Origin of the sequence: Vibrio wakamikoensis (assembly GCF_050337275.1) — a bacterium.
Taxonomy (GTDB): domain Bacteria; phylum Pseudomonadota; class Gammaproteobacteria; order Enterobacterales; family Vibrionaceae; genus Vibrio; species Vibrio chaetopteri.
Genome location: NZ_JAKJST010000017.1, coordinates 115,344 through 230,686, shown reverse-complemented (window position 1 = coordinate 230,686; position 115,343 = coordinate 115,344). Strand labels below are relative to the sequence as shown.

The window sequence follows — 115,343 nt, the reverse complement described above, 5'->3', positions numbered from 1 at the left end:
TTCCACCTCATAGCTTTCAATATCATCTAGATGTTACAGATAAGCACCTGGTTAAAGGTTGGGCATTTGACACAAAACGCCCAGATCACCCTGTGCATGTTGCATTTAAGCTAAATGGCATAGTGTTTTGTGAGGTGATTGCCAACCAATCGCGTGAGGATTTAGCCAGTGCTGGACTTGCTACTGCAAACTGCGCTTTTGAAATGGCACCAGATTTACCCCAAAAGTCACTTGAGATCATCCACGCGGACATGTACATCAATGAGCATAAGGTGAATCATGAGCCTATCGAGTTTACGTTGAACTATGAAAAGCTCGTAACGTTTTTACGCGAGGATCTCATCAATAGCCAATAACCAAATATCAAGAGCGTCAGGAAGCATTAGTCATTAACTAAAAATTAGCGGTGAGTGAACCATGGAACGGTTTTTTCAGATAACGAACAAGTATCGACGGCTGGCACTATTCGGCTGGTGTATGACTTCAATAGCCAATGCTCAACCACTTGAGAAACTAAACATACTCCAATCAGACTACCCAAAAGCCATTTACTTCCGCTATGTCGAGGGAAGTGCAGCAAACCCTAATATTCCTTACGAGAGGTGGGAGAAACGCTGGTCGAAACTAGATGGAATGATCGTTAAAGCGTTAGATGAAGAAGTACCAGGGCGCTCTGGTGAAGCCCAAAGAAAGTTCATAAAATACAAACAAAGAAACCCACAGAAACTCATGCTTCTTCATTTTAACGGTAATGCAAGAGATCCCAACTACCGTCCCAGTGACTATCCGGCAAGAGCTTGGACATATTTTGTTGGTACATATTCACAGCAACCACTCGCTCGTAACACTCAAACGATCCGTGTCGATGATACTGACGTTTTTCGTGTTAACCATGGCAAGCGAGCAAAATACAATGACGATGTCGCTATTGTTCCTCTGACTGAAAACAAAGAGCTCAACTGGGCTCAAGCAGAACAAGTTCAACTGTTATCGATAAACCCTGTCCAATCAACTATTACCGTTAAGCGAAGTCAGTATGGCACTAAGGCTAGAGATTATAAAAATGGTGTTTATTTAGCACCTCATGTCGCGCAGGCTCCTTACAAAAAATCCAGCACACAGTCCTTATGGCGTTATAACTTTGCAAATTTGGACACGAAAGAAGCGCCTTCTCTTATCCTTGCTAATGAGCTTCTATCACTGTTTAAATCAGGTCAAGCTCTGGAAAGTTTTGACGGAATTGCATTTGATGTACTCGCTGACTCTCGAGGACGTAAACACCACTCAAGACAAACGCCTATTGACTATCACTTAGATGGTAAATTTAACCAACTTGATATACATGCACAGTCCCAGTATCGATTAGGCGTTAAGCAACTGCTACAGAAACTAAGGCACTCATTTGGCGACAATAAAATCCTCATAGCAGATGGTAACCAGCTATCACAGCAACGAGAGATTACTTTACTCAATGGTATAGAGAGCGAAGAGTGGCCAAATTATGGCGATCCTGATCTCAATCAATGGTCGACTGGCATTAACCGACATCGTTATTGGACTCAGTTCAGTCGCACTCCGTCATTAAATGTAATCAAAATTGGGCTGCCAAACCCCAGCCAAAACTATAATCAGGAGGGAATTCGTAAACTTAAAGTCGCTGCTGCTCTTTTAACGGACGCCGTGATTTCTCCTGCCTATAAGTCCAACGGAAAAGCCTTGCACAAATGGCCAGAGTTGCATAGCAATGGCCATTATGATTGGCTGGGCAAACCGATCACCCCAATGAAATATTATACTGTTGAAAGCAAAGCACGAGTATTAATATCCGAAAGCAAACCGAGAATTGATTTCACAAAACCGTCTATCTTACTGAAAAGAAAAGGTAGAACTATTAAGCACTCGATTGACATTGAACTGACCGAGCCATCCGGTGTAGTAATTAGTGCAGAGGTCATGTCTCATTCAACGTTAGCGAAAGACAGAATCAGCTACTTAACACTCACACAACAAGAAGATATCAACCTGAAAGCTTCCTCATGGACAGGCAGTTCTCCCTTTATAGCCAGGTTCTACTTTGATAATTTACCAAAAGGTACGACCACGCTCATACTTGAAAGTGATGCAGAATACGTTACTATCAAAAATCTCAAGATCACTCCCGGTGCAGAGATAGCATATAGGTTGTTTGATAATGGTATTATTATTGCCAACCCAACAACGAATGCTCTAACACTACCAGATAATTTTTTACCAGAAACAAAAATACCCAGGCCATTGAGAATAGCAAAAAAGTCTGCAAAGCTAATAAAGGTAAAGAACCGATAAAATGAAACGAATAGAGAACTATCCACTACGATGTTCAGAGTATAAAAATGCCACATTGATTGCAACACAGGTTGACAGGGTAAATAAAACTTTTTCTGGCGGTATCTATGACCGCCATGGAAATATAATAACAGATAGCTTAAGACAAGACCCATCCTATACTGGATTAACAGCATTCCCTCAAGAAATAACACGCACTGCTCAAGAGCACAATATAGAATCAATCCCAAATGAAATAAAGGGTCAATATTTATATTTAGGTGCGTATACTTATCACTACGGTCATTTTTTACTGGAGTCATTATCTCGCATATGGGCGGCACAAGAAAACAACTACACTGGATTTGTTTTTAGTGAATTTGTGATACAGTCAGAACAATTCAAATCATTTACTGAAGTATTTCTATCTAGAGCTGGTGTAGACCCAAAAAAGACTCTGATTATCAAGGAGAATACTAAGTTTGAATCACTTCACATTCCAACGCCATTGTTTTATATAAACAATAAGGCTCACCACGAATACATTAACACTTTCAAACGCATATCAAACCCACTAAAAAATGGCACTCTAAGAATATACTTATCTCGCTCTAATCTGAAGAAAAGAAAAAGAATGGTTGTTAATGAAAAAGCTATTGAACAAGCTTTCATTGAACACGGCTTTATCATTGTTCATCCAGAAAAACTCAGTGTTGAACAACAGTTAACGCTCTACGGAAGTTGTCATACTCTTGCAAGCCTAGACGGCTCAGCTCTTCACAATGGTGTGTTTCTACCAAGAGAATCTCGCATAATAAATATTTGCACCAGCCGTTATCCCAATAAACTAAACACAAACCAATCAATCTGTAACCAGCTTAATGACCTAAAGTGTGAACTCATCCCATTTCAAGGAGAGGTTATTGACCTAGAGAAGCAGGTTACACGTTTCGATATTCCAACCATAAGGCGCTGGTTGAGAAAAAACACGTAACCTCAAGATTGTGCTGTGATAGGTCTGCTGAAATGGCAAAAATAAGCGCAATCAAGCTCGCTTGCCTAAAAGCCCATTTCTTCAGCCAACATTTCAATCAAACTAAGCTTTGTTAATAAAGGTCGGGCGGGCGTAGATTCGTCTATTTTTACAGGCTCCCGCTCGACAAATAACGTATCCAAGCCTAAATAATCCATGGCCACTTGACTGTTGGATGCAGAAAAATATTTCTCAATAGCCTCTCTCTGCTCAAACGTCAAAAGTCGTTCATTGGGCTTCGCTGGCAACTTGTTGCTGCAAGTCTCTAAAAACAACAACCTTTTGTTTCCTAAGCGCGGTTTAATATTAAGATTGCACAAACGCGCAAACTCCAGCATATCCCGCCCCCACTTAACATTGAGGCTTTTCGATTGTGAAAAGTCTAACGTCTCTGACTCTTTTACCGACAAGTAGTTTAGTATTCGTTTACGTACATCCCTTTCTTCTCCTTCGGAGGTTTGATAGCGCATCACTTTAATATGATGCTTTCCGAAATAGCGGCTCCATAGCGCTAGCAACTGCTCATAATCATAGCGCAATATTTGTGCTTGATAGTTCTCTATCATTTGCTCAAAGCTTTGACTTGAACCGGATTTTATCGCCGTTGAGTAAGTCGATTCTAAAAACTCATCTTGTGGACGTAAAAAGACCAGTATTTCAGGTTCGATTCCTAGCGATGAAAAAAACGCCGACATATATTCGAGTGCTTTATCACGAAGCCTAGAGCTAAAATGCTCCGCACTTAAGAACACCGTTTTCTCTGGGTTATCTTCGATTCGCTGACGTAATTGCCCCCAATAAAAACCAATGTCGGTCGTCGGTTTAGGCAAAAACTCCATGTATTTTCCATTGTTGTCTAATGGATGAAGCTCGTTTACGAGATCAAAGTGTGCATCTTTTCGTGGTCCTACGTGAGGGTAAAGCACTCCCAACTCTTTTAGTTTTGCCCTATTCTGGTCAAAAAAGTGTTGAACACTTGTCGTTCCGGTCTTCTCTGTTCCTATGTGAATTACCACACGAGTCATATTCTGTTTCAACCTTATAAGTAATAACGTTCATCAAGAGAGTAGCCTTGACGCTTTAATTCATCCCCACATACCTTAACAAGAGCCTGTTGCTGCGTTTCACTCCAGCCAAACTGCGAAAGGTTTCGCGCTTGCTTTGTTGGGGCCGAAGTTTGCTCAGGCCTATCATTGGTTAAGCTTCTTTCAAGCTTATTGTGACCTCGTTTGGACAAATTTAAAAATGTCGAAACTTGCAAAGCAACCTGATTCGAGTGATCTGACATCTGCTTTTGATCCACTTCCATAGCCCAATCTTTGGTCTTCAGCGCTTGATTGATCTGCTGTTTTGTTTGACGCCAAGCTATGAAGGATTGCTTCCATTGCGCTAGATGCGCCTCAAAGCTGACAGCAGGAAACTTTATCTCGCGAGATTTTACATTCTCAAGCGCTCTTCGTTTGCAGAACACCACCTTTGCATTTGGCCATGCAATTAGAGCAATAGGCAATGCTTTTAGCATCGGGATACCCGGTGTCTTGTCCAGAATAACCTGGTTACCATAATAAAGTTCATACACTCGCCTTAGTGAGCGGACTTGCTCTGCAAGCAAAACGGTATAAGGCAAAACGTTGACCAAGTTATTTTTTATTTGAGCCGTCTTAGAACGAACAAAGAAAGCATCAATAGTTTCTAATATTCTTTGAAAGCCTTCAATAACATGGGACTCTCCGTGCGCATTTGCTTCCAAACCTTTACGGAGGCCTTTACCTAGCGCTGATGTACCACTTCTTGGCGAACCTACCACAAATACCACGCTATCAACTGGATGGACTTTTTGGATAAACCCGCATGCCACTTCGTCACAAGTATCGCTATATTCAACTAACACACAAAAATGAAGGTCATGCTCTTCGGTGATTTGCTTTGAATCAACCTCTAACGAAAAGCGGTAGGTATGCGCAGTGCCTTCATCGGAAAGATCAGGGGCGGCACTCCATACAACACCTATCGAATGCTGCTCAGATAAACACTCCACTCGGATCCCTTTTACTCGATTCGATGAAGACAGCTTACCTTTAAACTCCACTTTGGCGTTCGCGACTTGACCAATAGTTGGTGAAAAAAAGTGAACCCCAACACCCGCGGCCTGTGTTTCCTGTAAGTAGTAGTTTAACATTGCTTTACAATATCCATTGTTTTCTTGTAGGCGTCAGCGAGACTCAGAGGTGGTGTAATGTTACTTGCAAGCTGAGTGTGGAGATCTTTATCTTCAGCAATCTGGACGATTCGATTAGCCAAAGCCAGGGGCTTACCTACTCTAAAGTGCAAACCTGTTACATTGTTTTCTACTTTCTCGGCCATTCCACCAATGTCGCTCACAATAAGTGGTACACCACAGTTCAAAGATTCTTGAATGACCATCGGTGAGTTTTCCCACCAAATAGAAGGGACGATTAGCCATTGAGCCGAACTCAGAATGTTACCGACGTCTTCCGCTTGATATCGCCCATGCAATCTTACTGATTTCTTACTTTTCTTAACCAGTTTCTGTATCTTTTTTTGATAGTCAGGACTCTGGTTTTCAAGCCCAGAACCATGAACATCAACCTGAACACGTTGTTTTATCTCTTCTGGTAATAGAGTGATGGCTTCTAAAAGCACATCAAGCCCTTTATTAGGGTTAATCTGCCCTATATAACAGAGACTTAGCGAGTCTGAACTTCCTTTTTCAGATTCGGAAATATTCAGTGTCGGCTGACCATTCTCTATAACCGTGATCTTTTCACTTGCGATCCCCCACTCTACGTACCTTTTTTTTAGAAATGCAGAAGGGCTAACAAAGTGATCAATTAATTTAAAGAAGGTCTGGATATAACGCTTTCTGAGATAAAACTCGCCTGGACCAAACGTAGATCCTTTAAAGCAACGGCTACAATCTAAAGTACCTGAACGATAACAAAGCTCACCGCTGCTCTTTTTCATTAACCCACCGTTCGCACATATTGCATGATACTCATGTAGTGTCATTACAATCTTGCAATTTGGAAGTGTGTCCTTAATTACTTTTATTACTTCAATACCAAGGTGGAAATAATGATGAATATAGATAACCTCAGGCTGTATTTTTTCAAGCAACCCCTTAAAGTCACCCCACAAATGGCGAGTTTTGATGTTAGAAAATAAAAAGTGGTCATCATGCGTGGTATGCATGAGAATCTCTCTTGGTGGATTGATAATGGAAAAAGCAGCTCCACCATGTGGAATAGCATCGGTTCTTGCTAAAAAATAAGCATCATCACCTTGTTTTAAACACTCCTTGTAGAAGTGATATGCGGCCTGCTCTCCCCCACCTTTATTCAATTCAGGGTGTCCGTGAGCGATGACTAGTACTTTACGCATTGGCTGCCTTTACCTCTAAAATTTTTTTATCCCACTTATTTCTTTGTCGTGTACCATTCAAAATGGTTAATTTAAACTTCCAGTCCCCACTATCCACTAGGCTTTGCGACAAACGTTCCAAGTGGACAAGCTTTTCTTCAGAATCGAGATATATTTTCTTGTCCTGCTCAGATACTTTTAAGCACAAGTCAGAATCTTCAAAATCACCAATAACGTAACCAGTGTCGAATCCATTAACTTTGTCAAACAAAGCCTTTTCCATTAGCATGCATGCCCCTGTCACAGATTCAACAGATCGCACTTGTTGAGATGGAAAAAGTGAAGATGGCATACCTTTATAAGGATGCTGGTTCATCCATATGCCCGGGTAATATGGGTCCTGAACATACTCCATCCCCAAGTGTTGCAAGGTATCATCTTCATATACCAAGCGTGTACCTAACACGCCACAATCGTCAGTCTGCTGATATTTAGCTACTAAACGGGAAAGCCATCCTGTCGTCGTTGGCATAACATCCGAGTTGAGTGCCAATATGTATTTGCCCTTAGCAATGCTAGCCCCAAGGTTATTTGCACCAGAAAAACCAAGGTTTAGCCCCGCATATACGGTTTTAAAGCTATATTTGAATGCTTGGAAAACACCATTGGCCGCAATCCCAAACTCTCTCTCAATCTTGGGGTCATCAAGAACATAGATGATTTCATGATTGTGCATATCAACATCCTCACTAAATGCGAGCATCTGATGCTGTATAAAATCGTAGCGACCATATATTGGAATGATAATGGAAACCATGGGCTCGGGAATATCTCGACCGTATACTTTCATCGTCGTTACTGACTCTAATCCGGCATTTTTTTCCTCAGAGTTCCAGATAGCCTGAACAACATTTGAGATGTTTCTACATCCAGAATTTAGAAAGTCCTTTTGGTATACATCTGTTCTGTCTAGTTGCTTTTTGAGTAAGGGTTGCGATTCCAGCTTTCTGTCACTTGATTTAACCATCACCTCTAGAGCTTGACTATTACGAGGTCGCAATTCAACACTCAACCCGTGCGCAGCAATAGTCAACCTACTGGCTATACTAATGCCAATTTTTTGACTTAAATCTAAAAGCTCTAGCTCTTCTGACACATCAGGTCGCTCAAAGCGAATCATATTAAGAGCAAGATCTTGTTTCTCTCCAAAGACATTAGTAACAAAAGCATCAACGTAGCTTTCATCCAAAATCCAGCCATCTAGAAGCAATAAATTATCATCAACCAACTCACATATGTCGATGCAGCTTCGTGCTTTTTCTGTTTCAGTGGCAATTTTCTGCTGGCTCATTTGAGCTAAAAATTGACTTCGTAATGCACCCGTGGCTTGAAGAATGAGTTCTGGTTGATCACATAGACTTCCATGAAAAGCTGACAGTGAGGTTAAATGACCATTAATTGAAATATCAATATCACCATCACAGTGAGAAACATCTGCTATACAGACAAAGCCGGTACAAAATGCCTCATCCGTTACGTTTAGAGCCGCTATTACATCCAACCTGGGAACAAGCAATGTATGCTGATTCAACTCATCTTGCTTGTGAAAAAAACGAACATTTTCTGTCAGTTCTTCAGCTACAAACCAACCGGAAAGTAGCAACATTGATGATGATAAGTAGAGGTGATCGACATGAAGATTTACGAGGGTAGAGTCTGCGACTTGCACTTGACCTTCCATTGGTATTGAGACATTCCGATGATTGTACCAAACTTCTAGGCTCTCGCAATGTAAGTAGAACTCAATAAATGATAGAGCGGCTATAAAATATGAGCTAGGGACGGTTTCTTAGCTAAACCTTTAAAGTTAAATCAGGATTCAACGAAAAATGGCCCACTTACTAAAGTGGGCCATGTCGTTACCGTTTTACAAAATCGTTGAATCAGTGAATTGGAGTGTTGAAAATCACACTCTTACCATCACGACCATCAACAGCAAGGAGTTTAGTTCCCTTCAAGCTTTGGCTCTGACCTAGAAGTACTAAATCATCAACGTTATCACCATTAACATCACCAATAGTGAAGTCGATGTCCTCCCACGTATCTGGTAATGCTAGATTGATTAGTTGACTACCATCTGCACTCGAGCGAACAGAAAGCTCCAAACGACCCGATACTGAGTTACGCCCAACCAATACCACCTCTTTGAGGCCGTCACCATCAAGATCCGGAATTTCCTGTATAGACGCCTCACTCCAAACATTGTTCCACGCTAGGTTTTGCAAACGCTGGACACTAGAGCTTGCAGTGATCCAGAGTTTAAGCTTAGACGTTCCACCTTTCTCTGACTGACCAAACAAGGCAATCTCTTTCACACCATCACCATCGCGGTCACTAATGAGCACAGGCTGGGCTTTGGTAAGCTCTGTAGGCCAGGTTTTTGAACCCACCATACCAGACCTCTTATGACCATGCTTGATCGCTACTTGATAACGTCCATCATCACTTCTTTGTCCAAACAGAGCAATATCACGATATCCATCGCCATTCATGTCCTCTAGAAGCATAACTTGACCATTTTGCCACACTGGGTTCCAGTTGTAGACTTCAAGCTTTGAAGCATCAGCGCCATCAAGCACAAACATCTGACCTTTCCCATTTCTCTTATGCGTCCCAAATAGCGCAACCTCAGGAATAGTATCCTTAGTTCGATCTGGTACCGCAAAGAAAGAAACATTTGACCAGTTGTTTACCCACTTGTAGGTATTTATTGTTGCTTTACTCGTACTGCTACGAACAATTAACTGGTTGGTATTGTTAACTTTGTGGCGACCGGACATTGCGTAATCAGGCTTACCATCAAGGTCTAAGTCGTCTATTTCTTGGAATCTGGCATCATGCAGTGTGGCACTCCAGTTCCACTTACCCATGACTTGGATATCTTTGGCAATATTCAACACAACTAGTGTATAGCGATTTCTTTCAGAATCGAGACCAAACAACCCAACTTCAGCAATGCCGTCATTGTTTCGATCACTCAGCTTATGAAGCGAGATCTGGTTTAGTCCAAGCTCAAGCTCTTGGGAACGTAGAATACCCAAAGCATTGCCACCAAATAGAGTGACCTTGGCAAACAAATCACTCGATGTATCTAATGTCACAACATTATCACGTCCGTCTTTGTTTACATCACCCCAAAGTAGTGCTTGAACATAATCTTCAACAAAATCCTTAGAATCTAAAGGATTCGTGCCATTGTTTAGCTCATCAAAGTCACTAACACCATCACCATCACTGTCGCTGTTAGACAGGCTCGTACCTAATACATATTCCATCAGGTTTGAAAGACCATCTCCATCAGCATCATTGAGAGCATCGGTTGCATCAAGGGGATCGAGATTGTTATCAATCTCAAACTTATCAGGAATACCATCACCATCGGTGTCGTCAGAACGCGGATCCGTGCCAGCAAAGAACTCTTCTAGGTTTGTCAGTCCATCGTTGTCGCTATCTTGATTGGCGTCTGCAGGATTGTATGGATCCAGGCCATGCTTGTATTCCCAAGCATCGGTTAGGCCGTCACCATCACTGTCTAAACCATCAAGATCAATTGGCATAACGATATCACTTAGCCAAACGGTATCTTCGTTCTCGTTGGTTTCATCGTCTTTGATGTAGTGCCAGCTAACCGTATGCTGCCCTTCCTCAATATCCACAACAAACTGAGTCCAGCCATTGATACCGGAGAGCTCTGTTGATTCCACTTTTACGCCGTCGACTTTGAGGTAAAGTTTGTCGAACTCATTCTCTGTCGAGGTCTTCGCCCAGTAGACGATAGAGCCATTATGGAATTTAGAGGTTAACGTAAGTGTGTCTTCACCACCATCAGCATGCGTGGTTGAGTTAACAGCATAGCCATCTCTTGAGTCCACACCAGAGGCAACCTGCCAACCTTGAGAAGCGAAGCTAACGATGTCCTTGTCATCTGCAAACGTGAATAAGCGGTACTTATCACGCGTCGGGACAGACTGCGCATTGTTATCAAAGCTTTGAGCTTGATACTCAACAAACAGCGGATAGCCATCATTATCACGATCCACCAAGCCATTGTCAGGTAGGTTTGGATCGGTACCATTAAGCAGCTCGTATTCGTCGCTTAGGCCGTCATTATCGTCGTCTGTATCTTCGTTATCGCCGATGCCATCATAGTCGGCGTCGAAGTTTTCTTTAGGGTTCGCTGGGAAAGCATCTGCGCCATCTGCGATGCCGTCACCGTCACGATCATTGAAAGACCATTGTGTTGGGGTTAAATAGTTAGAATAATTACTATAATAGGTATCAGTCGTGACTGTCCTTCCCCAAACATATAGCTCGTTGCTATTCAACCGAGTTGCAACGGTAAACTGCTCTCCAGCCGAAACCTCTTGCCATAACCCCTCCACCGCTTGGGGTTTGGGTTGGTTATCTTTATGACCAAGGCCTAGTTGACCATAGTAATTGTATCCCCAAGTATAAAGCACGCCGCTCTCTTTTATCGCATAAGAGCTTTGACCACCAACCGAAACGGCTTCCCAATCCGATTTGGTGCCAATTCTCGTAGGTAACACAACATTGCTGGTAGTATCACTGCTGACTTGGTTATAGTTATTACGACCCCATCCCCACAAGCTTCCATCCTCTTTGATAGCGAGCATGTGATCACCGTTAGCGCTGTCGGCAATAGATGCCCAGTCACTACCAGCATTTAAGGGCGTTGGTAGCGCGATAATATTTGAGGTATTTCCTAACCCAAGCTGCCCATAACCGTTATATCCCCAAGCCCATAACGAGCCATCGGATTTACGTGCTAAAGTACTATCTTCAAAAGCAGAAACCTCTACCCAGGTATTGTCATCACCGATTTGCACAAAACTATCGGAATAAACGGAGTAGCCATAGCTACCATCGCCCAGTTGCCCATAACGGTTAGAACCTTTCGCCCAAAGCGTACCATCACTTTTGATGCCAACAGCGTGATACTCTCCAACACTTATAGACTGCCAGCTATCTTCACTAACAGGTTGTGGTGTCTTGAAGTAATCAACATCCTCATCAGGGCTGAGCAAATGGTTACTATTCAATCCCCATCCCCACAGACGCCCATCACTATTAATTGCTATGGTGGCATAGACACCCGAAGAAACCGAAGTCCATTGACTCAGAGAAGGACGCGTCGGCGTGACTTTATCTGTGGTAGCATTAATGCCGAGACGGTAGTAATCGCCATCTCGCCCGCCCCAAAGAACACCGCCAGCATCTAACATGTAGTAATGTGCAGAGCCCGCACTTAACGACTTACCTGAATAGGTCATACGATAAGACGGGGTGACAAAGACAGAGCTGGAAGATATGGATCCCAGTCCAAAATGCCCCGAACTATCTTCCCCTGCTACCCAGAGCACTCCTTGCTCATCAATCACATAGGTAGAATTGTGATCAGCCCGTACAGAGCTAGCGACAATCGTTGTGTCAACTTTGGTGGGTGTATATAAAGTCGACTTGTTATTTTGACCTAATTGACCTGATGAGTTGTAGCCCCATGTCCATAGTGAGCCATCCTTTTTTGTTGCAATGACATGTTGATAGTCAACAGACACACTACTCCAGTCGGTTGAGTCATCGACTTTTGTTAGGCTACTAGTTTGCCTGATCTCATCACCTAACCCGAGTGCGCCATACCACGTACTACCATGAGTATATAGTTGACCTAGCTCATCAATAAGCATGACAACATCATCGCCAACCGCAATATCCATCCACGAATGGTTGCTTGCCATTTCTAGCGGGTTAAAGGAATCGCGCAGCGGTGTATATCCTGTAGTAAATAAGCGGCCATCCGTGGTTAATATCAGAGTCGAACTGCCATAGTTGACGACCTTTTTAACCGTCTCATCAGGCAGTACAGCAACAGGAGAGCATTTGTCCGTTGAGGAGCCGGTACCTAATCGACCTTGATAAGCTTCACCCCAAACCCATAGCTTCCCACTGTCATTGATAGCAAACACGGAATCTCCATTTGCATAAACGCTTTCCCATGTTTGCCCACTGTCAATCAATGTTGGCGTATTAACCATTTCTTCAGTTAAACCAGTCCCTCGGCCTAGATCACAATGCTCACTGTCGGTCGAATAGGTTTCATAGTGACCACTCCATGAATACAGATCGCCATTTTCTGAAATGGCAAACGAGCTATCCTCTGTAACCGCAACATCTATCCACTTGCTAACGTTAGGAGTATAGCTTTCTAGAGTTAGAGGAGTCGTTCTTTCTGAGTAATAACCCGCATCAGGAACAAAATATCGTTCACGACCTATTCCAAATAGCCGTCCTTCACCATCAATCAACAAAGAATGACTCGACCCTCGATCAATATCCAAGTAAGTTGTTGTGGCCGCAATCGCTTGTCCTGCCAGCCCAACGGCTGACAAACAAACGATCGGCACTATTTGCCCTGTTATTCGCCTTGTTTTCATACCAACTCCATTTTGACGTAAAAATCACAAACCTTTGACAATGACTGGTATTTTTACATGATGAAACAGGTGGCAGATACCGTACGCGCATATTAATTGCCATGAAATATAAAATATGTGAGCCTAATCAACAATATACAGAACAGCCGTCTTTTTATAGATTTGCACCATTGAGCTGGCAAATGCCAGCCCAGGACTACACAAGCCCAACAAATGAAACAAAGTTAGTAACTTTCCAATCCTTTCATTAAGCCCTCGAGTCCGAGCAACTCGCTGGACATATTGCAGCCGAAAAAGTCATCCTGTATCCTCTAGTGTCATATTGAAGATCTATCGTTCCTGTTTTCAATAAACTTATTCAGAAAAATAAAAGACTACGCAAAATGGATGCGTCAATACTGTGAAACCATAGGGCGGTAGCGTTCCTAATCACAGCTTACGGCTAGGACAATGTATTATATGGCTATAGAATCACTGCGACAGGTGGGGCAAACCTTTGCTTCACCTGTACTTACTTTTTTTTCACAGCAACTCGCTCAACTCCCCTCCAACCACTACTTCTTTCTTGCCCGTGAAGGATATTGGCTCGAACAAGCTTATGATGCTTATCAAACCGCACGCGGTGTAAAAACAAGCTCTCAATATTTACTGGCATCTCGAGCTTTTCTGTTCAAGTTAGGTCTTATTGAGCCGAAAAGTTATGACATTTCACTGAACTTTTCTTTCTCGGGTAGTCTTTATGAGCTAATGCGAACACGCTTTATGCTCAGTGATGTGAGCATTCGCAAACTGTTCGATGAGAAGCAGCAGTCGAAGAACATTGTGTTACCTCACGACCTTGATAAGGTTGCCCAGTTACTTCAAGACAAGCTCCCACTGCTAACATCAATTATTGCCCCATCCATGGAGGCGTATCGCCACTATTTAGCAAGCCTTGGTTTTTTCGACCAGAAAGAGGTTCATTTAGTTGATCTTGGCTACAGTGGCAGCATTCAAACACTTCTAAGCCTCTTATTTAATGTCGACTCAGTAGGACACTATTTGATTGCCTCTAATCCGGGACAGCGCACTCAAAACGGCAACCAATTAACTATGAAAGGCTACTTACATGAGGGAAGTAAGCTCGGTGAAGGTTACGCACCACTGGATCGTTCCATGCTGCTAGAGGCCGTACTCACAGCACCAATGGGGCAATTTCAGGATATTCGGTTCGACCAAACGGGAGATCAAACCTACCAATTTTTCTACGGGCGAAAGGTACGAACACAGCACAACTTCCACACGCTGGAAGCGATAATGAAAGCCGCTCTTGAAAGTATCGAGCAACATTCAGCCCTCGATATTTCATTTGAAAAGCAAGAAGTAGAGCAAATTCTAACGTCACACATGAAAAAACAAGGCATGTTCCCGAGGAGTAGCTGGGAAGTATTTGCTCTCGATGATGATATTGCAGGAGAAGGCACACTGGACGCATTAGATTTTTGGGGATTAAAGCGATGAATTACCGAGCAATGGTAAAACACAAATTACCACTAGCAGAAAAACTGCTGCGTAAGAATCCAATGTTAATGCGCTTGGCGGTAAGAACTGAATCTCACCTCATCAAACGACAACTTAAAAAACAAACCAAACAACTGCAAGGCACAGTCGCCGCGCTATCAACCGACCAAATAGAGCTGTTACAAGATGCCAAAAAACAAGGCATGTTCGACCGCAAGTGGTACGAAGATACCCAACAGCGAGTATTTAATAGTGAACTTGAGGCATTTGGTGACTACCTGAGTAAAAGCCGCTTTTGTGGGGTTAGTCCGAGCCCGGCATTCGACAACCTGCATTACTTAAAATCCAACCCAGATATCTATCACTCTGGATTACCGCCACTAGCCCATTACCTAGCGACAGGCAGCAGTGAAGGACGACCTTCACGACCGTTTTTACCGAACTGGACTCCGACAGACAAGCTTGATACCTCAATAGATATGAAAGCAATTGAGTCATTAAACATCGCCCTTTGCTTGCATGTTTTCTACGATGACTTTCTTGATTACTATCTAGAGTGCCTAAAGACCTTCCCGACAACAGTGGATGTCTTTGTATCAGTGACCAGTGAAGCATCAAAAAAACTGGCTGAAACAACGCTAGGTCAATGCACTAACATTAAAAAGTTGAAAGTTGCTATTGTCCCTAACCATGGCCGAAATTTCGGGCCACTCTTGGTCGAGTTTGGCGAACAGCTGATGGATTATGACTTATTTGCGCATTTGCACTCTAAGAAGTCACTCTACTCCGGTCGTCAACAAACACAATGGGCCGATTATTTAGGTGAGTTCTTACTCAAAGACTCCCACCGAGTCGCTCAAATGCTCACTTACTTTGCACACGATAAAGACTGCGGCATCTATTACCCAACCTCATTTTTCATGATGCCAGATTGGGTAAACCACTGGCTTAAAAACAAACCTTTTAAGCAGAAATTCTTTGACGAGTGGCAAATCGCACATCATAACGACTTCCTTGCTTACCCTGTAGGCGGAATGTTTTGGGCTCGACCTTCTGCTCTCAAACCTATGCTTGAGAAAACTTACCAATACGATGATTTTCCCACCGAGCCACTACCAAACGACGGTTCGGAGCTTCATGCGCTTGAACGCTGTATCGGTCTGCTCGCAGAGAAAACGGGGCACAAACAACTGTTCTACGTACCAGAGTTAGGCTCTTTTACACATGACCAAAGTTTTGTCTTCTCAAATTATGTGAATTCAAAGCAGCAGCTAATGGACAAGGTTAGACCTTTTGATATTATCTCGTTCGATGTGTTTGACACGCTTGTTCGTCGCAGCCACTTCGTCCCAGATTATGCCAAGCTTAAATTCGGGCAACAGCTCGAAAAAGACACTCTAGTCACAAATGCCCATGAGTTCGTCAAACTTCGCAATAAGGCCGAATTTGAAGTGCGAAAAGAGACCAACTTCCAAGGTGACATCAATATTTTCCAAGTGTATAACAAGTTAGGTCAGCACTTTGGCTGGTCAACCGAACAAGCGCGGCAATACGCTGAGGTAGAGTTCGGCTACGATCTCGCTATGATTGATAGTAAAGATGAAATCGTAGACATTTTGAATACGCTTATTGGCATGGGCAAAACCGTTTACATAATCTCTGATACTTATTACAGCGAGCATCAAATCGTGCTAATGCTACGTAAAGCAGGTGTAACTAATGGTTATCAGCTTTATGTCTCTTCAGAGATGGGGCTGCGCAAAGACAATGGCAGCATGTGGTCATATATGCAAGGTCATCTTAAAAACAAAGGCAGTTTCGTTCATATCGGTGACAATGCTGTCGCCGACGCCCAAATCCCAGGTGACTTTGGGCTGGCGAATCTACACATATTAAACCCTTCCGACAAATGGCAAGCCGCTGGCTTTGATAACCCTCTCGTCGGCAAAGATGAATTAAACGAACAACTAATTGCAAAATGGGGACCAATGATCAGTAGCTTTGGTCGTTACCCGTTTTTTGGTGAATAACTTTCTATGAGTATCAACCTTAATCAACCTAAAACCCTTATTTTCCACCCTGGCATTGGTAAAACGGCAACAAGCGCAATTCAAACCATAGGGCTTGAGTTACCTACAAACAATTCGAGACAAGCCTGTTTTTCACCGTATGGCGTCTATGGTGGTGCACACAATCATTTCGCCTCTGTTCATCCTGGATTTAGCCCAGCGATTTTTGAAAAGGAATGGAAGGAGCTACTTAAATTTGCCCTTAACAGAGATGCCAGCACCATAGTCTCTAGCGAATTTTTAATTAGAGACAATGCAAATCATATCGGAGATATGCTGGAGAGTGCGCTCAAAAGTGGCTTACAGGTCAAAGTACTATTTGCAATAAGAGATTACACTGACTATCTAAAATCCGCTTACCTTCAAGCGGTTAAGGTGCAGTGGGGACTGCGCCAAAATGAGCATGTTTTCGATTTTTGTCATCGAGAACTGGGGCAAATACGTCTCCCAGAAAAACTCGATACCTGGGCAAGGCATATCGGCGACGAAAATATTTATGTCAAAGAGTTTACTCGTGAATCTAAAGATTTTGTTCGGAGCTTTTTTTCTGACATTGAAATCGCATTGCCTGACGACATATCTACAAACCAAAAGGTCAACTCTTCCATACCTTTTGAGGCAGCCCAAACATTGCGAGCATTCGATCGAGTCTGTAAAGATGTAGAAAAGCGAAAAGAGCTGATCTCATTTTTATCAAACATCGACTATGATGGCAAACATCAACAATCGGTCAGTAATAAAATAAAGAAAGAAATAACTCGTAATACTTATCAGCATGACTGTGAACGATTAAAAGCACGATATCAATGGATTGAAAGCAAATGATTGAAATGAACTACCAAGATCCTGTGGCTCGAAGAGTAAAGCATGATTACTCTCTAAAACTTAAAGACCATATTACTCCGATATGTGGTTCAGATATCAGCGATACGCGTTTATATCAATCTACATTTACCAAATTTACACCAAGGTACCAAATAGAAGAGAATGCACTTTTTCTACCATTTAGTGAGTCCTATCACATTCCCGCAAATGGTTTCATGGAGCACCTCGGCTATGATAAACATCTCAACCCAATTCTTATCGCCGATCACTACAAACCCGTTTTAAAAGGATATAAAGACCATAACCAATTGCCAGTTTATCCATTTAAAAGAAACCTACCAAGCCTAAGATTGACCGGAAACCATTACTATATGGGGCTTCTAAATCCTCATTATGGCCATTTTTTCCTGGAGTCGCTTACTCGATTCTGGCTTGCTATGAAAAAACCGAACTTATTAGAAGTTGACACTAAGTTTGTTTTTCATGTTTATAAAAACTTTTCTCTAGAAAGTGAAAATAGATTCTTTTCTTCTAATCTTACCGAGTACTTGAATGCATTAGGGATAAGAAGAGAAAATATTATATTCGTAAGAAAGCCAACCACATTTGAGAGAATCATAGTCCCTGAAACTACAGTCTCAATTAGTGATGGCAACTGCTACTTTGCCGATGAATCGAAACACGTTTGTAGTCATCTTAATGGATTACTATCAAGAAACCACCATTCAAAGCAGGGTCAATGTCGCAAGGTTTATATAACTAGAAAACTCTTAAATAACCCCGTACAAGGTAGAGCAATAGAAAATGAATCTGAAGTAGAGCATTATTTTAGAGATATAGGTTTTGACATAGTAGCTCCAGAAACACTTACGCAATCTGAAGTACAATCAATCCTATCCGATACAACGTTTATAGCTGGAACTCCAGGCTCTGGCTTGCTAAATTCATTTTTCATCCCCCATCATGCTACTACATTAGGTTTAACTTGCTTACCTGCAACAATATATAATCCAGGCTTGAATCATCAAATAAATGCCAACCTAATATCTGGCCACAAAAGCTTAGCTTACTTTGCTTCTGACGAACTAACAAAAGTAGAAAAAGACAGCATAAAGTGGAAAGTAGACATTGACAAACTAGACGAAAAGTTAACTACACACCTGTAATTGGAGGCTGTCTTTGTTCAAACATATAATTGTTCACCTGGGGCTACACAAAACTGGCACTACCTCAATTCAAAGAACATTATTTGTTAATTATGATGCATTGCTAAATTTTGGTATTGCGTACCCAAAATTTGAAGTCGATAGATTTAAACCTGCAAACCAATCTTGGCCTATAATTAACCTGGTAAGTAACAACCCTTCCGGCTATCACTTAAACATAAGAAATCAGATTGACAACAAGATTATATCATTATCAAACATGCATAACATTGCTACCCTAAGGGAAATGTCTGAAAAATGTGATACCCTACTTATATCCGCTGAGGGCATTTCAAACTTAGACGCAAATCACCTTCAAAGGTTCAAAACGGTGATTGAGTCTAACTCGGATAAAAGAGCAACTTTTGAGTTTCATTATTTCAAAAGAAAAGTTGATAATTATATTACCAGCGTCGTTCAAGAACGCCTAAAAGGTGGAACGTTAGAGCACCATATCTTTGAAGGGTTAAGTGCAAGCGATATGAGCAATGACTACTTACGCATCGATGCTCTAAAGCGAATTTTTCCTCAATCGAAAATTACTGAACATAGTTTTGAGAAGGCTTGTAAATACAGGCGTGGCTTAGAGCACTACTTTTTAGAAAAAGTGGTAGGTTACAAACACTCTTTCAAAGCAGTGAAAATCAGTAACGAAAGCTTGAGCGCTCAATCCTATGAACTTATTCAAAATTACATTTCCTCATCTAGTCTATACCAAGATGTACCCTTATCAGGGAGCGAATACCAAAAAAACATCCACCTACTATCCTTGATTAACGGTGATAAGTTCAAGCTAAACCTTAGGCATATTGGTTACATAAAAGCATTTGAAAACAAAAAGCACATTTTAAAAGAGAAGGAACTGTTGAGAGAAGCATTACCTGCAGAGTATTGCTGGAAAAGATTAGACTTCAAGAGTACTTGCAAACACCTAATAATCGTTAGTGATGAGTGTCGAAATATTTCCCTAGACTACTTGAGATGCCTAGCCCGCGAAACCATACGTACTTATCCAAAAACCACGGTTCAACTCATACTTTTGATAATAACAGTCAAATTCGGAGTTCCACTGCGTTCAATAATCAAAGCCATTAGAGTGAAAGCAAGTAAAAAGGGTAAATATGATAAAGGCCAGTAACCTTACCAAGTTCTACCCTTCTGAACTTGGTAACCAGTATATTTTTGAAAATCTAAACTTCACCTTTCCAAGCAACAAAAACATTGCCATCCTAGGCTCGAACGGCGCTGGCAAGTCAACGCTCTTCAGGATACTGGCAGGTAGTGAGTATCCCAATAAAGGTAAGGTCGTCACCAATAAATCTATTTCTTGGCCAGTTGCTCTCGCGACGGGTATTCATCCACAAATGACTGGGCGGGAAAACACCCGTTTTATAGGCCGAGTCAATGGTGTGAAGAACTTAGCTGAGTACGAGGAAAAGGTAAGAGACTTTGCAGAGCTGGGCATCAAATACGATCTACCCGTCAAAAGCTACTCTAGTGGTATGCGCTCTCGCTTAGCGTTTGGTTGCTGCATCGCCATTGACTTTGACGTGTACCTAATTGATGAAGCTACCTCTGTCGGGGATCCCAAATTTAAACGCAAGGCTAAACAAGCGCTGTTAGACAAGTCTCGAACAGCTAATGTGATTATGGTAAGCCATGATATGAAAGAAATACGGCAATTTTGTGATAGCGCTGTGATACTGCATCAAGGCCAATTGCAATACTTCGAAGATCTCGAACAAGCTTTGGATGTTTATAGCAGTTTATAGTAGCTTTCACTATCACTACTCTCTCGACTTATTATCAAGTCCATTTTATGATAGCTACTGGCTAGAAAACTAAGAAGGAATGCAAACAGGTTACGACCTTTAGCACAGAGACAAACTATGGATAACAACAGACTTACACACCTAAAGGCGTTAGAAGCCGAGTCAATTCAGATTATGCGCGAAGTCGCCGCTGAATTTGACAACCCTGTCATGCTTTACTCTATCGGCAAAGACTCTTCAGTACTGCTTCATCTCGCGCGTAAAGCCTTTTACCCAGGTAAAATCCCTTTCCCGCTCATGCATGTTGATACTGATTGGAAATTCAAGGAGATGATCGAGTTTCGTGATCGTCTAGCGAGCGAGTATGACTTTGATTTGATCGTGCACAAAAACCCGGAAGGCTTGGCCATGGGTGTCGGTCCGTTTACACACGGCAGTTCTAAGCATACCGATATTATGAAAACCCAAGGTTTAAAGCAGGCATTAGATAAGTATGGCTTTGACGCCGCTTTTGGTGGTGCCCGTCGTGATGAAGAAAAATCTCGAGCCAAAGAACGTGTTTACTCGTTCCGCGATAAAAACCACCGCTGGGATCCTAAAAACCAACGCCCTGAGCTTTGGAACATCTACAACTCAAAAGTAGAGAAAGGCGAAAGCATTCGTGTGTTCCCTCTGTCAAACTGGACCGAGCTAGATATTTGGCAATACATCTACCTAGAAAACATTGAAATTGTCCCTCTATACCTTTCTGCACCACGCCCTGTTGTGGAGCGCGATGGCACCCTGATTATGGTCGATGATGATCGCATGCCACTAGAAGAAGGCGAAGTACCAGAAATGAAGATGGTTCGCTTCCGCACTTTAGGCTGCTACCCACTCACCGGAGCCGTTGAATCTGAAGCAAAAACATTGCCAGAAATCATTCAAGAGATGTTGCTATGCACCACTTCGGAACGCCAAGGCCGGATGATTGACCATGATTCAGCTGGTTCGATGGAGAAGAAGAAGATGGAAGGCTACTTCTAAGAGTAGCTGAAAGTTCGTAGCTTTTAGCTGACAGCTGTGTGAAGTTAGTCGTAAACATCAAAGTTTGCGAAGGTCGTTCGAGTCCGACTAGTTATTCTTTTTTCATTAGACCTAGGGGGTCATATGAATTTTGAAAAACTAGAAGTTTGGCGCAGAGCAACTAGGCTCTCTGCCAATATTTATAGAGAGACAGAAACGCTAAAAGATTTCGGTTATAGAAATCAACTCACTCGCTCAGGACTCTCTGTACCCAGTAACATAGCGGAAGGAATGACTCGCACAAGCGATCGTGAAAAGATCCGATTTTTAGAAATCAGTCGTTCATCGCTAGCTGAAGCCAGAACACAAATCTACATTGGCTCACAAATAGGTTATTTGCCTAAAGAAATTGCAAACCTATGGCTTCGCGAAACTAAAGAAATCGCAGCCATGCTGACGGGGCTAATGAAAAGTATTAAGCAGGAAGGAGCGAGCTAACAGCTAACAGCTAACAGCTAACAGCTTATCGCCTCTTTTTCTAGAAGGAATTAAAAATGTCACACACATCCAACCTTATTGCTGAAGATATCCAAGAATATCTTCGAGTACATGAAAACAAAGATCTACTGCGCTTTTTAACGTGTGGTAGTGTTGACGATGGCAAATCGACTCTAATCGGTCGTTTGCTTTATGATTCAAAAATGATTTTTGAAGATCAGATGTCAGCGATTGAGAAAGACTCAAAACGCTTTAATACCACTGACGAAGAATTTGACTTAGCACTCTTAGTGGATGGTCTGCAATCAGAGCGTGAGCAAGGCATTACCATCGATGTGGCTTATCGCTACTTCTCGACTGAGCAGCGTAAATTCATTATTGCTGATACTCCAGGGCACGAGCAATATACTCGTAACATGGCGACAGGCGCTTCCACGTGTGACCTTGCTATTATTTTGATTGATGCTCGCCATGGCGTTCAAGTGCAAACTCGTCGTCATAGCTATATTTGTTCATTACTGGGCATTAAACACATCGTTGTAGCTGTGAACAAAATGGATATCGTCGATTACGACCAAGATGTTTACAAGAAAATCAAAGACGACTACCGCGAGTTTTCCAAAGACCTTGAGTTTACAGACATTCGCTTTGTGCCTATTTCTGCTCTTAAAGGCGACAACGTCGTGAACGAGAGCGAGAACATGCCTTGGTACCCTGGCTCTCCACTGATGAAATTGCTCAACTCTGTGAATATTCATCGTGACGGCTTCGAGGCCTTCCGCTTCCCTGTGCAATATGTTAATCGCCCTAACCTCGATTTCCGCGGTTTCGCAGGTACGATTGCCGCTGGTGACATTCGTGTTGGCGACTCAGTGATGGCATTGCCTTCAACCAAACAAAGCAAGGTAAAGTCGATTGTTACTTTTGATGGTGAACTTGAAAAAGCTCACGTTAACCAAGCGGTGACTATCACTCTTGAAGACGAAATCGACGTCAGTCGTGGTGACATGCTAGTACGCCCTCATGAGCAACCGGAGTCGAGCCAATTGGTGGACGCGGATATTGTATGGATGGCAGAAGAACCTCTACATGTTGATCGTCAATATGAGATCAAGGTCGGTGCTAAGTCGGTCTTTGGTGAGATACAGAACATTCATTACAAAGTGGATGTGAACACCATGGAACAACAACCGACGAACCAACTGGCGCTCAACGAAATTGGTCACTGCCAAGTTTCCTTTACCGAGCAAGTGGCTTTCGACGCTTACAATGATAACCGAGCAACAGGCGCGTTTATCATTATTGATCGATTAACGAACATCACTGTTGGTGCAGGTATGATTCGCCGCTCTGTTGAAGGGGTTATCGCCGCAAAAGCGCCAGAGCAGTACTCTGAGTTTGAGCTTGAACTGAATAAGCTGGTAACTAAGCACTTCCCGCATTGGGGAGCGAAAAAGCTTTAGGGAGAGCTTATAGCTGGAAGCTTATAGCTGTCAGCTTTCAGTCAGAGCCTGAGAAGGGGAGCTGGAAGCTTGTAGCTGTCAGCTTTCAGTAAGAACCTGAGATGGGGGAACTGATAGCTGGAAGCTTGTAGCTGTCAGCTTTCAGTAAGAACCTGTGATTGGGGGAACTGATAGCTGGAAGCTTTCAGTAAGAGCCTGAGACGGAGGAACTGATAGCTGGGAGCTTATAGCTGGCAGCTTTCAGTAAGAGCCTGTGATTGGGAGAACTGATAGCTGGAAGCTTATAGCTGATAGCTGCCCCCCCCCTCCTCCTACTGCTGTATTTCTAAGGGAACTGAATGCTAGTTCTTATTGTTTTTGTTTTAACTATTGCGGGGTTGATTCGATTTCAAAGTCGACCTGCGATGGTTTTTGGTGTTGCGTTTATGGTGCTTTTTGCATCGAGTGCAGTATCGACACAAGATGTACTTAACAGTATGTCTAACCAGGGCTTATTAACGCTTGTTTTACTTATGCTTTGCTCGCTGGCGTTGGAAAAGACTCGATTGTTGAGATTAATTGCCGTTCGCGTGTTGCACCAAAGCTACTTACAAACCTGGTTGCGCCTTTTTGGTATTACTGTTGGTGCTTCCGCTATTTTGAACAATACAGCGGTCGTTTCTACCATGTTGGCACCGATTAGGAATAACCCCTATCATCCTGCAAGCAAATTGCTTCTTCCTTTGTCTTATGCTGCTATTCTTGGCGGAACGTTAACGCTGGTTGGTACCTCAACCAATCTTATCGTCAACAGCTTAGTTTTAGATCTTCAATTACCTTCACTTCAGTTTTTTGACTTCACTAAAGTTGGTCTCATGTTGGTTGCCTCATGTGGTGTTACTTTATTGGTGTGTAGCCGTTGGCTGCCGATACATGAACGCGAGTTTAAAGAGACCCAAAGCTACTTTATCGATGCTAAGGTGTTACCAAAATCGAACCTTGTTGGTAAAAGCATTGAACAAAATGGCTTAAGGCATTTGGAATCACTGTTTTTAGTCGAGATCGTTCGTGCAAACCAGCTAATCAGTCCGGTGTCACCAACGGAAGTGTTACAGGTCAATGATCGCCTTATTTTTAGTGGTGATATTCAAAAGGTCATGCAGCTTAGTCAGTTTGACGGGCTTGAAACCTTCGCTCACAACAATGGCCTCCCGTTAGACAATTTAACCGAAGTCGTTATCCGGCCGGAAAGTCACATCGTTGGTCAGACACTGAAAAAAGCAGGATTTCGCGCTAAATTTGACGCCGCGGTGGTCGCTATTCGCCGAGACGGTCAAAGGGTGTCTGGAAAGCTCGGTGAGGTTAAAATAGAAGCAGGCGACGCTTTTGTGCTGGCTGTAGGTTCTGACTTTGCCCATAGACAAAATATCCAGAAGAACTTTATTGTCCTGAGTGGTGTTGAAACTGACTCCATGCTGACAGGTGGCAAAGAAGTTTTAGTTTGTTTAGGTTTCTTTGCTACTATAGCGCTTGCAGCATTTGGATTCATTCCCTTGTTTAAGGGATTATGCATCTTGCTTGGTATTTTGCTTCTAAGCCACTGCCTCTCCGTTAATGAATTGCTCCGAAGGTTTCCCGTCGATATTTGGTTAATCATTGCTTCTGCCTTGGTATTATCTCAAGCGATGACAAATGTCGGCGTACAGTATGTACTGGAAGGGGTAGTCGAAAACTATCTGTCTGGAATGACGGCTCTTACCGCGTTAATCATTGTCTATTTGCTCACATGGTGGTTAACCGAACTGGTCACCAACAACGCTGCTGCCGCACTCATATTTCCAATGGCTGTAGGCTTAGCGGAAGCTATGGGCGCAAATAGTATGGCGTTTATCATGGCCGTTGCTTTTGGTGCCAGCGCAAGCTTTATTAGCCCCTATGGCTATCAAACAAACTTGATGGTTTTCAACGCTGGTAAGTATCGACTCATCGATTTTATTAAAGTGGGCATCCCTGTCAGCATAGTGTATGGGATTACGGCTATTCTGGGGATTGTGACGGTTTATGGGTTGTGAGCTGGGGAAGCTAGCAGCTAACAGCTAAAAGCTAAAAACCCCTGCTCTTACTAACATTTATTTAGAGGATTTATGACTTCACCTTATGTCGAGAAAAATGCGCAGAATGAAAAGTCAAGCGATGTCGTTTGGCACTTAGCTTCTGTGAGTCATGAAGAGCGCGTGACACAGTTAAATCAAAAGCCAGCTATTTTGTGGTTTACAGGGCTTAGTGGCTCTGGGAAATCTACGATCGCAAACGCGGTTGACAAGATGTTATTTGATCTAGGTATCAAAACGTACCTTCTAGATGGCGATAATGTTCGCCATGGTTTAAATGGTGACCTAGGCTTTAGTGATGACGACCGAGTAGAAAACATTCGCCGTGTCAGCGAAGTTGCAAAACTTTTCGTTGATGCAGGTATCATAGTATCAACGGCTTTTATCTCCCCTTTTACATCCGATAGAAAGATAGCAAGGGATCTTGTTGACTCGTCTCAATTTATTGAGATTTTTATTGATACTCCCATTGAGGTCTGCGAAGCTCGGGACCCTAAAGGCTTATATAAAAAAGCTAGATCTGGTGAAATCAAACACTTTACGGGTATATCATCGGCTTATGAGGAGCCAAAAGCTCCAGAGATACATGTGAAGTGCGGAGAAAAAAGTATCGAGCAATGTGCGTCGCAGATTGTGGAATATCTTCGCTACAATAAGTACATTAAGTAACATTTCGCATAAAAAGTGACACAAAGATGTCACGTTTGTCATTCAAGATAATTAATATACAACGTTAAGGAACAAGTGGTGCTTACAACGACAGCTGGCGTGCTCACGGTATCAACCTTGAGCTTATTATCTATGCGAAAAGCAGCTTTACATTATGGCTTTGTCGATAGCCCTTGTAGTAGAAAGCGTCACTCCGGTGACATTCCGCTTGTGGGCGGTGCTTCACTTTTCGTTTCTGTTGTTTTTCTTTGCCTAGCGCAACCTACACTTGTCCCAATGAGCTTTGACTACCTTATTGGGGGGGCTATCTTAGTTATCGTCGGAATGTTTGATGATAAGTATGATATTTCAGCTGGCTTTAGGCTTTTCTTGATGCTTCTCTTGGCTATTTGGCTTGCAAATGTTGGCGGACACAGCATTAATAACCTTGGAGATTTAGCGGGCTTGGGTAAGCTAGATATTCGAGATTTTAGAGTAGCGTTCACTGCAGTAGCATTGATAGGATGTATTACAGCATTTAATATGGTCGATGGCGCTGATGGACTATTGAGTGTTCTTGCTAGTGTCACTTTCCTTGGGTTAGCCACTATTTTTTATGCGTGTGGTGAGCTTAACCTTACCTATTTTTGTCTATTGTTTATATTGGCGATGATACCTTATGCGGTTTGTAATCTGAATATTATCCCAAACTGCTCACTAAGAGTCTTTATGGGGGACTCTGGAAGCTTCCTGATTGGGTTTACTGTGATTTGGCTAATGATTGCAGCCACCAAAACGTCAGAATTCCCTTCAGCAGAGCCTATGATGCGTCCAGTCACAGCACTTTGGCTTATCGCTGTGCCGCTGATGGATATGGCAATGGTCATGCTGCGAAGAATGAAAAGTCGACGGTCTCCATTTTCCGCCGATCGGTTGCACTTACATCATATCTGTACGCGCCTAAAATTGGGTCGCTACCAAAGCCTTTTCATCATCGGCAGTATATCACTCGCACATGCTCTTGTTGGAGTAGCAGGAGAGATGCTGCAAATCCGAGAGTCTATCATGCTCGCTCTATTCCTCTTATCGTTCCTCATGTATGTGCTGTCCATTAGCTACATCTGGAAACTGACAACCTTCCTCAGACACCGATTAAACATTCGCTAATATCTGTCATAAGTTAATCCATGTCTGAGAATATTAAAGAACGAGTTACTCGACTTTGCTGGGCCTTGACGTCCAAGGTGATCTAGCGTCCGTTACACTGAACAGCTCGTATTTACGCCCTAGCATCTGTCCACCATCACGAGTAAGTGGCTGCCAGTTAAAGAAGGCTCGATTCGCGCTTGGTTTTACCGTCATGATGTCAAACGGTATTGATACATAAAAACCCTTGGTAAAGCTGCCTTCACCAAACTCTTCTGAGCTTAAATTAGTAAAGCTTGCGTAGGCACCGGCAATCACACCGCTTTTAAACTGTTTTGAGAAGTCTAAACGGGTTCCCACATCGCCAGCGAGGAACTGACCAAACCCAACCTTAAATAGCGTGCTATCTAGGAAAGACCATTGCGGCATGTAGTAGCCGGTGACAAAGCCGGTGGTTTGATTGACAGCGGCCTTAAATGGTCTGCCAAACTCAGGGATGTTTTGGTCTTCTTGGTCGAACACGCCAAAAGCACTTCTTGGGTCGCGCTGCGATACTAAGTTGATGTCTGCGCTGATCGCCCAGTTTTTATTCAGCGGACGATAGAGTAGCTCACCACCAGCACCAGCAAACATGGTTTCTAAGTAACCGCCATAGGCTTGGCCATAAAATCCATTACCAAATTCTTGAAAGTAAGTCGCCTGAAGGTTTTTTACCCACAAGGCGTTGTCTGACACATAGGCTCTAAATAGGGTTCTTACTCGCGGCACATCTGTGCCATCCGGTGGGACGATGTAATTAAACTTGTCGTAGTTATCGACAACATTGAGGTGCAAGGTGCCAGATAGGTTAAGGTTTTTCGTAGCCCACACATCCGCCGTGCCATCGATACCTAGCTCATACAGATAGAAGTTCTCGGCTGAGCCTATCGACTGTGCTAGCGTTGGCCTAAACGAATATTGGAGACGGTCAAAGCCGTCAAACTCTGTTTCTGCGCTGGTTTTACCCTCTACCTCTTTTTCTAAAATAGCATCGGTCAACTCGCGATCTAACGGCTGTTGCTGTGCGATTTGCTTGAATGAGTCAGCATCAATTTGAGTTTCGGTTTGTGGCAAATTGAGATTGGTTTCGATGATGTTGTAAGTGGTGATTTCTCCCGGCAAATGGTTGGCTAGAATGCGGCCTGCACGCTCACGTGCCTCGTCTCGATTTCGGTATTTTTTCTGCTTACCGACAATCGTTACGGTATCGCCACTACGCTGAATCGCGACATCATCATAGCCAGCAATAGTATTTAACTCACCGGCCAGTTTGTCCCAATCAACCTTATCTACACTATTGGCTACTTGCGCTGGGCGGGGTTCTGGCATTGGCTCATCCAACCAATACGCTTTTGTGTCGTTAAAGTTAGTCCGAAGCGTCACACCCAATGCAACCGCATTGCCACGCTGATAACTGGCACGAATATCACCCCAGTCACCGACACGATAAAGCGCGCCAACGTTCCAAGGTGTTGCTGGTGTCATGTCAACGCCAGCACGAACAACAGGAAAATCTTGCGAGTAGTCATTTGAGTCGTATTCAAGCTTTAGACGCAGCGGCTGCCAAGGCGTTTGGTATTCGATGCCGCCGAATAGTGCAGCTGGTCCTTTAAACCAGCGTTCATAATCGACCATACCACCCGACCCTTTGGTATCTGAAGGACGTGTACAATAACCATCACTCATTTTGCAAAACGGGTTGGCGATATTGTCGCGGGTGCCCAGATAGCCCCAGCCCATTCCTAAGGTGAAATCAAAATTGCCAAAGCGCTTTGTAGCAGCAACAAACTCACCATCGAAGAGTCCAGTACCGCCAAAATCTCTAAAGCCTACCGAGGTTTCTGGCAGGTAGTCGCCTTCTTCTAATAAGCGGATCTTAAAATCTATCCCTTTATCTGTGTATTTAGTATCGCCGCTAAAACTTGGGTCACTACTGTAGAGTATGTCCTGCACTAGGGTGTAACGAATGGTGGTTTCCAACCAAGGCATCAACTGCAAGCTAACGTTGTATTTATGGTAGTGTTCGGTCCAGTCACCATTAATACTAAACTCCCCTTCCGCAGCCATTCGCCCTGTTGGCATTTGCATAAGGCCTACACCACCAAAGTCCGATTGTGATGGCGTTAATGTCGCAGGCTTAAACACATCGGCATGGGTTGCTGCACTTAATACTGTGGCTATCGCCACGGACAACATCGAAGGCGTTAATCGCTTATTATTCATTGTGATTCACCTTGTGGCGCAGCAGGTCGACTATGTCTTGGTTTAGATTTGAAAAGTCTGATGGCAGGGATTTAATGGGTACGTAAACTATTGAACCGGGTGCCAGAAAATGAGGTTGGAAGTTCCATAACCCATAGGCGAACTCCATCACTTTGCCGTCTGGCTGAATGACGAAAGCCGCGCTGTGGCTGGCGCTGTTTAGGCGAATGTCGCCTAGTGCATTAAAGTAATCCGCTAAAAACCATTGTGCTTTATGATCAATAGTTTCCGGCTGATTTACTGCGCCTAAAAATTTTACCTTGTTATTGCGTGCGCCTATATTGAGTTGATAGTGACCGACCAATTGTGGATTGCCATTTCGTAGTGATTGCACCAAGTCATAATCTAGTGACGTGAATTCACGATAGTGAAATTGAGAGCTTTCGATTTGGTCTAGAATCTTGTCTGCACCAATGCTCGCATCGTATGCTTGGAGCGCTTCAAGCTGAGCAAGGACTTGAGCTTTCTTGCTATCAATAACCGGTTGCTTGTCTTGGGAGAATAACTGAGCTTGCACATAGTCCAATTGCACATTCGAGAACCGTGCTTGTTTATTAGCATCTCTTAGGATCGTGTCCAGTCTCGCCGGTTGAGGATAGTCCAGCCTAACCGACTGCTGTGGCAACATGATCGATAATTCGGCACTGCTCACGGGGAAAGCTGCCACAACAGCCGTAAAAACAATAAGGGGATAAGCCATTACTCGCGGCAGAAGTACTTGCGACAGCGGTACCCGCGACAGAAAGCGGCTTTGTAGGCATCTAATATTTCGCCATCCGTGATAGAACATGCAGTTTCCTTAATCAATAGCTGCGCCCAAACCCAAAGCTGAATAGTAGCGCTGCTATCAAAGTGATTACATCGAAGGTTGTTTTAGTACTGTGAATTCGACTTTGGCCATTTGCGGGCCGATATGCTCGATCGAGCGGACGGTTTTGCCCGTTTTACTGTCTTGCCAATATTCATTAATTAGCGAATGGTCAAGCGCATCAAACTGCACTCGCTCGCTGTATTTTTCCGTTTGATAGTTGGCGACAGAGGTGTGAATGGTTTCATTTCCATCGCTCCATCGATTGGCAATACCTTGATATCCATAACGATAATCTGGCATCCAATCATAATTCACTTGCCAAGAATTGGCGGTTTGCTCTGTTCTGGTCACACCTTGAAGGTTATCACCAAAGAGACCTATGGTTTTCACGAGTCTGCCCTTTTCGTAGACGAACAAGGCACGGTCTGAAGACATCCATTTATACTGAGTGACACCCGTAGCCGTATTAGGCTCAGCAAATGCTAAAACGACAAAGATCTGGGCGCCATCGTTAATTCGAATGTATGCACTAGCGTATGGGAGAGCCCTGATTTCCTCAGCAGTCATCACAACATCATCGGCACCTAAAAAAGCCTCAGACAAGGTGGCGTTTACGTCTTGGAAACGTTGAGAGCAAGCCGTTAAAGCCAATAACGAGCACATAATGAGCGTGGATTTAAACTTCAATACATCATCCGGCAGTAGGTTCAGCGCAAGCCAATGGCGCTATATACGATATGTAAAAAGTCTCTACTCGAGAGAGTAGAGTAAAACAACTATTGAGAGAAAATAACGCTCTCTCTACAAGCAATAAGTAAAGAGAGCGTGCATCAACAACAATTACTTAGTAGTAGAAACTGATGTTGTTGTCGCGTTGTTGTCATCAGCTGATGCAACTGCAACCACTGCTACTGCAGCTGCAGTACCAATTACAATACCGCCAGTCAAAGCTGAACCTGCTGCTGCACCACCTGCGCCAGCGCCTGCTGCGCCGCCTTCAGCTTCTGCAAATGCTGGGCTAGCCATACCTGCTGCAATCGCCATGATTAATGCGATTTTTTTCATGGTTATTTCCTTTTACTCAATTATCGATAATTCAGTGCATCTAATTGAACACACTGACTTCCAATGTTAGTCCATTGTATAAAGCATTGTAAACGGTATTATTTTTACAGTTTGCTGACAAATGATATTTTTTGAGCGTTCAATCACACTTTGTCAACCTGAGTTCTTGCGCTCTGCTACCAAGGAACTCCTTTGAAGACCTTAGTAAATCTTATATACTTCAAGTCATTATCCCACTCAATTTGGAACATTTTATGATCATTGTAACTGGTGGCGCTGGCATGATTGGCAGCAATATTATCAAGGCACTTAACGCGGCTGGCTTGAATGATATTTTGGTTGTCGACAACCTAAAAAATGGACGTAAGTTCAAAAACTTAGTTGACCTAGACATCACAGACTACATGGATCGTGATGACTTCCTTACTCAAGTTATGGCGGGTGATGACTTCGGTCCCATTGAAGCGGTCTTCCATGAAGGCGCTTGCTCAGCAACAACCGAGTGGGATGGCAAATATGTAATGCTAAATAACTATGAGTATTCAAAAGAGCTACTGCATTACTGTTTAGATCGTGAAATTCCATTTTTGTATGCGTCATCCGCTGCAACTTATGGCGAAACAACCGTATTCAAAGAAGAGCGCCAATATGAAGGTGCACTTAATGTCTACGGTTACTCAAAGCAGCAGTTTGATAACTATGTTCGTCGTCTTTGGGCTGATGCTGAAGCGCATGGTGAGCAACTTTCACAAGTTACTGGCTTCCGCTATTTCAATGTGTACGGCCCTCGTGAGCAACACAAAGGCAGTATGGCATCGGTAGCGTTCCACCTAAACAATCAGATGAATGCGGGTGAGAATCCAAAACTGTTTGAAGGCAGTGCGCACTTTAAGCGTGACTTTGTTTACGTTGGCGATGTAGCGAAAGTAAACCTTTGGTTCATGGAAAATGGTGTGTCAGGTATCTATAACTGCGGTACTGGTAATGCAGAGACATTTGAAGCTATTGCTCAGGCTGCGATTAAGCATCACGGCAAAGGTGAGATTGAGAATATTCCTTTCCCAGATCATCTAAAAGGTGCATACCAAGAGTTCACTCAGGCGGATTTGACGAACTTGCGTGCTGCGGGTTGTGATGTTGAGTTTAAGACGGTTGCTGAGGGTGTGGCTGAGTATTTGGCGATTGTGAATAAGTAGGGTCGCTGAGGTCGCCATTCCTGGGGGACAGGAATCTTAGTTAAGGCTTGGTGCACGCTGATGGTAGATCCCTGCCTGCGCAGGCGCGCGGCTAGTGGGATGACGATATCTGTTGGTAGTGCGAAACACACAACGCCGTCATTCCTGCGTAGGCAGGAATCTTGGTTAAGGCTTGGTGCACGCTGATGGTAGATCCCTGCCTGCGCAGGCGCGCGGCTAGTGGGATGACGATATCTGTTGGTAGTGCGAAACACACAACGCCGTCATTCCTGCGTAGGCAGGAATCTTGGTTAAGGCTTGGTGCGCGCTGATGGTAGATCCCTGCCTGCGCAGGCTCGCGGCTAGTGGGATGACGATATCTGTTGGTAGTGCGAAACACACTACGCCGTCATTCCTGCGTAGGCAGGAATCTTGGTTAAGGCTTGGTGCGCGCTGATGGTAGATCCCTGCCTGCGCAGGCGCGCGGCTAGTGGGATGACGATATCTGTTGGTAGTGCGAAACACGCAGCGCCGTCATTCCTGTGCAGACAGGAATCTTGGTTAAGGCTTGGTGCGCGCTGATGGTAGATCCCTGCCTGCGCAGGGATGACGACACTAACATGGATGACGATCTATTGGATGATAGTATCGTTGGAATATGAGCCTAACAGCTTGCGTCATTCCTGTGAAGACAGGAATCTTAGTTGAGGCTTGGTGCACGCTGATGGTAGATCCCTGCCTGCGCAGGCGCGCGGCTAGTGGGATGACGATATTGGCAGGGATGACGATATCATTTGAATGACGATATCACTGAGATAGCGACACAATAAAGAACAATCTAAAAGAGTTTATTAATGAACATTCTTATGGCTCTGTCCCAGCTAGAAGTGACTGGGGCTGAGGTTTACGCTACTACGGTAGGTAATGAACTGACTGCTCGGGGCCATAACGTGTTTTATGTCTCTGACACTTTGACCAAGCCACACAAAGGCGATTTTTTCTCACTGCGTTTCAATAAGCGCAGTGTGCCGCGTCGTTTCTGGCATGTGGGTTATCTCGTATACCTTATCAAGAAGCACAATATTCAGTTGGTTCATGCCCACTCACGGGCATCGAGCTGGAGCTGTCACGTCGCGTGCAAAATCACTAACACGCCAATGGTCACAACCGTGCATGGTCGCCAACCTGTGCATGCCTCACGCAAGAAGTTTCATGCTATGGGCGATAAGGCTCTACCGGTTTGTGAGGCGATTCGTGACCAACTCCATAACGACTTAGCAGTGCCGATGGAACAAATGGAAGTGAGCCGTAACGGCATTGAAACGTCAAGCTTCCAATGGCTTGACGCACCAAACAACACTAAACCTGTCGTCACTATTGTTGGCCGTTTGAGCGGTCCAAAAGGTGAACTGTGTTATCGCCTACTCGATGAGTGTTTAGATGCCGGAAAATACGATATTCGAGTCGTCACGGGTTCTAAGTTTGAGTCACGATTTGAGAAGTTTTCATCAAGCGTCAACTTTGTGGGCTACACCGATGATGTACCTGCCATGCTTGGTGAAGCGGATTTAGTGATCGGCGCAGGCCGCGTCGCAATGGAAGCACTGCTTTGCGGCAGACCGACGCTTGCTATTGGTGAAGCGACTTGCATTGGCATTGTCGATGAAAACAATGTCGACGAGGCCATGGCGACGAACTTTGGTGATATTGGCCCGGTGGATCTCGATATCGACTTTACCCAAATTGCCGCTCTGGTCGAAAAAGGGCTAAGTAGTTCGCATTGCTCGCAAACCACCAGCGAGACCATTCGCGGCAATTATAGTCTGACCAATATTGTCGATGATATTGAACGTATTTACCAAGACATCTACGTCACCACGCTAAGGCGTGAAATGCCTGTCATCATGTACCATCGCTTCATCAAAGATGACAGTGGCAAAGGTGTTCACGGTACGTATCTGCATATTGATATGTTCGATAAGCATATGGCGCTGCTCAAAAAAATGGGCTTTGAAACCTTAACGTTTGAAGACTTGCAAGATGGTCGTCTCATCCGACGCTTAGATGCCAACAAGCGTTATATCATGTTGACGGTCGATGATGGCTACGTGGACAACTTAGAACTGATGCTTCCCGTTCTACAAAAACATGACTTTAAGGCCGTGGTGTATGTGGTCACTGGTGAGACCTTTAATCGCTGGGATGTAGAAAACCCATCAAACCCTGAGAAATCCGTGCCCCTGATGAACGCTAAACAAGTCAAACAATTGGCAGGGTCGGGACATATCGAGATTGGAGGTCACACTCTCACCCACCCGAAACTCGATACTTTGACCGATGAACAGCAGCGTTTCGAAATTATCGAAAACAAGAAGGCGCTTGAGGCGACACTGGGTAAATCACTCACGTCGTTTGCCTACCCATTTGGTGAGCACAATCAAGCGTCTAAGCAAATCGCTAAAGAAGCGGGCTACCAATACGCGGTCGCGACCAACTCTGGTCCTTTAGCGTTTCATCAAGACCCTTATCAAGTTCGCCGTATCGCTATTTTCCCGAAAACTGATGTATTTGGGCTCTGGCGCAAAGTGCGTGGCAATTACCTATTTAGAAAAGTGAAAACATGAAGATCCTAGTCATAGGCCCCTCATGGGTCGGCGATATGGTGATGTCGCAAAGTCTCTATATTGAGCTAAAAAACCGCTATCCAGAGGCGACCATTGATGTGCTTGCACCCGCTTGGTGTGAGCCAATTCTCGGGCGAATGCCACAAGTCAATCGCTCCATTGAAATGCCTATCGGGCATGGTGCTTTCGATTTAAAAGGGCGCTGGCGCATTGGCCGACAACTCAAGCAGCAAGGTTATACGCATGCCTACGTGCTACCTAATTCTGCAAAATCAGCATTAATACCGCTATTTGCTGGGATCTCTAACCGTATTGGCTGGAAAGGCGAAACTCGTTATGGCCTGCTAACCGATTTACGCCCGAACAAGCGTATTTTTCAATATTATGTGGAACGATTTGTCGCGTTAGCGAGTCAAAAAGACGCTATGTTGGATGAAGTGCGATTGGACACTTGCCCAAGACCTAAGCTATCTGTTGATACGCAGGTTCAAAAACAAACGTTGACCAAGTTCTCGCTAACCAACGACAGAATCGCGATTGGCATGTGTCCTGGCGCTGAGTTTGGTCCTGCGAAACGCTGGCCAGATGCGCACTACGCTAAGGTTGCCCAGCACGCTATTGATGCTGGCAAGCAAGTTTGGCTGTTCGGCTCGGCCAAAGATCGCGAAGTCACTGAAAAAATTCGCAATGCTCTGACGCCAGAGGCACAGCAACATTGTTATAACGTGGCGGGTAACACCTCGCTTATTGAAGCGGTGGATTTACTGGCGGCTTGCGACACCGTGATCAGTAATGATTCGGGGCTCATGCATGTCTCTGCGGCGGTTGGCTGTAATATTGTCGCGATTTATGGCTCGAGCTCACCAGACTATACGCCACCTCTCGGTGATCGTGTACAGATCGTCAATACTGATATAGAGTGTCGACCATGTTTTAAGCGTGAATGCCCACTGGGTCATATGAATTGTTTGAAACAGTTAGAACCGAGTACGGTTATTGCCAAGCTTGCAGCTCTAGATATTCAATCGTGATGAAAACGACACAACAAATATTGTTCAGAGAAAAAGAATGACAACGAATAGCCCGACCATCTCCATCATCTGCCCTTGCTATAACGAAGAGCAAGTGGTGAGCTTGTTTATGGAGCGTATCACTACGGTTTTACAGCAAACCGAGTATGACTACGAAGTAATTCTGATCAACGATGGCAGTAAAGACAATACACTATCGGTGATCAAGCAGCTACAGCAGCAAGATGCCCATATCCGTGTCGTCAATTTATCAAGAAACTTTGGCAAAGAAGCAGCACTGACCGCTGGTATCGATCTTGCCCGTGGCGAAGTGCTGATCCCAATTGATGCAGATCTGCAAGATCCACCTGAGCTTATTCACGATTTTCTCGAAAAGTGGCGAGAAGGTTATGACGTGGTTGTGGCAAAACGTGCCGATCGCAGCACCGACTCGTGGGCGAAAAAATTCTCTGCCGAGATGTTTTATAAATTTCACAACGCCGTAGCTCAAGTCGATATTCCAGAAAACGTGGGGGACTTTCGCTTAATCAATCGCCGCGTAGTCAATGCCATTCAACTGTTGCCTGAAAACCAACGTTTTATGAAAGGCATTTTCTCTTGGGTGGGTTTTAAAACTGCTGTGGTCGAGTACAAGCGTGAAGCACGTGAAGCGGGTGAAACCAGCTTTAACGGCTGGAAACTGTGGAACTTTGCTCTTGATGGTATTACCAGCTTTAGTACTGCGCCACTTCGTATTTGGCTCTATATTGGCTCGTTTATCTCGGCTCTTGCTTTTATTTATGGCAGCTTCACCGTGGTAAAAACCCTCATCTACGGTATTGATGCTCCTGGTTATGCCTCGACCATCACCATCATGCTATTCCTTGGTGGTGTGCAGTTAATTGGCATCGGTGTTATGGGAGAGTATATTGGGCGCCTGTATATGGAATCCAAACGAAGACCAACCTATATCATTGAAGAAGATAGCATTGGTTCACCTTCAATCGTCAAGTCACAAGACGACAACTCGAGCCAGTAACGATGCGAGCGCTGCTTGACCGACTGCTTCAGTATCGCCTTGTCCGTTTCGCCCTCACGGGAGGAATGGCGACCGCTATTCACATTGCTGTCGCCTTTAGCTTTATTCACCTAGTCAAAGACAGTGTGCTGTACGCCAATATTGTTGGCTTCTCAATCGCGTTTGTCTTTTCTTATTTTGCCCAGACGGTATTGGTGTTTAGACACAAGGTCAATCTGGGTAATGCGCTGCGCTTTTTTATGGTGCAGTTTGGCGCTTTAATGATTTCACAAGCGATAAGTGAACTGTTCTCTGACTGGAATAGCTACATTCGTATACTGATGGTCGTCGTTATATTACCCATCATCACCTACCTTATTCACAAAGTGTGGACCTATTCCGGCTCCTCAGAGTCCACACCTCACTAACCGCTCTAAAGAGTCTTATATGAACCAACATTCCATCGCAGAACGACATTTTCATTGGATTTACGCTTTAGGCTTTGCCGTTGGTCTCGCGTTTACGTTCCTGTATGCACAAAACCAGATCCTCACTGGTGATCAAACGCAAATGCTCTATAAGGGTTATTTGGGTGCCTACCAGGATACCTGGTTGAGCTATGGTAATGCGGCTAGTGCAGTAGGGAATGTTCCTGGCTCACTGTCGACGTGGCTTATTGGGCTACCATTGTTGGTTTGGGATTCACCTTGGTCTCCAATGGTGCTGCTCATTGCCCTGCGCATTGTTTCTCTCGTGCTTCTGGACAATGTGATTAAAACCATGATGCCTGAAAAAGATAACTCGCTAACGCGATTATTATTTCTTGCGATCTACTGGCTAAACCCTTGGTTCTTATACGATAGCCTGCTGTATAACCCGTCATATTTGTGTCTGTTTGCTGCCATGCACCTTTGGTCTGCTACCAAAATGAGCCAAAGCAAATCTTTTGGGTATACGTTTATCCACGTACTCTCAATCGGTCTGGCGATGCAACTGCATTACTCATGGCCAATTTTAGCGGTGATTTCTGTTTATCTTTTCTATCGCCAAATGGGTCAAGTCTCTTGGCTTGGGGCGATTTCAGCCGTGATTGCTTTGGTGCTATCACTGGTACCCTACTTACAAGAGTATGCCGTCAATGACGAACTTTCTCGCGAGAGTGACCGCTATATTGGTTATGGTCTGGTTCATGTATACCCGGTTCTTAAAGCCCTACTTTACTGGCTACGATACGGTTCAATGCTGTTTTCAAACAAAGTGATTGCTTATGGGGAGTTTGATTGGCTAACCCAAATACAATGGTTGAAACTCTCAGCGCTAACTCTATGGAAAACGCTTGTGTTTGTGGTTGGCGCGGCAACCGTTGTCATCTCAGCAAGATTCAACTGGCTTTGGTGGAAACGTGTTAAACCACTCTGCCTCAGAGGTCGTGGGAACGTAGAAAAACAACAATGGCTTGAATTGTATGCATTTGGCGCAGTCGTCGGTGTACTCATTAGTGCGGCATTGTCTCCAATTACGTTCTCATATTGGCACTTGATCTTAGTGTACCCATTCGCCATTTTGCCAATCCTCATTGGGATTCGTAGTGTCTTGGTATCAAAAGAGTCAGGGATCATGGCTCCAAGTAAACTAACGCGTTTTGTAAAGCGTTATAAGTTCACCTCATATGTCGCAACTTGGTTCACCTATCCAGAAAAGCGCTTGTTATTGCTAAAAGCGGCGCTAGGTTACTTATTGGTGCTGAATCTGCTCGCTTCACACGACAGCATCAAGTATTCCTATAACGCTGACTATGTGCAGCAGACCGAACATTACTTAATGGAAGAGTCACTGATTAGCCCGAACGTGAAATCACAATGATAGTTCGCTTCGTTTATACGTTATTACTTGCTATCGTCGCTCCGGTATTCCTGTATGGCTTATTTAAGTCCAAACTAGGAAAGCCGAGTGTCGGTAAGCGCTGGCGAGAGCACTTTGGCGTAACGCCTCCTTTAAAGCGTTCCAGTAAATCCGTCATTTGGTTTCATGCTGTCTCTGTTGGCGAAGTTATTGCGGTAACTCCTCTTATTAAACGATACGTCGCAGAAAACCCTAACAGCCAAATAGTCATCACCACGACAACTCCAACGGGTGCAGAACAAGCTGAAAAACTGAGTCATATTGCCGAGCACAGATATATGCCGCTCGACTTTTGTTTTGCAGTCAAACGCTTCATGCGCGTGATTAAGCCGTCAAAAATGATCATCGTCGAAACTGAGCTTTGGCCAAATACGTTGCACAGCGTCGCGCACGCTGGCGTACCGATCACCGTGATCAACGCTCGCTTATCGGAGCGCTCTTGTCGCCGCTATCAAAGAATACAGCCACTATTCAATACCATTGCCCCTACAATTTCTGTACTTTGCTGTCAGTTTGACGACGATGCGAATCGCTTTAAACGCTTGGGTGTCGCATCGGAGCGAATTTACGTAACCGGGTCGATAAAATTTGATATCCATGTTTCTGAGCAGCAAATTGAACAAGGGCGTTCACTGAGAGCCTCTTTCGGGCAAGAACGACCTGTTTGGATTGCGGCTAGCACACACAATGGCGAAGATGAGCACATTCTCGAAGTGCATCGACAGTTACTGCATAAGCACCCGGATCTTCTTTTGATCATTGTCCCCAGACACCCAGAACGATTTAACGATGTAGCTAAGCTATGTCACGATCACGGCTTTAATACCAAAAAACGCTCTGAAATGGCTTCTGCGCTAACAGCTAAAACCTCAATTGTGGTAGGAGATACCATGGGAGAAATGATGACATATCTCGCCGCAAGCGATGTGTGCTTCATGGGCGGTAGCTTACTCGGTAAAAAAGTGGGCGGACACAATTTACTTGAACCCGCAGCCATCGGGATTCCTAGTCTCATCGGGCCAAGCTACTTTAACTTTAAAGAGATTACTCAACAGCTCGTTGACAACCAGGGTACGATTGTTTGCGAGAATACTGAGCAAATTTTTTGTTCTGTCTCTAAACTCATAGAAAAACCGTCTCTTGCGTCAACCATGGGTAGCGCAAGCCAACAGGTGGTTCGTCAAAACCAAGGAGCATTAACCCGCACCTTAGACAGCCTCTCTACACCCGTTTAATCTGCCGTAAATAGACATCGAATCACTATGAATACTAATTACTCTAGCGCTCCAGCCTGGATAAACACGTTAAGCGCCCTATTCATCGCTCTTTTTTTTGCGTCTTATTTCAATGAAGGCTTCAATGTGTTTTCTGCCTTGTTGGCTTTAACAGCAATTGCAACCTTGGTCTATCATCGGAAAGGGGAAACTAGGCCAAAGATAAAAGAACTACAACTACTCAATTGGACGTTTGGCTTGTTTGCTATTCACCTAGCAATCATCACCTTAAGCGCCTATTTAGATCTTGATACTCGAAGTATTGGGAGTTCAATTGAGTACCCAGCTAAAGCCTTACTATTGTGTATCGTCAGTTACGCGGTCATATTCACCAAAGTATCAATAAAATCATTATGTTACGGGTTGACTTTAGGTGCGTTTCTAGGGTGCCTAATCTCTGGTTTTAATGTCTATATTGACCATATCCGTGGTTTCGCTGCGCTCATGCCAATTCAAAAAGGCAATGCCGCTATCTTGTTTTCCTCACTCTTGTTTACACTTTCACTCTATTGGCACAAGTCCCAGCAAAAACTGGCGTGGTTTTGCCTACTTGGCGCAAATTTAGCACTTGCTGCGAGTGTATTGTCACTCAGCCGAGGTGGGTGGATACTAGCGCCACTGACTTACTTGATAGCCGCAGCGGTCTTTTTCAAACAAGTATCCCGCCGCTACCTAGCTATCGCATTTTTATCGCTGTTTGCTACCCTCTTGTTAGTCGTTGTTACTGCACCGCTCAGTATTGAAGATCGCGTTGCTGTCGTTGCTAGCGAAGCGCAATCTGAGCAAGGATCCGTTGGTGTACGCATTGAAATGTGGAAGTTTGCATGGCAGTTGTTCTTAGATAAGCCTCTGCTTGGCTGGGGGGAGCACGCATTACAACCTCGCTTAGACCTAGCGGTTGCCACTGGCGAGCTATCAGAGTACGCGCGTGGTTTTAATGGCAACGCTCATAACTCCTACCTCAATGCCCTGTCGCAACGGGGAGTCATTGGTTTTGTCGGATTAATGGCCTTTTTAGCCGTTCCTGGCATCTTCTACTTAAGCAATCTAGTTAAGGCAAAGGGCGCAGAAACAAAGCTTTGTGCAACCCTTGGAGGAGTCAACATTCTCTCTACAGCAGGTTTTTGCGTTTCTCAAGCCCACTTCCTTCACAATGAAGGCATCGTGCTCTACGCGACCACCAACGCCATCTTACTCGGGTTCCTCATACGAGCTAAACACGCAGAAAATCATTAGCTCCAAGTAACAATTCTGGGACTGAGAATGAATTAAACAAAAGACATTCCATCCGCTCATTTCAGCGTAAACCGATGGGTTTTGTTATACTGTTCAAGAAATTAAACAATACTTAAACTATGTTTTCCCATTCGCTATTTGTGCAAAGTAGCTTTGTTGATAAAAAGGAGTCTAAATTGAAGAGACTGGTTGTAGACTTAGATGGAACACTGACTCAGGCAAATACATCAGACTACCGCAATGTACTTCCCCGCGAAGATGTCATCCAAAAACTTCGCGAGTATAAGAGCCAAGGCTTTGATATTACCATCTCAACGGCTCGAAATATGAGAACCTATGAAGGCAACGTGGGCAAAATCAACATTCACACTTTACCGATAATTACCGAATGGTTAGATAAACACAACGTTCCGTACGATGAGATCCTCGTTGGCAAGCCATGGTGCGGACACGATGGCTTTTATATTGATGATCGCGCGGTAAGGCCTTCTGAATTTGCGGATTTATCACGCGAACAAATCAATGAACTGCTCGAAAAGGAAAAAGCATGTTCCTGATTATGTCTGCGGCATACGTTGGCCAAGAACTCCAATCCGAGTTTGGAATGATTCCGCCAAGCTTTTTGCCTTTAGGAAATCGTAGACTGTTTCAGCATCAAGTTAAACTGGCACCGAAAGGGGTGAAAGTCTATCTTTCAATACCCGAGTCTTACCAAGTATCCAGTACAGACAAGAGATGGCTGGAAAGTGAAAATGTTGACGTGCTCGAGACTCCTGATGGCCTGTCTCTTGGTGCATCTTTGGTCGCAGCATTAAATCTTAGTGAGCATTCGCTAGATACACCGCTGCACGTATTGTTCGGTGATACACTTTTTACTGAACTACCTCGAGGCGATGACATAGTCGGCGTGTCCGATGTAACTGACAGCTACAATTGGGCGGTCGTCACCAATGATGACATGCAGTGGCTAAAGGATAGTCATAACCAAATTGAAAGCAACTCGCATAACGTCGTCAATGGCTACTTTAAGTTCAGCTCGCCAAGGCAGTTAATAAAATCGGTCACTCAGAGCAATTGGAATTTCCTCAACGGTCTAAATCGCTACCATAAGCAGGTAGGGCTTACGCCTGCATTCTCAAACCATTGGCTCGATTTTGGGCATGTGAACACCTATTATCGTTCCAAAGCCTCGTTTACCACTCAGAGAGCCTTCAATGAGCTAAAAATAAACTCGAGCTGGGTGGAGAAATCTTCTGTAAAAAGTCATAAGATTGCAGCAGAAGCGAACTGGTTTGCTAAGCTTCCCTTTTCTTTAAGAGGGTTCATACCCCAGTTTTTAGGAAGTACAGTAGAAAGCAACCAAGTATCTTATCGCTTAGAGTACCTCCATCAAACCGCGCTGAACGAACTTTATGTATTTAGTGATTTACCTCCTGCAATTTGGGAGAAGATCCTTTTGGGCTCGATTGAGTTCTTAAAGAGCTGTTTAAAAGAGCACGCTCCAGCCGATACCTCCGCCAATCACTTAAATGAGCTTTTCGGGAACAAAACCGCCGTAAGACTAAATGAATATTGCGCGGATAATGGCATAAAACTAACAGATAAGTGGCAATTTAATAACGAACCTCCCGTTTCGTTAACCGAAGTATTGAGCCACAGTAGTCAACACCTTCCTTGTAATAAAGGTTGGCCAAGTTCGGTTCTACACGGGGATTTCTGCTTTAGTAATATTCTATATGATTTCCGCGCAGCTCGAATCAAAACCATAGATCCGAGAGGGATGACACCTGATGGTACCTTGACCATTTACGGAGACATCCGCTACGACATTGCTAAGCTTAGCCACTCGATATTGGGGATGTATGACTGGATTATTGCTGGATATTACGATGTTGAAATAGAACAAAACCAGATCCATTTTCACATTGATGAGCCCGCCAGACACAAAACCATTCAACAACGCTTTATCGAGCTAATTGCTGATGAGTTCGATATCTCTGCCGTTTCCTTGATGGCAATGCAAATCCAACTGTTTCTGTCGATGCTTCCTCTGCATAACGATGACAAAAAACGCCAGCAAGCATTGTTTTCCAATGCCTTTAGGCTGTTTTTCCTAATGAAAAGGCTAGAAAAATGATAGTAATTCCCATGGCTGGTATGAGTTCGCGCTTTTTTAAAGCCGGTTATGACAAGCCAAAATATATGTTAATGGCACATGGAAAAACCTTGTTTGATCATGCTGTCGAAAGCTTCTCTCTCTACTTTAAAAGCGAACACTTTCTATTTATTGTTCGTAATGTTTACGACACTCCAGCATTTGTTGAACAACAAGCGAATACTCTCGGCATCTCTAACTTCGATATCGTCATTTTAAATGATGAAACGCGCGGGCAAGCTGAAACGGTAACCTTGGGGCTTGAAAAATGGAAAGCGTCTCAGCAGAGCTCAAAAGATCAGACGCTCACCATTTTTAATATTGATACCTTTAGACCAAACTTCGAATTTCCTGATCTCAACACGCTAGGGGATGGGTACCTTGAGGTATTTAGAGGCAAGGGAGACAACTGGTCATTTGCCAAGCCTATCTCCGATGACAGTACAGAGGTCGTTCAAACGGCAGAAAAAAATCCAATCTCAGATCTTTGTTGTACTGGCCTCTACCACTTCCATTCCTTAGAACAGTATCTTGAGGCTTACTATCACTACTTGACCAAGCCTCAAGAGCAATGGGAAAAAGGTGAGCTCTATGTCGCGCCTTTGTATAACGAACTCATTCAAGCATCGCGAAAGATTCACTATCACTTGATTCCTAGAGAAGAGGTGATTTTTTGCGGAGTACCTTCAGAATATAGTGATTTTCTAAAGCATGACGCTTAGTGGGGGTATTATCGTGATTGATGATTCTGACATTACATTCGTTGTCCAGGGACCAGTGCAACAAACTCCAGGCAGAGAACAAATCGAAGGCATCACCCAGCGCTGCTTAGCATCGATTCGTCAGTTCTTTCCCAGTTCGACGATCATTTTGTCTACTTGGGAAAATCAGCCTATTGAAGGTCTGGATTATGATGTTCTGGTCGAGTCCGTCGACCCTGGCTCGAATAAGGTGTTTAATGATGGCACCCCGTTAGTTCTGAACAACAACCGTCAACTCAAGAGCTCGAACGCCGGATTGGCAGCGGTTTCCTCACGATATGCCGTTAAGCTTCGTAGCGACAATTTGCTCTCAGGCCGAGCGTTTGTTGACACTTACTGTAAGTACTACGATCTGCCTCGTGCAGCAAAGTTTCAATACTTTAAGCAAAGAATAATCACCTCAAGTGCGTTCTTTATTGGCTCTCACTATGGAAAAACTGTGCATTTCCATAAAAGTGATTTGTTTGACTTTGGACTGACGGAAGACCTACTCAAAGTATGGCCTAATAAACCAATACCGGAGATTCACTTCGAACTTAACTCAGGTAAAAAGCAACGCTACCCTGCAACTGAGCAATTTCTTACCCTATCATGGTTAAGTGACTTGCTTGGGGAACCACTGCATATCAACAGCAAGGCCGATGATAGTGCTAATCTACCGTCAACATTTTGGGGAGACTTTATTGCCAACAATATTATTGTGGACACCCCGGAAGCATTGCAATTGGATGTCACGGAGAGATTTTACCAACGGGGTAACCTCTCACTAGAATACGATCTAGAAGATTGGCTGGCACTAAACCATGGTTCAAAACCAAAGCTCGATAAAAAAAGGGCTGAGCGTGCATTCAAGCAATTTTGCGGACGTATTGCTCGCCGCCTTCCTTAAGCTGCCATTCAATGTGTTTGGCTCATACGTGAGTTGATACAGGCATGATAAAGACTTCATGAGTAATAATAATCCTATTACTCATGAAGTCTGAACAGTCAATTACTTTCCTAGCTCATATCCTTTCAATAATTCATCAAAATCCTCTAACTGCCAGTGGATTTGGTAACGCCCTAACTCTTTTTCAAAAGAACGTTTTAGACGGCTGAGGTTATCTTGCTTCCAGCTCTCACCGGGCTGCTCAGCGCATTTATCAAAATCGATAATCCAAACTTTGTTTTGATCATCAATGAGTAGGTTATGAATATTGAGATCGGTATGGTTGACCCCCACATCATGCATTGCTCGTATTTCTGCACCGATTCGATGATACGCCAGTTTCTCTAGCGCACCTGATTGCAAAATAGCGACAAGATCTTGTGCATTCGCAATCTTTTCACTCAAAAGATCAGCGCGATAGTACAGTCCACTGCGCACAGCCATTGCCGCGAGCGGGCGTGGGACATTGACGTCTGCCTCAATCAGCTTGCTTAGCAATGAGAACTCCCGAAAACTACGCGTATTGTGCCAACCATTAAACCAATATTGGTCACGCACTAGCTTGCCAAATAGTCCACCGCGACGATAGTGCCGTAACGCCGCCGGTAAATGTTCGGTCTCCACAAACCAAGTGGTACCACGACCTTGAGCACTGCCGAGTACCTTGTCTTGTTTCTGCCAGTAATCCGAGCAAAAAAGCTGCTCATCTGGCGCAGAGATAAAGGTGCTGTCATACCAGATCATGGTATTGGGATTGGGGGATACTTGTTGCACTGGGTCTCCGAAGCCGAGTAGATAATAGGTGGTTAGATACCTAATCTAACCATTTATTCATGCCATTGCGACAATAAGCAGCGGTGGTATTCAGTTTTTGCTGTTTAAGTTGGGTCAGCGTTTCATCACCATCGTCTGCCTCTCGGATCGGATGTTCAAGATGGTAAACCACGGCTCGTCCTAGAGAGCTATGCGCCGTCACACCAACCAAGGATAAACGATGACTGAGATCAACGTCCTCCCCACCCCAGCCTAAGAAGTCCTCATCAAAACCATTGACCAACAGAAGGTCTTGGCGATCGACAGCAAAATTGGCGCCATAAGGCCATACTGTTTTCATTCGATTGAAGAAAGGCAGTAACCATGCAGGATAGCGGATTGCTTGCTCGATTTTCGACAGTTGCTTACGTATGGAGAGCCAAATCAACAACGAGGTTCTGTTTAACTCGATAATCGACGAGTCTCCATTTTTTAACCACTGGGTGATATCGGGGCCTAAATACACTCTTGGGCCTGTTACCAGTCTTTTGGGACGACTAGCGGCCTTATGATCGGCAACAAAACAGGGGTGTGGTATGCAATCACTGTCGGTGAAAATAATTCTCTCCGCTTGTGAGCTCGCCACAGCTTTATTGAGAATAACCGTTCGCCGAAAACCTTTATCTTCATGCCAGATATGACGAACTCTCAACCCCTTCCGCTGAAACTCCTCAACAAGCTGCTTGATATCAGGCCCAGAACCGTCGTCCGCCACACAAATACCAAAGTCCTTATCCACCTGATTGAGATAACCAGATAAAGTTAGCTGTAGGACGTCGGCGTCGTTATAGGCCGACATAATCACTTCATACCGCATGGTAATAGAACATCATCCTTTAGAATCACTATTCAAAGAGTGACAGAGTTTAACAATTTGTAAAGTCTATCGTTTTAGGGCGGCGATTCTAGCACTGTGGCGAAATTTTACATTCTATTTTCTTCGCTGCATAATCGTTGCCAATCTATGACTGAATGCGCTGGCACTATGGCACTGTTTACCTCTCCACCACAATCGATTTGCATTCTTCGCCTCTCTGCTATTGGCGACGTGTGCAACACCATCGCTGCGGTACAAGCGATCCAAGCTCACTGGCCTAAGACTCAAATCACCTGGGTAACTGGCTCATTAGAAGCCAAGCTACTGGAAAGTATTCAAGGCGTCAATATCGTCGTATTTGACAAAAAAGCAGGCTGGCGTGGCTATCGCGATTTGTGGCGCCAGCTCCATGGTCAACAATTTGATGCTCTACTTCACATGCAATACGCACTGCGCGCGAGCATCGCGACTTTGGGTATTAAAGCCAAATACAAATTAGGTTTTGATGCAGATCGAGCGCAAGATTTTCAGCAGTTATTCACCAACGTTAAAGTGCCTTCTCCGCAAAAAATGCATGTATTGGATGGCTTACTCGCTTTCAATGATACCCTCGGCATTCCTGCTGAATTTCCCAGTTGGGAGCTAAACTATAGTCAGCAGCACGCTGATTGGGTAGAGCCGCTTTTAGTGGGACAGCGAAATCTCATCATTGTTCCTGCCGCCAGCAAAGGCTATAAAAACTGGACGGCGGAAGGTTATGTTGCTGTGATTAATCATGCCGTTGAGAAAGGATGGGAGGTCATCTTGGCAGGTAGCCCTGCCGCGATTGAAGTGGAGCTTGGCGCGAAAATCGAAGCTTTGTGCTCTCACACAATCACCAACGTCATTGGTCAAAGTAGCCTGATGCAGATGCTGGCTCTGCTTGATATGGGTGATTTGGTGATTGCACCAGATACGGGACCAACCCACATGGCTAATGCAATGCAGACACCGGTGATCGGTTTGTATGCTCACCATAATCCACAGCGCACTGGCCCGTATCGTTATTTGGATTATGTGGTGTCGGCTTATGAAGAAGCGATTGTCGCTGAAACGGGGAAAGCCAGCCGTGAGCTTGAATGGCGTGCACGGGTTAAAGACAAGCATGCTATGCAGCGCATTAAAGCTGAAAGCGTGGTTGCGATGTTTGACCATGTGGTGAAATCAGAAGCGCTTCAATAGAGTAACAAGAAAAACAATCAACCAAGGATCATAACAGTGACCAAACCAACACTTGCTGTCGCGCTGATAGTAAAAAATGAATCAAAGCATCTACGCGCTTGCCTAGAGACAGTGCAAGGCTGGGTGGATGAAATTGTTATCTTAGACTCCGGCAGCAGCGATGATACAAAGGCTATTGCTGAAGAGATGGGTGCTAAGTTCTATACCAACAGTGATTGGCCTGGATTTGGCCGTCAGAGACAGATCGCACAAAGCTACGTTCAATCGGACTTCGTATTTTGGCTTGATGCCGACGAGCGCGTCACACCAGAGCTCAAAGCCAGCATATTAGATGCGGTCAGTAAGAATGCCCCAACCACTATTTATCAGTTTGCCCGACTAAGCTGGGTGTTCGGCCGCTTCATCAAGCACTGTGGTTGGTACCCAGACAAAGTTCTGCGCCTCTACCCGACCAAGCTTACGCAATACAATGACTCCCTAGTGCACGAAAAAGTCGAGACCGACAAGTCAATGACGGTTGAAACCCTACAGGGCGACCTTATCCATTACACCTATGATGACATTCACCACTACTTAGTGAAGTCTGCAGGTTACGCTAAGGCATGGGCTGAGCAAAGAGAGAAGCGTGGCAAGAAATCGAGCATTTCACAGGGTATTTTGCATGCCGTGGCGTGCTTTGTGAAGATGTACGTCGTCAAAGCCGGATTCTTGGATGGCAAACAAGGTTTGCTACTGTGCCTGCTATCGGCGCACTCTACTTTCGTGAAATACGCCGACCTTTGGGTTAGGACAAGTACTGAGCCGCCCAAGGATTAAGCTCTTGCGTTACTTTTGCAATATCGATGCGAGTCATGTTCTCTTGGCTCGCTTTGTCCTCGGCTTGAGGCGGTGCAAACGCCAAGTGACGTCCATCTGAATTAAGTGGTTTCCAGCGCAGCGGTGTCGCAGAGCGTTTAGCTGGAAAAAAACCTACGGTTGGCACATCAAGCGCAGCGGCGATATGCAAAGGCCCAGTTGAACCTGCGATAAACAGACTGGCGCAGGCAAGCGAACAGGAAAAATCCACCAACCCATCATTTTTGTCATACACCACACTGTTTATCTGCTTCTCTGCCAACAGAACCTGCAGCTCCCTCGCCTTGTCTTCTTCGCCAGGGCCGGCGGTTAATACCACATTGAAACTGCCATCGATTCCAGCAACCAGATCAGAATACTGCTCAAGGGTGAGGTTATTGGCTGAACCGCCGCTTCCGGCATGCACAAAAATCCAAGGCAGCGCTTTATTTAGACCAAGCTCAACTGCTAATTTCTCTTTTTGCTTCGCTAGCGCATCAAGAGAGAAAGAGAAATACGGTGCGCGCGGCTCCACAATATCTATTGACTGGTCGGTGAGAAATGCACGAACAAGATCGAGGTTATACTCGTATTCTGGCTTGGCGCTTTGTGAGCGTTTTTGCTTGATGCGTCGATTATAGAAAAGCTGAGCAAACTTGGTCGCAGGCGCCAAACGGTACGGGATCTTCGCCTTCCACACTAACAGAGCGTTGTAAGTGGTTGAGAACAGGTTGATGGATGCATCAAACTTCGCGCCCTTTAGTGTTTGAACCAGATACTTTTGCGTGTGCTTGTCGGCGTTTTTACCGCAATCTACAATCACCTCATCAATCCACGGACAGGCTTTTGCCAGCGCCACGGTATAGCTAGGAACCAAGGCAGTGACTCGACAATCCGGCATCGATGCTTTAAGCATCGCGAAGCTTGGCCATGCCAACATAAAATCGCCTATCTTGTCGTTGCGAACCACCAGTATGTTTTTCATCTTTGCTCTCTTATCACCTAGCTGTTTGAGGATAATAGCAATTCATTGTGTTCTGGCAACCTCATTCCTAATAAACGCTGGAAAGTGCTACACTGACGCAAACTTTTAACAAGAGCCAATACCGTGACGAAAAAACGCCTATCTCGTGTGATTTATCCTGGTACCTTTGATCCCATAACCAATGGTCATTTAGATCTGATTGAACGTGCCTCAACCATGTTTGATGAAGTCATCATCGCCATTGCTGCCAGTCCAAGTAAAAACACCATGTTTACGCTCGATGAGCGCGTGCAATTCACCCGCGAAGTCACCAAGCACTTAGATAACGTTACGGCAAAAGGTTTTTCTGGTCTATTGGTTAACTTTGCCGAAGATGAAAAGGCCAATGTGCTGATCCGCGGCCTGCGCACGACGGTTGACTTCGAATACGAATTTGGTCTAACGAACATGTACCGCAGACTGCTACCAGGATTGGAAAGTGTGTTCCTTACACCAGCAGAAGAACATGCATTTATCTCTTCCACTTTAGTCCGCGAAGTCGCTATTCACGGAGGAGATGTTAGCCAATTTGTACCACCACTTATTGAGCAAGCACTACAAACGAAGAAGGTGGTGTAAGGTCATCCGGTATACACAAATTAACAATAGTTTGATTGCTATTTTATTGACCTACACTTGAAGAATGTGTGAGACTTCGAACGTTTTTTTGTTCGGCAAGATGATATAGCGTCGTCTTGCTCAGCATCGGCCTTACTATTTATCTCGGCCGCAGTCCCGCTTTTGGAGCATATGAAAATGATAAATAAACAGCGAACGCTGTGGTTCCTACTCATTGCCGCGTTGTTAATCCGTCTACTCTCGCTTGGATTCTATCCATTAATGGACACAACTGAATCACGCTATGGTGAGATGGCGCGAATGATGGTGGAAACTGGTAACTGGCTAACACCATTGTTTGACTATGGCGTTCCGTTTTGGGGTAAACCACCACTGTTCACGTGGATGAGCGCGGCTAGTGTTGAGCTCTTTGGGTTGTCAGAATTTACCTTGCGCTTACCGCACTGGCTTGCTGGCGTCATTGTGGTGGCTGGTGCTGCATGGTTTGCGAAGAAGAATGGCTACAACCCACTGGTTGCGGCTGTCGTTCTATCGACCACGCTGGTATTCTCAATCTCAGCGGGCGCTGTGATGACCGATATGGCGCTTACCTTAGGGCTTGCACTTGCCATGATTGGTTTCTACCAATGCTGGCGCGGTGAGACGCTTTGGGGCTATGTGGGCTTTATTGGTCTTGCTATTGGCCTGCTCGCAAAAGGACCGGTGGCGATTGTGCTATTTGGTTTGGCGGTATTCCCATGGATGGTCATTCAACATGGGCTGATTGGCGCGTTTGTGGAGCTATGGCGTCGATTCCCGCTTATCAAGGGAACCTTGCTCATGCTAGCCATTGCGCTGCCTTGGTACATCATGGCAGAGCGCGCCACACCTGGATTTATCGATTACTTCATTGTGGGCGAGCACTACAAGCGCTTTGTCGAGCCAGGCTGGACGGGTGATCTTTATGGCTCGGGTCACGAGGAGCCGAAAGGTAAAATCTGGCTCTTCTGGTTACTGGCGGTATTACCGTGGTCACTCATTCTACCGGTACTCATGTTGGTACGCGCTAAGTTTGGCCTTGAGCAAGCAAAACAAAACCACGGTTTCACGAGCTTTGCGATCTGGTGGGCATTGTCACCGCTTATCTTGTTCACGGTTTCAAGCAATATTCTACCGACCTACGTACTACCAGGTACACCAGCGATTGGTCTATTGATTGCGATTTTCTGGAAGAATAAAGATACCATTTGGTTGACGATTGCTGCGCTTATCGTGCCCGTTGCGCTGATTGCGGCTACCTATATGCTATCTACGGGAAAAATTGCCGACAGTAGTGATAAGCACCTCATTCTCAGCTTGGATCCTGAAGTTAAAATCTTCTACGTATATCCACGCTCATACTCTGGTCAGTACTACAGTAATGGTCAGGCAAAGGTTCTGCGTACAGAAGAGCAACTTGAAGGGCTAGACCAATTCTATCTGATCACCTTCAAAGACAGAATGACCCATGACTTCCCACGTTACCAAGAGCAATTTGATTGCAGTGATGTGATAGCTGAAAGCCACAACCGCGGCGCTATTCTGTGTAAAGTCAAACCGCAGCAATAAACCTCAATGACAAAAGTAAAAAAGGCCTGAATATTCAGGCCTTTTTTTGTATTCAAACACAGTTTGTTTTAATCAACTGTTACGAGTTATTAAATACCAAACTCCGCACGGTACGCTTTTACCGCTTCTAGATGCTCAGCGTTGCCGCCTTGCTCTTCTAGATAAGTAATTAGGTCTGTCAGACTTACGATTGAAATCACCGCACAGCCAAAGTCACGCTCAACTTCTTGAATCGCGGATAGCTCACCCTTGCCTTTTTCTTGGCGGTCAATCGCGACCAATACGCCCGCTAGGTCAGCGCCGTTGGCTTTGATGATTTCCATCGACTCACGAATCGCAGTGCCTGCGGTGATCACGTCGTCCACCAGCATAATACGGCCTTCGAGTGCACTACCTACGAGGTTGCCGCCTTCACCGTGATTTTTCGCTTCCTTACGGTTAAAACAGTATGGCGTGTCGATATCGTGGTGATCAGCAAGTGCTACCGCTGTTGTTGTTGCGATTGGGATGCCTTTGTAAGCTGGGCCAAATAGCACGTCAAACTCAATACCTGAGTCAGCCAGTGCTGCTGCGTAGAAGCGACCTAGACGAGCAAGGTCACGACCAGTATTGAAAAGCCCAGCGTTGAAGAAGTAAGGGCTTTTACGACCAGATTTAAGGGTAAACTCGCCAAATTTTAGGACTTCTTTCTCTAATGCAAATTCAATAAATTCACGCTGGTATGCTTTCATTTTATCTCTCTCGGTTGTTGTGTTTAGGTATGTTTGTTGCCATACCCCGGTAGACATGGTTCCATTCAAGGTTAGCGATCGCTTTAAGTAGATTCCTGCCTGCGCAGGAATGACGCGCCACTACTCTCAAAACTCGAGGTTTTCGTCACCCCTGCGCAGGCAGGGGTCTACTCAACGCGCTCACCAAGCCATATTTTGTCTTACTCAAAAAAATAGCCCCCTTACGGGAGCTATCAATCAATCTTCTAAAGCCAGCTTCTGAGCTGCTACGATCTCGGCAATGCCTTTGTTTGCTGACGCCAGTAGCGCCATCAACTCATCATGGCTGAACGGTTCGCCTTCTGCGGTGCCTTGGATTTCGATCATGCGACCATCTTCCGTCATGACCACATTCATATCCGTATCGGCTGCAGAATCTTCTGTGTACTCAAGGTCACACAAAATATCTTCACCAAGAATGCCCACAGAGACAGCGGCAACGTGGCCTTTCATTGGGTTCGCCTTTAGCTTGCCTTTCGCAACAAGGTGAGCAAACGCATCAGCCATTGCCACACTTGCGCCAGAAATAGAGGCAGTACGCGTGCCACCATCTGCTTGGATAACATCACAGTCTACCGTTACCATGACTTCACCCATGGCTTCTAGATCAACTACCGCGCGCAGACTGCGAGCGATTAGACGTTGGATTTCCATCGTACGGCCGCCTTGCTTACCGCTTGCTGCTTCACGACGCATTCTTGAGTGCGTCGAGCGTGGTAGCATGCCGTATTCTGCTGTCACCCAGCCTTTACCTTGGCCTTTTAGCCAACGAGGTACATTCTCTTCCACAGTGGCGTTACACAACACTTTGGTATTGCCGAACTCCACCAATACAGAACCTTCTGCATAAGCGGTGTAGTTGCGAGTAATTTTTATTGGGCGCACTTGGTCTGCTGCGCGATCATTTGGACGCATGGGCATTACCTTAATTAGGGAAGGAGTTAGGTTGGGCGAAGATTATAGCGGAGAACTGAAAAGGGGTCTAGGTTCTCTACCCTACCCCCAATCACCAGATTACTTCTCTTCCCCCGCTGTGCTAACATGAGAACAGTTTGAACACATTTATTGAATCCAAGGGAATCATTTCATGATCTACAGCATGACCGCGTACGCGCGCAAAGAGGTCAAAGGTGACTGGGGTAGCGCAGTATGGGAAATCCGCTCTGTAAACCAACGTTATCTCGAAACATACTTCCGTCTTCCAGAGCAGTTCCGTGGTCTAGAGCCTGTACTTCGTGAGCGTTTTCGTAAGCGCCTGGCGCGCGGTAAGGTTGAATGTCATCTGCGTTTTGAAGCAAACCCAGCTGCGAAAGGTGAACTCAACATCAATGAGACACTGGCTAAGCAAGTGATTGGCGCAGCAAATCAAGTTATGGCGCTGACTGGCGAAGACAGCCGCATCAATCCATTCCAAGTAATGCAGTGGCCAGGTGTGATGGAAACACCAGAGCAAGATATGGACACCATCAACAAAGCGCTATTAGATGGTTTTGAAGGCGCACTAACGGATTTCATTGAAGCGCGTGGTCGTGAAGGCGACAACATGAAAGCGTTGATCGTACAGCGTCTTGATGCAATTACTGAAGAAGTCGTGAGAGTTCGTGCTCGCATGCCAGAAATTATTGAATGGCAACGTGAACGCCTATTGGGCAAATTTGAAGAGGCAAAAATCGAGCTAGATGCCTCTCGTGTTGAGCAAGAGTTGATTCTTCTAGCGCAAAAATCTGATGTAGCAGAAGAGCTAGACCGCCTTGACTCTCACGTTAAAGAAACCAATAGCATTATGAAAAAAGGTGGCGCCGTAGGCCGTCGTCTTGACTTTATGATGCAAGAGTTCAACCGCGAGTCGAACACCCTAGCCTCAAAATCTATCAGCACTGACATCACCGCTTCAGGCGTTGAGCTTAAAGTGTTGATTGAGCAAATGCGTGAGCAAATTCAGAATATTGAATAATTCTGTTGAATGATAAAAAAGCAGGCTGATGCCTGCTTTTTTATTGCTTGAATATTTCCCGCACTAAAATAGCTGTCACTCCTGCGCAGGCTGGAGTCTACTCAACACGCACACCAAGCCTCAATTAGATTTCTGCCTACGCAGGAATGACGGCGCTGTGGGGGGTAGTATTCCGATTATTAGTGACTACAACAACACCAAGTAAGTCATAAACAGCGCCGACAACACATAGATCACCGGGTGAACCTCTTTGCCCTTACCTGCCACAACCATACTAAACGCATAGCTAATAAAGCCCATTGCCATGCCGTTTGCAGGAGAGAAGCTCAGCACGGTAAACATGATGGTAAAGAAGGCAGCAATGCGAGACTCTTTCTTATCCCACTTGATATCCCCTAAGCGGCCAATCATGTAAATGCCTACCACCACCATTGCTGGCGCCACCATGGCCGCTGAGAACAAGGAGAATAGCGGGTAAAGGAACAGTGACACAAAGAACAAGCCTGCTACCACAACCGCCGCAAGACCAGTTCTCGCACCTTGAGAAGAGGCAATGCCCGATTCAGAGAATGCCGTTACCGACGTTGTGCCAAGCAGCGAACCCATCACAGTGCCACCTGCGTCAGCAACGAGTGCTGAACGCGCATTTGGCACCTTGCCATCTTTGTCGATGATGCCTGCATCGCGGCCCACGCCCACTATCGTGCTCAATCCATCAAAGAAGTCGACAATCAAGAAGATAATAACGATAAACAGCAAGTCGAACATCTTCTCTGCCGTTAGGCCAGAAAAATCAAAGATCGCACCAAAGCTACCAGCCATGCTTGGCGGCATTGCCACAAGCTGTTCTGGAAGTGGTGCGTTTGCCGTGCCCATAAAAGTGTCGGCAAGGATAGTCAAAATAATAGCGGAGATGAATGAGATAAATGTCGCCAGCTTGATATCGCGAACCATACAACCAAGCGCAATAAAAATACTGATGTAAGCGATCATGACCTGAGGGTTTAGAATATCGCCCATACTCACCAAAATGATTGGGTTTGAAACGATGATACCTGCGTTCTTAAGACCCAAGAACGCAATAAACAAACCGAGTGAAACCGTAATCGCCAGCTTGAGGTCTTCTGGAATCGACTCAATCATCGCCTTACGGATCTTAGTCATCGATAAAATCAAATAGATGATGCCTGAGAAAAAGATGCCAAGCAGTGCCTCATGCCAAACCAGCGCTACCGAACCACTTAACAGCATGCCTTTGAAAAAGCCGTTCATGCTCATACCAGGAGCAAGCATCACCGGATAGTTGCCAAAAACACCCATAATCAGCGTCGCAAACGCCGCCGCCAGCGCCGTTGCGGTAAATACTGCACCGCGATCCATACCAGGAATATCGCCCAAAATAGCCGGATTGACCGCCAAAATGTAGCTCATCGCTAGAAAGGTAATAAAGCCTGCGTACACCTCAGTGCCAATCGTAGACTTACGCTCACTCACCTTGAAGGTCGCTTCGATAAAGGAAGGGTTGGTCTGTCTCTGACCCGCTAATTCTGCACTCACAGTGGTACCTTTTAAGATAGAAAACACGCCGACGCAAACGTATGCGCAATAAGAATATTGGCGCGAATTCTAATTGCTGACAGGAATAAATCAACACTTTTCGAACTAGCTTCAAAGCCTTACAAAACAACACCTTGATAAATAAGCAAACGTTTGCCATTTATGTCTTATTGAATTCATAAAAAACGCAAATATCGGAACCTAGCAGTTCGTCTCCTATACTGCTGAAATACGCTAAGAAACAGGATGGGCATGCATGCCAACCGCGATACGTAACTTAACCCTGAGAACCCAAACATCATTGATTGTATTAGGGTTACTCATCGTTGTTCTAACCATGAGCTATCAAGTGATCCGCTCACTCGTGGATAGAAATGCGGAGGCCACCAAAACCATCGAACTTCTCAACGTCGCTCATTCGCTTGATAACATTGCTCACCACTTTGCTGTCGAGCGCGGGCTATCTGAAGGTTATAAATCTAATCTAGATGAAACCACCAAACAAAAACTCATTACGGCAAGAGCGCAAGCCGATAAAGCAAGCGAGCAATGGCGGAGCTTATCCAGCAAGCACAGCGACATCGAACAGGCTTTCAGTGAGCAAATTCAATTACTTGATCGTGCTATTGAGCATACCGTGATGGTAAGGGAGTTCGTTGATCATGGTGTCGGCGAATATTCCTTCAAGCACTACTCAGGGCTTATCGAGCAAGCATTAACTATTTATGATGCCCTTGTCAGTTCTATCGAATCCCCAGACTTAGTTGATGATTTACTGCATCATGTCCATTTGCTTTGGCTCAAAGAGCGCGCAGGGCAATCTCGCGGCATTCTCAATGGTATTTTTGCAGCGCCTGAGCAAGCCATCTCAAACGATAAGATGATCGATGCGGGTTATTACATTCGAAGTTTCGATTGGAATCTGCGCTTACTGCGTCAACATGCGCCAGAGTCCCTCTACATGCCTATTATCAATTGGGGTGTCCATAAGCAAATTGATGACATTGAATCAACGTTCGTCACATCAGGAACACTTGAGGATGGGCTTGAGGATATTACCCCCGAGTTTTGGTTCCCATTAGCGACACAGCGAATCGAACGGATCCGCTCGATTCTCGATTTACAAAATCAGCAAATATCTCAACAAGCGATGCAGACCGTATTGAACACAAATCGCAATTTAGTGCTTGGTGCACTTGGTCTGGCTCTGGCCATCATTTGTTTAGTGGTGTTGCTTTTTATGTCTCGGCAGTTGGTGCAAAGATTAGAAGCTTTACTAGACGCCACCAAACATGTAGGTCAAGGCGATTACAAAATATCACTCCCTCAGCACCACTTTAATCAAACCGATGAAATCAGCCGCCTGAGTACCGGCTTTATTAATATGGCGGATTCCTTAGCCCTCAAAGAGCAACAAATGCTTGAACATAACCAGCAACTACAACAAGCAACGGAAGAAGCACGTTCGGCGGCGCACGCAAAAAGCGAGTTTCTCTCTACCATGAGTCATGAAATCCGCACTCCAATGAATGGGGTGATTGGTATGACTGACCTGCTGCTCGATACCGAACTTGATGAGCAGCAATTCAAGCTTGCCCGAACGTCAAGAGACAGCGCTGAGTCTCTGCTGGCAATCATCAATGATATTCTGGATTTTTCTAAGTTTGAAGCTGGCAAAATCGACCTAGAGCAGTTGGAATTTAACCTCGTTGAACTTATCGAAGACATTGGCGCGACGCTCTACCTAGGTGCCTCTCAAAAGAAACTGGAGTTAATCTGCCCTGCCAATCCAGTACTCTCTCAATGGCACATTGGCGATCCGGGACGCATTAGACAAATTCTCGTCAACCTGATTGGTAACGCAGTGAAATTCACCGAACAAGGTCAAGTGGCCGTTTATGTTTCTGTCCAACCAAAAAATGAACAGTTCGACAGCGTAAAGTTCTCTGTGGTCGATTCGGGGATCGGTATCGAGAAAGCCCATCAAGACAAACTGTTTGATAAGTTTACCCAAGCCGACAGTTCCACCACCCGAAAATATGGCGGTACAGGTTTAGGGCTATCAATAAGTAAAAAGCTGGTTGAACTTATGGGTGGTGAGATTGGCGTTCACAGCGAAATTGGCGAAGGTTCAACCTTCTGGTTTGAAGTACCGCTGCCCCATCTGGCCGAAAAAGATGTTCACTATGCCCCTAAAGGGGATCTCAAGCAGCAACGTATCTTGGTGGTGGATGACAACCCGATTAATAGGCAATTGGTGGGGCAACTGCTTTCTAACTGGGCTATCGAATATCAACAGGCCAGCTCTGCCCAAGAAGCGATGTCCATGCTCACGAAGGCGTATGACACTGGTGCTCCCTACTCCATTGCCATCCTTGACTATGAGATGCCACAGACTAACGGTATCCAATTGGCACGCGGCATTAAAGCGGATGACAATTTGCGTTCAACCAGGCTGGTGATGCTCTCTTCCGTGGTGCAGCGAGGCGACATGAAATTGGTCAAGGACAACGGATTCAGCGCTTATCTCACCAAGCCGACACAACAAGCAGAGCTATTCGACGTTTTGTCTCGCGTTGCCGCGCTTGATGGGGTCGATGATCAAAGTATGCTGTTTATTACCAAGCACTCGCCGACTCAAGCACCTGAGTTTCATGCCCACGTGTTGGTTGTTGATGATATGAAGACCAATCAAGTGGTGGTCAAATCGCTACTGTCTAAATTTAAGGTCAGCGTCGACTTGGTAGAAAATGGTCAGCAAGCTCTCGATATCCTCCGTGAGCGCAGCTTTGACATTGTATTTATGGACTGCCAAATGCCTGTAATGGATGGTTTTGAAGCCACCACTATGATTCGCAAGCCCGAGAGCAAAGTAGTTGACCCCAATGTCACCATCATCGCCATGACCGCTAATGCTATGCAAGGGGATCGCGAGCGCTGCTTGGAAGTGGGGATGGATGACTACATCACCAAACCCATCAACTCAAAAATGCTCCTTGCGACACTGGAGAAATGGCTCACTACCACACGGCAATCTGCTTAGAAAGTTATCCACAAGACGGTTGAGTCTGCATCTAGGTTTGTGATACTCTTCGCCTCCATTTTTCTGGCCGAAATTTCAGCACTTCGGCCAGTGTGTTATCTAAAATAGAAGAAGGCACTGACCTGCTTCTATTCCTTCAACCCAAGAATGCGGACACTGACAAATGATTGGTAAAGGCACCCTTTATATCGTATCGGCTCCTAGCGGCGCTGGTAAATCGAGCCTAATTTCAGCGATGTTGGAAAAAAACCCAACCTACGCAATGAAGGTTTCAGTTTCTCACACCACTCGTGGCATGCGCCCTGGTGAAGAAGATGGCGTGCACTATCACTTCGTTGAAAAATCAGAGTTTGAATCACTGATCGCACAAGGCGCTTTCCTAGAGTATGCCGAAGTATTCGGTAACTACTACGGCACGTCTCGCCTGTGGATTGAAGAGACCCTAGATAAAGGCATCGATGTTTTCCTAGACATCGATTGGCAAGGCGCACGTCAAATCCGTGAGCAAATGCCTCAAGCGAAAAGCGTATTTATCCTACCGCCTTCAAACAGTGAGCTAGAACGCCGTTTGAACGTTCGCGGCCAAGATAGCAATGAAGTGATCGCAAAACGCATGAGCGAAGCAAAATCAGAAATGTCACACTACAACGAGTACGACTATGTTATCGTCAACGATGACTTTGATGGCGCACTGGTTGATTTTAAAGCCATTTTACGTGCTGAGCGCTTGAAACAAGACAAGCAAGCGGTGAAATATAAAGGTATGTTGGATGCGCTGCTAGCGGAGTAATGACTTCTCTAGCACAAACCAAGTTCAAGAAATATACCGTCATCCTCACGAAAGTGAGGATCTTTATCAGCAAGTATTGCGCTCAAGTAATGCGAGTCACTTGCCGCACGAGATCCCCTTTTTCAAAGGGATGACGAGTGTGCTACTTCGAAGGTAGCGCGCAATTAAAACCCAAGTAACAGTAGCTAAACGGATCATTTGTGATCTAGAATCTAAATGTAATAGCCTGTATACTTTCTCGTCATCAAAAATTTAGTTAACTATTGGAGTTCTTATGGCACGCGTAACTGTTCAAGACGCTGTTGAAAAAGTTGGTAACCGTTTCGACCTAGTTCTTATTTCGGCTCGCCGCGCACGTCAGATGCAAATCGGTGGTAAAGATGCACTAGTGCCAGAAGAAAATGATAAGCCAACGGTTATCGCTCTACGCGAAATCGAAGAAGGTTTGATCACAAAAGAAGTACTAGACGCACGCGAGCGTCAAGAGCAGCAAGAGCAAGAAGCTGCAGAACTAGCGGCAGTAAGCAGCATCGCTCACAACCGTTAATTCGACCTATCCACCAGAGTTCCATCGACGTTCGGGCCTATAATTTGTACCTATTCGATAGCCTTAAAGACGTTGCCCAAGAATACCTAACAGAGCCTCAAATTGAGGCTCTGCGTCAATCTTATGTGGTAGCAAGAGATGCCCATGAAGGGCAGACCCGCTCTAGCGGTGAACCATACATCATCCACCCGGTTGCGGTTGCTCGTATCCTCGCAGAAATGCGTCTGGATATTGAAACGCTTCAAGCAGCTCTGTTGCATGATGTTATTGAAGATACGGAAGTCACCAAAGAAGAGCTAGAAGAACAGTTTGGCAATACCGTCGCGGAACTCGTGGACGGCGTCTCTAAGCTCGACAAGCTAAAATTCCGAGATCGCAAAGAAGCTCAAGCGGAGAACTTCCGCAAGATGGTGCTTGCCATGGTGCAAGACATCCGCGTGATCTTGATTAAGCTCAGTGACCGTACTCATAACATGCGTACATTGGGCGCGCTTCGTCCTGACAAGAAACGTCGTATCGCTCGTGAAACCCTAGAGATTTATGCGCCGCTTGCGCACCGTCTAGGTATTCACAACATCAAGACCGAGCTTGAAGAGCTAGGTTTTGAAGCGCTCTATCCAAACCGTTATCGCGTTCTAAAAGAAGTGGTGAAAGCTGCTCGTGGTAACCGTAAGGAAATGATCCAACGTATCCACAGCGAAATTGAAGGTCGTCTTGAAGAAGTCGGTCTGAACTGTCGCGTTTTGGGTCGTGAAAAGAACCTGTTCTCCATCTACAACAAGATGAAAACCAAAGAGCAGCGTTTCCACACCATCATGGATATCTATGCCTTCCGCGTTATCGTGGACACGGCGGACACCTGTTATCGTGTACTTGGTCAAGTCCATAGCCTGTACAAGCCTCGTCCTGGCCGCATGAAAGATTACATCGCGGTACCAAAAGCGAACGGCTACCAATCCCTACACACCTCAATGGTTGGCCCTCACGGTGTGCCCGTTGAAGTGCAGATCCGTACTGAAGATATGGATCAAATGGCGGATAAAGGTGTCGCGGCGCACTGGGCTTACAAAGGCAACGGCGATCGCACTGGCACTACGGCGCAAATTAAAGCGCAGCGCTGGATGCAAAGCCTGCTTGAGCTACAGCAAAGTGCTGGTAACTCATTTGAATTTATTGAAAACGTAAAATCCGATCTGTTCCCAGACGAAATTTACGTGTTCACACCAAAAGGTCGTATTGTTGAGTTGCCACTTGGCGCAACCGCCGTCGACTTTGCTTACGCCGTTCATACCGATGTGGGTAATACCTGCGTTGGTGCACGTGTTGACCGTAATCCTTACCCGCTAAGTAAAGCGCTTAAGAACGGCCAAACAGTTGAGATCATCAGTGCACCGGGCGCTCGTCCAAATGCTGCATGGCTAAACTATGTTGTGACATCCCGTGCTCGCACTAAGATCCGCCAGGTCCTTAAGACGATGCGCCGCGAAGAGTCCATCGTACTGGGTCGCCGCTTACTCAACCATGCGTTGGGTCGTCATTCTATTGATACCATCTACCCAGATAACATCAATGAAGTGCTGACTGATCTTAAGCTCGACTCTGTGGATGACTTGCTGGCTGATATCGGCTTAGGCGAGTTAATGAGCATCGTCATTGCGCGTCGCCTGTTAGGTGATACTGACGAACTGACGCAAACCAGCTCGGTACCAACGACAGGCAAAAAGCTACCAATCCGCGGCGCGGAAGGTATTTTGCTGACGTTCGCCAACTGCTGTCACCCGATCCCAGACGATCACATTATTGCGCATGTGTCCCCAGGTCGTGGCCTTGTGGTTCACCGCGAGACGTGTCCAAACGTTCGTGGTCACCAAAAAGAGCCGGATAAGTACATGGCTGTTGAGTGGAGCGACAACTTCGAGCAGGAGTTTACTGCTGAGCTGAAAGTCGATCTGCAAAACCACCAAGGTGCGCTGGCTGAGCTGACCAATGTGATTGCCAAAACAGGGTCTAACATTCACGGCATCTCAACCGAGGAGCGTGATGGCCGCTTGTATACGGTGACCGTTTTGCTAACGACCAAAGATCGTGTACACCTTGCTGGCATTATGAAGCGCATTCGCGTGATGCCGCACGCGCTTCGCGTCCGACGTCGCAAGAACTAGCACAGCCTTTGATTTAATACGGGTTCGATGAATATCGAGCCCGTTTTATTTGGAACATCCCAATGAATTTAGAACGCTACAATCGAATTCAGGAAGTGCTCAAGGCACGCCAACCCGACCTGACTTTACTGCTGGAGCAAGTTCACAAGCCAAATAATGTCTCTGCGGTGATTCGCACTGCCGACGCGGCCGGCGTCCACAAAGTCCATGCAGTTTGGCCAGATGAGAAGATGCGCACCTTAAGCCATACCTCAGCCGGCGCACGAAACTGGGTGGAAGTAGAGACGCACGATACGGTAACCGGTGCGATTCGTGAGCTCAAATCACAAGGCATGCAGGTTCTTGCGACCAACCTGTCCGATTCTGCAGTCGATTTTCGCGATATCGATTACACCAAACCTACCGCAATCATCCTTGGTGGCGAGAAGAACGGTATTACTCAAAATGCGCTCGGTGAAGCGGATCAGGACATCATTATTCCCATGGTCGGCATGGTTCAGTCGCTCAATGTCTCGGTTGCTAGCGCACTCATTCTGTTCGAAGCACAACGACAGCGCCAACTTGCAGGTATGTACGATCGCGATACCAGTGTTCTGCCAGAAGAAACCATCCATCGTATCTTATTCGAACGCGGCCACCCGGTTCTCGCCAAAGTCGCTAAGAAGAAGAACATGCCTTACCCACCGCTGGATGATGAAGGTCAGATTGTGGCGGATGAGTCATGGTGGAAAGAGATGCAGAAGAAGTAGCAAAGTTTGAGTTAAGACTGGTTTTCTCACCCGTTTGAAGTTACTCGCAATCCGAAAATGCTCAAGTGGTAAGCTTCTGCTATTTGAGCAACTTCTATGAAGCGAGCATGTGTCTACATCTTGTCTTCCAACAACCACAAAGTTTTGTATGTTGGTGTCACCTCTCAACTCAAGCAAAGAGTTTGGCAACACAAAATCGGTGTTGTTGATGGTTTTACTAAAAAGTACCACGTTCACAAGTTGGTCTTTTTTGAACTTCATCAATCAATGTATTCTGCAATTGAACGAGAAAAGCAGGTAAAGAAGTGGAAGCGTGAATGGAAAGAGAATCTTATTAAGAGTATCAATCCTGATTGGGCGGACTTGTATGATTCTTTATAATTGACACATGTACCGTGAAGACCCCACATCCAAAATGATCGTCACCCTTGCGCAGGCAGGGGCCTACTCAAAACGCGCACCAAGCCTCAGCAAGATTCCTGCCTGCGTAGGCGCACGGCCAGTGGAATGACGAACCTATAAAATCACCGCACTCAAATTAATCGCCACCCCTTGTATAAAACTGTACAAAAAGACAGTTAAATGCTTGAATATTCCCATCTAACACTCTGATGGATGGTGAATATGGCTCAGTTACTGTCGGCAATTCCTTTAACTTCGCTTACTGGCGTAGGGGCAAAAGTCGCAGAGAAACTTGAAAAGGTAGGATTGCACACGGTGCAAGATCTGCTGTTTCACTTGCCTCATCGCTATGAAGACCGCACACGCATCTACCCTATCGTCAAACTGCACCCGGGTCTTTGGGGGTCAGTGCAAGGTAAAGTGATGAGTAGTGATGTCGCCTTTGGCCGTCGTAAAATGCTGACTGTAAAAGTCAGTGATGGCAATGGCACCATTACCCTACGCTTTTTCAACTTCACAGCGGCGATGAAGAATAACTTCTCCGAGGGGCGTGTTGTTATTGCCTATGGTGAAGTGAAGCGCGGCAATCACGGCCTTGAAATCATCCATCCTGAATACAAGTTTCATGCAGAGGGGAAAACGCCAAAGCTCGAGCAAACTCTGACGCCCGTCTACCCGACAACTGAAGGCTTGAGACAACTGACTCTTAAGAGTTTAACCGACCAAGCGCTAGAGCTCATGGATGGTGCCGCTGTTGATGAGCTACTGCCAAGTGGCTTGTACAACCAACAAATGACGCTTAGCCAAGCGCTACACATTATTCACCGCCCGCCGCCGAACATTAACCTCGACGATTTTGATGAAGGCAAACACCCGGCTCAGCAGCGCTTGATCATTGAAGAGCTCATGGCGCAGAACTTGTCGATGCTCGCCGTACGCAGTAAAGGTCAACAAGATGCTGCGATTGCACTAGATCCGGTACAAACGCTTAAACAAAAGCTTTTGGAGCAACTCCCTTTCTCACCAACAGGCGCTCAAGCTCGCGTGGTTCAAGAAATTGAAACCGACCTGCAAAAACCTACCCCTATGATGCGCTTAGTACAGGGAGATGTGGGATCGGGTAAAACCCTAGTCGCAGCCTTGGCTGCGGTGCGCGCGATTGAGCATGGCTATCAAGTGGCAATGATGGCACCTACTGAATTGCTCGCTGAGCAGCATGCGATTAACTTTGCTGGCTGGTTTGAGTCGATGGGCATTCAAGTGGGCTGGCTGGCTGGTAAGCAGAAAGGCAAAGCGAAAGAAGCTGAGCTCGCACGCATTGCCAGTGGTGAAGCTCAAATGGTTGTCGGCACCCATGCGCTGTTTCAGGAATCGGTCGAGTTTAACAACTTGGCACTCGTTATCATTGATGAGCAGCACCGCTTTGGTGTCCACCAGCGACTCGAGCTGCGTGCGAAAGGCGCTAAGCAAGGCTTCTACCCGCACCAGTTGATCATGACGGCCACGCCGATTCCTAGAACTCTGGCGATGACCGCCTATGCAGATTTAGAAACCTCAGTCATTAACGAACTGCCGCCGGGGCGAACCCCGATTCAAACGGTCGCTATTCCCGATACCAAGCGTGATGATGTGATTGAACGCGTCAAAAATGCCTGCCTTCATGAAGGCAAACAGGCATATTGGGTGTGCACCTTGATTGATGAGTCTGAAGTGCTTGAAGCGCAAGCCGCCGCGGATACCGCCGAAGACCTACAACGCAAACTCCCCGATCTTAAGATTGGCTTGGTGCATGGCCGCATGAAGCCGGCGGAGAAGCAAGATGTGATGCAGCGTTTTAAAAACAACGAGCTGCATCTTTTGGTTGCTACCACAGTGATCGAGGTCGGGGTGGATGTTCCCAACTCCAGCTTGATGATCATCGAAAACCCAGAGCGCCTTGGTTTGGCACAGCTACACCAGCTGCGCGGCCGTGTGGGACGTGGCAGCGTTGCAAGTCACTGTGTGCTGTTGTATCACTCTCCACTGTCTAAAACCGCTCAGAAGCGCTTAGGCGTGCTAAGAGAAAGCAATGACGGATTTGTCATTGCTCAGAAAGATTTAGAGATTCGAGGCCCTGGCGAGTTGCTTGGTACCAAACAAACCGGCTTGGCTGACTTTAAGATCGCCGACTTAGTTCGTGACCAGCGCTTAGTGCCAGAGGTACAGCGCATTGCCCGTCATGTTCATGAACAATATCCGGACAACGCTAAGAAGATTATCGACCGCTGGTTAGGTGATAGAGAGTTTTACGCTAAGGCGTAAGGATTCTTGATCCTAGGTCCTAGGTCCTAGGAATCATATTCTTCCCATTCTTCACCGCAGGAAAGCTCACTTGCGCCTTCAAGCCGCCTTCACTGCGATTCGAGATACTCACTGAGCCGTGATGCTGGCTAATGATACGTTTAACTATCGCTAGACCCAGCCCCGTACCTTCACTACCACGAGCGGTATCGCCACGTGTAAAAGGTTCGAATAGACGGCTGATTTGATCTGGGTCGATACCCGGACCATTGTCTTCCACCGTCACCCACGCCAGTTTGTTATCAGCGGTCATACCTGTCGTCACCTTCACCCAGCCATTCCCATAACGCACGGCATTCACCACCAGGTTAGTAATGGCACGTTTGATGGCGATAGGACTCCCTTCGATGTCTTTGATGCGCGCCATAGGGTCAAAATCGATTTGGATCTCATACCCCCCTTCAGACGAGACAATATCCGAGGCAATATCATTCAGGCTAAGCGGTTCGAACGACTGAGTGTTAACTGGTTTCAGATAGTCCATAAACTGGCTGATGATTTCGTTGCATTCTTCAGTATCACTGATAATGCCTTCCGCCAAGTAGCTGTCTTCTGGCGACATCATCTCTGTAGCAAGGCGAATACGTGTCAGCGGCGTGCGGATATCATGACTGATACCGGCCATTAATAGCGTGCGGTCTTGTTCAAGCTCTTGGATGCCTTTTGCCATTTGGTTAAAGGCTCGAGTGACTGAGCGGATCTCCGACGCCCCTTTTTCTGGCAGTGGCGGTGGGATTTCTCCTTTCCCTACTAGCTTCGCCGCATTTTCCAGAGCCGTCAGTGGCCGGTTCTGCAAGCGAATAAACAGCCAGCCACCAGCAAGGACAAGCAGCGCCATAATTAAGCTATTACGAAACAGCGGGGCAAAGTCTTCTTCTTGCAGCTCAGAGAGCGGGATACGGATCAGGGAGTTTGGTAGCGCGGCGATTTGCATCCATAGAATATAGCTCTCCTCACCAAGTATCAGACGAACCTCAGTCTCGGTTTGTAGCTCGTCGCTCATCTCTTCGCTCATCAAGTCGATAGGCAACGCATGGTTAAACTCACTTGCCATAGGACCATCATCCGCATGAATGGTCACGCCCAACTGAGCTAACACCTGCCTACGCAAAGGCGCATCCATTTCAATTTGCCCATCGACATCTTCCGTATCTTCTAGGAAAAACACCAACTCATGAGCCAAGATCTTGTTGAACTGCTGCAAGCTCGGCAGCAACGCATAGTTGTACACGGCGTAGTATGAGAAAACTTGGCTGGCAACTAACAGAGAGAAAAACAACAGGATAGATTGGGTGAAGGAGCTACGAAAGCGCATAAGGTTTCCTTTGGAGCGAAGATCGAGACAGGATAATAAACAAAAAAGGCTCTGAATCCATCCAGAGCCTTATCAATCAATTATGCTTCTTTACCGTCCGGCACGAAGACATAACCTAGACCCCACACGGTTTGAATGTAGCGAGGTTTACTCGGGTCGATTTCTAACATACGACGCAAGCGAGAAATTTGCACGTCAATGGAACGCTCCATCGCTGAGTACTCACGGCCACGAGCCATGTTCATTAGCTTATCACGCGACATTGGCTCACGTGCGTTGGTAACCAATGCTTTAAGCACTGCAAACTCACCAGACGTCAGAGGCATAGCCTCTTCACCGCGGAACATCTCACGAGTACCAAGGTTTAGTCGGAAGTCACCGAATTCGACCACAGACTCTTCTTGACTTGGTGCACCTGGCGCTTCGATGGTTTGGCGGCGCAACACCGCTTTAATACGAGCTAATAGCTCACGCGGGTTAAACGGTTTTGGTAAGTAGTCATCCGCACCGACCTCAAGGCCAACGATACGGTCTACTTCATCGCCTTTCGCTGTCAGCATTAGAATCGGCAACATGTTGTTGGCGTTACGTAAACGACGACAAATCGACAGGCCATCTTCACCTGGTAGCATTAAATCCAATACCATCAAATGAAAGTTTTCTCGGGTTAACAGGCGGTCCATCTGCTCACTGTTAGCAACACTGCGTACTTGGAATCCTTGCTCTGATAAGTAACGCTCTAGCAATGCACGGAGACGTGCATCGTCATCAACAACTAAAATCTTGTGATTTTCTTGCATATTCGATTCCACCACTAAAAAGCAATTCACACCCTCAACTTGCTATTTTATGAAGCAAACCAAAGGTTCAGCGGTAAATGTAACATTCCTTGGACAAAAGTTGTGCAGAGAATTGTTAGCGTTTATTAATTATGGTCTATATTAGCTGCCTTCGATACCATTCTGTGTGATATGAATGGTGTTTATTGTATGTTGCCAGACTTTTTGTTCTGAAACATGATTAACCAAAGCGTCATAATTCTCGCGTTCGCTAACGCTTTGTAACGCTTTGTAATAGGGTTTTCACAGCCCAAAGCGCCGCTCTCATATACCCTAAGTAACGTCTCTGGTCTCGATACATCAAGGAGAGGGTTATGACCATATCGTCCCAATGGGAGCCACAATTTTCCCGTGACAGTTTTGCCACCGCACTTAAGTACTGGCGCAGCGTCAATGGTCTGTCTCAACTAGAACTCGTTGAAGCGCTCAGCTTGTCTCATCGGGCTTTTCAAGGGGTCAACCAACCTATGCTCAGTAAATGGGAGCACGGCAATGGACAGCCCTCTCTAATGCGTCGCGCTGGTGTGGCTGCCTTTTTCCAACTGCCCTATCGCTACAGCCAAGAAGAGCGGCGACTCATACAAGGCGTAGCAAAGTACGATGAGTTCTTTATCGGCAATGAACCCGTCTATCCCTGCTCAATCGAAAAGTTCGTCAGCTACTCTTGGACGCAACTGCCTACTCTCTATCGCGAACAAATAGAGTACGCCCAGCAGCACTACCGCAATATCAGTTTTCAAGACCTAATCAGTGCTATGTCGGTAAAAGAAGTGAATGTGGTGGTCGCTTTGCATCAACAGGCGATGGTCGGTCATATTGTCTATGGCAAAGATTCCAGCGGCCAAGGCTGCTTGCTTAGCTACTTAGCCCAGGACAAACCACTTCATCGCCAGATTCATCGACATGCTTGCCAGTTATTTGAAGGGAAAAAAATCTTCGTTACCGCCATCAAGCCTTACGCGAAAACCTTGATGTCTGATATTTATATTCCTGAGAAACGCCAAGTTGGTGAGCTAAGTATCTTTGAATGTGATTTAACCGCACTCGATGCCAACCCATTCTTTGAACAAATACACGATGAAGGGCGAGTGTTATCGTTACTAAGCCATCATCAAAAAGTGCAACGAGACCGCCGCTCAGCTCCCACACACAAAACGGACGAGTTAGCTCTGTTATAAATCACAGCACGCAATTTGAGCTCTCAAAGACATACCACTTTAGGAGCTCAAGTCGCTCTATTTATTCAGAATGCTGTTGGTAAGTGATGGAGTTAATAAACCACTCCTTATCTCCTTGAGGAGTCTTCACCACTACCTCATCATCCACTTGTTTTTTTAGCAGCGCCCTCGCCATCGGAGAATCAATCGATATATAGCCTTTTGCATCACCGTAAATCTCTTCGGGACCTACAATCCGAAAATGCATGGTTTCACCTTCTTCATTCTCAATCTCCACCCAGGCACCGAAAAAGACCTTCCCTTCTTGTTGAGGTGAATAATCAACGATGGTGACCTCAGGTAAGAACTTGCGCAGAAAGCGAACACGGCGATCGATTTGGCGAAGCAAACGCTTATTGAAGGTATAGTCTGCGTTTTCAGAGCGATCACCTAAACTCGCCGCCCACGTCACTATCTTAGTGACTTCAGGACGTCGCTCGTTCCAGAGGTAATCATGTTCTTGTTTCAGTTTGTTGTAGCCTTCACGCGTGATCAATTTGGTCTTCATTTTGCTCTCTATTAATAGCAACTGCTGCTGAGAGATTATAACGAACTATTTGACTTTGTATGAACCCAAAATCCTCCCACCTTGTACACCAACGAATTGCTGAAATGATAGTAAACCGTCAAAACACCGTTTTAAACTACCTAATTATCAATATGGTTACCCAATGATTTATATCGTTTTTATTTTTTATTAGGACTTATTCTTTTACTTACCCCCTTAACTAATACCAATAATGAATTCTCAACGCATCACTTTCGAACATTCACTGTTAAGGAAAACATCATGTTTAGAAATAAAGCCTCTTTTCTACCTCCACTTAAACTTACCAAAAGAGATCTTCAATTAGAGGATATGGAGCAATTAGGCGTACATTTTGTTCATGGCACTGATTCAAGCGCTTTAGAAGGGTTGGTAAAATTCCGAGCGTTATTATCGGCTGAGGATATAGACTGTACCCCTTGGTTCCATCGATCCGACGGACTAAAATCTGGAGAAAGGGGTAATACATTTAACAACTTGTATCGCAATCAACCCATAAGCCAAGGGGTTAGCCTTCATTACACTCGCAACTACCACGAATGTCTTAATCATTATGCCAAACTCGGGTTACTCAGCGAGGACAACTATGAAGTACTAATCGGTTTAGACTCATTTGTCCCGCTGCGTGCTAAGTTTACCTCACATCCCGTTAGTATCGGTGGTATTAGCATAATGCGAATCTGCGCAATTTATGTTCCTGCACAATATGTTTCAGACGTAAGAGAGATGTTCCAAACAATTCCCTCTTTAGTCACCAAAGTACGAAGTTTTAGATAGTTGACCAACACTTTCGTGAAGATAAACCCCATAGAGTGCTGAAGAAACACTTCGCTTAGCACTCTTTCTTAAAAAGTCATTGACTTCTTTTTATTTATCAACTTTAGAAGCATCTTTCAAATAAATCCGCCAACCAACAACTAATCCAATTGTTGAAAAACCTCTCATATCAAACCACAAACTAATACCAAATCCTAATATTTAACTTTCAGTAGTCTCTCTCTCTCAAGTTTGTTTATTTTAGTGCAATAGGCTCTACAGCTGGCGAAAAGCTCAACATCAACAAGAATTAGTGCTGTATAAAAATACAATAGAAATTATAAACAACTGATATAGCTAACTTTTTATTTTTTATAATCATTTATTAGTTAACTGGGTTCCAAAAAAACAATAAATTCCATCTCGAATCAGAACACACTGACATTCATATTTAACCCATCTCAATTAACAAACTATTTAATCTGGAAAATAACTTATGACTTTCAACCTAAAAAAACAAACTCTAGCTAGCAGTGTTGGCCTTGTACTAGTGCTAAGTACATCATCAGCAATGGCTGTAGACCAATATGCGTTCAAAGAAGATTTATATGGTTCTCACGACAAAATAAATACTCGAAACGAGGAAAGTAAAGACATTGAATTAAACATCACTGCAAATGTTCAGTATGAAGGAGCTATTTGTTCATTTGATTTTGATAGTGGTGCCGGATTTGATGTTAATTTTGGCGATGTGACACTCAATAACGGAGAAGACAATACTATTGATACTCGAGAAACAGGATTACAATTAACTGGTAATGGCTGTGAAATGGCGTTTTTTAATATTGAAAATACATCAATGAAAGGAAAAAGTGCAGAAGAAGGGAAATTCGCCTGGCCCGTTGAAAATGCCTATTGGAAAGAAAATGGTCAGACTTGGTATGCACTAGGGGACGATATTGGTGTCTGGTTTACAACGGTTATCAAGAAACAAGACAGCGAGATTACAGCATCTATTGATGGCAATAAAAAAGTCAAGATTGAGAATGGCTATAAGATTGTAAAAGCAGGAGAAAAATCAGAATGGCACAGACTGAAAGACTTTGCTAAAGATAACACTCTTACATTAACAACGATTATGCATATTGACCATAGAAAGTACGCTATTTGGAATCACACGGCAGATAAAAAAGTCGATAAAGTGATGTCTTTTACTGCAAAGATTCAATAAAACTTATTTAATTCCTATCTTTGGAGTATTTATATACTCCAAAGATATAGAGATGTGAAAATGAAAAAATACATATTACTTATGTTGATACTACCAAGTATTTGCTATGCCATTGCTATTCCCGGAGCTAGGGTTGTTTATATTGAAGGGAATAAACACTTTCAAGGTGAAATCGTTAACAACTCAGATTCTGCCACGTTAGTACAGCTTTCCATATTAAATGACAATTTTGATGAAGAGAGGCTGCCAATAATAACACCAAATATCATTTTATCTAAATCAGATAGTCGTTCAGGATTCAGAATCTATAATTTAGAATCAGTAATGGACTCTAATGAAGTAGAAACATATCGGACTCTTAGTGCTGTCTCTATAAAAGAGCAGTCAGACACTCCATCAGATGTCGTTGCTGGCATGGATATGCATTACAAGTTATTTATCAGACCGAAATCTATTGCAACTCTAACCATGGCAGACGCAGTAAAGAAACTCGTAATTAACAAACAAGGTGATGATTTTGCAGTAAAAAATGAGTCTCCATTACACATCACGCTCATCTCTATTGAACAAAGAAAAGAAGAGACGATGGTAGTACAAATGATTGCCCCTTATCAGGAGATTACATTTACTAAACGTAGCAATTTTAACCCCAACAATTCTTTTGAATTAAATTACATCGACGACATTGGGTTACTTGCTAAAGATAAACGCTCGCTATAGATATATTACCCATGTTACGTTCCTTAATTCTGTTCATTCTGACTGCTCCCTTACTATCTTTTGCGGGAGGTTTTGATCTTTCTCTCCTTAATGGCATCTCTAAAGATGCCTCTCTCGGCAGCTTGGTTAATCACATCCCTGATGGTAACTACGACTTTAAAATTACCGTCAATAAAAGGCGAACGTATTTTGAATCCATTCTCTTCTACAGCAATGAGCAAGGAGAAAGCACGCCATGCTTCTCAGAACAACAATTAAGTGAGTTCGGCATTAAACCGGATATCAACTTAACACAAGGCGCATGTGTGCTAAGCAGCGAAATTGGCTTGGATATTGATTTTGGCAGTTTCGAAATAGCCATGAACATTCCTTCCAGATTTTTGCTGTCAGAAAAACAGTATGCTCTGACTCATTATGATGATGGCATCACAGCATTAATGTTGCCATATTCGGCTGGAATGACGACTAAGTTTGACGATAACTACAGAGCTTACGGTTCAGCAAGCCCACAATTCAATGTGGGACGGTTTCGCTTCAAGAGTAGCCTCTCGGCTTCTATGATGAATCAAGAGACGACAGTGTCCAATGGATATCTCTATGGATATACCAACATTCCTTCACTGCGCAGCAAGTTTATGTTTGGTGAACTAAGTCAAAGCACAGCAGTCATGGGGGCGGTCGATATGCAAGGCGTTAGCTTGAGCAGTAATAGCCGTTTGTATCAATCAGGGCAAATGACGGACACCACAACCATTCGTGCCAATGCAGAAACGAATGCCGAAGTGCGTGTTTATCAAGACAACGAACTGATTCACACTGAATACGTGGCGGCCGGCGAATTTACTATTAACGATATGAACATTCGCTCCAATAGTGATTTCGTGGTCAGCATTAAAGAAGAAGATGGACGTGAAGCGGTTTTTTCAGTTCCTAGTCAATTGGTACTCAGTGTCCTAAAGCAAGGCACTAGCGAACATAGCTTATTTACAGGGCTACAACGAACCAACTCACACGCCTTTTTAGGAGGAGAGTTGGTCTATGGTCTGACGGATACTCAATCTTTAACTACTGGGCTTTTCGTCGAGCGCGACTATAGCAACCTATCTGTGGCTAGTACGATGAATTTCGACCTATTGGGTGGTGTTCGCCTATCGGCTGCACATTCTACTTACCTACCAACGGGTCAGTCGGGAACTAAAATCAATTCAAGCTTAACCAAAAGCTTGCCATTCTGGTCGCTGAATTTTCAGACCTCTCTGAGTCATTTTTTGGGAAATGGGTACCGAGATATCAATAGTAGTCATATTGCCGATATGGTTAGAAAAGGCTATCAGTTTTCTACGTCAGCGAGTAGCGGCCTGCCCTTTCAACTTGGAAGCGTCAGTCTGTTTCAGTCTCTGGGAGGATCAGACAAAGCACAATTCCAAAGCTTTGGCTTAGGATACTCATTTGGTAATGAACACTATCGATACTCCGTTAGCGCGCTAAAAGCCTATTCTAAAGATAGTGTTCAGAATGACTTTTCCGTCGACAATCGCCTCTCGATGAATTTTTCGATGCCGCTCAACTGGGGAAAATCGCGCGTAAGCCTATCTCGCTCACACAGCAGTGGTCGCCCTGCGAGTACCTCGTTGTCTAGTGGTATGAGGTTCGGCGACAGTAGCTCCGTATCAGGCTCTCTGCGTTTCGATGATAAGAAGGGCATTGTGGGGCATGGGTTGTCTTTATCAAGCAATAGTGAATATAACAATTATTCTCTGCAATACTCCAACTCTCAATCGGGCTCACAGGTTAGAGGCACCGTGAAAGGTGGCTTGGTCGTTGCGGAAAATACCGTGCTTCCCACTCGGCGTCTATCTGACACCAATATATTAGTCAGAGTTGACGATGTGGAAGGGTTAAAAATAAGAAATGCTGGTAAAACAAACGCGGATGGCTTTGCGCTCATCCCTTCAGCCTCTGCGTACAGTCAAAATCGAGTTTCAGTCGAATCCAAGTCGATTCCTGATGGAGTCTACCTTGACGATACCGTCGCAAATACGATTCCAAGTGAAGGCGCTCTCACCTTAGTCACTTATCACGTTAAAAAAGGGCGCGACACCATGCTTAAGCTGAGGCAAGAGGTTTCATTAGGAACTAAGCTTTATAGTAATGATGCCCCGATTAGTAGCTACTTTGACAGTGATGGCCGTGTATTTATTGCGGCATTTGACAAAAATGAGGAACACCTAAGTGTTCCTATGCTCAGCTGTGACGTAAACATTATTGAAGACAGCTATATCGATATGTCGGGCTTAGATTATTATGAAGCCGAGTGTCTGTCCCCAAGTAATAGAAGCTAAATCATGACACCAACCACAAATATAACCTTGAACCCGAATAATGGTCACCTGGCGGAAGACGGGCTTACTATCGCCAAATTAAACAGCAGTGAGCGACTTATCTTAGAAGCTCTTTGCAATGCTCATGGGCACCCATTAACCAAGCAACAGTTATTGGACGTTGGCTGGCCTGGCAAGATTGTTGTCGCTAATTCGCTCAATGTCGCCATCCGAAATATTCGGACAGCGTTGGATAAAGTTGGCTTAGTGATGTGCTTAGAAACCGTTCCAACTATTGGTTTTCGGTTAGACCCTAATGTCATTTTGATCACCAATGACGTACCTTTTGTCAGCGTGAACGTAGGTTCAACCAACGCTAAGGCCAATGATGCTAGCTCTTCTGAACTAACCGCTCAGCCAGTCGAAGAGTGTCCTTCATCCAATGACGCAGTTGCGACACCAACTCGGTTTGAGTTAGTCAAAAAGGTGCCTTTAATGGCACTTTATGCCGCCTTGTTGTTTTGTGCTTTAGTGATTTTTTACGTGTCATCGATAAAGCCAAGTATGCACACCTATAAGCGTGGCAACACCACTTTAATCGGTTCATTCTCTCTGCCAGATAACACGGTACACGCCCTGTCTCAAGAGGCGGAGGGTCATGTGGTGTATTTTCGGGATACTTCTGATGAAGATGGCATTATTCGCTTGGTCCCAATTGAGCACTGAACCGAGATTTTAGCTTCGAATAGTAAGGAATACTGAATGCGCTCTACCAATGCTATGGCCAACCTGCGAACAATAGCGACATCAAAACGTTTCGTTGCTTTGCTGCTAATGGTTTCTGTTGTTTGGCTATTGTATCCCTTCGTTAATGGCTTGGGATGTAGCTATAGGTTTACTCATGATGGTGAGCTCAATTTGCAAAAAGGCAAATGCCGCTCAGGCGTGTTGTCTGTATATATTGAAAATAAAGCCAGCGGGAGGGTCATTAATAAGACCATGCTTTGGGGTAAACGAGGGTCGGAGATTTACACGTTGTTTATCAGTCAGAGAGAGGTAAAACCTGCAGTGGCCGTCGATAATCAAGCGCTGTATGCCGATACGTTTTATGATAACCAGCTGTTGATTGTTGGGCTGCTGCTCGAGACAAAACAGCCTAATCAGTACGTCTCTGTGTTTGATTACCCATTTGATATCGGCTACGACATCGCCTTGTTTGGCAAGACCAGTTTTTTTGATTAAGACGAGAAGGTATTGAGTTTAGTTTGGTCGTTCTCAGGCTGGTCGTGGAAAACTTACCTGAGAACGCACTTTTCTATCCTGAAGGCGTACGCTAGATACTTACACCAATGTTACTGACTCCCTCTTCCTTAAGCTCAAGGCGAAGATCTTTAATCAGCTCTATATCACGCTCAGTGCAATCACGTAGTGGACGGAAAATAGCCCACTGAACATCCCACTCTTCACACACGGCTTCGTTTTCTTTTTGGTTCTCATTGGTGATTTCCACACCGGTTTCTGCTTGCTCAAGCTGAGCCACAGTCGCGACAGACTGTTGACTGATCTTAAGCGTTGATTCCAGTAAGTAATCGCGATCGAGCAAACCATGCAGTAGAGTCGACAAGGCAAAGCATGCATCAATTGCTGGATAGACGCCGTAGATATCGAAATCTTCCGAGTTTGGAATGACCTCTTCTAGCTTTTCAAGCTGCTTTTCGAAGTTGATTTTAGCGGTTTTCACCGTCAGCAGTTCCCATACCGCATCCAAAATATTGCGGTATACGCGTGCTTCAGCAAACTCGGTTTGCTCACAGAACATAGCGTAGTTGGGGTACATACGCTCGCACAAACAGGTCATAAAAGTGATATGCTGCCAAGGCTCAAATTTTTCGATACGTACCTGAATAGGGTTCTTTAACATGGTCGCTCTGCCGTAGTGAATATAGTCTGCGGAAGTGTAACCAAACGGATAGGGAATAGCCAGAAATGACGACGCAAAAGCATCGCTTAGCACTTGTGACGGACAACAATGACCACTACCGAAAGCTCCTTGAAAGCAAACAGTTGCCAGACTTAACGTTCACTAGCCAACTTGACGAGGCTACCATCTTGCTCGCCGCCCCACCGAAGTTGGCAACGAAACTCGATGAAGCCAACAAGGTGGAGTGGGTTCAGTCGACCTATGCAGGTATCGATGCATTGCTCGGCGAGTCGCTTCGTAAAGACTACAAGCTGACCAATGTGAAAGGGATTTTCGGCCAACAGATCAGCGAGTACGTACTTGGTTATTCAATTGGCTATTTTCGTCATTTCGACCTTTATAAGCAGCAGCAGAAAAAACGCGACTGGCAACCCCATAGCTACCAATCGATGATCGGCAAGCGTATGGTCATTTTTGGCACTGGCGCCATTGGTAGCCACTTAGCCAACACAGTAAAGGCACTCGGTATTGTCCCTGTTGGTATCAATCGTACCGGCATTCCACCAAGGCAAAGTGCATTTGCAGAAACTTACCATATCAATGAAGCGGCGAAAGCACTTGAAAGCGCAGACATTATTGTCAATACGCTGCCGAATACGCCAACCACCGATGGTCTATTTGATGAGCGTTTGTTCTCAGCCTGTCGCCATGCCCTGTTTTTCAATGTCGGGCGAGGTCAAACCGTGGACGGTAATGCTCTGCTCCAAGCACTGGATCGCGGCCATCTGGTTCATGCCTTTTTGGATGTGTTTATCGATGAGCCCATCTCACAAGAATGCCCTTACTGGAGCAACCCAAATGTGACCGTCACTCCTCATATCGCGGCCATTAGTTTCCCTGAGCAGGTGGTGGATATTTTCGCTGAGAACTATCTGCGTTGGCGAGATGGGTTTCAGTTGCAGAACGTGATTGATTTTGAGCGTGGATATTAGCGGGAATATTTTACTCGTCATCGTGCTCAAAATGGTCGTCACTCCACTAGCCGCACGCCTGCGTAGGCAGGAGTCTTCTCAACGTACGAACCAAGCCTCAAGTAGATTCCTGCCTGCGCAGGAATGACAAGCCTTTTGAATCACCGCACTCAAATTAATCGTCACCCCACTAGCCGCGCGCCTGCGTAGGCAGGGGTCTACTCAAAGCGCGCACCAAGCCTCAGCTAGATTCCTGCCTGCGCAGGAATGACGTGAATGGTGAGCTAACCTAACACAACTAGTCTACCTAGTTGGATACTCCTCAAACATCTTATGGACCTGCTCCTGAACAAATATATCTCTATCTGCTGGCTCCATTGTTTCAGTCAGCTGGCGCTGCGAGACTGAGCGCCACACCACGTCATTCGTTTTTGGGTCAACAAGCTCGACCGCCAATTTGCCGAACTTCTTCTCCTTGACTCGCGTTGGGGTGCGAACACCAACACCATAACCGCTGTTATACCCACCCGTTCCGATGCCAAACCCGAAACTAGGACCTTCTGCCCTTAATTCTGTGCCCTCAAGGATGGCATAACGCACAACTAGGTCTGCGTCCTGATCCACCATGGAAAAACCTCTAACATTGAGTTCGTTATCAACGGCTTGTTTGATGCGAGCACTATCTAGGCTAACTGGCACCCCAGCGTTTTCTTGGTATTGATAAGTGTTGAACGCTGCGAAGTTGACGCTAGAGTTGTAATCGGTCGCGACGTCAGAGGCACAACCAGTGAGAAGTAGCAACGAAGCTAGAAAGGAAATAAGCACTTTGAACATTGGGGTGCCTCACTACACAAAACCTCGTTAAAGCGTAGTCAAACTCCAACAAAAATGCCGTTAGTCCCTTTTAGGAAATAACGGCATCTCATTATTTAGACGTCAGTAATTGGCAGTTTATTACTTGTGGTATGGCTTAGATAGCTCGTGAACCGCTTCAACAAACACACTTGCGTTTTCTGGCGGTACATCAAGGTGAATGCCGTGACCAAGGTTGAATACGTGCCCTGTGCCGCCATCGCCAAAGCCTTCTAGAATGGTAGCCACTTCTTCACGAATACGCTCTGGTTGTGCGTAAAGCATCGATGGATCCATGTTGCCTTGAAGCGCCACTTTGTCACCCACGCGAGCTTTCGCATCGGCAATGTTAATTGTCCAGTCTAGACCGACAGCATCACAGCCCGTTGCTGCGATTTGCTCTAGCCACATGCCACCATTCTTAGTGAACAATGTCACAGGAACGCGGCGACCTTCATTTTCACGAATCAGGCCATCCACAATCTTGTGCATGTACTGAAGTGAGAACAGGTTGTAGTCACGAGGCGTTAGGACGCCACCCCAAGTATCAAATACCATTACAGATTGTGCACCAGCTTTGATCTGTGCATTTAAGTATTCGATTACGCTGTCTGCTAGCTTATCCAGAAGTGCATGCAGGATTTGTGGCTCTGCGTACATCATCTTTTTGATCTTAGTGAATGCTTTCGAGCTACCACCTTCAACCATGTAGGTAGCCAACGTCCACGGGCTTCCTGAGAAGCCGATAAGTGGTACGTCACCGTTTAGGTCTTTACGGATCTGACGAACCGCATTCATGACGTATTTCAGCTCACCTTCTGGATCTGGAAGGCCAATCTTGTCGACATCTGCTTTACACGTGATTGGACGCTCAAACTTAGGGCCTTCACCCGCTTCAAAATACAAGCCTAGACCCATTGCATCTGGAATCGTCAAGATGTCAGAAAATAGAATGGCGGCATCTAGCGGGAAACGGCGTAGTGGCTGAAGAGTCACCTCAGACGCTAGCTCTGCATTCTTACACAGTGACATGAAATCACCCGCCACAGAGCGAGTCTCACGATATTCTGGAAGGTAGCGACCTGCTTGGCGCATCATCCATACTGGTGTGTAATCTACAGGTTGCTTTAGCAACGCTCGAAGATAGCGATCGTTCTTTAATTCCGTCATTCTTTTTTCTCCAATTCGAAAGGCGTTAGTTTACCGCTATTCATTCATGGTTGGCAGCCTTAGATAACAATTCTTTTACTAAATTTTGAGGGTCATCCAGTATGCTGCGTGAACGCTCAAAAAAGAGTCACTTTGCAAAGCAGATCATATTATCAATACGCAGTTTTGAGGTGAATTTGCCAATGGAGAAAAGGAATGTTAAAAGTTTGTTTGCTAGCGAAAATTACAATAATACTACTGAGTCTTAAGACTCAGCATCTCATAACGACATCTTACTTACCCCCTCCGCTCGCGGAGGGTTTTTTTTGTCATTTTTCTGCTGAAGCGGCGTCGACCGTAGCATGAATCAGCGCTCTAGCAATCGTCCCTTCCGGCGCCACCAGCGGCAGTTCATTGGCATTAAACCACTGCGCATCTTTAAGTTCCGTGTAATCCGGTTTTATCTCACCGCTCTCGTAATCAGCAAGAAACGCCATCATCATACTCGATGGAAATGCCCATGGCTGGCTGCCAAAATAGCGGATATTGCCCACCTTAATCCCGGTTTCTTCTTCCACTTCACGGGCAACGCAAGTCTCGAGTGTTTCGCCCACTTCCAAAAAGCCAGCAATCACCGTGTACATGCCACCCGCGTGGCGGTTGTGCTGCGCGAGCAAGATTTGCTGATCTTTTCGAACAGCAACAATAATGCATGGAAAAATACGTGGATAATGCAGCGTTCTGCAGTCCTGACACTGCATAGCAAGCTGATTGTGGTTGAGATGATTGCGACCTCCGCACTGAGGACAAAATCGCATAGATTGACTCATATAGCCGTATTGAATTGCTTTGGAAAGTTGATAGAACAGCGCTTCTGGCAAATGGAGTAATTCGCGTAACGATGTCAGTTCTCGCTCGCCGTCTAAGTCGGCATCGTTAATCCACATCACAGGGTGGTCTTCAAACTCACCCACTTGAATCGCTTGCTCGGCAGGTAGAGAGAATTGCTCTGCTGAGCCAAACGGGACGTCACCATCTGCAAGCCAAAATTCGTTCCCTGAGACCACACACCAATAAGCCTGACGAATGGTTGCTTTACTTTTTTTTAACATCATCAATCCTCTTCACTTGCAGTTCGACCATTTTACTGGCAATCTAAATTCATACCAGCTAGAAAACTCGAAATTCTAATTCTGGTAAATGAGAAACGATTTCTCTTTACTCTTTGTCGTTACAAAGCGTGCAGCTGCCAATTGCAGTGCCGATCATGAGGACATGGTCATGTTAAATAAATTCAAACAAGTACAAGAACAATGGGGTGGCTCTAGCGAAGTCATCGACCACTGGCTAGAAACAAGACAAGCGCTTATCGTTGAGTACTGTAAGCTCGGCTCACTTCAACCTGCCAACGCTCAATCCAATGTGATCGAGCTGCCAACCGCCAAAGAAATTAGCTCATTCTGCGATCATCTCGTGGATTACATCTCCGAAGGTCATTTTAAGATCTATGACATGGTGATGGATAAGTGGAAAGCGACTGGTTTTAAAACCAATAGAGATATCGACGCGACCTACGCTAAAATCGTTCTCACTACAGACCCACTGCTTGAGTTTAATGACAAGTACGTGCAAGTGAAGTTTGAGGATGAACTTCCTGGTTTTGAGGAAGATATGTCGAAGGTGGGTGAGATACTTGAGCTGCGCTTTGAGGTGGAAGATAAGCTGATTCAGCTGATTGCGGACAGTTTGGCGATTCCGCCGGGTGCGTAAGTAATAGTGCAATAGTTAGCACTTCTGAATCCAGAATCACCGTCACCCCTGCACAGGCAGGGGTCTACTCAAAGTGTGCACCCAGCCTCTAGAAGATTCCTGCCTACGCAGGCGCACGGCCAGTGGAATGACGCGCGTTGTGGAGCTATCACGTCTAAATAATCATCATACCAAAATAGCCTCACTCAAAGTGACCGTCACCCCTGCGCAGGCAAGGGTCTACTCAAAGTGTGCACCAAGCCTCTAGAAGGTTCCTGCCTACGCAGGCGGACGGCCAGTGGAATGACGGGCGCTTTAGGGTTCGCACATTGAAAGCATTCATCAGCTTATTGGTGGTGAACCCACGTAAAAACAGCGATAGTTCAGGGTTTCAGACACAAAAAAGGCGCCTTTCGGCGCCTTTTTTCATTTCACTCTGCGATTACTCGTCAGAAGAGAAACCTGCGTTTAGTAGCGCAGCTAGGTTATCCGTCGCTTGTTCAGCTGATGGACCTTCCTGAGATTCGTCACGCTTAGCTTGACGGTCTTGGTGATACGCAAAACCAGTACCCGCTGGGATCAGACGACCCACGATAACGTTCTCTTTCAGACCACGTAGGTCATCACGCTTACCAGATACCGCTGCCTCTGTTAGTACGCGCGTCGTTTCTTGGAACGATGCCGCAGAGATGAACGATTCTGTTGCTAGAGATGCCTTAGTGATACCTAGTAGGTCACGTTCGAAGCGAACGAGTTCTTTACCCTCTGCTTCTAGAGCACGGTTTGCAATCTTAACTTGAGAGTACTCAACTTGCTCACCAGGTAGGAACTCAGAATCACCAGCATGCGTGATTGTACACTTACGTAGCATCTGACGAACGATAGTCTCAATGTGCTTATCGTTAATCTTAACACCCTGTAGACGGTATACTTCTTGAACTTCGTTCGCGATGTATTGAGTCACAGCGTGGATACCACGTAGACGTAGAATGTCATGTGGAGTTTCTGGACCATCCGCAATTACGTCACCACGTTCAACGCGCTCACCTTCGAACACGTTAAGCTGACGATGCTTAGGAATCATCTCTTCGTAGTTGTCACCGCCATCACGAGCGATGATCAGACGACGCTTACCTTTCGTCTCTTTACCGAATGAAACGGTACCAGAGTGCTCAGCAAGGATTGCTGGCTCTTTTGGCTTACGAGCTTCGAATAGGTCCGCAACGCGAGGTAGACCACCGGTGATATCTTTGTTACCACCAGATTTTTGTGGAATACGTGCTAGCGTATCACCCACACCTACTTCTGCGCCATCTTCGATGTTTACAATCGCTTTACCAGGTAGGAAGTAAAGTGCAGGCATTTCAGTACCGGCGATCATTACGTCTTTACCTTGCTCATCAACAAGTTTGATTGCTGGACGCATATCTTTACCTGCTGCTGGGCGAGCTGCCGCTTCTGTTACTTCGCTTGAAGATAGACCTGTTAGGTCATCTGTTTGGCGAGAAACAGTTACGCCGTCGATCATGTCTACGAACTGGATGCGACCTGCTACTTCAGTGATGATTGGAAGCGTGTGCGCTTCCCAGTTCGCTACTGTTTCACCAGCTTGAACTGCATCGTTGTCACCTTTAGTTAGCATCGAACCGTAAGGAAGTTTGTGCTTCTCTTTGGTACGACCGAACTCATCGATAATCGTCATTTCTGACGCACGAGAGGTGATAACCAGTTTCTTATCTTTGTTGATAACAAACTTAGCGTTGTGAAGTTTCACAGAACCAGTGTTCTTCGCTTGGATGCTGTTCTCTGCTGCTGCAGTAGATGCCGCACCACCGATGTGGAACGTACGCATCGTAAGCTGTGTACCCGGCTCACCGATAGACTGAGCAGCGATAACGCCCACTGCTTCACCTTGGTTCACTAGGTGACCACGTGCTAGGTCACGACCGTAACACTGTGCACAACAACCGAAGTCTGCATCACAGGTAACTACTGAGCGCACTTTCATGCTGTCTACAGAGTTATCTTCCATGATCTGACACCACTTCTCATCAATCAGAGTATTACGTGGGATCAGAACTTCTTCAGTACCTGGCTTAAGAACATCTTCAGCAACAACACGACCTAGTGCTAGCTCAGAAAGTGCAACTTTAACGTCACCACCTTCGATATGAGGCATCATGTCAACACCTTCATGGGTGCCACAATCGTGTTCGTGAACAACAACGTCCTGAGCAACGTCAACAAGACGACGGGTTAGGTAACCCGAGTTCGCTGTTTTCAGTGCCGTATCCGCAAGACCCTTACGAGCACCGTGCGTTGAGATAAAGTACTGAAGTACGTTTAGACCTTCTTTAAAGTTCGCGGTGATTGGCGTCTCGATGATTGAACCATCTGGACGTGCCATCAGACCACGCATACCAGCAAGCTGACGAATCTGAGCTGCAGAACCACGAGCGCCCGAGTCAGCCATCATGTAGATGCTGTTGAACGACTCTTGTTGCTCTTCTTCACCGTCACGGTTAGTAACCGTTTCAGATGATAGGTTGTCCATCATCGCTTTCGCTACGCGATCGTTGGTCGATGCCCAAATATCGATCACTTTGTTGTAGCGCTCACCCGCTGTTACAAGACCTGATTGGAACTGGTCTTGAATTTCGCGAACTTCTTCTTCTGCTGATTCGATTTCGTCGTACTTCGCTTGAGGTACAACCATGTCATCGATACCAACTGAAACGCCTGATAGTGCCGCGTAAGCGAAACCAGCGTACATAATTTGGTCAGCAAAAATTACTGTGTCTTTAAGACCAAGCTTACGGTAACACTCATTCAGTAGGTTAGAGATTTGCTTCTTACCTAGCTTTTGGTTTACCAAGCTGTATGGAAGACCTTTTGGTACGATTTGCCACAACATTGCACGACCCACAGTAGTATCTACCATGTCTGTGCTTGTTGTGCTGTTACCATCTTCGTCAACCACTGTCTCAGTGATACGTACTTTTACGCGAGCGTGAAGCTCTGCGCTCTTAGTACGGTATGCCTTCTCAGCCTCTTCAGGGCCAGCAAGGTACATACCTTCACCTTTAACGTTGATCTTGTCACGCGTCATGTAGTAAAGACCCAATACAACGTCCTGAGAAGGTACGATGATCGGATCGCCCGATGCTGGCGACAGAATGTTGTTTGTCGACATCATCAGAGTACGAGCTTCAAGCTGTGCTTCTAGAGTTAGAGGCACGTGAACCGCCATTTGGTCACCATCGAAGTCCGCGTTGTATGCCGCACACACTAGTGGGTGTAGCTGAATCGCTTTGCCTTCGATTAGTACTGGTTCGAACGCCTGAATACCAAGACGGTGAAGTGTTGGTGCACGGTTCAATAGTACTGGGTGTTCGCGGATAACTTCGTCTAGGATATCCCAAACGATCGCTTCTTCGCGCTCTACCATCTTCTTAGCTGCTTTGATAGTCGTCGCCATGCCACGAGTTTCTAGCTTACTGTAGATAAATGGTTTGAATAGCTCTAGTGCCATCTTCTTAGGAAGACCACACTGATGTAGACGAAGGTATGGACCTACTGTGATTACAGAACGGCCAGAGTAGTCTACACGCTTACCTAGTAGGTTCTGACGGAAACGACCTTGTTTACCCTTGATCATATCAGCAAGAGATTTCAGAGGACGCTTGTTCGAACCTGTGATCGCACGACCGCGACGACCGTTATCTAGAAGGGCATCAACAGACTCTTGCAGCATACGCTTTTCGTTACGTACGATGATGTCCGGAGCCGCTAGCTCTAGAAGACGCTTCAAACGGTTGTTACGGTTGATTACGCGACGGTATAGGTCGTTCAGATCAGACGTTGCGAAACGGCCGCCGTCTAGTGGTACTAGAGGACGTAGATCTGGCGGAAGTACCGGAAGCACAGTTAGGATCATCCACTCAGGGTTGTTACCTGATTGAATAAATGCTTCAACTAGCTTCAGACGCTTAGTGATTTTCTTACGCTTAGTTTCTGAGTTGGTAGACTCAAGCTCTTCGCGCATCATCTCTGCTTCAGCGTGCATGTCCATAGTAGACAGCAGATCTTTGATCGCTTCTGCACCCATCTTAGCAGTGAACTCATCACCCCACTCTTCTAGACGATCAAGATACTCTTCTTCAGTAAGCATCTGTGATTTTTCTAGATCCGTCATACCCGGTTCTGTTACTACGTACATTTCGAAGTAAAGAACGCGCTCGATATCACGTAGCGGGATGTCCATTAGCAAACCGATACGAGATGGTAGCGATTTTAGGAACCAGATGTGAGCTACTGGAGACGCAAGCTCGATGTGGCCCATACGGTCACGACGAACTTTAGTTTGTGTAACTTCAACACCACACTTCTCACAGATAACACCACGGTGCTTCAGACGCTTATATTTGCCACAAAGACATTCGTAGTCTTTAACTGGGCCAAAGATACGCGCACAGAACAGACCATCGCGCTCAGGCTTGAACGTACGATAGTTGATAGTTTCTGGTTTTTTAACTTCACCAAAAGACCATGAACGAATCATGTCAGGTGAAGATAGACCGATTTTGATTGCATCAAATTCTTCGGTCTTATGCTGTGCTTTTAGAAAGTTTAATAAGTCTTTCACAATCAGCTCCTGTAAGGAGTTTAAAAAGGAACCCGCTAGGTCAGCAAACCTGTGCGAGCCCCTTTTCTACCAGATAATCCAGAGGGATTATTCGTCTTCTAGCTCGATGTTGATACCTAGCGAGCGGATCTCTTTCAACAGTACGTTGAACGATTCTGGCATGCCAGGTTCCATGCTGTGGTTACCATCGACGATGTTTTTGTACATCTTGGTACGGCCGTTAACGTCATCAGACTTAACCGTTAGCATTTCTTGAAGCGTATATGCAGCACCGTATGCTTCTAGTGCCCATACTTCCATCTCACCGAAACGCTGACCACCGAACTGAGCTTTACCACCAAGTGGTTGCTGAGTTACTAGGCTGTACGAACCAGTTGAACGAGCGTGCATCTTGTCATCAACAAGGTGGTTTAGTTTCAGCATGTACATGTAACCAACAGTTACAGGACGCTCAAACGTATCACCAGTACGACCGTCAAACAGAGTTAGCTGACCAGATTCTGGTAGGTCACCCAGTTTTAGAAGTTCTTTAATAGACTTCTCAGACGCACCGTCAAAGACAGGTGTAGCAATCGGTAGACCGCCACGTAGGTTCTTAACCAGAGTACGTACTTCGTCATCAGACAGTGATGCAATATCAACGTTCTGACGAGTACCACCTAGATCGTAAACCTTCTGCAGGAATTCGCGGAATTTCGCTAGCTCTTGCTGCTCTTTCACCATCTGGTTGATCTTGTCACCGATACCTTTCGCTGCCAGACCTAAGTGAACCTCAAGGATCTGACCGATGTTCATACGCGAAGGTACACCCAGTGGGTTAAGTACGATGTCGACAGGCTGACCTTTCTCATCGTAAGGCATGTCTTCAACAGGGTTGATCTTAGAGATTACACCCTTGTTACCGTGACGACCCGCCATCTTATCACCAGGCTGGATACGACGTTTAACCGCTAGGTAAACTTTAACAATCTTAAGAACGCCAGGTGCTAGATCATCACCTTGAGTGATCTTACGACGCTTAGTTTCAAACTTCTTATCAAAGTCTGCTTTTAGCTCGTCGTACTGCTCTGCAAGTTGCTCAAGCTGAGTTTGCATTGCATCGTCTTCTAGCGTTAGCTCTAGCCACTTCTTACGATCGATAGTATCTAGTTTAGCGTCAGAGTAACCACCTTGAAGTAGTACAGCGCGAACACGGTTTAGAAGGCCACCCTCAAGAATCTGGAATTCTTCAGTTAGGTCTTTCTTCGCTTCTTTCAGCTGCATTTGCTCAATTTCTAGAGCACGCTTGTCTTTCTCTACGCCATCGCGAGTGAAAACTTGAACGTCAATGATGGTACCTGAAATAGAGTTAGGTACACGTAGTGAAGTATCTTTAACGTCAGATGCTTTTTCACCGAAGATCGCACGTAGTAGCTTCTCTTCTGGAGTTAGCTGAGTTTCACCTTTAGGCGTTACTTTACCAACTAGGATGTCGCCACCCTTAACTTCAGCACCAATGTAAACGATACCTGACTCGTCTAGTTTAGACAGAGCAGACTCACCTACGTTTGGAATATCCGCTGTGATCTCTTCAGAACCCAGCTTAGTATCACGTGCCACACAAGATAGTTCTTGGATGTGGATTGTCGTGAAGCGGTCTTCTTGAACTACGCGCTCAGATACTAAGATCGAGTCTTCGAAGTTGTAACCGTTCCAAGGCATGAACGCGATACGCATGTTTTGACCAAGCGCTAGCTCACCAAGGTCTGTTGAAGGACCATCAGCAAGAACGTCACCGCGTGCTACTGGCTCACCAGGTAGTACGGTTGGGCGCTGGTTAATACAAGTGTTCTGGTTCGAACGCGTGTACTTAGTCAGGTTGTAGATATCGATACCCGCTTCACCAGGGATCAGCTCGTCTTCGTTAACTTTGATAACGATACGAGAAGCATCTACAGACTGAACGCTGCCGCCACGCTTAGCTACTGCTGTAACACCAGAGTCAACCGCTACATTGCGCTCGATACCAGTACCAACTAGAGGCTTGTCAGCCTTAAGTGTTGGAACAGCCTGACGTTGCATGTTCGCACCCATCAATGCACGGTTCGCATCATCGTGTTCTAGGAACGGGATAAGCGACGCAGCGATAGATACTACTTGGTTTGTTGCAACGTCCATGTAGTTAACATGGTCGCGTGGGTGAAGACCAGATTCACCTTTTTGACGTGCCGTGATTAGCTCGTCATCGAAAGTACCTTCTTCAGTTAGCGCAGCGTTAGCCTGTGCGATAACGAATTGGCCTTCTTCGATTGCTGATAGGTAATCAACTTCGTCAGTTACTACACCATCAACGACGCGGCGGTACGGAGTTTCTAGGAAACCGTACTCGTTACAGCGCGCGAATGCTGATAGAGAGTTAATTAGACCGATGTTCGGACCTTCAGGTGTTTCGATAGGACATAGACGACCGTAGTGAGTTACGTGTACGTCACGTACTTCGAAGCCAGCACGCTCACGAGTTAGACCGCCAGGACCCAATGCAGAAATACGACGCTTGTGCGTCACTTCTGAAAGCGGGTTGTTCTGGTCCATAAACTGAGATAGCTGTGAAGAACCGAAGAATTCTTTAACTGCCGCAGAGATAGGCTTAGCGTTGATTAGGTCTTGAGGCATGATTGCATCAAGGTCACCTAGGCTCAAACGCTCTTTCACTGCACGCTCAACACGTACAAGACCAACACGGAATTGGTTCTCAGCCATTTCACCTACAGAACGGATACGACGGTTACCTAGGTGGTCGATATCATCGACTTCACCGATTCCGTTACGGATCGCGATAAGCTTCTTCATCACTTCGATGATATCAGTCTCATCCAGCGTACCCTGTTCTAGAGCATCTTCACGCATGATAGAGCTGTTGAACTTCATACGACCAACGGTCGATAGGTCATAACGCTCTTCTGAGAAGAATAGGCTTTCGAAAAGTGCTTCTGCAGCTTCTTTTGTTGGCGGCTCACCAGGGCGCATCATGCGGTAGATTTCTACCAATGCAGAGATGCGGTCTACCGTGCTGTCGACACGAACAGTGTCAGACATGAACGGACCGTGGTCTAGATCGTTCGTAAACAGAACTTCTAGTTTTTTAACGCCGGCCTGAGATAGGTTCGCTAGTGCTTCTAGGCTGATCTCTTGGTTTGCACCAACGATGATCTCACCTGTCGCTTCATTGATGTAGTCTTGAGAAGCTACTTTACCTACGATGTACTCGACAGGTACTTCAATGAACTCAACGCCATCTTTTTCTAGTTGGCGGATGTGACGAGCAGTAACGCGACGACCAGTCTCAACATAAGTATTGCCGTTTGCTTCGATATCAAAAGAAGCAGTCTCACCACGTAGACGCTCAGGAACCAACTCCATAAGTAGAGTTTGATCCTTAACTTCGAAGTTTACTTTTTCGAAGAAGATATCGAGGATTTCTTGCGTAGACTTACCTAGTGCACGAAGAATGATCGATGCTGGCAGTTTACGACGACGGTCGATACGAACGTACAGGTTATCTTTCGGGTCAAACTCGAAGTCGAGCCATGAACCACGGTAAGGAATAACACGTGCGTTATAAAGAACTTTACCTGAAGAGTGAGTCTTACCCTTATCGCTGTCGAAGAACACGCCTGGGCTTCGGTGCAGCTGGGATACGATAACCCTCTCGGTACCATTGATAACGAAGGTACCATTGTCTGTCATAAGCGGAATTTCGCCCATGTAGACTTCTTGTTCTTTAATGTCTTTTACGGTACCTGCTGGTGCGTCTTTATCAAAGATAACTAGACGTAGTTTTACGCGTAGTGGCTTTGAATACGTAACGCCGCGAATTTGACATTCTTTAACGTCAAACACTGGCTCACCAAGACGGTAGCTAACGTATTGCAGCTCAGAGTTGCCGTTATAGCTCTGAATTGGAAATACAGAACGAAACGCAGCTTCAAGTCCGTACTGACCCTCTGGATCCTGTTCGATGAATTTGTCGAACGAATCAAGCTGGATCGATAGCAGGTATGGAATGTCCAAAACTTGTGGACGAGTACCAAAGTCCTTACGGATGCGCTTTTTCTCGGTATAAGAGTAAACCATGGGGTTCCTCAGCTCGCTGATAAGTGACCCAAACTGCCCTTCCATCCTAGTTACTTAAGGTGGAGTATGGGGCAGTGACTAACAACTGTTTACTGTAGTGACGTTGACTCTAGCGTCGAGGCAACGTTTTTTGCTTGGTGCATAGACGCTTAAACAGCGGGAAAATTCATCTATGCCCTACAGCGCAAAAAGGCCGGTGGTCAATAAACCACCAGCCATTAGCCTATTCGGCTAAGAAATTAAGCAATAATTACTTAACTTCAACAGAAGCACCAGCTTCTTCTAGCTGAGCTTTAAGAGCTTCAGCTTCAGCTTTGTCAACACCTTCTTTAAGTGCTGCAGGAGCTGAGTCTACAAGACCTTTAGCTTCTTTAAGGCCTAGACCTGTTGCGCCACGTACCGCTTTGATAACAGCAACTTTGTTACCGCCAGCAGCAGTTAGGATTACGTCGAATTCAGTTTGCTCAGCAGCAGCTTCGCCACCAGCAGCACCGCCAGCTACAACAGCAGCTGCAGCAGTTACGCCGAATTTCTCTTCCATAGCTTCGATAAGCTCAACAACTTGCATTACAGACATTTCTGCAACTGCGTCTAGGATTTGCTCGTTAGTAATAGACATAACAATTCTCTTTTAAGTCAACAATAAGTTTAAATAGCAACCAGTGAAAAGCAAGGCTTATGCCGCAGCTTCTTCTTTTTGGTCGCGTAGTGCAGCGATAGTACGTACCAGCTTGCCTGCAGAAGCTTCTTTCATGCACATCATTAGGCGTGCAATTGCTTCGTCGTAAGTTGGTAGTGTCGCTAGTACTTCAGCATCAGTAACCGCGCCTTCAAATGCAGCAGCTTTGATCTCGAATTCTTTGTTCTCTTTAGCGAAGTCTTTGAAAAGACGCGCTGCAGCACCTGGGTGCTCGTTAGAGAACGCGATCAGAGTAGGACCAGTGAAGTTGTCTGTTAGACACTCATAGTCAGTACCCTGAACCGCACGGCGTGCAAGTGTGTTACGCACAACTTTCATGTAAACACCCGCTTCACGCGCTTGTTTACGTAGAGAAGTCATTGCGCCAACTTCAACGCCACGAGAGTCAGCTACAACTGCAGAAAGTGCACCACTGGCTGCTTCGTTGACTTCAGCAACAATTGCTTTTTTGTCTTGAAGGTTTAAAGCCATCTTGGATTTACTCCTGGTTGTTTTTACACCACCCGAAATCTTCACGATTTTGGGAGTTCATACGGTGCTTTCCAGAAGAAAGATAAACGTTACGCTCAACTTCCTTTCTATCTGGCACCATCTACGTAGGTAGTATTAAGTTCTTTACAGAACGCCTACGGTCTTGGATGGAGACTCAAATCACTAGGATTTCAGCCTCAACCACAAATTTTGATAGGCGCAAAATTATACAAGAATTTCACGCCTATGCAAGCAATTAAGCTTGTGTGTCTAGTGTAGATAGATCTACAGCAACACCAGCACCCATAGTTGTAGAGATGCTAATTTTCTTCAGGAAAGTACCTTTCGCTGAAGACGGCTTCGCTTTCTTAAGCGCAACTAGTAGAGTTTCTAGGTTCTCTTGTAGTTGGTTCGCTTCGAAGTTCACTTTACCGATAGTAGTGTGAACGATGCCGTTCTTGTCGTTACGGTAACGAACCTGACCAGCTTTAGCGTTCTTAACCGCTTCAGCAACGTTAGGAGTTACAGTACCAACTTTCGGGTTTGGCATAAGACCGCGAGGACCTAGGATAGTACCTAGTTGACCAACAACACGCATTGCATCTGGAGATGCAACAACTACGTCGAAGTTCATTTCGCCTTTCTTAACTTGCTCAGCAAGATCTTCCATACCTACGATGTCTGCGCCAGCTTCTTTAGCTGCTTCAGCGTTTGCACCTTGAGTGAACACTGCAACGCGGATTTCGCGGCCAGTACCGTGAGGTAGTACAGTTGCACCACGTACGTTCTGGTCAGATTTACGAGCATCGATGCCTAGGTTAACAGCAACGTCTACAGACTCAACGAATTTAGCAGTTGCTAGTTCTTTAAGAAGAGCTACAGCTTCGTTGATTTCGTATTCTTTAGTTACGTCAACTTTTTCGCGAATAACGCGCATACGCTTAGTAAGTTTTGCCATGATCTTAACCCTCTACCACTAGGCCCATTGAACGAGCAGTACCCGCAATAGAACGCTTCATCGCTTCAATGTCAGCACCAGTCATATCAGCAGCTTTAGTTTCTGCGATTTCCTGTACTTGAGCGTCAGTCACTGTACCCACTTTTTCAGTGTTAGGACGACCTGAACCAGACTTAACGCCAGCAGCTTTCTTAAGAAGAACAGCAGCAGGTGGAGTCTTAGTTACGAACGTGAAAGAACGGTCGTTGTATACAGTGATTACTACTGGAGTCGGTAGACCTTTCTCAATAGATTCTGTTTTTGCGTTGAACGCTTTACAGAATTCCATGATGTTCACACCGTGTTGACCTAGAGCAGGACCAACCGGTGGACTTGGGTTTGCCATACCAGCTGCAACTTGCAGTTTGATATAAGCTTCAACTTTCTTAGCCATGATATTTCCTAATTTTGGGTTCAAACGCTATCCGATAGGAAAGCTCCCCGTGTTTTGAAAAAACTTTCTACAGTCATTACTGTAAAAAGGCGCGAAATTATAAGCATAATTCGCGCCTTTAACAACCCTAAAATGGTGTTTTTTTATACTGTCATTCTTAAAGGCCTAAGCCATTAAAAATTCGGTATTAATCAAGTTTGTCAACTTGACCAAAGTCGAGCTCAACCGGTGTTGCACGACCAAAGATCGATACAGACACTTTCAAGCGGCTCTTCTCATAATCTACTTCTTCAACTGTACCGTTGAAGTCAGCAAACGGACCTTCGTTAACACGTACCACTTCACCCGCTTCGAACATAGTTCTTGGACGAGGAGCTTCGCTAGCTTTCTCTAGACGATTAAGGATAGCGTCAGCTTCTTTATCTGTGATAGGTGCTGGACGGTCAGAGGTACCACCAATGAAGCCCATGACACGCGGTACACTACGTACTAAGTGCCAAGACTCATCGTTCATGATCATCTGAACAAGAACGTAGCCTGGGAAGAACTTACGCTCGCTTTTACGGCGTTGGCCTGCGCGCATTTCCACAACTTCTTCAGTCGGTACTAGCACTTCACCAAAGTACTCTTCCATTGCGTGCATTTTGATATGTTCGCGAAGAGACTGAGCCACACGTCCTTCAAAGCCAGAAAAGGCTTGAACAACGTACCAGCGTTTTTTCGGAGCTTCACTCATGAATTAACACCCTCTATAACCCGGTTATGAACGCAACAAGACGGACCATAATGCCGTCGATACCCCATAACGCAAGCGCCATTACAATACTTACTGCAAGGACAATTAGCGTAGTCTGCATCGTTTCTTGGCGTGTTGGCCAAACCACTTTGCGAACTTCTACGCGCGCTTCACGTGCGAACGTGATAGCTGCCTTACCTTTTGTTGTTGTAGCTGCAACACCAAGTGCTGCGGCAATCAATACAACTACACCTGCAGCGCGAAGAACTACAGATAGCTCTCCGTACAGGTAATTACCCACAACAGCGGCGGCTAGCAGCGCAAAAGCGACGATCCACTTAATTACATCTGCTGCATTTGAGCTATCAGGAGTTTCAGCGTTTGCTTTCATAAAACCAACCTGTGACAAGTCTTAACTAGACGACAACAACCCCGCTGCTGCAGGGCTTATTCCTTTAATGTTGGTAAAATTTGAGTCAAACCAACATATTATGCAAAGGCTCAGGTAGAAATTGCTTTCCAACTCAACCCTTATAAATCCTTTATTCATTCACTCTTTGAGCAGTCATTGAGTGAATTATGCGCCCCTATAAATAGTAGCGCAGAAAAAGGGCATCAAATGATGCCCTTTTTAGCATTGCTTAGTCAAATCTTATTCAAAGATTTTACCAGAGCTTGCGACAATTCTAGGAATTAGTCGAAGATCTTAGCAACAACACCAGCACCTACTGTACGGCCACCTTCACGGATAGCGAAACGTAGGCCTTCATCCATTGCGATTGGAGCGATTAACTCAACTTTCATTTGGATGTTGTCGCCTGGCATTACCATTTCTACGCCTTCTGGTAGAGAGATGTCACCAGTTACGTCAGTTGTACGGAAGTAGAACTGTGGACGGTAGCCTTTGAAGAACGGAGTATGACGGCCGCCTTCGTCTTTAGAAAGTACGTATACTTCAGACTCGAACTTAGTGTGTGGGTTGATTGAGCCAGGAGCTGCAAGAACTTGACCACGTTCAACGTCATCACGCTTAGTACCACGTAGAAGTGCACCAACGTTCTCACCAGCACGACCTTCGTCAAGAAGCTTACGGAACATCTCAACACCAGTACAAGTAGTAACAGTTGTATCTTTGATACCAACGATTTCTACTTCGTCACCTACGCGTAGGATACCGCGCTCGATACGACCAGTTACAACTGTACCACGACCTTGGATCGAGAATACGTCTTCGATTGGTAGTAGGAACGGTTGGTCTACTGCACGCTCTGGCTCTGGGATGTAAGAGTCTAGTGCTTCAGCTAGTTCAACGATTTTCGCTTCCCACTGCTCTTCGCCGTTTAGTGCGCCTAGTGCAGAACCTTGGATAACTGGTAGGTCATCACCTGGGAAATCGTAYTCAGAAAGAAGTTCACGAACTTCCATTTCTACTAGCTCAAGTAGCTCTTCGTCATCAACCATGTCACATTTGTTCATGAATACGATGATGTAAGGGATACCAACCTGACGGCCTAGTAGGATGTGCTCACGAGTCTGAGGCATAGGGCCGTCAGTTGCAGCAACAACTAGGATACCACCGTCCATCTGTGCAGCACCTGTGATCATGTTCTTAACATAATCCGCGTGTCCTGGACAGTCTACGTGTGCGTAGTGACGTGCTGGAGTGTCGTACTCTACGTGAGAAGTAGCGATAGTGATACCACGCTCACGCTCTTCTGGAGCGTTATCGATAGATGCGAAGTCTTTAGCTACACCGCCGTAAACTTTAGCAAGAGTAGTACAGATAGCTGCAGTTAGAGTTGTTTTACCGTGGTCAACGTGGCCGATAGTACCAACGTTAACGTGCGGTTTAGTACGTTCAAATTTTTCTTTAGACACGATCGTGTTCCTTCCTAGTTATGATTCGCCCCGAGAACAAGTTTAAAGTCGGGGCGCGCCAGAATTTGCTATTTTATGCGTCAATTTTACTCAACGCAACAGATTCATTACTAAACAATAGCTGATTAGCTGCGCTGTGCAATAATCGCATCAGCCACATTCTTTGGAGTCTCAGCATACTCGCTAAATTCCATAGAATATGATGCGCGACCTTGGGTCGCACTACGCAAGTCAGTTGCGTAACCAAACATCTCAGAGAGCGGTACTTGTGCACGGATGATCTTAAGGCCTGCGTGGCCGTCATCCATACCTTCGATCATGCCGCGGCGACGGTTAAGGTCACCAACAACATCACCCATCCAATCTTCTGGAGTAGTTACTTCAACCTTCATCATTGGCTCAAGCAGAACAGGTTGTGCTTCAAGCGCACCTTTTCTGAAGGCCATCGAGCCGGCGATCTTAAACGCCATCTCGCTAGAGTCGACATCATGGTAAGAGCCATCATACAGTGTCGCTTTGATATCCAGTACAGGATAGCCAGCAAGTACACCGTTGTTCATCTGCTCTTCGATACCTTTCGATACCGAGCTGATGTATTCCTTAGGAACCACACCACCCACGATCTCGTCAACGAACACAAACCCTTCACCCGCTTCAGACGGCTCAAGCTTAAGCCATACGTGACCATATTGACCACGACCACCTGATTGGCGAACAAATTTGCCTTCAACTTCTGTGCTGCCGCGAATAGTTTCACGGTACGCAACCTGAGGTTTACCCACGTTACAATCAACACTGAATTCACGCTTCATACGGTCTACGATGATGTCTAGGTGAAGCTCACCCATACCTGAAATTAGCGTTTGGCCAGTTTCGTCATCGGTTTCCACACGGAACGACGGGTCTTCTGCTGCCAGTTTACCTAGCGCAATACCCATTTTCTCTTGGTCAGCTTGAGAGCGAGGCTCTACCGCGATCTGAATAACTGGCTCAGGGAACTCCATGCGCTCAAGAATCACTTTGTGGTTCTGGTCACATAGGGTATCACCTGTTGTTACGTCTTTCAGACCAATCGCTGCTGCAATGTCACCCGCACGAACTTCTTTTACTTCTTCGCGCTTATTTGAGTGCATTTGAACGATACGGCCAAAGCGTTCACGCTTTTGCTTCACTGAGTTATAAACGGCATCACCCGAGTTTACGACACCTGAATAAACGCGCATAAACGCGAGGGTGCCTACAAACGGGTCGGTTGCAATCTTAAATGCAAGTGCAGCGAACGGTTCGTTGTCGTCAGCGTGACGCTCCACTTCATTCTCATCATCGTCGATACCTTTAATCGCAGGTACGTCTACTGGAGAAGGAAGATATTCGATAACCGCGTCTAGTACCGCTTGCACACCTTTGTTCTTAAATGCACTACCACATGTTGCGAGCACAATTTCATTATTTAGTGTACGAGCACGTAGACCCGCCTTGATTTCAGCTTCCGTTAGTTCGCCTTCTTCAAGGTATTTATCCATCAACTCTTCGCTTGCTTCTGCAGCGGCTTCAACCATGTTGTTGCGCCACTCTTCAGCTTCATCTTGCAGTTCCGCTGGAATATCTTCGTAAGTGAAGGTCATGCCTTGATCGGCATCATTCCAGTTGATTGCTTTCATCTTGATAAGGTCGATGACACCTTTGAACTCATCTTCTGCACCAATGTTTAATTGGATTGGAATTGGGTTCGCACCAAGACGATCTTTAATTTGGTCCACAACGCGTAGGAAGTCTGCGCCTGCACGGTCCATCTTGTTCACAAATACCATACGTGGAACGTGATATTTATCAGCTTGACGCCATACAGTTTCAGACTGAGGTTCAACACCTGATGAGCCACAGAATACAACCACTGCACCATCAAGCACACGCAAAGAACGCTCTACTTCGATAGTAAAGTCAACGTGTCCAGGGGTATCAATGATGTTTACGCGATGATCTTGGAATTGTGCTTCCATACCACGCCAGAAGGTAGTAGTCGCAGCAGATGTGATAGTGATACCACGCTCTTGCTCCTGCTCCATCCAGTCCATGGTTGCAGCACCATCGTGAACTTCGCCGATTTTGTGAGAAAGGCCAGTGTAGAACAGAATACGCTCACTTGTGGTTGTTTTACCTGCATCTACGTGAGCAACGATACCGATATTACGATAGCGCTCAATAGGAGTTTTACGAGCCACGATTGTATCCTCTTACTAAGGTTAACCTTAGAGTATAGAAAAGTGCTGCGAGAGAACCTCGCAGCACTGAAAAGGTATTACCAGCGGTAATGAGCAAACGCTTTGTTAGCGTCAGCCATGCGGTGAACGTCTTCACGTTTCTTAACCGCAGTACCTTTGTTCTCAGACGCGTCTAGCATTTCAGCAGCTAGGCGTTGAGCCATAGATTTTTCACCACGCTTACGCGCAGCTTCAACCAACCAACGCATAGCAAGTGCGTTACGGCGAACCGGACGAACTTCTACAGGTACTTGGTAAGTTGAACCACCTACACGGCGAGATTTAACCTCTACCGCTGGGCGAACATTTTCAAGAGCTTCTTCAAATACAGCTAAGTGGTCTTTGCCAGACTTCTCAGCCATAGTTTCTAGTGCACCGTAAACGATTTTTTCAGCAGTTGATTTCTTACCGTCAACCATTACGATGTTTACAAATTTTGCCAGCAGCTCAGATTTGAACTTTGGATCTGGAAGGATCTTACGCTGACCAATTACGCGACGACGTGGCATGGAATTTCTCCGTTGTCTTATTCTTCAGGTTATCCAAAACTTTACAGTTTCTTCAAAAATTAAAATTTTAATTTTAGTGTTTGGCCTTACTTAACGCTTCTCTTTAAAAAAGAAGGGCATTAAGACTTAGGACGCTTCACACCGTACTTAGAACGACCTTGTTTACGGTCATTTACGCCAGCACAGTCAAGTGCGCCGCGAACAGTGTGGTAACGTACACCCGGAAGGTCTTTAACACGACCGCCACGGATTAGAACAACTGAGTGCTCTTGAAGGTTGTGACCTTCACCGCCGATGTACGAAGTTACTTCGAAGCCGTTCGTTAGACGAACACGACATACTTTACGAAGTGCTGAGTTAGGTTTTTTTGGTGTAGTAGTGTAAACACGAGTACATACACCACGTTTTTGTGGGCACGCTTCTAGTGCAGGCACGTTGCTTTTAACAACTTGCTTTGCACGAGGCTTACGTACCAACTGGTTAATAGTTGCCATTAACTAGCTCCTGATTTACTTGAAAGTAAGCTTTGTGAAAAATCTAGCCCCAATCACCAATGGCAATTAGGGACGCAAAATTCTATGCAGCAGTGAGAGGTGTGTCAAGAAATATACAGATCTTTTTTGGAATATGCGTGCCTCAGTATCGATGACTAAGACATAAGAAGGCGGATTAATCCCAAGTCGTACTGGCGATGTGACGTTCCGTGAGCTCTACAAAGCCTTTAAAATCGGCCACTTGCAAAGACCCATCATCATTTTTAACCAGGCCACGCGCATCCATGTCTGGTTCTAGAAAGTAGCACTGCCAATCTTGAGTCGTATCTACGCTTGTTTCTAGGCAGCTTGTTGCAAGATAGCACGCACTCTCGACAAAAAGGACGTCATCCCCTTTTTTCAGGTATGTTCTGGCCTGTTGGAAGCCTGCTTCGCTTTTAATAATGTGCAGCATGGTAATCCTAGAAGGTTAATACTTTATGACACTGATTGAGTTCATCAGCAATCGCGGATGCTGAGATAACCTGAGCAGAGATAAGCAGATCTTCTTCTACTAAGCGATAACGCTGCATGCTTTGCTCACAGATAAACACTTGCTCAATGTCGTAAAGATCCATCAGTTTGAATGCGCTGATGTAGTCTCTAGATAGAATAGACTGAGTCTCCTGCCCTTTGCGCAGTTGATTCACACCATCGCCGACAAAGAACACTTTGATGTCTTCAGTAAACGCAGACGTTGCGAGAAGCGCATCCAGCCCTTCACGACCAGCCGAACTCGCATGCGGTAGTGAGTTAAATACAAAAGCTAATGTCGTCAAAACTGCACCACCCTATCTTGAGTGAGCATCGCACTGGCAAGACTACCTAGCCCAGCTTGCTCGAAACCGGTCGCTAAGTTGTCGGCATCTCGCTGATGCTGCGACGCCTCATCGCTCCCTAACACGCCACGGCGCAATGAAGCGGCAACGCAAGTTTCTAAACGAACACCATGCTCTGTAGCGAGCACTTGCCAGGCAGAGACCAAATCGAACTCATCGTTAGCAGGTACTGTTAGTCGCGAAGCATTGTTAACGCCATCTTGATAAAAAAAGACACTGACAAGCTTGTGCCCTTTGGCAATCAGCGCGTTGGCAAATTGGTAAGCATTACGCGCCGACTGGCTTCCGTACACGGAACCATTTACCACTAGACTGTAAGTCAAAGCAGACAATTACTCGTCCTCGGTTTTACGCTGACGAATGTACAGGTAAACCGTATGCTTAGAGATATTCAGTCTATCGGCAACGCGGTTAATCGCATCTTTAATATCAAAGATGCCCTTATCATACAGCTCCATCACTATCTGGCGGTTCTTGGTGTTGTTCGACACCGACTTATCAGCATTGATATCTTCGATGGTGCGTTCAACTGTTTGGTCAACCAGCTCTTCTACATCGCTAGCAAAGTTAACCGATGATGCGGCGTCTTTTGCTTCTTGCGTTGGCATGAACGATTGTAGGATCTGGGAGAACGGGGCATCGAGGTTGACGTTGATACACAAAAGCCCTATCACACGATTATCACCATTGCGAATCGCGATAGTGATCGACTTCATCAATACGCCGCCTTTCGCGCGAGTAAAGTAAGAGCGGGAGAAATTGCGCTCTGAACCTTCAATGTCTTTCAACATTTTTAGTGCCAAATCTGTGATAGGTGAGCCAACCTGTCGGCCGGTGTTTTCACCATTGGCAATTTTCACAGCAGAAGTATTTAAAGACTCCAGCGAGTGCAAAACAATTTCACAGAACGGTCCGATCAAGCTCGCAAGCCCATCTACCACCGCTTCATAGGATTGTAAGATGATTTTATCGTGCTCACTGAATGGCGCCACATCGACGGACTCCATTTCGAGCAGCTCATCTGGGTTGGTAATTTCAGTCACAGTCATTGGACCCTAAAGATAAAGAAAAAATGCTTTAAAAAAATTAACGTAAGTTTATCAGAAAATTTGAGCGCTACCCTATGTATGTCGCGAACTAGTGATTTAGGGCAAAAAAAGTGCGTTTTTTTATCGCTTCAATCCCAACTTGGACGGTAAACCACCATAAAAAAAGCTCACCGAAGTGAGCTTTTTTCCGAGACTAATCAAACATTACTGAGTTGCTTGAGTATCATCGCCTTCAATTTTTAGAAGTTCAACTTCGAATACTAGCGTTGAGTTCGCAGGGATAGTCGGAGTATCTTGCTCACCGTATGCTAGCTGTGGCGGGATAACAAACTTGTACTTAGAACCGACTTTCATTAGCTGAACACCCTCAGTCCAACCTGGGATCACGCGGTTAAGAGGGAATGTTGCAGGCTCACCACGGTCGTAAGAGCTGTCAAACTGAGTACCGTCAATCAAAGTACCCTTGTAGTGCACTTGAACAGTATCCGTGTCTTTTGGTTGCTCACCAGTGCCTTCAGTTTCTACTTGGTAAAGGAGACCAGACTCAGTTGCTGTCACACCTTCTTGTTTAGCAAACTCAGCACGGAAGTCGTCACCGGCTTTCATTGCTGCCGCTGCTTTCTCAACCGCTTGCTGCTGCATGGTTTCAGCAACACGCTTGTCTAGACCTTCCAGCGCTGCGCGAATTTCGTCTTCGCTTAGCTCAGCATTACCAGCGAATGCTTGCTCAATACCTTTAAGAACCAGCTCTTTTTTCAGTTCGATACCAAACTCAGCTGGTTTCTCAATACTCGTGCTTAGGTAGTTCGCGAAAGAAACACCAATAGCGTAAGCTGCTTTGTCATCTTCTGTTTTAAAGTGAACCGCTTTGCCTGTCTCAGCTTGAACTTGCTCTTGCGCTGCTGGCTCTACTTTTGGTTCTTCTTCTTTTTGACAACCGACTGCCAACATAACTGTCGCAGCAAGCAGCGACACTTTAAATAGTGATTTCATTTATTTCTCCAATGATGGACTTCTTGTAGACTTAATACCTAGCCATACTATAAAAACTTGTTCAATAGTTATGCGTAACTAACTAAATCTAGTAACTATTTCCTATTAGCTCAAGCTATAAATATACTAGCTTAAACTCAATACTCAACGTGGAATAACAGTAATGATGCGAATAATATCTCATTCTGTGCTGTGGCTAATTGTCATCGGCTTGTTAAATGGCTGCTTATTCTCCACCGAATCAGAACAGCGCTGGGAACTCGCCCTAGAGGGCTCAACCGCCATTGCGCTTAGTCGCGACGCCCGATTTGCTTTACTCTATTCCAAGCAGCAACACCTTCAGCTTTGGGATCTCGAGCAAAATAAAATCCTATCTCGCTTAGGTATTCAAGATCCCGACGAGAACATTATTTCCCTCATCCGCTTTAGCGATAATGGCCGCTTTGCCATCACCGCGACCCAAACCAACTTTGCGATTTGGGATTTGGCTTGGTCACAATCAACCGGCCTTTGGTCTGTCGCTGACGGGCTTATCCAAGACATTGCCTTAGGTAACAGCGGAGACGAAGTATTAATCGGCCTTAGCAACGGTAAAGCAATATTCATCGATTTAGTCACCGGAAGGCGGCTAGAGTTCCTTGCCCATGTTGAAAAAGTCAATTCTGTTGCTTTATCACCGAACGGAAAATACGCGCTTTCGGGGGGAAATGATCATAATGGCTATTTTTGGAGTACCGAGTCTGGGCAAATATTACAAAGGTTTGAGCATTCACAACGAGTCGGCACTGTCGAACTGCAGCGTGATGGCCGCTACGCCCTAACCTCAGATACCGGTAATGATGCAATTATTTGGGATTTGCAAACTGGCGATAAAGTCAGTGAATTAAGTACTTGGACGCGCCAACTTATTTTCTCTTCAGCACGATTTTCTGATGATGGTAAGCGACTTGTCACCGGTTCCCCTTCCTCTCGACTCATGGTATGGAATACCGAAACGGGTAAAAGGCTGGAAGGCTACGAAGTGGAACTGCTAAAAGATGTTCGCCCACCACGGGGAGTAGTGTATGATGCCGCCTTTGAGAGCAACCAGCGCGTGCTTTCTGCCTCGTCAGCTGGCGTTATCCAAGCTTGGAAAATTAGTGAGTGACCTTATGAGTAATAAAGAGATTCAAGCTCTCGAAGAGAGAATTAACGATATGGAATGCAAAATGGCCTTCCAAGAGCAAACTATCGAAGAGCTTAACGATGCGCTGACTCAACAGCAGCTACTCATCAGCAAGATGCAGGATCAGATGAAATATGTGGTTGGCAAAGTGAAAAACATGGATACCTCAAACTTAGCGGATCCATCGGAAGAGACACCGCCTCCCCACTATTGATATTTCATTAGTAAATACCTCTTATTTTTCAGAATCTTGACTAGTTTGTCGTCACCCCTGCGCAGGCAGGGGTCTACTTACCGCCTTCAGTAGATTCCTGCCTGCGCAGGAATGACATCTTCGAGCTAAATACCTAGAGCGCGCGTTGACGAACCGCTTCAAACAAACAAATACCCGATGCCACTGACACGTTTAGGCTCGACACTGCGCCCGCCATAGGGATCTTGATTAGGTCGTCACAGGTTTCACGCGTTAGACGACGCATACCGTCACCTTCTGCACCCATTACAACAGCTAGAGAGCCAGACAGCTTCGCTTGATAGATATCATGTGTTGCTTCACCTGCTGTGCCCACAATCCAGATACCTTTCTCTTGCAGCGCACGCATAGTACGCGCCAAATTAGTGACACGGATAAGTGGTACTGTCTCTGCTGCGCCACATGCTACCTTGCTGACCGTCGCAGTCATGGGTGCAGAGCGGTCTTTCGGTACAATCACCGCCGCCACACCGGCTGCATCTGCGTTGCGCAAGCATGCACCAAGGTTATGCGGGTCAGTCACACCGTCTAGGATAAGCAATAGCGGCTGTTCATGCTGCGCTAGTACATCATCGAGATCGTTTTCATTGAGCTGCTTCGCCGGTTTTACCTTAGCGATAATGCCTTGGTGATTGGCACCGCTGGCTTTGTCATCTAACGTTTTTCGGTTCATTTGCTGAATCGACACACCAATTTGGTTGAGTTCGTTCAACAGCGGCATCAAGCGATCGTCTTGACGCCCTTTTAGTACATAGGCTTCCACAAAGCGCACTGGATCTTTTTCAAGAACCGCTTTGATCGCGTGGATACCGTAGATAAATTCATTACTCATGGAATAATCCTGAATTCGTTATTTCTTCTTCGCTTTGACACGAGCCTTGTTTTGGCGCGCTTTGTTATTGCGAGATTTGGTTGCTTTGGACTTATTACGTTTGTGAGGAAGTACATCCTCTTCCTGTCCATCTGGGCGTTTTGTGGCTTCGACCATCGGCTTCGCTGCTTTCGGGCTGCGCTTGCCTCTGACCTCTGCGACTCGCTGTTTCGCTTTGGCTTTTTTCTTCTCAGCTTCAGCCATACGTTTTTTCGCGGTCTTTCCTTTGCCGCGTAGCTTACGACTTGTTTCGACTAATTCAAAGTCTATCTTTTTGTCATCGAGGTTTACTGATAGCACTTTAACCTTAACAGCATCACCAAGTCTGTAGATAGCACCAAAGCTTTCCCCGATAAGTCTCTGACCAATAGGGTCAAATTGATAGTAGTCATTTGCCAGTGATGAAATATGTACCAAGCCATCGATGTGCAGCTCTGTTAAGCGCACAAAGAAACCAAAGCCAGTCACGTTGGCAATTACACCATCAAGCTCTTCGCCGACGTGGTCTTGCATGTACTCACACTTGAGCCAGTCTGCCACATCTCGGGTTGCGTCGTCGGCGCGACGCTCGGTCATCGAACATTGCTCGCCGTAGTAATCCATATCGTCAAACGAGTAGTGGTAGCCACCCGTTGGTGTCCAGCGGTCGGTATTACGACCTTCTTGTTTTGCAATAAGGTACTTGATTGCACGGTGCAACAGCAAATCTGGGTAACGACGAATTGGTGAAGTAAAGTGCGCATAGCGTTTTAGCGCCAAACCAAAGTGCCCCGCATTGTCCGCGTTGTAAACTGCCTGCTTCATAGAACGCAGCAGCATAGTTTGAATCAGCTCTTTATCCTGGCGCTCACCAATCTTTTTAATAAGCTCAGCATAGTCGGTCGGCGATGGCTCAAGACCACCAGATAAGTCCAGGCCTAGCTCACTTAGGAAATCTCTAAAGCCTTGCAGTCTCTCTTCACCCGGAGTTTCGTGCACTCGATATAGCGACGGCTCTTTGGCCTTCTCTACTAAGGAAGCAGAAGCAATGTTCGCCAGAATCATACATTCTTCGATGATCTTGTGAGCGTCATTGCGAACCACAGGCTCAATGCGGTCGATCTTACGATCGGCATTGAAAATAAACTTAGTTTCAACGGTCTCAAACTCAATCGCACCACGATTATCACGTGCACGCTTAAGTACTTGATACATGTTGTGCAGCTCATGAAGATGAGGAACCACGGCGCTATAGCGCTCACGTAGCTCTTCGTTACCCTCTAAAATATCACTCACCTTGTTGTAAGTAAGACGCGCATGAGAGTTCATTACCGCTTCGTAATGTTTGTAGCCCGACAACTTACCTGTATCAGAGATGGTCATTTCACACACCATACACAAGCGCTCCACCTGTGGGTTGAGTGAACAAAGGCCATTGGACAGTACTTCAGGAAGCATAGGCACGACCTGAGATGGGAAGTAGACCGAGTTACCCCGTACGATAGCTTCTTTGTCGAGTGGCGTGTTTGGGCGGACATAGTAGCTGACATCCGCAATCGCTACCCACAAGCGCCAGCCACCGCTTTTCTTGCGCTCACAGTAAACCGCATCGTCAAAGTCTCGCGCGTCTTCACCATCGATGGTGACAAGGGGCAGGTCACGCAGATCAACGCGCCCCTCTTTGGCCTCTTCAGGCACAAACTCGCCGAACTGCTTCACTTGCTTTTCGACTTCTTCAGGCCACTCATGAGGAATTTGATGAGTGCGAATGGCAATCTGCGTTTCCATACCCGGCGCCATATTCTCACCAAGTACTTCTACCACTTGTCCCATCATGCCACGGGAGCGACTTCCGCGATCGGTCACTTCAACCACGACCACATTGCCCATACGTGCACCGCCTCGGCGCTCATTAGGGATCAGGATATCTTGGCTGATTCGGGAATCATCCGCCACAACATAGGCATAACCGTATTCCATGAAGAAACGACCGACCACCTGTGTCTTGCGCTCCTCAAGCACGCGAACCAAACGACCTTCTTTTCGACCACGTTTATCGGTACCCGATGGTTGAACCAATACGAAATCGCCGTGTAGCAAGGTGCGCATTTGATGATGTGGCAACAGCACATCATTGTCTTTATTCATGCTCCCTTCAGGTCGAACCCAGCCGTGGCCGTCTTTATGACCAATCACATAGCCTTTGATCATTTCGAGCTTATCAGGCAGGGCATAGCATTGACGTCGAGTAAACACCAACTGGCCGTCTCGCTCCATCGCACGCAGTCGACGACGCAAGCCTTCATATTGCTCTTCACCAGACAGACCCAAAGCTTCAAACAGATCGTTTCTGTTCATTGGGACATTAACGCTTTCTAGGAAGTCAGAGATGAATTCTCGGCTTGGGATGGGGTTTTCGTAGTTCTCCGACTCTCTTGCAGCAAAAGGGTCGTCTACTTTTATATCGCTAGGCTTTTTCGACATCGTCAGACCTATATTTTAGGAGGGATAGGTCGATTATAACTGACGGAGCAGATAAGCTACAGAATTGCTTTAGCTTTCTGTATCTAATTCATCAGATAGATGATGGGCTCAGATTACCAAAAGGCCGTGCGACGCTTAGCGCGAGCAATGATATTTTCCGGCATACGCAGCTCAAGGCCGCGTCTTAACATGGAAATACGTTTGTGTTTGCGACCATCTGGTGTGACTGAGTTGTACAGCCAACGATAGGCGTCTTCGTAGTCAAGTGGACTGCCGTAATCTCGCAGCAGAAGCTCGGCTAATTGGATGCGGGCGTCGATGTTGCCCATAGAGGCCGCTTCACGAAAATACGGGATAGCACGTTCTTTGTCCTGCTGTACAAAGGTACCTTTTGAGTAGTATCGACCTAGTTGCTCAAGCGCAACAGGTAAGCCTTGATGAGCGGCATTTTCCATATAGTAGAGGCCAAGCTCAACATCTTGAGGCACACAAACACCCCAAGCCAACATATCACCGTAAAGGAATTCATAAGACGGTAAGCTGATGCGCGTGGCGCGTGCCATGATATCTTCAACCAACTGGCAGTTGTCTTCTTTGACACGAGCAAGGTGGCGGTTTTCTTCAATTAAACCAATCAGTTCGTCTTCTGAGTAAATGGGGATCGGGGCGCCAAGCTCCTTGCTCTGCACCGACTTCACAGAGCCAAGTAGCGCCATGCAAACAAGTGCTGCCAGTTTGTGTCGCTTTATCACTTTTTCCTGCTCCTCATGCTCAACGTCCGTCCATTGTACAAAACTCATCAATGGTCTCATTTTTATCGGCAGACGTCCGCCACGCTTTAGAAAAAACGGCAATATTTTGCCACTTTTCTTCTATGCATAGGCAAAGCCGTCAAATACTTGGCACAAGATCACAGTATGAAGTGTGAGAAGCTAAATAACAGGTAAAAAAAAGCCAGCGAATTATCGCTGGCTTAGCTGTCTTTGGAGACCGATTAAGATTCGAATGGGTGAACCTTGATAATTGTCTCGTTACGGTCTGGGCCGGTAGAAATGATGTCTACTGGTACGCCCGTTAGATCTTCAATGCGCTTGATGTAGTCTAGTGCCGCTTGAGGAAGCTGCTCGATAGACGTTGCACCAAATGTTGTCTCAGACCAACCTGGCATTGTTTCGTAGATAGGTGTCGCTTGTTCAAATGACTCAGCAGCCATTGGCGATACTTCTAGGATAGAGCCATCTTTCATCTTGTAACCGGTACAGATTTTTAGCTCTTCTAGACCATCTAGCACGTCTAGCTTAGTTAGACAGAAACCAGAGAGTGAGTTGATTTGGATTGCGCGGCGCATTGCCACTGCATCGAACCAACCAGTACGACGCAGACGACCAGTCGTTGCGCCGAACTCGTGACCAACGGTACCTAGGTGCTTACCGATTGGGTCTTGCTTGTCTACACCGTCGTAAAGTTCTGTCGGGAATGGACCTGAACCTACACGAGTACAGTACGCCTTAGTAATACCAAGGATGTAACCGATGTGACGAGGACCGAAGCCAGAACCTGCCGCAACACCACCTGCAGTAGTGTTAGAAGACGTTACGTACGGGTAAGTACCGTGGTCAATATCAAGAAGTGTACCTTGAGCACCTTCGAACATGATCTTATCGCCACGCTTGCGCGCTGCGTCAAGTTCGTCAGTAACGTCGATAACCATTGAAGTGAGTAGATCTGCATAACCCATGCATTGCTCTAGTACATCTTCGTAGCTAACAGTCTCAGCTTTGTAGAAGTGCTCTAGTTGGAAGTTATGGAACTCCATCACTTCTTTTAGTTTCTCTGCGAACACTTCTTTGTCGAACAGGTCGCCAACACGTAGGCCGCGACGAGCAACTTTGTCTTCGTACGCAGGACCGATACCACGACCAGTCGTACCGATCGCTTTCTTGCCACGAGCGATTTCACGCGCTTGGTCGATAGCGATGTGGTAAGGAAGAATTAGAGGACAAGCTTCAGAAACGAAAAGACGTTCACGTACTGGAATGCCGCGCTCTTCTAGAGGCTTCATTTCTTTAATTAATGCTTCAGGAGATAGAACAACACCGTTACCGATAACGCACTTAATGTTGTCGCGAAGAATACCTGATGGAATCAAATGAAGAACGGTTTTTTCACCGTCAATGACTAGAGTGTGGCCTGCATTGTGACCGCCTTGGTAGCGAACCACGTATTTTGCATCTTCAGTTAAAAGGTCTACGATTTTACCTTTACCTTCGTCACCCCATTGGGTGCCCAGAACGACTACGTTATTTCCCATCTTTCCAATCTGATTGCTAGTTAAAAAAGGATTCTAGCACCGAAATCACATTTATGCAGTCATTTTTTAAGCATAAAGCGGGCACACAAGGATAAGTAGCTGATGCTGATTAATAAAAAGTCAATGTTTGCGACTAGTTTAGCAGCATTATCGTGATCACTGCCCCTGCAACGACAAGACAGCCACCGACTCTGCGAATTTGCTCGTCGGGCTGCTGGGCAAGCTGTAACACCATATTACGCCATCCTTTTGGTGCTAATAACGGCCCAAGTCCCTCAACAATCAAAACCAAACCTAGTGCGACCCATAATGATTGAGACATGTTTATTCTCCAAAAAGATAGGGCTCCCTAAGGAGCCCTATTATACGGTTTATTAAACTCTTATTTCGCCGCTGGTGCGCCGTTCATGTCATTCATGTAACGGAAGAACTCGCTCTTAGGATCCAGAACGAGGATATCGCTCTTGTCCGCAAAAGACGTCTTGTACGCAGATAGCGAGCGTAAGAAGCTAAAGAACTCAGGATCTTTGCTGTAAGCGCCAGAGTAGATAGCCGCAGCTTCTGCATCGGCGCCACCTCGTGTTACACGTGCGGTTCTGTCAGCTTCTGCTAGCAGTGTTGCCACTTCTAGTTCCGCTTGTGCACGAATAACCTCAGCCTTCTCACGACCTTGCGAGCGGTGCTTACGAGCAACTGACTCACGCTCTGCACGCATACGACGGTAGATCGACTCACTGATTTCATCAGGTAGGTTGATTTTCTTGATTCGGAAATCCACCACTCGAACACCTAAATCGGTCATGGCACTATCACGTGTATCGTTCAATACGTTACTCATGACTTTGTCACGTTCACCATCAATTTCTAGTGCTTGGCGAGCCGCTTCTGTTGTCACTTCTTCACTGTCTGCACTCTCAGGAAGTACATCGGTGTTACGAGGACCAGAAACGATTTGTTTAATCTCACGCGCACCGATTTCAGAACGAAGTACGTCCGTCACTTTACGCTCAAGAAGCGCTTCTGCTGTTAGTGCGTCACCGCCACCCGTTGCTAGGTAGTATTGACGGAAATCTTCAATCTTCCACTTAACATAGGTGTTAATGATTACGTCTTTTTTCTCAGACGTAACGAAACGGTCACCGCGTCCATCCATTGTTTGAATACGCGCGTCTAGTGTTTTCACGCGGTCAAACAATGGCATCTTGAAATGCAGACCTGGCTCGTAAATACGAGAAACCTGGTTATCATCAGCAAGAACACGACCAAATCGAATTACGATGCCACGCTCACCCTCAGGGATCACGAACAAAGACATCAGCATCAATGCTAAGGCAACGACTAATACTGGTATCATCAATTTACGCATTATTAGTATCTCCCTTGACGAGTCGAGTTGTTACGAGACGAATTGTCATTTGATGAAGAAGTAGTAGTTGAAGGATCTAGTTGAATCTCTTCATAAACCGACGTTTCCTTTGGCTTACGACTGCTAGAAGCTCCCTCTTGGCCCGCTAACTTATCAATTGGCAGGTACAAAAGGTTGCCGCTCGACTCAGAGTCAATCAACACCTTAGACGTATTCGAATAAACCTCTTCCATTGTGTCGAGGTATAGACGGTTACGCGTTACTTCTGGGGCCGCTTGGTATTCAGGTAGCAGTTTCTCAAACTGAGCCACTTGACCTAGCGCTTCGTTAGTGATGCGTTCAGAGTAACCTTGCGCTTCTTTCTTCAAACGCTCAGAACGACCTGTCGCTTTAGGAATGATTTCGTTTTTGTACGCTTCTGCTTCACGGATGAAACGCTCTTCATCCTCACGCGCTGCGATAGCGTCATCAAACGCATCTTTAACTTGCTCAGGCGGACGCGCCGACTGGAAGTTGACGTCTACGATAGACAAACCCATGTCGTAGTTGTCGATGATTTCGTTCAATGTTTCTTGTGTGCTCTGACGGATTTGCTGACGGCCGCTGGTCAGAATACTATCCATTAGAGAATCACCGATTACTGCACGAAGCGCAGAGTCAGTTGCCTGGCTCAAGCTATCGTCTGCATTAGTGACCACAAATAAGTATTTGTACGGATCAGAAACGCGGTATTGAACATCCATAGAGACAGACACTACGTTCTCGTCTTTTGTCAGCATCGTACCAGAGGCGCGCAAAGAGCGAATCGCCTGAACGTTCACCGGTTCATACTCATCAATAAAGCGAGGACGCCAGTTCAGACCCGGATCAACAATGCGGTCAAACTTGCCTAAGCGAAGCACGACGCCACGCTCACCTTCGCTAATGGTGTAGAAGCCGGAAAAGAACCAAATGACCACTGCGATCAATACAATCACGCCGAAGCCAATTGCACTGCCGCCGCCGCCAATGGATGGGCTACCGCCACCACCACGCTTGCCAAATTTACCACCGATTTTTTGACTCAGCTTATTAAAGACTTCATCTAAATCAGGCGGTCCTTGATCACGACCACCGTTATTTCGGTCGCCTTGATTACGGTCTCCACGATTGTTGTTCCCCCAAGGGTCCTTGTCGCGGCCGTTATTTCCATTATTATTACCAGGCTCATTCCACGCCATTAGGAAGCTCCATCATTTAGTATGACGTTATACTGTAGCAGTCCTTTAAGTAACTATAAAGCCACTCAAAACTGCCCCTTCTCTTTTTTCAAGTCTAGACCAATCTACTTGTTGCATCCGAATATCAATCAACAAGTTACCTTCAGAATCATACTCTTCTTGTTGAATACAATTCATCTGGAAAAATGTGCTCCGAAAACGCCCTTGATACTGGGGTGGAATTCGCAGCTGGTACTGAACCATTTGGCTTGCTAAACGCTCTGTGAGCGCGTCGAACAACAGTTCGATGCCTTGCCCTTCCATTGCAGAGACCCAAACGGTTCTCGGAATACCTTCATCATCACGTTCTATACGTGGACGCTGGCCATCTAGATTATCTATCTTGTTCATTACGACGAGAGTTGGTACCTCATGGGCATCAATTTCTTCTAGCACGTCATGAACAGCTTGAATATTCTCACGAAAACGCTCGTCACTGGCATCGACAACATGTAACAAAATGTCAGCTTCCTGCGTTTCTTGCAAGGTTGCCTTAAATGCTGCGACGAGATCATGCGGAAGATGACGGATAAATCCGACCGTGTCCGCTAAAATTGCCGAACCTACGTCCGCCAATTCAATCTTTCTTAGTGTGGGATCTAGGGTTGCGAATAGCTGATCAGCTGCGTACACCCCAGCTTCAGTAATGCGGTTAAATAGCGTAGATTTGCCCGCATTGGTGTAGCCCACCAGGGAAATCGTTGGGATTTCGGCTCTACTTCTTGCACGTCTGCCCTGCTCACGTTGCTTAGCAACCTTCTCCAAGCGACGCAATATCGCTTTGATACGATCACGCAACAATCGACGGTCAGTCTCCAGCTGTGTTTCGCCGGGACCGCGCAGACCGATACCACCTTTCTGCCTTTCAAGGTGCGTCCAACCTCGGATCAATCGAGTCGAGATATGACGAAGCTGTGCTAGCTCAACTTGCAACTTACCTTCGTGGGTACGGGCGCGTTGGGCAAAAATGTCGAGGATCAGACCGGTACGATCCAACACTCGACATTTACACAGACTTTCAAGGTTACGCTCTTGGGCAGGGGAAAGGGCGTGATTAAAAATCACAATATCCGCACCGGTTAATTGCACCGTTTGTGCGATTTCTTGCGCTTTGCCTTCCCCTACGTAGTACTTAGGGTGAGGGGATTGTCGGCTACCCGTTACTGTTTGCAACGCGTTAACGCCTGCAGAAGAAACCAGCATTTCAAATTCGCTGAGATCTTCCCACTCACCTTCTTGCGTGAAGTTGATATGAACAAGTACAGCCTGCTCACCCGATTCATAACGGTCAAACAAGCGACCAACTCCTATTTAAATATCTGTTTTTAAGGGATTTATTATTAATCTTCAGATTTCTCTTGTTGACGGTCGCCGCCAGTACGCTCACCACTGTGATGGCTAACAGCACGGGCTGGAACAACCGTTGAAATCGCATGCTTGTAAACCATTTGGTTTACAGTATTTTTCAGAAGGATCACAAACTGATCAAACGATTCAATCTGACCTTGTAGCTTGATGCCATTCACTAGGTAGATAGAAACTGGGATACGCTCGCGACGTAGTGCATTTAGGAATGGGTCTTGAAGAGATTGCCCCTTAGCCATTTTTATTTTCCTTATATTAGTATTGTAGTTTTAATTATTTAGCTATTGGTGCACTGCAATTTGGTGCTGCCTTTGCATCTGAGCTAAACCAATGAAATACCCCTTAGTTTTATAATCATAGAACAACAATCGTCTTTGAAAACAAAACTCAGTTCCTTTTTGGGTATTTCTACGCAAAAGCGCCCACATTATACACAGTTAATACCATCAGATGCTATGGCGTCTGTGAGAGTTTTCATTGAATCCTCAATGTGTTCGCTATCAAGCCAAACCAAATCATCCCAACTCCTTAACCAGGTGATTTGTCGCTTGGCCAATTGTCGAGTCGCGCAGATTCCACGGAAAATCGCATCATCTAACGTGCTCTCGCCATCTAAGTACTCCCACATCTGTCTGTAGCCGACACAACGGATCGACGGCAGATCTGGGTGAAGATCTTCACGAGCATATAACGCTTTGACTTCATCTTCAAAGCCTGCTTGTATCATTTTCTCGAAGCGCAATTCAATCCGTTTGTGTAACAAAGCGCGATCTTTGGGCGCTACCGCAAATTGTTTAACGCGAAATGGCAGTGGTTCACCCTTAGTCTCAGTCAATTCTGTCAATGACTTACCAGAGATTCGATACACCTCTAGCGCACGTGATAGACGCTGTGGATCATTTGGATGAATCCTCTCTGCTGAGACAGGATCTATCTGTTTTAGTTCATTATGGAGTACTTGCCAGCCCTTCTCCTGTGACTCTTTTTCAATTTGTGCTCGGATCTCTGGATTGGCGGCTGGTAGTGGCGACAAGCCTTGAAGCAAAGCTTTGAAATAGAGCATAGTGCCACCCACTAGCAGCGGGATCTTACCTTCTGCGTGAATCTTAGCGATTTCATTCAGTGCATCACGACGAAAGTCAGCCGCAGAGTAGGACTCGGCGGGATCGAGAATATCAATCAGTCTGTGCGGCGCCAATGCGAGCTCTTCGGCATCGGGCTTAGCCGTACCAATATCCATGCCTTTATAGATAAGCGCAGAGTCTACACTGATAATCTCAACTGGATATTGCTGACGAAGACGTATCGCTAACTCAGTCTTACCAGAAGCGGTAGGACCCATTAAAAACAGAACTAGGGGTAATTGTTGGCTCATGATGAAAACGCTGCAATTGTGGCCGTAAAATCGACAGGGCGGACAAATTTAGGATCGCTCAAAGGTAGCGTACCGTCGTAAAGCTGCTCAAGATTACCGAGTAACTGAACAGATTCAGATAAAGTGTAGCTACTTTTCACTTGCAGCACTTTTTTCGTTAGCCATAAGCTCAAACGGCTCGGGCTAAGGTCTTGCTGCTCAAGGGTCGCCAAGTATGACAGCATTTCATCAATTAACAATTGCAAATTTTGCTGCCTGAGCGGTGCTGGTACTCCCATCACCATGAGCGCTTGCTTATTGCGAACAGCA

At 45.6% G+C, this 115,343-nt stretch carries 101 protein-coding genes (2 of these 101 cut by a window edge); 50 read left to right on the top strand and 51 right to left on the bottom strand.

Annotated elements, in window-relative coordinates:
* The 3 genes from L4C42_RS09415 to L4C42_RS09405 all read left to right on the top strand — a co-directional run.
* Positions 1-356, top strand: partial view of a hypothetical protein gene (locus L4C42_RS09415; RefSeq protein WP_429760227.1) — the 3' portion only. Its footprint begins 55 nt before the window's first position; only the last 356 of its 411 coding nucleotides appear in the window; its start codon lies off the left edge, out of view; it ends in the stop codon at positions 354-356.
* A 61-nt stretch (positions 357-417) separates the two neighbouring features.
* Entirely contained in the window at positions 418-2,325 is a 1,908-nt protein-coding gene (locus L4C42_RS09410; protein ID WP_429760225.1) for a hypothetical protein, read from the top strand.
* A 1-nt stretch (position 2,326) separates the two neighbouring features.
* The gene (locus L4C42_RS09405) at positions 2,327-3,298 is read left to right on the top strand and encodes a glycosyltransferase family 61 protein (RefSeq protein WP_429760223.1); all 972 of its coding nucleotides are present in this window, start codon (positions 2,327-2,329) and stop codon (positions 3,296-3,298) included.
* A 65-nt stretch (positions 3,299-3,363) separates the two neighbouring features.
* Here L4C42_RS09405 and L4C42_RS09400 read toward each other — a convergent pair whose 3' ends face one another.
* The 5 genes from L4C42_RS09400 to L4C42_RS09380 all read right to left on the bottom strand — a co-directional run bounded on the left by L4C42_RS09400 (position 3,364) and on the right by L4C42_RS09380 (position 13,230).
* Positions 3,364-4,362, bottom strand: coding sequence for a hypothetical protein (locus L4C42_RS09400; RefSeq protein WP_353497647.1), 999 nt, complete (start codon positions 4,360-4,362; stop codon positions 3,364-3,366).
* Positions 4,363-4,376: 14 nt separating this feature from the next.
* On the bottom strand, positions 4,377-5,516 hold the full coding sequence (locus L4C42_RS09395; protein WP_353497646.1) for a sulfotransferase: 1,140 nt from the start codon (positions 5,514-5,516) through the stop codon (positions 4,377-4,379).
* A complete protein-coding gene (locus tag L4C42_RS09390) occupies positions 5,510-6,739 on the bottom strand; it encodes a glycosyltransferase family 4 protein (protein WP_353497645.1) in 1,230 nt (409 codons plus the stop codon). Before L4C42_RS09390 ends, L4C42_RS09395 begins: the two co-directional genes overlap by 7 nt.
* Positions 6,732-8,447 (bottom strand): glycosyltransferase family 2 protein, encoded by a 1,716-nt coding sequence (locus L4C42_RS09385; protein WP_429760220.1) that lies wholly within the window; start codon positions 8,445-8,447, stop codon positions 6,732-6,734. The genes L4C42_RS09390 and L4C42_RS09385 overlap by 8 nt, the downstream gene beginning before the upstream one ends.
* 214 nt (positions 8,448-8,661) lie before the next feature.
* Positions 8,662-13,230: a hypothetical protein gene (locus tag L4C42_RS09380; RefSeq protein ID WP_429760218.1), complete on the bottom strand. Its 4,569-nt coding sequence runs from the start codon at positions 13,228-13,230 to the stop codon at positions 8,662-8,664.
* 459 nt (positions 13,231-13,689) lie between these two features.
* Between L4C42_RS09380 and L4C42_RS09375 the strand changes: the two genes are divergently transcribed.
* The 12 genes from L4C42_RS09375 to wecA all read left to right on the top strand — a co-directional run bounded on the left by L4C42_RS09375 (position 13,690) and on the right by wecA (position 27,472).
* Positions 13,690-14,730 (top strand): hypothetical protein, encoded by a 1,041-nt coding sequence (locus tag L4C42_RS09375; RefSeq protein ID WP_429760216.1) that lies wholly within the window; start codon positions 13,690-13,692, stop codon positions 14,728-14,730.
* A complete protein-coding gene (locus tag L4C42_RS09370; protein WP_429760214.1) occupies positions 14,727-16,760 on the top strand; it encodes a rhamnan synthesis F family protein in 2,034 nt (677 codons plus the stop codon). The genes L4C42_RS09375 and L4C42_RS09370 overlap by 4 nt, the downstream gene beginning before the upstream one ends.
* Positions 16,761-16,766: 6 nt before the next feature.
* Entirely contained in the window at positions 16,767-17,624 is an 858-nt protein-coding gene (locus L4C42_RS09365; RefSeq protein WP_353497640.1) for a hypothetical protein, read from the top strand.
* A complete protein-coding gene (locus L4C42_RS09360) occupies positions 17,621-18,790 on the top strand; it encodes a glycosyltransferase family 61 protein (RefSeq protein ID WP_353497639.1) in 1,170 nt (389 codons plus the stop codon). The genes L4C42_RS09365 and L4C42_RS09360 overlap by 4 nt, the downstream gene beginning before the upstream one ends.
* Positions 18,791-18,803: 13 nt before the next feature.
* The gene (locus L4C42_RS09355; protein ID WP_353497638.1) at positions 18,804-19,967 is read left to right on the top strand and encodes a hypothetical protein; all 1,164 of its coding nucleotides are present in this window, start codon (positions 18,804-18,806) and stop codon (positions 19,965-19,967) included.
* Entirely contained in the window at positions 19,951-20,601 is a 651-nt protein-coding gene (locus tag L4C42_RS09350) for an ABC transporter ATP-binding protein (protein WP_353497637.1), read from the top strand. The genes L4C42_RS09355 and L4C42_RS09350 overlap by 17 nt, the downstream gene beginning before the upstream one ends.
* Positions 20,602-20,718: 117 nt before the next feature.
* Positions 20,719-21,627, top strand: a complete 909-nt coding sequence (gene cysD, locus L4C42_RS09345) for a sulfate adenylyltransferase subunit CysD (protein ID WP_353497636.1) — start codon at positions 20,719-20,721, stop codon at positions 21,625-21,627.
* Between the two features lie 123 nt (positions 21,628-21,750).
* Positions 21,751-22,104, top strand: a complete 354-nt coding sequence (locus L4C42_RS09340) for a four helix bundle protein (protein WP_353497635.1) — start codon at positions 21,751-21,753, stop codon at positions 22,102-22,104.
* A gap of 56 nt (positions 22,105-22,160) precedes the next feature.
* A complete protein-coding gene (cysN, locus tag L4C42_RS09335; RefSeq protein WP_353497634.1) occupies positions 22,161-23,567 on the top strand; it encodes a sulfate adenylyltransferase subunit CysN in 1,407 nt (468 codons plus the stop codon).
* Positions 23,568-23,905: 338 nt separating this feature from the next.
* Positions 23,906-25,618 carry an SLC13 family permease gene (locus tag L4C42_RS09330; RefSeq protein WP_353497633.1) on the top strand — a complete coding sequence of 571 codons (1,713 nt, stop codon included), beginning with the start codon at positions 23,906-23,908 and terminating at the stop codon, positions 25,616-25,618.
* Positions 25,619-25,690: 72 nt separating this feature from the next.
* On the top strand, positions 25,691-26,326 hold the full coding sequence (gene cysC / locus L4C42_RS09325; protein ID WP_429760209.1) for an adenylyl-sulfate kinase: 636 nt from the start codon (positions 25,691-25,693) through the stop codon (positions 26,324-26,326).
* 78 nt (positions 26,327-26,404) lie between these two features.
* The gene (wecA, locus tag L4C42_RS09320; RefSeq protein ID WP_429760207.1) at positions 26,405-27,472 is read left to right on the top strand and encodes a UDP-N-acetylglucosamine--undecaprenyl-phosphate N-acetylglucosaminephosphotransferase; all 1,068 of its coding nucleotides are present in this window, start codon (positions 26,405-26,407) and stop codon (positions 27,470-27,472) included.
* Between the two features lie 45 nt (positions 27,473-27,517).
* Here the strand turns inward: wecA and L4C42_RS09315 are convergent, their stop codons facing one another.
* From L4C42_RS09315 to L4C42_RS09300, 4 genes are all read right to left on the bottom strand, one after another.
* Entirely contained in the window at positions 27,518-29,713 is a 2,196-nt protein-coding gene (locus tag L4C42_RS09315; RefSeq protein ID WP_429760205.1) for a YjbH domain-containing protein, read from the bottom strand.
* A complete protein-coding gene (locus tag L4C42_RS09310; RefSeq protein WP_429760204.1) occupies positions 29,706-30,404 on the bottom strand; it encodes a capsule biosynthesis GfcC family protein in 699 nt (232 codons plus the stop codon). The genes L4C42_RS09315 and L4C42_RS09310 overlap by 8 nt, the downstream gene beginning before the upstream one ends.
* 204 nt (positions 30,405-30,608) lie before the next feature.
* Positions 30,609-31,250 carry a YjbF family lipoprotein gene (locus tag L4C42_RS09305; RefSeq protein ID WP_429760202.1) on the bottom strand — a complete coding sequence of 214 codons (642 nt, stop codon included), beginning with the start codon at positions 31,248-31,250 and terminating at the stop codon, positions 30,609-30,611.
* 153 nt (positions 31,251-31,403) lie between these two features.
* Entirely contained in the window at positions 31,404-31,628 is a 225-nt protein-coding gene (locus L4C42_RS09300; RefSeq protein ID WP_353497627.1) for a hypothetical protein, read from the bottom strand.
* Between the two features lie 254 nt (positions 31,629-31,882).
* Here L4C42_RS09300 and rfaD point away from each other — a divergent pair, with 254 nt between their 5' ends.
* Positions 31,883-32,824: an ADP-glyceromanno-heptose 6-epimerase gene (gene rfaD, locus L4C42_RS09295; protein WP_418641879.1), complete on the top strand. Its 942-nt coding sequence runs from the start codon at positions 31,883-31,885 to the stop codon at positions 32,822-32,824.
* Between the two features lie 216 nt (positions 32,825-33,040).
* On the opposite strand, the gene L4C42_RS09290 is transcribed toward rfaD, so the two are convergent.
* The gene (locus tag L4C42_RS09290; RefSeq protein WP_429760199.1) at positions 33,041-33,328 is read right to left on the bottom strand and encodes a hypothetical protein; all 288 of its coding nucleotides are present in this window, start codon (positions 33,326-33,328) and stop codon (positions 33,041-33,043) included.
* Between the two features lie 329 nt (positions 33,329-33,657).
* On the opposite strand from L4C42_RS09290, the gene L4C42_RS09285 reads away from it, so the two are divergent.
* The 11 genes from L4C42_RS09285 (at position 33,658) to L4C42_RS09235 (ending at position 45,672) form a co-directional block, all read left to right on the top strand.
* Entirely contained in the window at positions 33,658-35,427 is a 1,770-nt protein-coding gene (locus tag L4C42_RS09285; RefSeq protein ID WP_429760197.1) for a bifunctional glycosyltransferase family 4 protein/polysaccharide deacetylase, read from the top strand.
* The gene (gene waaF / locus L4C42_RS09280) at positions 35,424-36,458 is read left to right on the top strand and encodes a lipopolysaccharide heptosyltransferase II (protein WP_429760195.1); all 1,035 of its coding nucleotides are present in this window, start codon (positions 35,424-35,426) and stop codon (positions 36,456-36,458) included. Before L4C42_RS09285 ends, waaF begins: the two co-directional genes overlap by 4 nt.
* 37 nt (positions 36,459-36,495) lie before the next feature.
* A complete protein-coding gene (locus tag L4C42_RS09275) occupies positions 36,496-37,476 on the top strand; it encodes a glycosyltransferase family 2 protein (RefSeq protein WP_418641876.1) in 981 nt (326 codons plus the stop codon).
* A 2-nt stretch (positions 37,477-37,478) separates the two neighbouring features.
* Positions 37,479-37,883 carry a GtrA family protein gene (locus L4C42_RS09270; protein WP_429760193.1) on the top strand — a complete coding sequence of 135 codons (405 nt, stop codon included), beginning with the start codon at positions 37,479-37,481 and terminating at the stop codon, positions 37,881-37,883.
* A 19-nt stretch (positions 37,884-37,902) separates the two neighbouring features.
* On the top strand, positions 37,903-39,318 hold the full coding sequence (locus tag L4C42_RS09265) for a 3-deoxy-D-manno-octulosonic acid transferase (RefSeq protein WP_429760191.1): 1,416 nt from the start codon (positions 37,903-37,905) through the stop codon (positions 39,316-39,318).
* On the top strand, positions 39,315-40,592 hold the full coding sequence (gene waaA / locus L4C42_RS09260; RefSeq protein ID WP_429760189.1) for a lipid IV(A) 3-deoxy-D-manno-octulosonic acid transferase: 1,278 nt from the start codon (positions 39,315-39,317) through the stop codon (positions 40,590-40,592). Before L4C42_RS09265 ends, waaA begins: the two co-directional genes overlap by 4 nt.
* A gap of 27 nt (positions 40,593-40,619) precedes the next feature.
* Positions 40,620-41,867, top strand: coding sequence for an O-antigen ligase family protein (locus tag L4C42_RS09255; RefSeq protein ID WP_429760188.1), 1,248 nt, complete (start codon positions 40,620-40,622; stop codon positions 41,865-41,867).
* A gap of 176 nt (positions 41,868-42,043) precedes the next feature.
* A complete protein-coding gene (locus tag L4C42_RS09250; RefSeq protein ID WP_353497617.1) occupies positions 42,044-42,424 on the top strand; it encodes an HAD-IIIC family phosphatase in 381 nt (126 codons plus the stop codon).
* Positions 42,415-44,004, top strand: coding sequence for a capsular biosynthesis protein (locus L4C42_RS09245; RefSeq protein WP_429760187.1), 1,590 nt, complete (start codon positions 42,415-42,417; stop codon positions 44,002-44,004). Before L4C42_RS09250 ends, L4C42_RS09245 begins: the two co-directional genes overlap by 10 nt.
* Positions 44,001-44,744: a glycosyltransferase family 2 protein gene (locus tag L4C42_RS09240; RefSeq protein ID WP_353497615.1), complete on the top strand. Its 744-nt coding sequence runs from the start codon at positions 44,001-44,003 to the stop codon at positions 44,742-44,744. Before L4C42_RS09245 ends, L4C42_RS09240 begins: the two co-directional genes overlap by 4 nt.
* Positions 44,745-44,751: 7 nt before the next feature.
* On the top strand, positions 44,752-45,672 hold the full coding sequence (locus tag L4C42_RS09235) for a WavE lipopolysaccharide synthesis family protein (RefSeq protein ID WP_353498644.1): 921 nt from the start codon (positions 44,752-44,754) through the stop codon (positions 45,670-45,672).
* A gap of 102 nt (positions 45,673-45,774) precedes the next feature.
* On the opposite strand, the gene L4C42_RS09230 is transcribed toward L4C42_RS09235, so the two are convergent.
* Both L4C42_RS09230 and L4C42_RS09225 read right to left on the bottom strand, forming a co-directional pair.
* Positions 45,775-46,455 (bottom strand): 3-deoxy-D-manno-octulosonic acid kinase, encoded by a 681-nt coding sequence (locus L4C42_RS09230; RefSeq protein ID WP_353498643.1) that lies wholly within the window; start codon positions 46,453-46,455, stop codon positions 45,775-45,777.
* Between the two features lie 70 nt (positions 46,456-46,525).
* A complete protein-coding gene (locus L4C42_RS09225; protein ID WP_429760185.1) occupies positions 46,526-47,323 on the bottom strand; it encodes a glycosyltransferase in 798 nt (265 codons plus the stop codon).
* A gap of 186 nt (positions 47,324-47,509) precedes the next feature.
* Here L4C42_RS09225 and L4C42_RS09220 point away from each other — a divergent pair, with 186 nt between their 5' ends.
* Positions 47,510-48,562 (top strand): glycosyltransferase family 9 protein, encoded by a 1,053-nt coding sequence (locus L4C42_RS09220; protein ID WP_429760259.1) that lies wholly within the window; start codon positions 47,510-47,512, stop codon positions 48,560-48,562.
* Positions 48,563-48,592: 30 nt separating this feature from the next.
* Positions 48,593-49,378: a glycosyltransferase family 2 protein gene (locus L4C42_RS09215; RefSeq protein WP_429760257.1), complete on the top strand. Its 786-nt coding sequence runs from the start codon at positions 48,593-48,595 to the stop codon at positions 49,376-49,378.
* Here L4C42_RS09215 and L4C42_RS09210 read toward each other — a convergent pair.
* Positions 49,347-50,381 carry a glycosyltransferase family 9 protein gene (locus L4C42_RS09210; RefSeq protein ID WP_429760180.1) on the bottom strand — a complete coding sequence of 345 codons (1,035 nt, stop codon included), beginning with the start codon at positions 50,379-50,381 and terminating at the stop codon, positions 49,347-49,349. The two genes, L4C42_RS09215 and L4C42_RS09210, sit on opposite strands and share 32 nt — an antisense overlap.
* Positions 50,382-50,504: 123 nt before the next feature.
* Here L4C42_RS09210 and coaD point away from each other — a divergent pair, with 123 nt between their 5' ends.
* Positions 50,505-50,999 carry a pantetheine-phosphate adenylyltransferase gene (coaD, locus tag L4C42_RS09205; RefSeq protein WP_112478478.1) on the top strand — a complete coding sequence of 165 codons (495 nt, stop codon included), beginning with the start codon at positions 50,505-50,507 and terminating at the stop codon, positions 50,997-50,999.
* 180 nt (positions 51,000-51,179) lie between these two features.
* Positions 51,180-52,586: an ArnT family glycosyltransferase gene (locus L4C42_RS09200; protein WP_429760255.1), complete on the top strand. Its 1,407-nt coding sequence runs from the start codon at positions 51,180-51,182 to the stop codon at positions 52,584-52,586.
* 89 nt (positions 52,587-52,675) lie between these two features.
* Here L4C42_RS09200 and pyrE read toward each other — a convergent pair whose 3' ends face one another.
* On the bottom strand, positions 52,676-53,317 hold the full coding sequence (gene pyrE / locus L4C42_RS09195; protein ID WP_353497612.1) for an orotate phosphoribosyltransferase: 642 nt from the start codon (positions 53,315-53,317) through the stop codon (positions 52,676-52,678).
* Between the two features lie 237 nt (positions 53,318-53,554).
* Positions 53,555-54,271: a ribonuclease PH gene (rph, locus tag L4C42_RS09190; RefSeq protein WP_353497611.1), complete on the bottom strand. Its 717-nt coding sequence runs from the start codon at positions 54,269-54,271 to the stop codon at positions 53,555-53,557.
* Between the two features lie 172 nt (positions 54,272-54,443).
* Here rph and L4C42_RS09185 point away from each other — a divergent pair, with 172 nt between their 5' ends.
* Positions 54,444-55,310: a YicC/YloC family endoribonuclease gene (locus L4C42_RS09185; RefSeq protein ID WP_353497610.1), complete on the top strand. Its 867-nt coding sequence runs from the start codon at positions 54,444-54,446 to the stop codon at positions 55,308-55,310.
* Between the two features lie 186 nt (positions 55,311-55,496).
* Here the strand turns inward: L4C42_RS09185 and L4C42_RS09180 are convergent, their stop codons facing one another.
* A complete protein-coding gene (locus tag L4C42_RS09180) occupies positions 55,497-56,867 on the bottom strand; it encodes an NCS2 family permease (RefSeq protein WP_418641867.1) in 1,371 nt (456 codons plus the stop codon).
* A gap of 256 nt (positions 56,868-57,123) precedes the next feature.
* On the opposite strand from L4C42_RS09180, the gene L4C42_RS09175 reads away from it, so the two are divergent.
* From L4C42_RS09175 to recG, 7 genes are all read left to right on the top strand, one after another.
* Positions 57,124-59,910, top strand: a complete 2,787-nt coding sequence (locus L4C42_RS09175; protein ID WP_429760176.1) for a response regulator — start codon at positions 57,124-57,126, stop codon at positions 59,908-59,910.
* A 166-nt stretch (positions 59,911-60,076) separates the two neighbouring features.
* Positions 60,077-60,700 (top strand): guanylate kinase, encoded by a 624-nt coding sequence (gmk, locus tag L4C42_RS09170; protein WP_353498639.1) that lies wholly within the window; start codon positions 60,077-60,079, stop codon positions 60,698-60,700.
* Positions 60,701-60,974: 274 nt separating this feature from the next.
* Positions 60,975-61,247, top strand: a complete 273-nt coding sequence (gene rpoZ, locus L4C42_RS09165) for a DNA-directed RNA polymerase subunit omega (RefSeq protein ID WP_006071268.1) — start codon at positions 60,975-60,977, stop codon at positions 61,245-61,247.
* A 44-nt stretch (positions 61,248-61,291) separates the two neighbouring features.
* Entirely contained in the window at positions 61,292-63,409 is a 2,118-nt protein-coding gene (spoT, locus tag L4C42_RS09160) for a bifunctional GTP diphosphokinase/guanosine-3',5'-bis pyrophosphate 3'-pyrophosphohydrolase (protein ID WP_353497607.1), read from the top strand.
* A gap of 62 nt (positions 63,410-63,471) precedes the next feature.
* Positions 63,472-64,158 (top strand): tRNA (guanosine(18)-2'-O)-methyltransferase TrmH, encoded by a 687-nt coding sequence (trmH, locus tag L4C42_RS09155; RefSeq protein ID WP_429760173.1) that lies wholly within the window; start codon positions 63,472-63,474, stop codon positions 64,156-64,158.
* 96 nt (positions 64,159-64,254) lie between these two features.
* Positions 64,255-64,539, top strand: a complete 285-nt coding sequence (locus L4C42_RS09150; protein WP_429760171.1) for a GIY-YIG nuclease family protein — start codon at positions 64,255-64,257, stop codon at positions 64,537-64,539.
* Between the two features lie 243 nt (positions 64,540-64,782).
* Positions 64,783-66,861, top strand: a complete 2,079-nt coding sequence (gene recG / locus L4C42_RS09145) for an ATP-dependent DNA helicase RecG (RefSeq protein WP_429760169.1) — start codon at positions 64,783-64,785, stop codon at positions 66,859-66,861.
* Between the two features lie 19 nt (positions 66,862-66,880).
* Here recG and envZ read toward each other — a convergent pair whose 3' ends face one another.
* A complete protein-coding gene (envZ, locus tag L4C42_RS09140) occupies positions 66,881-68,215 on the bottom strand; it encodes a two-component system sensor histidine kinase EnvZ (RefSeq protein ID WP_418641863.1) in 1,335 nt (444 codons plus the stop codon).
* 80 nt (positions 68,216-68,295) lie between these two features.
* Positions 68,296-69,015 (bottom strand): osmolarity response regulator transcription factor OmpR, encoded by a 720-nt coding sequence (ompR, locus tag L4C42_RS09135; RefSeq protein WP_006071277.1) that lies wholly within the window; start codon positions 69,013-69,015, stop codon positions 68,296-68,298.
* A 353-nt stretch (positions 69,016-69,368) separates the two neighbouring features.
* Here ompR and L4C42_RS09130 point away from each other — a divergent pair, with 353 nt between their 5' ends.
* On the top strand, positions 69,369-70,232 hold the full coding sequence (locus L4C42_RS09130; RefSeq protein WP_429760166.1) for a helix-turn-helix domain-containing protein: 864 nt from the start codon (positions 69,369-69,371) through the stop codon (positions 70,230-70,232).
* Positions 70,233-70,293: 61 nt separating this feature from the next.
* On the opposite strand, the gene greB is transcribed toward L4C42_RS09130, so the two are convergent.
* Positions 70,294-70,779, bottom strand: a complete 486-nt coding sequence (gene greB / locus L4C42_RS09125) for a transcription elongation factor GreB (RefSeq protein WP_006071280.1) — start codon at positions 70,777-70,779, stop codon at positions 70,294-70,296.
* A 282-nt stretch (positions 70,780-71,061) separates the two neighbouring features.
* On the opposite strand from greB, the gene L4C42_RS09120 reads away from it, so the two are divergent.
* From L4C42_RS09120 to L4C42_RS09095, 6 genes are all read left to right on the top strand, one after another.
* On the top strand, positions 71,062-71,595 hold the full coding sequence (locus tag L4C42_RS09120; RefSeq protein WP_418641861.1) for a hypothetical protein: 534 nt from the start codon (positions 71,062-71,064) through the stop codon (positions 71,593-71,595).
* A 475-nt stretch (positions 71,596-72,070) separates the two neighbouring features.
* Positions 72,071-72,805 carry a hypothetical protein gene (locus L4C42_RS09115; RefSeq protein ID WP_088876395.1) on the top strand — a complete coding sequence of 245 codons (735 nt, stop codon included), beginning with the start codon at positions 72,071-72,073 and terminating at the stop codon, positions 72,803-72,805.
* A 60-nt stretch (positions 72,806-72,865) separates the two neighbouring features.
* Positions 72,866-73,525, top strand: a complete 660-nt coding sequence (locus tag L4C42_RS09110) for a fimbrial biogenesis chaperone (protein ID WP_418641860.1) — start codon at positions 72,866-72,868, stop codon at positions 73,523-73,525.
* 11 nt (positions 73,526-73,536) lie between these two features.
* Positions 73,537-75,867 (top strand): fimbria/pilus outer membrane usher protein, encoded by a 2,331-nt coding sequence (locus tag L4C42_RS09105; protein WP_418641859.1) that lies wholly within the window; start codon positions 73,537-73,539, stop codon positions 75,865-75,867.
* Between the two features lie 3 nt (positions 75,868-75,870).
* Positions 75,871-76,572: a winged helix-turn-helix domain-containing protein gene (locus L4C42_RS09100; RefSeq protein ID WP_418641858.1), complete on the top strand. Its 702-nt coding sequence runs from the start codon at positions 75,871-75,873 to the stop codon at positions 76,570-76,572.
* A gap of 36 nt (positions 76,573-76,608) precedes the next feature.
* Positions 76,609-77,088, top strand: coding sequence for a hypothetical protein (locus tag L4C42_RS09095; RefSeq protein ID WP_418641857.1), 480 nt, complete (start codon positions 76,609-76,611; stop codon positions 77,086-77,088).
* Positions 77,089-77,179: 91 nt separating this feature from the next.
* Here L4C42_RS09095 and L4C42_RS09090 read toward each other — a convergent pair whose 3' ends face one another.
* Positions 77,180-77,767, bottom strand: a complete 588-nt coding sequence (locus L4C42_RS09090) for a YjaG family protein (RefSeq protein ID WP_418641856.1) — start codon at positions 77,765-77,767, stop codon at positions 77,180-77,182.
* 65 nt (positions 77,768-77,832) lie between these two features.
* On the opposite strand from L4C42_RS09090, the gene L4C42_RS09085 reads away from it, so the two are divergent.
* Complete coding sequence (locus tag L4C42_RS09085; RefSeq protein ID WP_418641855.1) at positions 77,833-78,759, top strand: D-2-hydroxyacid dehydrogenase; 927 nt, start codon at positions 77,833-77,835, stop codon at positions 78,757-78,759.
* Positions 78,760-79,041: 282 nt separating this feature from the next.
* Here the strand turns inward: L4C42_RS09085 and L4C42_RS09080 are convergent, their stop codons facing one another.
* From L4C42_RS09080 to nudC, 3 genes are all read right to left on the bottom strand, one after another.
* Positions 79,042-79,572 carry a DUF4136 domain-containing protein gene (locus tag L4C42_RS09080; protein WP_429760161.1) on the bottom strand — a complete coding sequence of 177 codons (531 nt, stop codon included), beginning with the start codon at positions 79,570-79,572 and terminating at the stop codon, positions 79,042-79,044.
* A gap of 120 nt (positions 79,573-79,692) precedes the next feature.
* A complete protein-coding gene (gene hemE, locus L4C42_RS09075; RefSeq protein WP_429760159.1) occupies positions 79,693-80,760 on the bottom strand; it encodes a uroporphyrinogen decarboxylase in 1,068 nt (355 codons plus the stop codon).
* A gap of 308 nt (positions 80,761-81,068) precedes the next feature.
* Complete coding sequence (gene nudC / locus L4C42_RS09070) at positions 81,069-81,851, bottom strand: NAD(+) diphosphatase (RefSeq protein WP_429760252.1); 783 nt, start codon at positions 81,849-81,851, stop codon at positions 81,069-81,071.
* A gap of 163 nt (positions 81,852-82,014) precedes the next feature.
* On the opposite strand from nudC, the gene rsd reads away from it, so the two are divergent.
* The gene (rsd, locus tag L4C42_RS09065; RefSeq protein ID WP_429760250.1) at positions 82,015-82,509 is read left to right on the top strand and encodes a sigma D regulator; all 495 of its coding nucleotides are present in this window, start codon (positions 82,015-82,017) and stop codon (positions 82,507-82,509) included.
* A gap of 421 nt (positions 82,510-82,930) precedes the next feature.
* Here rsd and rpoC read toward each other — a convergent pair whose 3' ends face one another.
* From rpoC to fkpA, 17 genes are all read right to left on the bottom strand, one after another.
* Positions 82,931-87,133: a DNA-directed RNA polymerase subunit beta' gene (gene rpoC / locus L4C42_RS09060; RefSeq protein ID WP_418641853.1), complete on the bottom strand. Its 4,203-nt coding sequence runs from the start codon at positions 87,131-87,133 to the stop codon at positions 82,931-82,933.
* Positions 87,134-87,220: 87 nt separating this feature from the next.
* Positions 87,221-91,246, bottom strand: a complete 4,026-nt coding sequence (gene rpoB, locus L4C42_RS09055) for a DNA-directed RNA polymerase subunit beta (RefSeq protein ID WP_353497588.1) — start codon at positions 91,244-91,246, stop codon at positions 87,221-87,223.
* Between the two features lie 250 nt (positions 91,247-91,496).
* Complete coding sequence (rplL, locus tag L4C42_RS09050; RefSeq protein WP_353497587.1) at positions 91,497-91,865, bottom strand: 50S ribosomal protein L7/L12; 369 nt, start codon at positions 91,863-91,865, stop codon at positions 91,497-91,499.
* A gap of 57 nt (positions 91,866-91,922) precedes the next feature.
* On the bottom strand, positions 91,923-92,417 hold the full coding sequence (rplJ, locus tag L4C42_RS09045) for a 50S ribosomal protein L10 (protein WP_338165614.1): 495 nt from the start codon (positions 92,415-92,417) through the stop codon (positions 91,923-91,925).
* Positions 92,418-92,673: 256 nt separating this feature from the next.
* Positions 92,674-93,375, bottom strand: a complete 702-nt coding sequence (rplA, locus tag L4C42_RS09040) for a 50S ribosomal protein L1 (protein WP_353497586.1) — start codon at positions 93,373-93,375, stop codon at positions 92,674-92,676.
* Positions 93,376-93,379: 4 nt separating this feature from the next.
* Positions 93,380-93,808, bottom strand: coding sequence for a 50S ribosomal protein L11 (rplK, locus tag L4C42_RS09035; RefSeq protein ID WP_112460208.1), 429 nt, complete (start codon positions 93,806-93,808; stop codon positions 93,380-93,382).
* A gap of 187 nt (positions 93,809-93,995) precedes the next feature.
* Entirely contained in the window at positions 93,996-94,544 is a 549-nt protein-coding gene (gene nusG / locus L4C42_RS09030; RefSeq protein WP_042503218.1) for a transcription termination/antitermination protein NusG, read from the bottom strand.
* Positions 94,545-94,557: 13 nt separating this feature from the next.
* Positions 94,558-94,935 (bottom strand): preprotein translocase subunit SecE, encoded by a 378-nt coding sequence (secE, locus tag L4C42_RS09025; protein WP_042478967.1) that lies wholly within the window; start codon positions 94,933-94,935, stop codon positions 94,558-94,560.
* A 302-nt stretch (positions 94,936-95,237) separates the two neighbouring features.
* Positions 95,238-96,422 carry an elongation factor Tu gene (tuf, locus tag L4C42_RS09020; RefSeq protein WP_353497269.1) on the bottom strand — a complete coding sequence of 395 codons (1,185 nt, stop codon included), beginning with the start codon at positions 96,420-96,422 and terminating at the stop codon, positions 95,238-95,240.
* A 125-nt stretch (positions 96,423-96,547) separates the two neighbouring features.
* Positions 96,548-98,644 (bottom strand): elongation factor G, encoded by a 2,097-nt coding sequence (fusA, locus tag L4C42_RS09015; RefSeq protein ID WP_353497270.1) that lies wholly within the window; start codon positions 98,642-98,644, stop codon positions 96,548-96,550.
* A gap of 77 nt (positions 98,645-98,721) precedes the next feature.
* Positions 98,722-99,192 carry a 30S ribosomal protein S7 gene (rpsG, locus tag L4C42_RS09010; RefSeq protein ID WP_042478937.1) on the bottom strand — a complete coding sequence of 157 codons (471 nt, stop codon included), beginning with the start codon at positions 99,190-99,192 and terminating at the stop codon, positions 98,722-98,724.
* A gap of 119 nt (positions 99,193-99,311) precedes the next feature.
* A complete protein-coding gene (rpsL, locus tag L4C42_RS09005) occupies positions 99,312-99,686 on the bottom strand; it encodes a 30S ribosomal protein S12 (RefSeq protein WP_004399892.1) in 375 nt (124 codons plus the stop codon).
* A gap of 175 nt (positions 99,687-99,861) precedes the next feature.
* Positions 99,862-100,140: a sulfurtransferase complex subunit TusB gene (tusB, locus tag L4C42_RS09000; RefSeq protein WP_353497271.1), complete on the bottom strand. Its 279-nt coding sequence runs from the start codon at positions 100,138-100,140 to the stop codon at positions 99,862-99,864.
* A 7-nt stretch (positions 100,141-100,147) separates the two neighbouring features.
* On the bottom strand, positions 100,148-100,504 hold the full coding sequence (gene tusC, locus L4C42_RS08995) for a sulfurtransferase complex subunit TusC (RefSeq protein WP_353497272.1): 357 nt from the start codon (positions 100,502-100,504) through the stop codon (positions 100,148-100,150).
* The gene (tusD, locus tag L4C42_RS08990) at positions 100,501-100,896 is read right to left on the bottom strand and encodes a sulfurtransferase complex subunit TusD (protein WP_353497273.1); all 396 of its coding nucleotides are present in this window, start codon (positions 100,894-100,896) and stop codon (positions 100,501-100,503) included. The genes tusC and tusD overlap by 4 nt, the downstream gene beginning before the upstream one ends.
* Positions 100,897-101,613, bottom strand: coding sequence for a helix-turn-helix transcriptional regulator (locus L4C42_RS08985; protein WP_042503248.1), 717 nt, complete (start codon positions 101,611-101,613; stop codon positions 100,897-100,899). It abuts the gene before it with no gap.
* Positions 101,614-101,817: 204 nt separating this feature from the next.
* The gene (gene fkpA / locus L4C42_RS08980) at positions 101,818-102,606 is read right to left on the bottom strand and encodes an FKBP-type peptidyl-prolyl cis-trans isomerase (RefSeq protein WP_353497274.1); all 789 of its coding nucleotides are present in this window, start codon (positions 102,604-102,606) and stop codon (positions 101,818-101,820) included.
* 166 nt (positions 102,607-102,772) lie between these two features.
* Here fkpA and L4C42_RS08975 point away from each other — a divergent pair, with 166 nt between their 5' ends.
* On the top strand, positions 102,773-103,753 hold the full coding sequence (locus L4C42_RS08975) for a WD40 repeat domain-containing protein (RefSeq protein WP_353498738.1): 981 nt from the start codon (positions 102,773-102,775) through the stop codon (positions 103,751-103,753).
* Between the two features lie 4 nt (positions 103,754-103,757).
* Positions 103,758-103,985, top strand: a complete 228-nt coding sequence (locus tag L4C42_RS08970; RefSeq protein ID WP_042478959.1) for a SlyX family protein — start codon at positions 103,758-103,760, stop codon at positions 103,983-103,985.
* Between the two features lie 133 nt (positions 103,986-104,118).
* Here the strand turns inward: L4C42_RS08970 and rlmB are convergent, their stop codons facing one another.
* The 11 genes from rlmB to mutL form a co-directional block, all read right to left on the bottom strand.
* Positions 104,119-104,856, bottom strand: coding sequence for a 23S rRNA (guanosine(2251)-2'-O)-methyltransferase RlmB (gene rlmB, locus L4C42_RS08965; RefSeq protein ID WP_042478943.1), 738 nt, complete (start codon positions 104,854-104,856; stop codon positions 104,119-104,121).
* Positions 104,857-104,874: 18 nt separating this feature from the next.
* On the bottom strand, positions 104,875-107,358 hold the full coding sequence (gene rnr, locus L4C42_RS08960) for a ribonuclease R (RefSeq protein ID WP_429760137.1): 2,484 nt from the start codon (positions 107,356-107,358) through the stop codon (positions 104,875-104,877).
* A gap of 113 nt (positions 107,359-107,471) precedes the next feature.
* Complete coding sequence (gene motX, locus L4C42_RS08955) at positions 107,472-108,158, bottom strand: flagellar protein MotX (protein ID WP_418641785.1); 687 nt, start codon at positions 108,156-108,158, stop codon at positions 107,472-107,474.
* A 194-nt stretch (positions 108,159-108,352) separates the two neighbouring features.
* On the bottom strand, positions 108,353-109,669 hold the full coding sequence (locus L4C42_RS08950) for an adenylosuccinate synthase (RefSeq protein WP_353497276.1): 1,317 nt from the start codon (positions 109,667-109,669) through the stop codon (positions 108,353-108,355).
* A gap of 133 nt (positions 109,670-109,802) precedes the next feature.
* On the bottom strand, positions 109,803-109,991 hold the full coding sequence (locus L4C42_RS08945; protein ID WP_353497277.1) for a DUF2065 domain-containing protein: 189 nt from the start codon (positions 109,989-109,991) through the stop codon (positions 109,803-109,805).
* Between the two features lie 60 nt (positions 109,992-110,051).
* A complete protein-coding gene (gene hflC, locus L4C42_RS08940) occupies positions 110,052-111,035 on the bottom strand; it encodes a protease modulator HflC (protein ID WP_353497278.1) in 984 nt (327 codons plus the stop codon).
* A 2-nt stretch (positions 111,036-111,037) separates the two neighbouring features.
* Positions 111,038-112,255 (bottom strand): FtsH protease activity modulator HflK, encoded by a 1,218-nt coding sequence (gene hflK, locus L4C42_RS08935; protein ID WP_353497279.1) that lies wholly within the window; start codon positions 112,253-112,255, stop codon positions 111,038-111,040.
* 45 nt (positions 112,256-112,300) lie between these two features.
* Positions 112,301-113,590 carry a ribosome rescue GTPase HflX gene (gene hflX, locus L4C42_RS08930; protein WP_353497280.1) on the bottom strand — a complete coding sequence of 430 codons (1,290 nt, stop codon included), beginning with the start codon at positions 113,588-113,590 and terminating at the stop codon, positions 112,301-112,303.
* Positions 113,591-113,634: 44 nt separating this feature from the next.
* On the bottom strand, positions 113,635-113,898 hold the full coding sequence (gene hfq / locus L4C42_RS08925; protein ID WP_353497281.1) for an RNA chaperone Hfq: 264 nt from the start codon (positions 113,896-113,898) through the stop codon (positions 113,635-113,637).
* Between the two features lie 188 nt (positions 113,899-114,086).
* Positions 114,087-115,034 carry a tRNA (adenosine(37)-N6)-dimethylallyltransferase MiaA gene (gene miaA, locus L4C42_RS08920; protein WP_353497282.1) on the bottom strand — a complete coding sequence of 316 codons (948 nt, stop codon included), beginning with the start codon at positions 115,032-115,034 and terminating at the stop codon, positions 114,087-114,089.
* Positions 115,031-115,343: the 3' end of a DNA mismatch repair endonuclease MutL gene (mutL, locus tag L4C42_RS08915; RefSeq protein ID WP_429760133.1), read on the bottom strand. Its footprint extends 1,793 nt past the window's final position; only the last 313 of its 2,106 coding nucleotides appear in the window; its start codon lies beyond the right edge, outside the window; the stop codon is at positions 115,031-115,033. Before mutL ends, miaA begins: the two co-directional genes overlap by 4 nt.

Excerpts from the sequence above, each read along its gene's own strand:
- L4C42_RS09410 (WP_429760225.1), top strand. The coding sequence starts at position 418 with ATGGAACGGTTTTTTCAGATAACGAACAAGTATCGACGGCTGGCACTA.
- L4C42_RS09405 (WP_429760223.1), top strand. The coding sequence starts at position 2,327 with ATGAAACGAATAGAGAACTATCCACTACGATGTTCAGAGTATAAAAAT.
- L4C42_RS09400 (WP_353497647.1), bottom strand. The coding sequence starts at position 4,362 with ATGACTCGTGTGGTAATTCACATAGGAACAGAGAAGACCGGAACGACA.
- L4C42_RS09395 (WP_353497646.1), bottom strand. The coding sequence starts at position 5,516 with ATGTTAAACTACTACTTACAGGAAACACAGGCCGCGGGTGTTGGGGTT.
- L4C42_RS09390 (WP_353497645.1), bottom strand. The coding sequence starts at position 6,739 with ATGCGTAAAGTACTAGTCATCGCTCACGGACACCCTGAATTGAATAAA.
- L4C42_RS09380 (WP_429760218.1), bottom strand. The coding sequence starts at position 13,230 with ATGAAAACAAGGCGAATAACAGGGCAAATAGTGCCGATCGTTTGTTTG.
- L4C42_RS09375 (WP_429760216.1), top strand. The coding sequence starts at position 13,690 with ATGGCTATAGAATCACTGCGACAGGTGGGGCAAACCTTTGCTTCACCT.
- L4C42_RS09370 (WP_429760214.1), top strand. The coding sequence starts at position 14,727 with ATGAATTACCGAGCAATGGTAAAACACAAATTACCACTAGCAGAAAAA.
- L4C42_RS09365 (WP_353497640.1), top strand. The coding sequence starts at position 16,767 with ATGAGTATCAACCTTAATCAACCTAAAACCCTTATTTTCCACCCTGGC.
- L4C42_RS09360 (WP_353497639.1), top strand. The coding sequence starts at position 17,621 with ATGATTGAAATGAACTACCAAGATCCTGTGGCTCGAAGAGTAAAGCAT.
- L4C42_RS09350 (WP_353497637.1), top strand. The coding sequence starts at position 19,951 with ATGATAAAGGCCAGTAACCTTACCAAGTTCTACCCTTCTGAACTTGGT.
- cysD (WP_353497636.1), top strand. The coding sequence starts at position 20,719 with ATGGATAACAACAGACTTACACACCTAAAGGCGTTAGAAGCCGAGTCA.
- L4C42_RS09340 (WP_353497635.1), top strand. The coding sequence starts at position 21,751 with ATGAATTTTGAAAAACTAGAAGTTTGGCGCAGAGCAACTAGGCTCTCT.
- cysN (WP_353497634.1), top strand. The coding sequence starts at position 22,161 with ATGTCACACACATCCAACCTTATTGCTGAAGATATCCAAGAATATCTT.
- L4C42_RS09330 (WP_353497633.1), top strand. The coding sequence starts at position 23,906 with ATGCTAGTTCTTATTGTTTTTGTTTTAACTATTGCGGGGTTGATTCGA.
- cysC (WP_429760209.1), top strand. The coding sequence starts at position 25,691 with ATGACTTCACCTTATGTCGAGAAAAATGCGCAGAATGAAAAGTCAAGC.
- L4C42_RS09315 (WP_429760205.1), bottom strand. The coding sequence starts at position 29,713 with ATGAATAATAAGCGATTAACGCCTTCGATGTTGTCCGTGGCGATAGCC.
- L4C42_RS09300 (WP_353497627.1), bottom strand. The coding sequence starts at position 31,628 with ATGAAAAAAATCGCATTAATCATGGCGATTGCAGCAGGTATGGCTAGC.
- rfaD (WP_418641879.1), top strand. The coding sequence starts at position 31,883 with ATGATCATTGTAACTGGTGGCGCTGGCATGATTGGCAGCAATATTATC.
- L4C42_RS09285 (WP_429760197.1), top strand. The coding sequence starts at position 33,658 with ATGAACATTCTTATGGCTCTGTCCCAGCTAGAAGTGACTGGGGCTGAG.
- waaF (WP_429760195.1), top strand. The coding sequence starts at position 35,424 with ATGAAGATCCTAGTCATAGGCCCCTCATGGGTCGGCGATATGGTGATG.
- L4C42_RS09275 (WP_418641876.1), top strand. The coding sequence starts at position 36,496 with ATGACAACGAATAGCCCGACCATCTCCATCATCTGCCCTTGCTATAAC.
- L4C42_RS09270 (WP_429760193.1), top strand. The coding sequence starts at position 37,479 with ATGCGAGCGCTGCTTGACCGACTGCTTCAGTATCGCCTTGTCCGTTTC.
- L4C42_RS09265 (WP_429760191.1), top strand. The coding sequence starts at position 37,903 with ATGAACCAACATTCCATCGCAGAACGACATTTTCATTGGATTTACGCT.
- waaA (WP_429760189.1), top strand. The coding sequence starts at position 39,315 with ATGATAGTTCGCTTCGTTTATACGTTATTACTTGCTATCGTCGCTCCG.
- L4C42_RS09255 (WP_429760188.1), top strand. The coding sequence starts at position 40,620 with ATGAATACTAATTACTCTAGCGCTCCAGCCTGGATAAACACGTTAAGC.
- L4C42_RS09245 (WP_429760187.1), top strand. The coding sequence starts at position 42,415 with ATGTTCCTGATTATGTCTGCGGCATACGTTGGCCAAGAACTCCAATCC.
- L4C42_RS09240 (WP_353497615.1), top strand. The coding sequence starts at position 44,001 with ATGATAGTAATTCCCATGGCTGGTATGAGTTCGCGCTTTTTTAAAGCC.
- L4C42_RS09230 (WP_353498643.1), bottom strand. The coding sequence starts at position 46,455 with ATGATCTGGTATGACAGCACCTTTATCTCTGCGCCAGATGAGCAGCTT.
- L4C42_RS09225 (WP_429760185.1), bottom strand. The coding sequence starts at position 47,323 with ATGTCGGCCTATAACGACGCCGACGTCCTACAGCTAACTTTATCTGGT.
- L4C42_RS09220 (WP_429760259.1), top strand. The coding sequence starts at position 47,510 with ATGGCACTGTTTACCTCTCCACCACAATCGATTTGCATTCTTCGCCTC.
- L4C42_RS09210 (WP_429760180.1), bottom strand. The coding sequence starts at position 50,381 with ATGAAAAACATACTGGTGGTTCGCAACGACAAGATAGGCGATTTTATG.
- pyrE (WP_353497612.1), bottom strand. The coding sequence starts at position 53,317 with ATGAAAGCATACCAGCGTGAATTTATTGAATTTGCATTAGAGAAAGAA.
- rph (WP_353497611.1), bottom strand. The coding sequence starts at position 54,271 with ATGCGTCCAAATGATCGCGCAGCAGACCAAGTGCGCCCAATAAAAATT.
- L4C42_RS09185 (WP_353497610.1), top strand. The coding sequence starts at position 54,444 with ATGATCTACAGCATGACCGCGTACGCGCGCAAAGAGGTCAAAGGTGAC.
- L4C42_RS09175 (WP_429760176.1), top strand. The coding sequence starts at position 57,124 with ATGCCAACCGCGATACGTAACTTAACCCTGAGAACCCAAACATCATTG.
- rpoZ (WP_006071268.1), top strand. The coding sequence starts at position 60,975 with ATGGCACGCGTAACTGTTCAAGACGCTGTTGAAAAAGTTGGTAACCGT.
- trmH (WP_429760173.1), top strand. The coding sequence starts at position 63,472 with ATGAATTTAGAACGCTACAATCGAATTCAGGAAGTGCTCAAGGCACGC.
- L4C42_RS09150 (WP_429760171.1), top strand. The coding sequence starts at position 64,255 with ATGAAGCGAGCATGTGTCTACATCTTGTCTTCCAACAACCACAAAGTT.
- recG (WP_429760169.1), top strand. The coding sequence starts at position 64,783 with ATGGCTCAGTTACTGTCGGCAATTCCTTTAACTTCGCTTACTGGCGTA.
- envZ (WP_418641863.1), bottom strand. The coding sequence starts at position 68,215 with ATGCGCTTTCGTAGCTCCTTCACCCAATCTATCCTGTTGTTTTTCTCT.
- ompR (WP_006071277.1), bottom strand. The coding sequence starts at position 69,015 with ATGCAAGAAAATCACAAGATTTTAGTTGTTGATGACGATGCACGTCTC.
- L4C42_RS09130 (WP_429760166.1), top strand. The coding sequence starts at position 69,369 with ATGACCATATCGTCCCAATGGGAGCCACAATTTTCCCGTGACAGTTTT.
- greB (WP_006071280.1), bottom strand. The coding sequence starts at position 70,779 with ATGAAGACCAAATTGATCACGCGTGAAGGCTACAACAAACTGAAACAA.
- L4C42_RS09120 (WP_418641861.1), top strand. The coding sequence starts at position 71,062 with ATGTTTAGAAATAAAGCCTCTTTTCTACCTCCACTTAAACTTACCAAA.
- L4C42_RS09115 (WP_088876395.1), top strand. The coding sequence starts at position 72,071 with ATGACTTTCAACCTAAAAAAACAAACTCTAGCTAGCAGTGTTGGCCTT.
- L4C42_RS09110 (WP_418641860.1), top strand. The coding sequence starts at position 72,866 with ATGAAAAAATACATATTACTTATGTTGATACTACCAAGTATTTGCTAT.
- L4C42_RS09105 (WP_418641859.1), top strand. The coding sequence starts at position 73,537 with ATGTTACGTTCCTTAATTCTGTTCATTCTGACTGCTCCCTTACTATCT.
- L4C42_RS09100 (WP_418641858.1), top strand. The coding sequence starts at position 75,871 with ATGACACCAACCACAAATATAACCTTGAACCCGAATAATGGTCACCTG.
- L4C42_RS09095 (WP_418641857.1), top strand. The coding sequence starts at position 76,609 with ATGCGCTCTACCAATGCTATGGCCAACCTGCGAACAATAGCGACATCA.
- L4C42_RS09090 (WP_418641856.1), bottom strand. The coding sequence starts at position 77,767 with ATGTTAAAGAACCCTATTCAGGTACGTATCGAAAAATTTGAGCCTTGG.
- L4C42_RS09085 (WP_418641855.1), top strand. The coding sequence starts at position 77,833 with ATGACGACGCAAAAGCATCGCTTAGCACTTGTGACGGACAACAATGAC.
- L4C42_RS09080 (WP_429760161.1), bottom strand. The coding sequence starts at position 79,572 with ATGTTCAAAGTGCTTATTTCCTTTCTAGCTTCGTTGCTACTTCTCACT.
- hemE (WP_429760159.1), bottom strand. The coding sequence starts at position 80,760 with ATGACGGAATTAAAGAACGATCGCTATCTTCGAGCGTTGCTAAAGCAA.
- nudC (WP_429760252.1), bottom strand. The coding sequence starts at position 81,851 with ATGTTAAAAAAAAGTAAAGCAACCATTCGTCAGGCTTATTGGTGTGTG.
- rsd (WP_429760250.1), top strand. The coding sequence starts at position 82,015 with ATGGTCATGTTAAATAAATTCAAACAAGTACAAGAACAATGGGGTGGC.
- rpoB (WP_353497588.1), bottom strand. The coding sequence starts at position 91,246 with ATGGTTTACTCTTATACCGAGAAAAAGCGCATCCGTAAGGACTTTGGT.
- rplL (WP_353497587.1), bottom strand. The coding sequence starts at position 91,865 with ATGTCTATTACTAACGAGCAAATCCTAGACGCAGTTGCAGAAATGTCT.
- rplJ (WP_338165614.1), bottom strand. The coding sequence starts at position 92,417 with ATGGCTTTAAACCTTCAAGACAAAAAAGCAATTGTTGCTGAAGTCAAC.
- rplA (WP_353497586.1), bottom strand. The coding sequence starts at position 93,375 with ATGGCAAAACTTACTAAGCGTATGCGCGTTATTCGCGAAAAAGTTGAC.
- rplK (WP_112460208.1), bottom strand. The coding sequence starts at position 93,808 with ATGGCTAAGAAAGTTGAAGCTTATATCAAACTGCAAGTTGCAGCTGGT.
- nusG (WP_042503218.1), bottom strand. The coding sequence starts at position 94,544 with ATGAGTGAAGCTCCGAAAAAACGCTGGTACGTTGTTCAAGCCTTTTCT.
- secE (WP_042478967.1), bottom strand. The coding sequence starts at position 94,935 with ATGAAAGCAAACGCTGAAACTCCTGATAGCTCAAATGCAGCAGATGTA.
- rpsG (WP_042478937.1), bottom strand. The coding sequence starts at position 99,192 with ATGCCACGTCGTCGCGTAATTGGTCAGCGTAAGATCCTTCCAGATCCA.
- rpsL (WP_004399892.1), bottom strand. The coding sequence starts at position 99,686 with ATGGCAACTATTAACCAGTTGGTACGTAAGCCTCGTGCAAAGCAAGTT.
- tusB (WP_353497271.1), bottom strand. The coding sequence starts at position 100,140 with ATGCTGCACATTATTAAAAGCGAAGCAGGCTTCCAACAGGCCAGAACA.
- L4C42_RS08985 (WP_042503248.1), bottom strand. The coding sequence starts at position 101,613 with ATGACTGTGACTGAAATTACCAACCCAGATGAGCTGCTCGAAATGGAG.
- fkpA (WP_353497274.1), bottom strand. The coding sequence starts at position 102,606 with ATGAAATCACTATTTAAAGTGTCGCTGCTTGCTGCGACAGTTATGTTG.
- L4C42_RS08975 (WP_353498738.1), top strand. The coding sequence starts at position 102,773 with ATGCGAATAATATCTCATTCTGTGCTGTGGCTAATTGTCATCGGCTTG.
- L4C42_RS08970 (WP_042478959.1), top strand. The coding sequence starts at position 103,758 with ATGAGTAATAAAGAGATTCAAGCTCTCGAAGAGAGAATTAACGATATG.
- rlmB (WP_042478943.1), bottom strand. The coding sequence starts at position 104,856 with ATGAGTAATGAATTTATCTACGGTATCCACGCGATCAAAGCGGTTCTT.
- rnr (WP_429760137.1), bottom strand. The coding sequence starts at position 107,358 with ATGTCGAAAAAGCCTAGCGATATAAAAGTAGACGACCCTTTTGCTGCA.
- motX (WP_418641785.1), bottom strand. The coding sequence starts at position 108,158 with ATGAGTTTTGTACAATGGACGGACGTTGAGCATGAGGAGCAGGAAAAA.
- L4C42_RS08950 (WP_353497276.1), bottom strand. The coding sequence starts at position 109,669 with ATGGGAAATAACGTAGTCGTTCTGGGCACCCAATGGGGTGACGAAGGT.
- L4C42_RS08945 (WP_353497277.1), bottom strand. The coding sequence starts at position 109,991 with ATGTCTCAATCATTATGGGTCGCACTAGGTTTGGTTTTGATTGTTGAG.
- hflC (WP_353497278.1), bottom strand. The coding sequence starts at position 111,035 with ATGCGTAAATTGATGATACCAGTATTAGTCGTTGCCTTAGCATTGATG.
- hflK (WP_353497279.1), bottom strand. The coding sequence starts at position 112,255 with ATGGCGTGGAATGAGCCTGGTAATAATAATGGAAATAACGGCCGCGAC.
- hfq (WP_353497281.1), bottom strand. The coding sequence starts at position 113,898 with ATGGCTAAGGGGCAATCTCTTCAAGACCCATTCCTAAATGCACTACGT.
- miaA (WP_353497282.1), bottom strand. The coding sequence starts at position 115,034 with ATGAGCCAACAATTACCCCTAGTTCTGTTTTTAATGGGTCCTACCGCT.